Source organism: Paraburkholderia piptadeniae (assembly GCF_900007165.1).
Taxonomy (GTDB): domain Bacteria; phylum Pseudomonadota; class Gammaproteobacteria; order Burkholderiales; family Burkholderiaceae; genus Paraburkholderia; species Paraburkholderia piptadeniae.
Genome location: NZ_CYGY02000023.1, coordinates 285,040 through 386,144, shown reverse-complemented (window position 1 = coordinate 386,144; position 101,105 = coordinate 285,040). Strand labels below are relative to the sequence as shown.

Here is a 101,105-nt window from a genome sequence, read left to right as displayed (position 1 = left end):
CGCTGGGCGCCGATCACCGCCTGATCGCCGGCGTGCACTCCCCGGGGTGCCATGGCCGGGCGCTTACGATCGACCTGACGTCGGCAATTGTGCACGGTCGCGAGGGCATCGGCAATCGTTGTGGCTGCAGCGTGGCCTGCGTGGGAAATAGGATAACCACCGCTGTCGAATTCCGATCCCGACGGTAAATTTACGTGTGATTCGGCCGCATCTCCTGATTTCGCATGCCGATCAAACCATGTCCGAAAACCTACAATCCAGTGCGTCGCAGGGTGCAACAGGAGACTGAATAGAGTCAAACATTTACCCGGCCACCAAACGCAAGCATCTATTTGATATGCGTTGCGACAGCTCCAATGATAGAACCAGTAAGGCCCCCCACCGCGCTCGCAAGTGCCAGCCACCAGCGCCTGTCCTTCTGGTGTTCAAGCGCCCGTGAATGAAGATTCACCGCCGTGTCAACGAGCATTTTTATGTCTGTCGCGGACAGGGGCACGCGGGAAATCCGTGCGTACGATTGCGGATTCGCGTGAATCTTTTCATCGTATTCCTCGTTCGACAGCACTCGGTGTTCATCGACGTCGAATCGCTTTGGAAATTGACGCCGCCATACTAAAGAGGCTCGAACACGTGCGGAATCGAGCCTGAAAAATTCCGGATGCTCCAGGAACACCTTTTTCCATTTATCGGCTTGACTCTGATCAGCGGAGATTCGATCAGCCCAATCGGCGAAATCCAACTTGTAAAATTTGTACGTAGCCATTGCCTGGATTGCTGCGATAACGTCACCTAGCCTGTTCGGATCTGCTAAATACGGCGATGGAGGTTGGGATGATCTTCCCCGGAATGTGCCCATTGCTTCTTTGTCCATAGATAGGATGTTGGTTAATCGGCAGGAGCTTGCGGCCGACAGAACTTGATATCGCCGATGAGATCGCCGGGGCGACAGAGGCGACGGCAGAACCCTAGATAACGGGAGCGTCGGAACAGTCGAAATCGTCCGAACACGTTTCTTCCTGCAACGGCTCACCACGGATAAAAAAATACTTCCGCAAGACCACCTCCAACGCGTGGAGTTTTCAGGTCACCACTATTGCCTCATGGTTGATAATCGCGTTTCTCATTCACAATTTTACTGTCAATTTATGAATCTCGAGGGAAGGACGGTCTGGCAGCAGGCCGCGGGTGATACTAATAGAAACTACGTCAACATTTGCCTTGAGTGGGACGTCATTCTCAACGGGCCGGGATATGCTGGAGCGATGCCACACGCCGTCGAAAAATTAAGAGCTGATGGTTGGACGCCAAGGAAGATTACAGACCTGAAGCGATTCTCGAGCGTCATGGCCCCGGGCGATATCGTGGTCCTTCGTCTTGGAACGAACGAGGTACACGGTGTAGGCGAGATCACGGGCCCGTACGAATGGCACGATAAGTTTGGAGATATTGATGGTTGGGATCTCCAACATGTTCGCCGGGTGAAATGGCTCTGGAGACCAGAACGCGGACCTAAGCGATTCGATGCTTATGCGATGAACCTGGGCGACACGACCCAGCGTCTTTCGAATGGACCCGTGATCGATTGGCTCCGAACGCTTGAGCTTTCGCCTGGATGTGAGACCACACTGACAGTCGCGGTTCTGCCTCCACACGAAGAAACGGAGATCTCGCTTCATGCCATTTCCTCGTTCCTGTTCGACCATGGCGTTGCAAGCTCATCGATCACGAGCTTACTGAATGAAATTGGCGAGCTAACGCGGATTGGAAGATGGTACAAGCGCGCCCAGAAGCCTTCAGAACATGAGACTGTGGCTTATCTTGTTGTGCCGCTACTGAGAGCACTTGGCTGGACGCCGCAGCGTATGGCGGTCGAGTGGAATCGTGTTGACCTTGCACTTTTCGATCGCTTGCCTCGTAACGACGGGAATCTTTGTGCTGTTGTCGAGGCAAAGAAGATGGATGATTCCTGCCTCACAGCTATGTCCCAAGCGCTTCGGTATGGGGAGACAAGAGCTGGCTGCCATCGCTTGATTGTGTCTGATGGACTTCGCTACGGTGTTTACACGCGTTCAGGCGAGGGCGCGTTCAAGCTCTACGCCTACTTCAACCTGATACGGCTGCGGAAAGACTATCCGGTGTACCGATGCAAAGGCGCCTGCGAGGCCCTGCTTGCCTTGGCGCCGGAGTGGAAGCCGGGTGCCGAACTCAGCATGGCCGAGCCGGTCGAACAAGCCGCCTAGTCGAGGGGTGCAGCGCGCCCGAGCGCTTTTCTCTTGCTTATCGTTGTTGAAAGCCGAACGTTCCTGGTGATGTCGGGCCAATCCAAGGCTGCACGAGATGGAGTTTTCCGCTCAGCACAGGCGCTCAGGACGCAAAGGAGGCGAGAATGATGCGCTTGCGCACCGAGACTGCATGCTACTCGCAGAGAATGCGCTTTTGGCGGGCCTGCGGACGCAGAGGGGTGCGACGCTTACGCTGACAGCGCAGGCGCCGAGAATGCCTCCAGCGCGGCGTGGTGACGGCGACTTAGTCAGGAGGGGACGGCACGGTCCACGCGAAAGCATAGCCGCTGCAATTGATTGCAGGATTACTACGGATGCTTCTCGAGACAAAACGAGCTGATACGCTTCGGACTATTCGGTGGGCGTGTTTTGGGTGAATAGAGATGAATGAACGAGCATCATTCGGCTATTCGGCTTACCGGCATTACCAGTGTAGATCTCTCGTCTCGCCGAAATTTTTGGGATGTTCACGCCTACTGTAATGACAGCGACCGCTGCGCCGCCGTGCCATTGGCCTGCATCATCGGTCTAGTTGCAATCAATTGCAATTGCGAAGGCATCGCTTCGATCGGCAAATCATCTGAGTTCCCAGACATGAGTGAGGCAATCAGGAACGGTCTTCAGCCGGTGGCATGGTGAAAGGCGACGACCGCGAGTCCCGCGTCTCGCGCTGTGCGGGGCGGCGGGCTAAAGCGCCGATAGAGACTTGGCGAACGGGGATTCTGGGTTGCCCGATTGCAGGGCGCGCCATATCGCCAACAGGCCGGGCTTGTTGGCGATGGCCCAGGCGGACACTGCCTTGTCATACTTTTGATCGAGGGTTCCCTCCAGCCTTTCGCCGGTATCCACCGCATAAACCGCCGCGTGACTATGCGGTCCGAAGTCCACGTGAAAATGTGGCCGCGAATGCCCTGGCTCCTGATACATCTTGATCTTGATTTGCTGTTTCTTCGTCAGTAACTTATGGAGGACACCCGCCTCCTTGGGCGGTATGGCGGATACGTAATCCACTGCGGACATTAGATCACGAAGCGATGCAAGATCCTCGTCACTTATCTGTGGACGGCCGAACCTGGCGCGTAGAACGGCGATAAGATGTCTTATCCTGTCCATTGATGGGCTCCCAAGGTTTGCAGCGTCCGTCGATGCATGGTTAGCTACGTACCGCACGATAATGTCAATCTTTTCGCAAATGCGCTTTCAGATCAGCGATGGACATGACATCTTTGTTGGAATGGAGCATTGCGTGGCAATTCGGGCAGACTGGTCGAAGGTCGGCAATGGGGTCGACGTTGTACTCTTTGCGAATTTCTGTCAGTGGCACAATATGATGCACATGAATGAAACCTTCGCCTAAAGGGCCATACCGTAATGCAAATCGAACCCGCATACGGAACAAACGGGTCCATAGTGTCGGATACAGGCTTCACGTGCCCGCGTGTTTCGCTCGAATCGGTTCACAGTCGAGTTAATTACCGCACCCTCGATACAGTCCTTGGCGTCCTTTATTTCGTCAGAATAACGATGCAGTGAGTCTTCTAAACCAAGGCGTTATGGTATGTCAATCTCAATTTCGCCGAGTGCCTCGTTCTTCGAGGCACCCCTGATGACTTGTTCGGCCGACTTGATTTCAGCGGCTTTTACGGGTTGCCCCTTGGGCTTCCCTTCAAGTCGGTCGTGGACTTTCGGCAAACCTTTTTCGGTTAGCGTAAATCCCCCTTCCATTGCGCTCTTTCTGAGCCAGTCATTGGCGGTCCAATAGGCGACAGCGCGCTTTCGCAACAGAAATCGAAGAACGTCGGCGCGCATCGGCGAATCCTTCCGAAGCTCTTCAGGACTGTCGAGTCCCTGCGAAAACATGAATGAGGCAATCGTGTGGGCAAGGAGCCATTTGCCTGTCAGTTCAGATTTCGGTCGGTAGATAACCATCGCATTCCTCCTGGAGGCTAGTGGTATCGCGTACGCCTTTTAGATACCCTGAACGGCCTGGGTGTGTCAGCACCACGGCGCAGCACTCAGCGCTCCAGTTAGACCGTCACGCACCTACCGTCGCGAGCCTCCTTCCCCGCTGCAACGTCAATCATCTCGCCGACAGTGGTTCGGAACTCACAGCAGATCGCACGGTCTCGGCATAGATCAGCTCATCGATGAAAGCGTGAATCTTAAGCCGTTCCTGCTCTTTTTCGGCTTGTCGGTAGTCGTACCCTTTGAGGTCGTTCAATAGCCGATAGGTACTACGCAAGCGGTCCAGAACAATGCGTTCTTCAGCCTTCCTGTCACCCGATTCCTTGTACTTCATAAGCACGGGCAGTCCCTTGCTTTGCAAGTAGCGCACGGCCTCACCGACCTTGAAGTCGGTCGACGCGGAAAAATTGGCGGTAACATAGTCACCAATTCGGCCCACATGCTTTGAACTCTCGCCCACGTAGAACGGAACTGCCTCATTTTCACTTCCCGGGACGTAGAGGAGCACGTACACAATGCTTCCCCGATCGGGAAACCGCATGACATCAAACTCGCTAAGATCGACCTTCATGCCATACCTCCTCGGTTTGAGGGATTTCATTCATGACTTGGCAGCCGTTGGAAACACGGAACCCGTTTCGCGAGCCCTGCGTAACGGACCGTCAATAGGAATTCGTCGCCGCCTACGCCAGCCTTAGAGGATTTTCGTCGCGACAAAACAGTCACCTCTGTGCGCCGGCCAACCAAAATACTGAAGTGTCAAATGCGCCGAGAACTTCCAACGTGCGTAACTCGACTTCCATATTGTTCCGGTAGTCCAATCACCATGGCGCTTATTTCCAAAGCTGGCAGCACATGATCGATGTTCTCAACGGGCAGGCGGAAATGGTATTCGCGGCAAAGCGACTGATGAGGTAACAAAGCTGGCTGTTGGGATTGCTGGTGTCACGCTCATCATTGCTTGCTACACTGACTGGGGCATGTGCTGCAATTGATTGCAGGACGTCTAGGGATACGCGAATATGAGAACGTTGTGGGCGAGAACGAATCGTTCAATCTGGCGGTTCGTGTATTCCAACGGCGGGCGTCAGAGGCACATTCCTACGAACGTTCACGCTTCGACGTGGGCAAAGGCGTTTCCTGTGCCGAGCATTCCAGGGTATCCAAGAACCGTCGGTCGTATGCCTCATCGACATGATTGTTGTTCCACAATCCCGACTCGCGAACCCGTTCCCGATCAGCGTGGCGTCCCAGCCACTGGGCCGAGGACGCGTCTAGTGCGTCTCGCCGGTAGTTGCTGAGAAGAGCTATGCTGTTGCGCTCTATAACGCCACGGAGACTCTCGGGGCCAGGCGGATCCGGCACAGGGACGAATAGAAAGGGCATCGATTTGATATATACGGTAACAGCGCATTCGAGCGGCTTCTCCATCGCTTTTACAGCGCTACCCGTTATCCCCATCAGCGCTGCGGCCTCGCGGTGATCCTTGACTCCCCACGAGGCCGGCTCGGCAAGACCCTCGCGTTTCTTGAGCGCCGATCCGATTAGCAAGCGGAATATGGAACTGCGGTGGTTGCCCGAGCCGTCGCGAACAATGCCGCGATGCTGGGCCAAACGCTTCCGGAGCGTCGCGCTCGATTGCCTGAGCGCGTGCGTGCCCACCCGGACGACTCGCAAGCCTTCGCCGGAGTCGGTGCGCTGTTCTCCCTTTTCGAAGAAAAAGTAAACGCCGTGAGTGGGCCAGCCCGGCCTGTTCACGGGATTCGTGAAGCCGCAGCTTACCGCCGAGACGGGTCTCGACCTGAGCGAGGATCGCGTAGAATCGCCGCAAATCGTCAAGCCTCTCCATTTGCGTCCTTCAGCCAATGCAGTTGTTGGCCTCTGCTCAATCCTTCCATCGGTACCTCGACCGTGCGCGCCCGGCTTAGCAGATAGTCCGTCAGGAATTCACGGTAGCGGACTCAGCCAGGATGACGATACGATCCGCAGCCGGGACAGCCGCCTGCATCTGGCTGATGACCTTGCTGGACCAGGCTCGACGGTCTCCAACATTCATCCTGTTGAGCGCCTTCTCGTAAGGGGCGATCACCTTCCCGGGTTCGAGCAACCCGTACTGGGCTGAAAGAATGTACCACGATGGTCCGAACGACTCGGCGTAGGCTCTGGCTTTCCGGAACCAGTCCGAGGTGTAAAGCGATTTGGCCGGGCACGGCGCGTCCCGCTTTTGTTTGACACAGGAAACGAGAACTACCGTTTTCATAGACGCCTCCGTGGTTCGAACGGTTACTTGGCCTGACGCCAAAGCCGATCATCAGCCAGACCCGCGGGAGTGAGTCACTCCGGTCGCGTTGTTCCCTGATCGACGACGTTGATGGCGCATCCGAATGGCGATTCGTTGCGAGCGTCGAATGGACGGTGCACCACAAAAACGTATCGGCGCCCGACCATGGGCCGCCACAGCACCGCGTGCAATCAATTGAAATCGCTCCTCAGACGCGAGTGATGCGACATGGGGCAGCCGTCGACCCTTGAGCGGCCGGTCGTCGAGCATTACTCGTGCGTATGACCGCATCTTGATAGTCGTCACAGGTGAACAATTATCTTGCCATGTCGCCTTCTTGGGGAGAATAATTTCGTGCATTATCCCTGCAATAACCTGACGTGCTTGGATTTAGTAACTGTTAGCCACCTCTATGACAAGCTGCGCCTATTGCCAAGAAGAGCGCCCGCTTACACGGGAACACATAATTCCGGCATTTATATACGACTTCCAGAAGCAACTGGAAGGTTCCGTCACCGGTTGGAACGAGGTAGCACAACGCATGGTCGGTGGCGAGGGAAAAATCAAAGACGTTTGCGAAGACTGTAACAATCGGGTTTTGAGTGAACTCGACTCATATGGCAAGCGTTTGCTGACCGATTCGGGTCTTTTTGTTCAAAACTACACGAGGCAAGACCTAACATTGCAGTACGATTACTCACTGTTGCTTCGCTGGCTCCTCAAGATTTCGTTCAACTCATCGCGAACAGACGGAGCTCATAGCCATCTCTTCGAACGTTATATTCCATTCATTCGAGGATTGGCGTCCCCACCTTCGCGCTTCCAAGTGGCGCCCCTCGTATATCTGGCGCGTCCAGAGGTTGTTGGGTTCTCACAGATCGGCGCAGATTCCTTTGCTCGTCTGTCTCAGGGGGCGTCTCGGCTAAACCCTTTCATCGTTCGGATTTGCTACGGCGCAGTTCCCGGAGAACAGGACTACGTTCTCCGGCTGAACATTTTCGGGCCAGCGGTTTTCTACCTTCTAATTTTCCGTGAAGGCATCTTACCAGGCCACGCCGCTTCCGCAATTCGTCGTCTGACAAAGTTGATGCCAGGCATTGCTGAATTGAGCCCTAAGCGGAAATTGGTGGAGGTCCACTCAGGCCAGAAGACTTGGCTCGATCTATATGAGCATCAAGTTGCCCGCACAAGCGCACTCAACCAAGGCGGTTAAGCATTCTATGAGTCGCCTATCTCCGGCCTGAGTCCTTCTGCGTCGCTCATGCAAAAGGTTGGATGGAGTTCGCCGTTTCAAAATCGATGGCGACGTGGAGGAGGAACGGCGCGTCAACAGGTATGGACGAGGCACAGCATCAGCTGTGTGCGGAGCACATCGAAGGGGGAGAGCGATGCAATATTACTTCCTGCACGCAATCGTTATCGCGATAGGTTGCCGTGCGGTGCTTTCCAGTGTGTTCGATGTCAATTCGCGCGAGGTGTGCCACCTGTCCGGCGGATAGGTGAACTGCAAGCCCTCCGCGGCAAACCAGCCGTCGTAGCGTGAACGCGCGGCCGGTTGACGGCGGTCGACGCAGTCTCAGAATCGCTATCAATTCATGTGAGCGCACATCCACGCGGATGTTCGATGGGCGGCCGATTCTGCACCCAGACGGCGGTTCGCTGCAAGCGTCGAATGGGCGGTGCAACACGAAAACGTATTGGCGTCCTACCGTGGGGCACAGCGCCGTGCAATCAATTGCAATCGCTCCTCAGACGCGAGCTATGCGGCATGGGGCAGCAATCGGCCACGGCAAGCTTCAGACGTACACCGGTGCGTTCGGATGGAGATTCAATCGTCGCCTACCGCCAAACAGCGGCCCCTTATCTTAGTCGAGTAGTCGGCGCGCAGACCCGGGCTCCAGCTCCGATCTGCGTCTTACCCCCAAGAAGATCACGCGGCGGCTGCCGCAGCGTCCTCCGGCCGACTTCTATACTCTTCAGGAACTTGAAAGTGTGCCCCGAAACGGTTGATCTGCGGACCTAGCGATTCCCAACACCTGCCCACGATTCGCTCAAAGCTGTCGACAGGTACATGCTTCAGCAGTTTGAGGTATCGGTTTAGAACCCCCAAGTCGAGGAGGTTACTACCTAGTCTCTTGTCGATAAAATGCGTCATAAAGTACAGTAAATGCTTGCCGCTAAGGTGGTCGTCAGGCGACGTGAAGGCTATCCGGCGCCCGCCAACTGGAATTTCAAACGCCGCATCGAGTTGTTCCTGCAAGATATCAGTGTCCTGAAGATGCGGGTGATTATCTTCGCATGCAGCGAGAAATTTTTCCTTGTACGCGTCGAACCACTCATCCGCAACGCCAGAAATATCGCTGTCCACCATTTCGGCTGCAGAAATTTTTGTGGTTGAAATGCTGAGTCTTTCCCGCCTCGCCACCAAAAAATACCGCGTTACGCTTGTATACCTATCGATTAGCCGAGTATGAAATTGGCCATAGTCACGAACCTTCTCTTCAGCTTCACCGTAAGTGATTGGTGGATCAAGATGCTCAATGGCCGTGTTCAGTAAGGCACTCAAGTTGATCATATAGTTCTCGAAACAATGTTTCTCAAAGTAGATCAAGTCATTAATATCGACAATGTCACCGAGCAAGTCGCCATAGTCTAGGTCAATAATGCCGATGCGCGGGACGCCGAGCACATTTTCCGACCTGATCTTCTTGATAACTTGACTACAACCGCCAAGGCAAAGAACTTGCACCCGCTTGATGGACGGGAACAGCATGCGTACAAATCGGTCGTAGAGTGGTTCCTGGCCAGCGTCCTCAAAATAAAAAAAGCAATCTGTGGTCGCTTTGAGTAGGATGTCACGCCCATAAAGGGCCGCCTCACTGTATTGCGGCACGGCTCGCACGCCCTTTTTGCTCACAGATCAGCCTCCGGGCCGTCCTGATATTGGGGCTCCAGGACAACCACCTTGTCCGGGGCACGTCCAACGATTTCAGGCGTGTGGGTCGCCAGAACAATCTGGCATCCGGCGGGTTTCACTGCGTTAAGCCCATCGGCCAGCTGCTGCTGCCACGCTAGGTGAAGTGAAAGCTCGGGCTCGTCAATGACAAAAATACCTGGCGACTTTGTGAGAAAGCAAAGGTAGGTGAGCGCGATTAAAATCTGCCGCTCCCCCGACGACAGTGTTTTTATCGAACGTAGTTTTTCTTCCGAGTGGTCCTGATTGGACCCGGTGTCCTGCTTCACTAGCGCGAAGCCTAAGGTATTGGTGCGATTATCGAAGGCGAGTCGCTTGCCACTGTCCGCCATAAACAAATTCAGCGTCTTGAGGTATATCTTTATCTTGGCGTACGCCTCTTCAGTGCGACGACGCTCTGTATTGAATATGTTTAACAGTTCGCTGACGCGCGTTTGCCGACTGATGAGCAAAGCCTCGAGCAGATTAATCTTCTCATTGTTAACCTCTTTCGCGCCAATACTTACTGACCTAAAAATATCAAGCAATACCTTCGTGTCGGCAAAATATTTATCGACAGTTCCCTCGAACTCAGGATCCTTCGGCCGTATTGGAGACGTCTTTACTCGAACTTGCAGGCGGCTGAGATTCTTTTCAAGATCGGCCACAGAGACATTTTTTGCATTGGACAAGAAGAGGTCGTCCGAAAACGAGAGTGACATGATCTTCTCATACGACGTGGTCCGTATTTTCTCCAGCCGGTCTTTGTATTCGGTGTACAGGCGGGTGGTTATGCGAAGCACCACATCTATAGGGTCCTCCACTCGCTGCCCGCGCCGCGTTACACTCGCTTTCACGCCACTATCTTCAATTGACACTCCCCCGGAGGAGTCAGACGCGGACAAAGTTCTATCGACACGCAGAAACGTCAGGGGCAGCGCAGCCATGGCGTCTTTTACAAGTCCACTTTGTTCGAAACCCATTGGCCTCATAAAAGGCCCAAGCTGATGAGCACCTAACGCGATTTCAGAAGGGGAGCGCAAGAACGAATGTTGTACTGACATCGAAGACAGGATGTCTGCCGTCGACGGCGTTCCGAAAATTCGAGTCTCGTACATCGGCTCGCCGTCTCGGCCAAGCGCAACCAGAATACCTCCGTCATTGTCGCGGTCCAGCGTCAACCGAGAGCGCTTGCCGTCGGACAGTAAGAAAAGAAGCGAGGCGGATTCGAACTGTGTATCGAGCAATCGCGCGACATCGAAACGAAGCATGTCAGACATCATCGTAAGGATGCTGGTCTTTCCCGATCCATTCATCCCCACAATGACGGTCAGATCGTCGTTAAAATCGACCCGGGCGTCGATAAGTCCGTGCAAACCCCTGACATGAAATTGTTGAATAGGCATATTGTGCGCGCAATATTAGTAGCGTTGTATTTGGCTCGATAATGTACACGAACTCGCCCTCTTTCGAACGTCTTCTTTGATCTAGTCAGCCTGTTGCATTTCCAGAAGGCGGCCGCTAAACCGAGCTGACAACAATAGAATGCTTATGGCTGCATCGCCGACAATCGGTCTGCAGGCACGATTGACCTGACGACCGCTTGCACTCACAAGGCGTCAATTACAGGTCGGGATGTGCCGAGACCGAGATGGGTCCGACAACAGGAATTCGCCGTACTCGACGGCGGATGGTCTAGAGCGAACTCCAACAAGAAGCGGGCGGCAAGTGCAACGTCTGTGGCAATCGTCGACAGCGCACAGTGACCGCAGTGCCGTTGTCCTGAACCCTCTGGGTGCCTCCTCCCGATTGCAATCGATTGCAATCGGAGCTGACAACGCTTCGACGTGCGTTGCGGATTGCGCCATCAAGTTCCTAAATTCATTCAGAATATCGGGATACTTCAAACTGGTCTCTCGTGCCGAGGCTATTGGTGATATTTGTGCACGCACACTCTTCTGCCGAAGTCAAAGCACATTGATGATTAGCCCACGATCGTTTGCAATTGATTGCAAGACAACTTCGGATACGAAGGTAGGGAAGCGCACAGCCGCCTCGGATGGCAAATCGTGCCATCACAAATACGTTCGAGCTGGAGCAGCTTCACGTCGTCGTCAGCGCGGCATTGACCATGGAGCAGCGTCGACGCGATGTCTTCGAGGGTGGCAGGCGATCCGTGAAGAAACCGGGCGGTGCGCCGTTTGCTTGACGATCACGCAAGCGAATAAAGTTGGAGACGCTCAGTGCAATTGATTGCAATGGAGACTGTCCGGGCGGGCGTCAATCGTCAATTCACCGGCTTCTACATGTAGACCACCCGAAGCGACAATCTTCAACGTGCCGTAGCAGCGGGAGATCCGACGCTAGCGAATGACACATAGGGCAGGCAGCGGCATCTTTTTCGTCATTTGGCGGTCGCTGCCACTCGTTCGGCAACGGGGCGCCTCAATGTAGAACTGTCTACACGAGATTCCTCAGAAGCGTTTGGCTGGCCAGCACCTCGATGGTAAAAGGGGCGTCGTGGGCAGCTTCCGAGCGACAGCCTTGCTCGTTCGACGGTACGAGAGGCGCAGGCGAGGCTTTTACGGGATTGAAGCGGCAGCGTCAGCGGAAACAACCCCCGCAGACCCGTCGGAGGTGAGCAAGGCCACCAGCATCTAAAGATCTAGCGTGGATAACCTGCGGATTGGAGATCTTGGACCAGCTCAGCATCAAGAACGGAGTTACCAATCAGTTCGTCAACCCGGAAATTCGCGTATGCAAGCTTTGAGATTGCTTGCAGTTCACGTTGCTCCAAGTAGCGGAATGCACGTAGAACTTCATTGCAAAACGTGTCCGTCTCTTTCTCTTGAACGAAGCCATACCTTCCTTGAAGGACCTGGGCATGACCCCGTGCCTCAGCATCCCCTATGCTGCGACCATCTCGCTGCTGCTTTCTCAGGATTGCGCGGCCAATTGAAAGCAGAATGGCGTCGCTGACGAACCCGGTGTAGTTTTCCATAGTGCGACCTCATCGATCTGACCAAGTCTCAAGCCTGAGATAAATCGCGCGGCAATTCAAGGCTTCCTGTCCTGGATTTGCGCCCTGCCGCACGTTTGCCGTGACTCACTGCGAAGTCGTCGACGGTCCTGTGACGGTCCGATTGTCAATCGAAAAGCGGCAGGGCACGCGTGCGCACATCGCTGCCGATAGGGGCACACACTTCTCTTCGAATGGTTCGAAACGTATTCCGAGAACCGGAGGGCGTTCTACCTACCGGCGTTGAACAAGGCTGCAAAAAAGGCGCTGTCCGATGATCTTGGTGAAGTGGCTTGATTGATCGCGTAGTCCGTACGCGCTTTATGTTCGCGCAATTTCCGCTCCGCGGCGCCAGCTCGAGAGCGTGCAGAGGTTTAACCTTTGGGCCGATGGACTGGCGGTTTCATTTAACTACTGCGATTGATTGCAGAGTTACCGCGATAAGATTTCATGTATAGACATTGTTGACCTTAAGATCCTGCGACGACCAACCGCGGTCATTTTCGGAACCATGTTTGTTGCTTCGCAAATTAAGTTAAATAATGTAATTAGATATCCTATAATAATTATAACATCGAGCTAGTCGTGGTTGATTTATGAACTCGTTATTTAACCGGCGATCATTTGCGGTGCATTCGTCGATCGAGGGAGTAGGACATGCCGCTTCTTTCGAGGTTGTTTACAGTGCTTACCCTTAGTATTTTTGCTGGCGCACTAGCCGCGCTGCTGAGCTTTGGTGTGGGGTATATCGTATTCATCAGCTATCACGGATGCCATTGTAGCTGTCACCAGTAGGCTGGATGAAAACATAGTTATTCTAGGCATTCGTTACTAGCGCGATAAACGCGTCGAGAAGATGAGGAAATCGCCAGTAAGATCTCTCTGGAGATTTAATATCTTTATTTGCGACGTAGCGCTTGATCCCAGGGAAGACATCTGGACCAAGTGCAATTAATTGCAATTCGAAATGGCACGGGTCGATTGAAGGATCTTTTGAGTATCAGAAGGAAACGCCGTTCTCGCCCCGAAGTGGTTCATCGACAGCCGACTGCGCTGCTCGCGCACGCAAAAGACCTGTTTGCATTTAGCTTCTCTCTGTTTCAGGTCATGCGGCGTCCGGCGCCAATTGCTTGGATAGGTTTGAGCGTACGGGTGTCCAAGGGAGAGTGACGGCACGCGCAGCGCTGCTCACGCTGCGGGCGAACAAGGAAACTTCCAATTGAGGGTTGACGATCCATCACGGCCGCTAAGCTGCCTCAAGTCCCTCATCCTTCAACTATACAGATTACAGGCCATCAAGTAGCTTTTCGTATTTCTCGGGCAATAACGCGAACTCGCCCCACGCCAGGTCCCTAACTGCGAGTCCAATCCCGCTTTCGATCACCTTCCCCCAAAACAGTACGATACGGCCGCCGGATTCGTCGTTGATCCCTTTCTCCTCCTGATCGGCGGCGTGAACTTTCAAGTAGAAGTCCTTGATTTTCGGATGGCATCGCAGCTCTGTCATCCGAATATTAGTAGGTTTTGGGGTGATGCCAGCGTTATAGGAACGGATGATCGTTCCATAGTAGAGGCGCGGGACGTCGCATTCCTCCGTGACCGTCGCAATGTCTATCAGGGCGTCGCATAGTCGCTGGGCGATGGCTGAATTCGGAAAAACGAAGAACTTATACAGATTCTTGTCAAACCCGCGGCGCAAGCCGGCCACTGTTGTGATCCGGCTTGGCAGCATGAACTTCTCGCCGCGGTGCCGCCCGATTGGCACGAGGGAAATCGGTCCTTCCATTTCTTCCACTGCGCTTTGGTCGTACGGGTCCAGAGGGCCGGCCGCCTTTTCGGGGCGGTCGCGCAGGAAGGAGCTGATGATTGCCAGCTGGTCGCTTTCGATGGCTTGCTTGGCATCCTCCTCATTCAAATATCGCTTCCCGTCTGCGAGCGGCGTTCGTAGTGTGCATTGCACATTACGGTAAGCAGGCCGATGGACAAAGCAGCATGCTCGTCCATTCGAGAATTTCACTTTGTCCTTTGGAGAACGGGATATAGGAGTGCAGCATTCAGGGCAGAATACCCTGTCCTCCATCTCAGCGGTGTAGTCATATGGCAGGACAAGCTCGGCCTCGGCCCGTAGCCGCGCCTGACTGTCCGTGCCGTATTCCCATGATGCATGAAGCAATGCGTGCTTGATTTTGTTTTCGTTCACCGTACCCCCGAAGATGCGATGTTCTTCCTAGTTTCCGTAAATCTACAGTAAACGAAGAATAAGGTGAGCAGAGGGCGGTAGCTTTCATATCCGCACGCGCCCTTACTGTAAATAACGCCGGCCGTATGCCGTTAACCGGATATCGCGGTTCACGTTGATGGACGCAGCAGGTTGCCCATGGCACCTCGCGTGGCAGTTTGAATTCGAAGTAGATGACTGGGCTGAGTTCTGAGGCTATCAGAAAGCTCGGATCTTGAGCCGGCCCATTGAATCTATGATTATTGTTAGCTAGGAGTCAAGTTTGAACCCGCATTTTCGTCGCGACGGGGATTTGCCACGAAGGGTCCCCGCCCGGGCGTATGGTCGCCTTGACCATATCGAATGGCCCTCGGATGGTGGCACTGTTGCGTTGCTCGCGTTCGACCTGATTGACGCAGATTGGCTCGTCAATACAGGGCTGAACGATGCGCGCTTTAACATAGATGATCGGTCTGCGTCGGAGCTGGCATGGCAGAAATGGTGGTTGAGTGCAAGCAATCTCCCCCTTCCAATCTCCAATCCGTTCGAGGACGCTCCGTTGTACCGGCTTGAGGTCGAGCTTCCCGTTCGCGGACACTGGTTTGGTTTTCCTCCTTTGCCGGACCCCCGCAATACAGTCGCGTTCAGTGCGGCGGTGCGGGATCTCGAGGCCGTCTGGTTCGAATTCACCGTTGCCACCGATGTGCAAGGGGGATATGCAGCGAACCTTTACCCCGCGCTGTTCTCCAATCCCGTTCCCGTCTTTGTCCGAGGCAAAATGCCCACAGCCGAGGAAGGGAGAGCATTGTCCGGCATCTTCTCGTTGGCCAGTTTGCCCGCCATCTCTACAGGCACGCTCAAACAACTGCTTTCGGCTGCGGCGGCGACGTATCTTGCCGCGTACGATGTCGGGCAAGGAAATGCCAATGCACTATTGGCCGTACGCCAGACACTGCACCCATTGCCGACGTTGTACTACGACCTTGGAGCCGGAGTTTACAGAAATAAGCACACCACGCCAACCCAGTTGGTGTTTTGCTTCACCGAATCACCATCAATCATTCTGTCGCATTGGGATGCTGATCACTGGGCTGGAACCTACGCGACGCAGGTTGCCGGCGTATATCCTGCTCTCTCCAGAGTGTGGGTCGCGCCCTATCAGATCGTTGGGCCCGTGCATATTGCATTTGCTTATGACGTTATCTGCGCCGGAGGGGCGTTCTTCACTTATTGTGCACCTCCGGGAAGCCCGGCTACCGCGTACCTTGCAGATGGGAAACAACTGGCTTTTTCGCTTGGAACCGGTATGGACCGCAACGGTAGCGGCATTGTGCTGGCCGTTGAGCACACCGCGCACCCATCGCCTCGCAGTTGGATCCTGACGGGCGATTGCGACTATCAGTATTCCATGCCTCAACTTACCAGCGTGCCGCCGGTGGCCATGGTGGCACCCCACCATGGCGCAAAGCTGCTCTCCACAACTGTCGTTCCGCCGCCTCACCCAGTCGGTAGCTATTGCCGTCTTGTTTACTCGTTCGGGGCCGGGAATGCACATGGGAAGACCAATGTGCGTCATCCCACGTCCCAGGGCGTTACAGCTCACGATGCGGCCGGATGGGATCATGGTGTGTGGTCTCTCAGTACACCGGGAACGCCTTTCCCGGGTGCTGACGTTCTGGCGACGTCGGAGCATCTGCCCGGCGTTGCGCGCGGCGGAGCGCTTGTCGGGTGGGATGCGGCGCCGGTACCGCTTGGGGCGCCATGCGGCGCGCATTGCACGACAGCACCGACACAATCGTAGGAATTTGACGGGGCAGGCTTGATAAGGTCCTGCAAAGCTCGAAAAGCGGCTTGCCCGCACACCGTGACCTCGGCTGTGGCGATGTTTACCTTGTCGCTATTATGGGGGTCTTTAGCGCAAACTGCCGTAAATGCAGAAGATGATGGGGCTCGTCGAACCGGAGTCGTCCGAAAATAGTTTCGATGAAAAAGCAAGGATAAAGGTCAAGCGCTTATGGATGAGGTTCGCCTGGTCAAATTTGTGAGAGGCCTCACTTCATTGGAAGCCCTGACTTCGATGAAGAAAAACACCGCTGATAGAAATGGGCTGACCGAAGAAATCGATCGGGCCTTCCGAGATCGCGAGTTCGAGCTGTTTCAGGAAAAGACAGCCGACAGATTGCAGCGAAGTCTCGATTTGCTGACGCCGCTCGAGTTAAGAATCATCCGGGGGCTGGCAGCTCTCTGGATGACCCACGAAAAGCGGTTCCCTCCCAATCGTTCGATTCAGGCACTTCGAAACCGGAATGGAGATCTGATCAGGTTCGCTGAGGATGTCGTGTCGAGCGGGCTGGAGTCGAGTGGCTACCGGCGCTTGAGCGTAGCTGGATTTGACGATCTGGTGTTCGAGCGGGTCGTACTCGACAACCCGCAAGTCTTCTCGATGAAGGCTCGTGATAACGCTCGGCGCAGACTGAAGTTACTCGAAGACTCATCCGTCGAGCGATCGGCAACAAACAATGAACTACCACTTGAATGTGACACCTTTTCGACCAAAGATCTGCTCGAGGCAATCGGATTCAGAAAGCCCCAACCGACGGCCTGGTACGCGCTGCGAGACGAAGAAATCGTCTTCCTGTCGTGGGTGAGGGAGGCCGACTTCGAGCGCGGTACCGCGAGAATTCTTGCCGACGAGGGAGATATTCGACCAAACTTTTATCATTGGCGTTCGCAAATACAGCGTATCAAGGCGGGTGAGTATCGCAGTGCGTACATTGTCTTCGGCTACAAGGGGCTGGATAACGCGAACGTCCAGCGAAGCCGTGAGCTTAGGCTTTACACCTTGAAGGAAATCCAGCAAGTCGGCGTCGAAGTTTTCGCAACTATCGCCCCGGTCGAGCCGCTTGGGCAGCATGGCGTCGATCATGATGTTGCGTCGGACGGCAAGGAGGAGGGTACTGAGCGCGGTGGACGATTTACAACTGCGCCAGTTCGTCCGGAACAGGTCGCATTCCGGCGTGCATTGTTCGAGCGGTTTGACGGTCGCTGCGCGCTAACAGGATGCGCGGTTGCTGAGTTGCTGGATGCAGCACATCTTCCTGGCAGGAATTGGGCGCTTGGGCACAACTCGGCAAATGACGGGATACTGTTAAGAGCCGACCTGCATCGTGCGCTCGACACGGGCCTGATTCGTCTAGACGCCCGCCTTAGGCTCGTTTGGGTGCACTCAAGCGTAACTGACCTATACGAGCGCTTCCGCCAACCCGGAGACTTCGACGCATGACTCGCCACCAGCAAGATTGTATCGCCGTTGCGGGCGCAACGAGTGCGGGCGCTGTGCCTGCAACGGAAGAAGCGGCTCTCGAAGCTATATCCAGCGTGCAAGGAACTGACGCACAAGGAGTCGGGGCAGCTGAAGCACTGCTCAAGGGGCGGGCGACCAGGCATCGGCCGTGCAGACAACTGATCAAAATTTGCTTGGGAGGTCAAGGTAAAGAAAGGGCTGTCGCTAGCACCAGAGCGGTCGGTAATTGGCTTCGTGCTGATGCACTACGACGTCGCGTTGCAATTGATTGCAAAAGCGCGGGAGACTCGTACCGCAGAAGGCGCTGATGGTGAAGCTGAAGCCAGTGCACTCCCTGCAAACGCCGGTCGTTGTAGACAGACCGACCAAAAGAAAGGCAGGAGGCCGTTATGGCTGAGCTCGAAGCGATCGACGCCGGCAAGAAGAAGCACGAGACCGGAATGAGCGACGCCGTTCTCCACGGGGTGTCTCCGGTTGCAATTGATTGCAATCCGGGAGCGCGCTCGTTGATTGCCACCTTGAACAGCGAAGCTCTACGTGTCTACATGTAGAACGCGTCACGGCGCGAATTCTTCATGGGTCGTTCGAACCCGCAAGCAGGCGCGCGAGGCATTGAAACGGCCAAGTTTGGCCCAAATTTTCGACGTATTGGCGCAGGTGACTAAGCCCCGGCGGCCGACGCATTCCGATGTAGGACTTTCTACGGTTGGGACCGCTTGCCCGCATTGAACTCGGCACCATCAATGATCCGGATGCTCGCACGTCCAATACCTGCATCAGCAATCAGTTCTTTTCATTGGCTTTAACTTTCTTTTTAGACCGATGGGGCGTAGAAGTAGATCGGCGTCAGTGGCAACATCGCCTTGTCATCTTCGGCAATCTGCGGATAGAACTGTTGCCACAATGCGATGAGTCTGTCGAGGTCGATCAACTCAACATGGGCGTGTGAATTGCGCGCCGCAGCTTTCGCGTCGGGCGTGAAGCTACCCGAAGACACGAAGATGCCGACATCGCCATCCTTCTGAAGCAGCCCCATCAGCTCACGCACTTCCTGGACCTTCGCCGCCGTGTCCGGGCGCTGCTTGACCTGCACCTTGATCCGAGGCGAGACCGTTCCGAGGGGATCACGGTAAGCAATGATGTCTACGCCGCCGTCTTTGCCCGCGGGTGCGACAAACGGTGTGAAGTAGCCCATTCCGCGCAGCAGTGCTGCAACAAGGTCCTGAAACTCGTAAGGGTTTTTCAGCGAAATCTGCTTCTTCAGACCCTCGGCGGCAAGCTGCTCCATTTCGTGGATCGTCGCTTCCTGGGCCTGTTCGCCGACGTCGGTTACCTCGGTTTCGTTCGTGGGCTCAACAGACGGCTGATTCTTCTCACGCCAGATGCGATAGGCCTCCACTGCCGCGTTCAGGAGGCCCACGTCACCGAGCTTGAGCGCCTGCTCCCCCTCCTTTGTCAGGTACCAGACGCCCTTCTTCTTGAGAAGAAAGCCCGCCTTGATACAGGGGATGCTGTAGAAATGCAGGATCGATTGCCAACGCACGTAACCAGACTTCTCGTAGGTCTCGGTTGCCCAATCATCGAGCGACACACGAGTTTCTATTTCCGCAATGACTTCCCGCCCGGCCAGCTCGCCCCCACGCTCCTGGAGGATCTGGAAGGCAGCAAAAATGACCTTGACCGCGAGTTCGCGGGACCGCGATAGTCTGGTTGCCATACTTCTGTCTCCAAGGCCCCGGCAGGGGACGACATTTTGCGGAGCCGGTTGAAAACCGTGCCACAGCTCGAGCGTGGCCAGGATATGGGAGGGGCGCTGCAATTGATTGCAGCATGGTTATGGATAACAGCCTGGCTGAAACCATGATTTGGGCCGACGCGCGACTCTACGATATCTGGTCTTCTCAAGCGGTGCTATGGCCGCGTTCCCGGTGCGAAGCAGCGATGCAATTCGCATGTTCAGTGAGCTGTTATGCGTTATGAGTAACCAATACTCTCGGCACACGTGAGTCAAGAGATCTCAGTCACAGCTACACGATAGTACTCTTTCAGGGCAGCATTCGACACTCGCTTTATCTCTTCAACAATTCCGATGTCGCTCCTACCTTCCGCATCCCTCAAAAAGAGAGCCGCTTTTTCGAAGATCTGATTCATTGTGCTGTGAAGTATGCGTGTCTGCTCGCGAAGGCATTTACGCTCCTTTTCACGTTCAAGATTGAGACGGGCGTGAAGGACGTCTATATCATGGTGGTCTACCACGAGCGTCACTACCCGATCTCCGCTCCTCAGCTCCCGCCTTGCTTGCATTCATGCGAATGTGAAAGGTTCCTGAGGACGAACGCACGTCTTCGCCCAGGGGTTTTCTCGTCAACGAGTTCGTGTTCTGTGAAATCGCTGCAGCTGGGTCCGCGATAGATCTTCATGCGAAAGATCTCCATATCAGTGAAATGATAGACGCCAGAACGTAGGCCAACGCGGATAGGACGCGTTCCAGTGCAATTAATTGCAACATTGATTGCCTAGTTGCCGCCAACCATGGAGCCAACAGTGTCGCGTGACAGCCGCAACGATCAATGAACCAAAGGGTGACCAGACATGGCCACTTGTGAGTTGCGAGGATTGATTCGTCGCGTAGCGAGCAGATCTTGCGAACAGCCATACCTCTTCCGCACGTTTTCTGTCACGACACAATTCTCGTCGCGGCGGACGCTTGCTTCTGTGCGCCGGCCAACCGATGTGGCGGGGTGGGCAATAGCGGCCCCGAGAGCGACAGCTTCAAGGTCAGAATTGTGTGCTCTGGGTCCCTCGACAGCGGGTCGACGCAGTTCGGTTGAACGTCACGTGCCGGCTGCCAGTTGTCCGGCGCAACAGGGCCGTGTCCGGCGGGGATCAACATCATGTGAGTAACGCGGAGCTCCGGAACGCTCGCCGCGATTGCAATCAATTGCAGCGGCTCGGACTCCACGTTGCTAGCGGCAGTGGCGGAGCCCGCGTGGCTGCTGTCCGCAAAGCGCCGGTACGCGCTGTTGTTGAGCCGGTTCTTGGTCCGCCGTAATCCGTGCCTGGGCCCCTGGAAAAACTTTTGCGGCGATGATTCACGAACAAGAACATCTACCCCGATCACCCGCTCGCCACACATCGGGTATCGCCTGAAATTCCGCGAATGGCTGATAGCGGTTTGGCTGGCAGCCGACTAACGCAGGATCGCCTGATTCAAAGGGAGCGGTGGAAAGGTTTCGCGGAACCGTTGCAATTGATTGCAGGATAACTAAATGCATACAAGGGATAAGCTGAGCCGTGGTCACCTGACGATGGTTGGAGGATGCCTTTGCCCGAACCTAAACGTCAAACCCCAGCGCTTCGCGCAACCCCAGCGCTTCGCGCAACCCCAGCGCTTCGCGCAACCCCAGCGCTTCGCGCAACCCCAGCCGCTCTCCGCTTCGCTCCGAGTTCCCTCGGCTTGCGCCTCGGCGGCAACACCTTTTTTTCTTCTTTTTAAAACCCAAAACCTTACATTCAACCTAGATTTCGACATAACCATCCCAAGCGATCCTCGCTAAACGAGGAAAGCTCGGGTGATTACGGTACAGGTTTCAACCTGAGTTCCGTCTCGTGCTCTCGAGAGAAGTCGTCACGAGTCAGCAGACTTGAACGCGCTTCGTTCCGCGCCCCGCTATGGTTCTGCCGGTGCGACACACCACGTAAATTCTGACCCCGGAGCTTTCGCCATACCCCACGCGTTCAGATGCGCGCTGGTGCCGTGATCATCTTCGTTGCTGCCCTAACTCACGCGATGCCGCTATCACCCCCACCAATGGCCCTTGCGCCTAGTTGGCCCCAATCTCGAAACCCGACTACCTGGCTGGTTATCCCCGCTATAGCCGATCCGGTTCGACGCGCGCGCAAAAACCCCGTAAAGCACTTTGATTGGGGCTTGGGCTTGGCGAGCCACGGCAACCGGTCCAGAGAGAATTGAGAAGATCATAGACAAGTTGCCGTACACAAGCCCCAATCGAAATCCTCGACGGGGTTCAGTTACAGCAAAACCAATTCTCTCTAGATTCGGGTGCCAAGCCGAACGGAACAATGATACCTCACTCTTTGAATCCTTGTATCGGGTATGTAATAGAAAATGAGGAATGCAGATATATTGTTAAGATTAGTGAAAGGAGGTGGATTTTGTGATTTTGTCAAAAAAAAGAGGTCGACTCTTTAATGCAAAAAGACGAGGCAAGAGACTTGTGCTGCGACGTTGATTCGCGGCTAACGGGAAGGCGCGCCAATGTTGGACTGAGAGTAGCCTCGATGGACATGAGGATGGCCGCGTCGCGTCAGCATGATTGCAGTCAGTTGCCGGAGATGAACGGTGTAGAAAAGCGCCCTCACGCTTTCTTGAGCGTAGCTTTATGATCAGGCTTTCGGCACCAAAAATGGCGATTCGCCGTCGCGCTCATATTATTGGAGCACGTCTTATGCAAGGGCGGGAACGAAGGCATCCGGACATATCCTGCAATTGAATGCACGGACGCTGGCGTTGACGGCTTGAGGTGCACACTGGCATGTGCTATTGAGCGACGATATGCGTTGCGTACTTAGTGTGCCGCGCCAAGCAACTGCGCGGCACATTACTTTCACTGTTGCTGCAAGAAGTCTCTGACCGTTGACGTTCTCCAGTAAGGCCGCGGATCACGGCCATCGGGAGGCGGAATCCGCTTGAGTTTCAGCCTTGCATAGAAAGCTGAATGCGAAAGATCGCCGAGCAGTGCTTGGAAATGCGCTACCCGGATGAACCCCGGTTCGTGCAGCGAAATGTGCGGAGCCTTCGGTGTAGTATGTCCGGATTTCCTCTTCTTAGCGGGTTCAGTTTCATCAACACTGCGATTTATAGTTAATGACATTTCTTCGGCCTCCCTGAGAGCATGCGGCGCAACAATTGGGCCCAGCTCGGTTGATAAAAACCCGGCGACCGAAATCTCATCAGGGAGAGCACGAGCGCCCGGATGCCTCATTGCCCATCACGGGCGATCCCTTAAACGTGTAGCGCGCTAGCGCCCCCAACGGGATCGGATGAGACAGGAAAATCGTATCTTGCGCCCGGATGCGTTGCAACCTTCCAGGATGCTTTCGAGGCGGTCGTTCTTTGCGGTTTGGTTGCGATGTGAATGTCGAAAAGCGAGCGATACCGATCAGGAGCCGTCACGCCGTGACAGTTGCCGGCCTGTCAACTCCTGTGGGCACGCTATCGATCGCAGTTCCTCATGCGGATGCACTACCCTGATCTATTGGGCCATAGTACTCGTGCTAGGGTGTCTGCAATTTGATTGCAATGCCGTCGAATGTCGACGCCATGCTTACGGTGTTCTGTGATTGCGGGAGCCAGTCTTGCTTAAGAACGTCTTGCCTCGACCACAGACAGCAATCTGAGATGTGGTTACACCGGCAATGCAAGTGCTTTTCCCAGATACAACGTTGAATTTCGAAGCATCAAGCGGCGACTCGGTGAGGGTTTCGTCAAAATCGTCGCGCTGCCTGTCGATCGCTGAGGTCTAGCTCGCCCCCCGTCGGGTCGGTAGGTACTGCCATTCAAAAAGATACGCCTGCAGGGCCGTTAGGTGGCTCCTCACTCCTTCGCTGGTGCAATTGATTGCACGAGGCCTTGGGCTCACGCAGATCATTCGCGGCGTCCTGATGAGATATACGGAGCGCCGGAGGGTCCGTCCACTTAGGTTGACAACTACCCGCGTTTTGCGATGCCAATGCGCCCTAATGTGCAACAGCTGGTGCTTGATAGCAAGCAATCAGGGGCGGAGGACGGAAAAACGGCGGGTCGTTGCTTGATAGCAGGCACCGATTGCGTGATTCCAGACAACCCATTGCATGCTGGCAAGCAATCGTATACAGAGATTACGACACAGACTACGACAGAAAAAGAAGCAGCGTTCGCTGCCGCACCAGGCTCCGCGCCATTTCTGTCGTCGTCTGTGGACGACGGAATTGAAGGGGCAGGATTCAATGATGCATGGCAAACCCATAGGTCATTGTTGGGTCAGTGATCCGCACCATCTTTGTCAATGAGGTCGGAAATAGCGCGGGAGCGCCGCCAAAACGCATCGCGCTTGGGCTCGGCGGGAGCGTATTTTCGCAACCAAGCCCATGCTGCGAGCCAAACCCGGGTCTGTCCGATGACTCCGAGCTTAAGCTTTTCGGGCTCGTAGACGGCACAGAACGGCCAGCCGTTTGCGATCCACACCTTCAGCCCGGATGCGTGATCCAGCGTGTACCTGCGCGGCGCATCAATCCGCCATTGAGTCGGCTGCTGTCGGATCAATTCCGCAATCTTCTTCGCTACCGGGTGGTCGACGTAGCGGTTCCAAAGATATTTCATCTTCATCCTCGCATGAACACAATCAGCCGCTCTCTGGCGTCCCAGCGTTGACGCGGCTAACTCACCCTCGGTGTTAGCTCTTTGGCAACGCCCTGATCGTGTTGCCACGGTGTCAGGCGCTTAGGGGCACAAAGATGCTCAGAAATCGAGGAGTCGTATTTGTTGCGGCAGACCACATCCCGGTACAGTTCGCACTGCCCGGTGTTGCGACAACGTCGCCTATCTTAATGTCCGCGACGGATACCCATCCGGTCGGCGTGAGCATTTGCACAGACTCGGAAAGAGGATGAGTGACACAGTTACCTGCGTTCGCAAGCGAAGCGCACTTTCCGCTAATCATTGGTGACGGCGCGACGGGAACGTGTAGCTGGTGCCGTCCAACTATCCGCAGCTTTCCTGACTGCGAGGTGAAGTACACACGGTTGATCGTGACGCTCATCCTCATTCTCCCGATCGAAGAGCGAGGCCCGCATCATGCCCCGCGGGTTAAAAAGCTCGGCGGAGGAGCCGATTGGAGACCTCGGACGCCGGAGTGTGCGCTGCCTGGTGCGGACAGCATCCGTGAGAACCTACGCTCTCTCGCACTCCGTTGCGTCGGATGGATTGAGCATAGTCCAAGACCGAGGGGGAAGCCAAGGTACACGCGCGATGTAGAATGCGCTGGTTCTCATAGCTTGCTACGATGAGTGGCGTCCCACAGTGCGAAGCACATAATCGGAAAGGCCCCTAACGCGAGAAGGATTCCGCGTGGCGTGCTCACCAAGCTTGAGTGCCCGATTCACGTAACCCTTGAACTTCTCTGATGGCATGCGCTATTTTGATCCGCCGCGCACCTCGGGTGCTTTGTCGGTCAGCGAGATGGCTCCTCCGCGACTGATAGACTGCTAACGACCCTGTTTCGGCCGTTCGCCATCTCCGAAACCGGACGTTCGGCGCCGATTCAGTGTGATTGCGGTGAGATCCTCCACTGTGCAAGACCAGCTAAGCACCTATCTACGTGGTCTTTGCACTTCCGCGCTGTTGCGAGTGAGACAAAACGAGAATGGGCCGGGGGATTACGGAATTTCTCCACGGCTGACTGCTCTATAAATTTGGCAATATCGCCATTCATAAGTGCCGCTCTTCCGGCGGAATTAAGGTTTGAACAGAGCTTGGATGCAAAGTATTGCTTGACCTCAAGATCATCTCCAGAAATAGAGCTCGCTTTCCCCAGAAAAATTCTCAACGAGCCAAGTTCAAGGCCAGATAGCTTCCCCTCTAAGACCGGGACCAGACGCTCGATAAGCTGAGTCCAAAATACATGCGCCTTTTTTCGCTTGTCGGCAACCTTCTTGGACAATGAGGTGTCTTCATTGCTTAGAGCTTCGCCTACACGAGCCCACAGTACCTCGATTTCCATCTGCACCGAGGGTGAGGATCTGAACGGTGCGATTAAAAGATCGTTCAGTTCATGCTCAAGAATACGGAAGAACCCTAGGGCAATCATTCCCGCGTCGCCTTCAAACGAATCGCTCTGCTCAGCAGCTTCCAACGCTGACTCGGCCCATGTATAAGATAGCTTGCTCATCGGGCTTAGGACGCTAATCATACGGTTATGCTGAACGTCTTTGGTCAAAGTGGTGCTGCAGTCAATTCCTGAAGAGGACAACGCAGACATGATTGCGGTTTCCGCTGGCAGCTTGCGCGATGCCGCCTCTACATATGCCGTCTGTGTTAGGCCCACAAGAGCCGCTGGAACGGGCTCGCCGCGCAGCATAGGCAGCATTCTCGCAATGTTGTCAACAAATGGCACTATACCGCCCAACCTCCACTGAGTTTCCAACGCCTGTGCATAGTCGGCAAGTTGGCTCTCATAGCCTACGTTCATCAATCGCTTTACGATCGGTATATACCTTTGCCCTCGAGGAGCTGACACTAGCGTCACTGCAAAGTCAGGATCGAACGCGCAGAGTGCAAGCTGCAGACGCGAGGCCATAGAGTCCGGTGCGAGATTGTCGTCCTGTTCGTTGTCACGCGACAAATTCATGGCGACGTCGTGGGCCTCCAGCCACTCCGCGAACCGCAATGCAACGGCACATGAGTGACGATTGAATCCGATAAAGAACGGATCACTTTCGTTCGAGATGGTACTCAACTGCCACTTCATGGCAATCGCCCTATCGTTCATATCCTTCAATGCGTTCTCTGGGTCTGGGGCGTTCAATGCCAAAAGTTGACCCAGATACCGAAAGAACATTGGTGAAATAGTTGATGCCCCGACTTCCTCAACCAGCTCGACCAACTGCGCCACTCTTCCGCAGTAAGCGAGACATTCGAGCTGCAATGCCTTTGCAGCTCTATAATCGATGTGATTTGGACCAACTTTCGACGCGTACGAGATGCACTTATTGAGGTCGTCCGAGTGAAACAGAGCCATTGCTTCTAGGAATTCGAGCTCACCAGGATGGTGGGCTTCTTCTTTCAGAGCGCCAATAATTTTGAAAGCTGTCCTCCATTCTTTGCGTTGTGTCGCCGCGAAAAGACGCAATCTGAGATCAGCCTGAGTGCTCATGGATAGATGCTCATCCAACACAGCAGGCACCTCCCTCTCCATCGCTGCGGCGAAGTCAGTACCACGCGGCGATGAATTAAGAATATGAGTGATGAGCTTTAACTTGTTGAATATCCGTAGCTGTTTTATTCCTGCGTCACCTCTATGGCTCTCAAGCGCATCCCGATATTTTCTTCCGAGCTTGCGCATTTCCTCCAAAACACTTACGGTAATCGAACTGAAGTCGCCACCATTGGCGGTTCTATTAAACACGAGCTGCATGGCCGGGTCGCTGCTTGCCAATTGGTTAAGCCAAATAGAAAACCCCTGATAATCCGGCACCGAGGTACCTAGGAGGCCCCCGGACATTGCAAAGTCTTCAAGCGCTAGTTCAAGTTTCCGTGCTGGCTGGCCTCCGTTGGCTCCGGCATTGCTACGCTGCAACAGATCTTGCAGAAGTGATGGGAGAGGATGAGATTGCTTGCCGCCTCTCTGCTTGTTCTTTTTTGCTTTTGACATAGATCTCAAGGAAAGAAAATCCGTTGTGAACATAAAGCCTGTCGTACTCTAACGTGTTAGCTGACCTTCAAGAAAGCCGTGCGTTGCGCGTCAAAGCGGTCCGGGTGGCATACATCGGACCCGGAGCCGCCATCTGGGTCGCTGCAGCTGCTACGACCGCTCTCGAAATCCAAGAGAAATCCGGCTACGCATAGTCGTTTGCCGCTTGTCGACCGTTTCGGTCATCCAAGCTAAGGAGAGCACGGCGGCTTCAAGCGCCTTAATGCTAGGAGAAGCTGATACCGGGCTCGCGCACCTCAAGGATTGTCCATGTAGATGTCCATAATTCACAGAGGTGCGAAGTGACGGCGCTAGGAGCACTTGTCTGGTAGCTGGGTCGATTCCAACCAAGCCGCAGTCAAGCAGCGTGTGAAGGTCTGCGCGCAGTAAGAGCCCGTTGGTTACGTGGTTAGTCTCTGGACCGAGGTAGGGTGTGATATGCGCCGCCTCTAGCACGTCCTGAACGTTGCATCCCGTGATTGCGCAGCGACCACCATATGCGGCCAGCAACGCGTCTCTAAAGTTCTTTTGACCACGCCTAATCTTAATTCCGCGTGTGACCCGTTCGCGGGCGTCTTCGACCCCTCCAGGATCGAATGCATTCGTGTCAGCGTCGTTGGCTGCGAGTGGGAGAGGCCCATCGCGCGGCACGCTGGACAGCTCAGGGAACATGTCCAGAAAGTGCTTCGGCAACTTGAAGCCGTAGCCCTGCAGCAGTCGCAAATCGCGCACGCCTGACACATCGAATGGAAAATATAGCGACGTCTTCTTGCCGTGGCGGGCGTACACGCCATCTACGAGCTGCCTTAAAGCTGGTGCGCTCTTTCTCAATACCTCGAGCGTCAATGTCCGCGGGAGTTGATGAAAATCTGATAGTGGAATCAAATAGCCGGGCCGAGCTATTGGATCGTCCCCTCTTGCTCGCGCAAACGTCCCCCGCGCTGCCCACACTATGGGCGCATCGTGTGGAGGAGCAGCGATTCGTGACCAGCCGACTATGCCGCCAACTCCAGGGCTCTTGTTGTAGTGCAGAACGCTATCCCCAATCTGTGCCTCCTTAAGCAGGGAATAGCGCCAGTTATCGCGGCCGCTGGAGTCGGTGAGGGGCGCCCTCAGATCGGCTCCAATGTCAGCCCTATCAGTTGCTTCCAACCAAAAACGCTCAGCTGGGTCGCTAACCCACCAGTGGCTTCGTGACTTCGTTGTATGCGGCCGGACAGGCATCCGTATTCTCCCGTAATGCGCGTGATGAGCTGTTTAGATTTGCTTTGAACTGGCTCTCTCTCTGCGATCGAATCATTCAGGCAACGGCGACATTCTTCTTCGTGTGTCCTGTTCGAGCGGGATCGACGACGCTGGCCGTCCATCCCAGGTCCATTGCTGCCGGGCAGCGGAAGCTCCCTGACCTGTAATCGACCAAAGGCGAGCTTCTTGGCAGCCGGAAGGACGACGGTGCTACATGCGGCACCAGGACATCGCGAAATTGGGCGCCTTTGAGTTGCTGGTGTCGTCACTTGACACATTTATTGTGGCAACGATGACAGTTTTCACGCAGTCTGCGCGAACCGGGCGGCCCCGGCATTGAATGACAGGGAGTTTCAGAAAGGCACGGGCGCGCCGCACGGCGAATGACCGTCAGCCAGTGTTCACAATTGCCGACCCGTAGCGGTCTCGAAACGGGCCGTGTAACGATATGCATCACGCCCCGAGTGAGCGTCCGTAATGCTTTCTCGCGGAGCATTCAGGACGGCTTCGGCTACTCGCTGCGAAGACAGATTCGTAACATCGATCACCGCTTCGACGTAGATCTGGCTAATGCGGTTTTCGCCAGCTTGGCGGACCTGGTCCCTAATAACTTCCCGCAGGATCTGCTTCGCGTATCCCAGACGGCGGAATGCCTCCGGTACCGCGTAACCGAGAGCAACACATGGGAAACCGTCGACCTCGCCATTCATGATGCAGGAGACGAAAGCTTCGACGGTCCGCAGATCACGTTGCAGTCGAGCATAGGTCAACCGATTAACGCCAGGTGCCGGTCGGTCAAAGTGGCTGTATAAATTTGCGCAACCGGGAACGGGACCGATCTCGAGTATTCCCGAGCGCAGGCCAGCCTCGAACGAAAGCATGCCTTGGTGCGGGTCGGCCATTTGTGTACTCATGTTTCTCCTCCGCTTTGGTTAATGTTTGTTGCGATTCAAGGCAATTCGTGGCGCGGGATCGTCGAACGCTCATACACCGCAGCGTTGTTGATGTTCCGGGCCAAAAGGGTGATGACGGCGTCGCCCTCGTCGGCGGTCTTCGCGTGCGCCTCGACTGCGGCACGGAAGCGCTTACCGATCGACTTGCGAACCGAGGGTTCAATCTTGGTCCACTGGTTGCCCGTGGCCGACGCGTAAATTTGGTTCGTTTGGAACGTCGTACCGTTCTGGCCCTTGAGGGCGGATTGCAACATCACTGCAACGAGCGCATCAACTTCTTCTTCCGTGAACGCGACCTTCCTGCGCGCTTCGAGCGCGCCCACAAGCAGTTGCTTAACGGCGTCGTCAAACGGGTTGCGCTCGTCGAACACCTCATATTCGTCGTCCAACAGTTGCAGAACGTCGCCCACTATGGTCTCCGGAAGCTCGATGGTCACCCTCATACAATTCCTCTGGTGTTGCCTTGTTTAGACTGCTTGCGGATTGTATTTCCGGACATTGAGCTCGTCAACACCATTCAATGGTTTGGTTGGGATAGGCCAGTTCTTTTGGATTGTGAAGCTCTGGTTTCCTCGATGATCCGTTCGTGCATACGGCCCGGCAATTCCGCGCGCAAGCGCTCGACCGCGCAGTAACTCGCCTGCGCGCTTCGCTGCGGGCACGGCCCGAACCCGGGGCCGACGGAGCAGCGCTATGCAGTTGTGCCGATGACCGGAAAGGAGCCTTGGGGGCAACTATGGGGGCAACATGCTCGATCAAAATACGCGGATATAGAGTTTGTACGGGCTCCAGCCAGTTGTTCGATCCTCCTCCGCCGTATGAACCCGATGTCAGCCCATGCACGGAGAATTGCACGAATAAAAAAACCCGAAAGAGATGAGCAATAGCTGATGAACACCAGCAAACCGCAGCCGAGCTTGTCGGGCATCGCTGAGGAACTAGGGAGTTTGCCAAACGAACGACGTTGATAGAAGAACGCCTGCGCATTCCCGACGCACGAACTCACGCATCCAGAAACATCACCACCAAACCCGCCCGGAAACACGCGTTCGCAACCTCAAAAGTTTCAACTCCCTTCCTTCTGCAATTCATTCTCACAACAACGGGTAAACCCGGGAACGTTCTGAATCAAAACAGTTCCTACTGCACGTAAACCCCGACGCGCGCGGCGCGCGGCGTTGTAAAAGCCGTCGTGAGCAAAGTCCCCGTCGCGCCTCCAACTTAGTAGAGCACGAGCAAGCCCCAACCGAGCCCTCGAATGCAAACCCGCACCTCACGCTCGATCGAAGTGGATTTCTTCCGAGGGATCGTGCTGATCGTGATCGTGCTGGACCACATTCCGGGCGGCGTCCTGCAGCACCTGATGCTGCATGCGTACGCCTTATGCGATTCAGCCGAAGTTTTCGTCTGCCTCGGAGGCTATGCATCCGCAGCAGCCTACAATGCCGTGCTGGCCAAAAAGGGCCAAAAATCCGCCCAAAACCGCTTCTATAAGCGATGCTGGGAAATCTACCGTGCCTATCTGCTGACAGCGCTACTCACGCTGCTCTCGGGCGCGATCCTTCAGTTCCTGCATCTGAATCGCCCGATGGTCGACCTGACAGACTGGTCATCTTTCTCATCGGCGCCAATCAGGGAGGCCTTCAACATCGCCACCCTCAAGCGCCAGCCCTATCTGTCCAGCGTCCTGCCGATGTATGTGCTCTTCGCGATCACGGTCCCCTACATCGTGCCGCTCGCGCGAAAATCGGCGGTATCGGCCCTGACCCTGAGCCTCACGATGTGGGCGCTCGCCATTCCACTGGCGAAGTTCTTCGCGATCGACGATGTCAGCAACTGGTCCTTCAATCCCTTTGCCTGGCAACTGATGTTCGTCATCGGTATCCTGTGCCGTGTGCAGCCGGTGTCCGACCGCTTCCAGTTGTCGAAAACGGGCCGCTGGCTCACCGGTATAGCCATCGCCGCCGTGCTAGCCTTCGCCATCGTCAGGCTTTTCGTTCTGACGCAGCCGCTGCCCGGCCATCTGAAACAGAACCTGTCGATTGAACGCGTGATCAACTTCCTTGCCATTGCCTGGATCGCCGCCGTGCTCGTCCGCACGGGCCACATCGCGAAACTCGCGCACCGGATGCCCGCCGTCATCAAGGTCGGCCAGACGGGCCTCGTCTGTTTCGTCGGCGGCACGCTGATTTCGCTGATCGTCGATACGGCGACGCCGCGCGACATCCACGGCCTGAGTCACGGACTCGCCGCGTTCGCGGGCGATCTCGTCGCGATCATCGCCGTGCTGCTGCTCGCGCGCATCTGGAACGAATGGAAGGGGCCGACGCAGTCGCGCGCGGCTGTCCCAGGAGCCGATTGCCGATGAAGCGCGGTATCGCATGGCCGCGTGCGGCGCTCGGGCTCGCACGCGCGGCGCTTCTTTACGCGATCGTCTACAGCGCGCAATCGGCATTGGCGGCCGCCATCGCAACGAACAACGCCTCGCCGGCCGGACAGCCCCCGGCGCAGAAACAGAACGAACCGCCATTCGCCACTCGCTGCACGGACCTCGGCGGCATCTGGATCGACGCTGACTCGATCGCGTTGCCCACGCACGGCGCGCACATCGAATCGGCGACGATGATCTCCGCGCAAACGCCCGGCAACGGCGCAGGCGACTTTTGCCGGATCACGGGCGTCATTCGTGCGATCAAAGGCACGACGCCCGACATCCGCTTCGACGTGAATCTGCCGAAGAACTGGAACGGCCGCGCATTGCAGGTGGGCGGCGGCGGCTACAACGGCTTTGTCGTGACGGGTATCGGCGTGATGCCGTTCTCGCCGGTACGCGCGCCGCTCGCGCAAGGCTACGTGACTTTCGGCGACGACTCGGGACACGTCGGCAATTCGGCGCTCGCAGTATTCGGTCTCGTCGACGAAGCCGTCGTGAACTTCGGCTACGCGCATCTGAAGAAGACGCACGACGCGGCGCTCGCCGTGATCATGCGCATGTACGGCCATCCGCCGGGGCGCATGTACTTCGCGGGCGGTTCGACGGGCGGGCGCGAAGGCTACACGGTGATGCAGCGCTTCCCGGACGACTACGATGGCGTGATCGCCGATTCGCCCGCGCTGAACTTCTCGGGCGTGCGGCTGATCGGCGTGCGCGTCGGCCAGGCCGAATACGCGAAGCCCGGCGGTTTCGTTCCGCCCGCGCTGCTCGAGCGCGTGTACCAGAAGACGCTTGAAGTCTGCGACAAGCTCGACGGCGCCTCGGATGGCATCGTCAGCGATGTCGTCGAATGCCGCAGACATGAAGCGGAAATCATCGATGCGCTGCGCTGCCACCGCGGCACCTCATACGCGCAAGAAGGCGGCTGTCTCAGCGACGCGCAACTCTCGACGCTGCTCGTGCTGCGCGACGGACTGAGCCTGCCGTACAAGCTCGCCTACGACGTGAGCGGCTATCGCGGCTACAACGTCTTCCAGGGCACGCGCTTCACGGGCGTGCTCGGACTCGGCCACGACCCCGTGCGCCAGACGTCGCCGACGTTCGGCGGCAACGGCTATCTGTTCGCGCAAGGCGACGGCTATATCCGCTATTTCGTCGCGCAGGACGCGACGTTCGATTCGATGAAATTCGACGTGCTTCATCCGGGCAAGTATCAGAAGCAGGTCGTCGCGCTGTCGCAGACGATCGGCGCGATGAATCCGGACCTGAGCCGCTTCATCGCAAAGGGCGGCAAGCTGATCACGATGCAGGGCCTCGCCGACGAAGTCATCAGCCCGAGCCAGACCATCGCGTACTACGACCGGCTCGTCGATCAGTACGGCGACGAAACCGTGAACGCATTTATGCGTCTGTACATGGTGCCGGGCTTCCAGCACGGCAGCGGCGTGTTCATTCCTTCCGTCGATCTGCTCGGCGCGCTCGACAACTGGGTCACGCGCGGCATCGCGCCGGAGACGCTGCTCGCCACCGATATCGCCGCAGCCACCAACGGACGCTCGCGCCCGCTGTGCCGCTATCCGATGTTTCCGCGCTATCTGGGCAAGGGCAATCTGAACAACGCGAACAACTTCGTGTGCAGCGAGCCCTGATCTCCCCGATTGCTACGCATCACATCCAGGCGAGCGTGAAGCAAGGCTGAATCGCCGGTCACGCATCGCATATTTCCGCCCTCATTTGTATCGTCAGTTGCATGCCGCGCCTGTAGTATGGGTCGATCATGCGGCAAGGCGCGGCTAACTGTCATCATCGACGCGTCATCCGGTAATGTTTGCGGAAATCGGATGCGCGCGAACAGTTTGTACGCAAACAAGTCAGCAATATTTACAGCACCGTTCCCCGGAGACCTTATGAACGCATCGAAAACGGCAGTGCTCGTCGAGGTGCTGACGCGTCATCGCGATACGCTGCTCGCCGACTGGTTGAATCAGCATCTATCGATTGCGCTGCGTCGTGGCCTGACGACGGAGGCGGAGATGAACGATCAGTTCCGCAACTTCCTGAACGTCTTCTCCGATACGCTCGCGAATGCCGAGACGCTCGACGCGAGCCGTCCCGAGTGGGAACCCGTGCGCGCGTTTCTCGCCGACATGTCCTCGCATCGCGCGCGCCAGGGCTTCACGCCCGCCGAAACGGCAACGTTCGTGTTCTCGCTGAAGCAGCCGCTCTATTCGCGCCTGCGCATCGAGTTCGATGCGCGGCCGGAAGAACTCGCCGACGTGAGCTGGACCCTGAGCATGTTGCTCGATGCACTCGGCCTTTATACGACGGAAGTGTTCCAGCGCAGCCGCGAAGCGATCATCTCACGTCAGCAGGAAGAGCTGCTCGAACTGTCGACGCCCGTCGTGCAACTCTGGGAAGGCATTCTCGCGCTGCCGCTCATCGGCACGCTCGACTCGGCGCGCACCCAGGTCGTGATGGAGAGCCTGTTGCAGAAGATCGTCGAAACGGGCGCGGCGATTGCAATCATCGACATCACGGGCGTGCCCACCGTCGATACGCTCGTCGCGCAACATCTGCTGAAGACGGTGGCGGCCGCGCGTCTGATGGGCGCGGACTGCATCATCAGCGGCATTCGTCCGCAGATCGCGCAGACCATCGTGCATCTCGGCGTCGATCTGACGAACGTGATCACGAAGTCGACGCTTGCAGATGCGTTCGTCGTTGCGCTGCAAAAGAGCGGGTCGAGCATCTCGACACGCACCGCCAGCTAAGGTGGCGACATGGACCGCATTCCAATCCTGCGGATGGGCGATTGCCTTATCGTCTCGATTCAGGTCGACATGCACGACCGTCTCGCGATCGCGCTTCAGGACGACCTGACGGCGCGCATTGTGAAGGACAAGGCGAAGGGCGTGCTGATCGACATCTCGGCGCTCGACATCGTCGATTCGTTCATCGGCCGCATGATCAGCAACACGGCTGCGATGGCGACGGTGCTCGATGCGCAGACGGTCGTCGTCGGCATGCAGCCTTCCGTGGCGATCACGCTGGTCGAACTCGGGCTCACGCTAAGCGGCGTGCGCACTGCGCTCGACGTCGAACGAGGCATGGCGCTGCTTCAGCAGCGGCAGCGCTGATCAATCGGGGCGCTCGCACATGAACTCATTCGGCGTAGTGGTGGCGTCGACTCTCGTAGTCGGTCTGCGCTCGGATCATGAGATCGTCAAGCTCCGCCAGCTCGTACGCGACGAGGCAATCGCGCAAGGCTTCTCGCTCGTCGATCAGACGAAATTCGTCACGGCCGCGAGCGAGCTGGCACGCAACACGCTAATGCATGGCGGAGGCGGCGACGCAACGTTGAACGTGCTCGCCAACGGCACGCGCAAAGGGCTCAGGCTCACATTCGTCGACAAGGGCGCGGGCATCGCGGATGTCGATCGCGCGATGCAGGACGGCTTCTCGAGCGGAGCGGGCCTCGGTCTCGGGCTCGGCGGCGCGCGCCGTCTGTGCGACGAGTTCGAGATTCGGTCGGAACCAGGCAAAGGCACGACGGTGTCGATCACCAAATGGAAACTTCGCTAAGCGGTCTGCGCGGGATGCACACGTCGTTCGAAATCGCCGACGCGAGCGGCGTCGCGTTCGCGCGCCGCGGCGCCAATGACGCGGCGCAGAAGGGTGCGCTCAACGACACCGATGCGGGCCGCGTCGCGTTGATCGTGACGGAAGCGGCGACCAACATGCTCAAGCATGCGCAGCACGGCGAACTGCTCGTGCGCGCGCTGCCTGCGGATGCGACGGGCGCGCTCGCCGACGGCGTCGAGATCATCGCCGTCGACAAGGGCCCAGGCATGCAGGACGTGCGCCACGCCTTTCACGACGGACGCTCGACGGCCGGTTCGCCCGGCACGGGACTCGGCGCGATCAATCGTCTGTCGGACGAATTGTGCGTGTACTCGCAGCCGCGTCTCGGGACCGTGCTGCGCGCAGTCGTGCGCAGCTGCGGCGCGAGCGCTCGCGCGGCCACGGGCGCGGGCCGCCCGGCATCGGGCACGGACATCGGTGGCATCTGCGTGCCTTACCCGGGCGAATCAGTGTGCGGCGACGCGTGGGGCGTCGATGCCGATCAGCACGGCCTCACGATCACGGTCGCCGACGGTCTCGGTCACGGACCGGACGCGCACGTGGCGGCGGCGAGCGCGATCGAAGTCGTGCACCGGCGCGCGGGCCGCTCGCCCGCTACGCTGATGCAACTGGCGCACAGCGCGCTGCGTCCGACGCGTGGCGCGGCCGTCGCCATCGCGCGGCTCGATCTTGCCCGCGCGCAGCTCGCGTTCGCGGGCACGGGCAACGTCGCCGCAACGATCTTCAATGTCGGCCGGCCTGCGTCCGTCAGCGGCGGAGCGGGGCTTGGCATGAACGCGTTGGGGCACGGCACCTACACTTCGACGAGTGGTGCGCGCAACAGCTGGCAGCTCACGTCGCGCAACGGCATCGTCGGTCATACGATGCGCGATTCGCAGGAATTCGAAGTGCCCTGGACGCGCAACGCATTGCTGATCCTGCATTCGGACGGCATCGGCACTCGCTGGGATCTGGCTGCTTATCCGGGCTTGCATCTGCAGCAGGCCGTGATGATCGCCGCCGTGCTGTACCGCGATTTTTCGCGCCGCCGCGACGACGCCACGGTGGTCGTCGTCAAGGCGGATCAGCAATCAACTTGCATAGGACCGGAGTAAGTGCTCTGCATGGGACGGGAGTAAGTGCTGAAGCACCAACTCCGGTCGACAGCTTTGCATGGGACCAGAGTAGGGCGCTAAAGCGCCAACTCCGGTCGACAGGAGTAAATTTCAAGCATGACGACCCCCATACTGCGGATCAGGCTAGATACCGAGGAAGACGTCGTCGCAGCGCGCCGCAAGGCGCGCTCGATTGCTGCTGGCCTCGGCTTCTCGCTGCTCGACCAGACACGCATCGCAAGCGCGGTATCGGAGATCGCGCGCAATGCATTCGAATACGCGCACGGCGGCGAAGTGTCGTTTGCCTTCGACGACGCGGCGAAACCCCAGGCGTTTCAGATCGACGTGCGCGACAAGGGACCGGGTATCCGCGACCTCGAATCGGTGCTCGACGGCACGTACCGGTCGTCGACGGGCATGGGCCTCGGCATCGCAGGCAGCCGTCGGCTGATGGACCACTGCGCGATCGAATCGTCGGCGCAAAGCGGCACGACGGTTTCGATGGCGCGCTACCTGCCGAACGACGGGCAGGAAGTGGCCGTGGCCGACATCGACGCGATCATGCGCGCCCTCGTCCAGCAGAATGCGCTGCAAGACAGCAAGGCCGGCGCGCGCCGTTCGATCGACGAAGTGCACGAGCAGAACCGCGAACTGCTGTCGACGCTGACGGAACTGCGCGACCGCCAGGACGAGCTCGTGCATCTGACACAGGAACTCGAAGCGACGAACCGGGGCGTGGTCGCGCTGTACGCGGAGCTCGACGAACGCGCGGACGAACTGCGCCGCGCCGACACGATGAAATCGCGCTTCCTGTCCAACATGAGTCACGAGTTGCGCACGCCGCTCAGCTCGATCCGCGCGCTGTCGAATCTGCTGCTGAACCGGCTGGATGGCGACCTGTCGGCGGAGCAGGAACGCCAAGTGCTACTCATCCGCAAATCGGCCGAGGATCTGTCCGAACTCGTCAATGATCTGCTCGATCTGGCCAAGATCGAAGCGGGCCGCACCGATGTAACGCCGGTCTGGTTCACGGTTTCGGGGCTCTTCGCGGCGCTGCGCGCAATGCTCACGCCGCTGTTGACCAACCCTGCCGTGAAGCTGATCTTCGAGGACACATACGGGTTGCCACCCATCTTCAGCGACGAAGCCAAGCTCACGCAGATACTGCGTAATTTCGTCTCCAACGCACTCAAATTTACCGAGTGCGGGGAGATTCGCGTGGGCGCGCGACTGGAGGCGGGCGGCGAACAGGTGACGTTTTTCGTGTCCGATACGGGCATTGGTATCGCTGAGGAGCACCAGCAAGTGATCTTCGAAGAGTTCGGCCAGGTGCAGAACCATCTGCAACAGCGCGTAAAGGGCACGGGCCTCGGCTTGCCGCTGTGCCGCAAGCTCGCTGCGCTGCTCGGCGGCTATACGGGTGTCGACAGCGCGCCGGGCGTCGGCTCGACCTTCTACGCGACGTTGCCGGTGAAGGCTGAAGCCATCGCCGCATCGGGAGCGGACGGCGCGACAGGTGGCGCAACGGGCGGTGCGGCCATCGCGCATGGAGGCGCGTCATGACGCTTGCCGCTCCCCTCGTTCTCAACGTCGACGACAACGACGGCGCGCGCTATGCGAAAACGCGCGTGCTCGTGCACGCCGGTTTCGAGGTGATCGAGGCGGCGTCGGGCCAGGGCGCGCTCGATCAGGTGCGCACGCACAAGCCCGCGCTCGTGCTTCTCGACGTGAAGCTGCCGGACATCAGCGGCATCGAAGTGTGCTCGATCCTCAAGCGCGATCCGCAGACGCGCTCGACGCTCATCCTGCAAACGTCGGCCGCCGCCGTGCAGTCGTTCGACAAGGTCCGCGCGCTCGACGGTGGCGCGGACAGCTATCTGACCGAGCCGATCGAGCCCGCGGAACTCGTCGCCAACGTGCGCGCGCTGTTGCGGCTGCATCGCGCGGAAGAAGCGCTGCGCGACGCGGATCGCCGCAAGGACCAGTTTCTCGCCACGCTCGCGCACGAATTGCGCAACCCGCTCGCGCCGATCCGCAATGCCGTCGAGCTGATGGACCCGCGTCATAACGCAAACGACGACGCGTTGCGCGATGCGCGCATGATCGCGCGCCGGCAGGTCGAGCATCTGAGCCGGCTCGTCGACGATCTGCTCGACGTGTCGCGCATCACGCACGGCAAGATTTCGCTGCGACTGGAATGTGTCGACATCGCGGCGGCTGTCGCGACAGCGGTGGAGACGAACCAGCCGTTCATCGACAGAAAGCATCACGCGCTGCGCGTCAGCATGCCCGACGAGCCGTGCATGATTCGCGGCGACGCGATTCGTGTCGCGCAGGTCATCGGCAATCTTCTGTCGAATGCGGCGAAGTACACGCCGGAGGGCGGCGAGATCCATCTCGTTGTGAGCGAGACGGACGGCAGCGTCGCGATTCGCGTGCGCGACAATGGCATCGGCATTCCGCCGAACGAACTGGCCGACGTGTTCAATCTGTTCATGCAGTCCGAAGATTCGCTCGCGCGTTCCGAAGGCGGGCTGGGCATCGGACTGTCGCTCGCGAAGACGCTCAGCGAACTGCACGGCGGCACGATCGAAGCGTTTTCGGCGGGCGCGGGCATGGGCTCGGAGTTCGTCGTCACGCTGCCCGTCGCGCAGCAGACGGACGAGGGCGCGCCCGCATGCGGCGACACGCCCGACGACGGCGCGGAGTCTTCCGCGCGCGCACCCGGTGCGAAGCGACGCGTGATGGTGGTCGACGACAGCGTCGATGGCGCGGAGTCGATGTCGATCCTGCTCGAAATGCTCGGGCACGAAGTTCGCGTGTTGTACGACGGCGCGGCGGCGATCGCGGCCGCGCCCGGGTTCAGGCCGGAAGTAGTGCTGCTCGATATCGGCTTGCCGGGCATCGACGGCTATCACGTCGCGCGCGCGTTGCGGGCCGAGCCCGCGTCGGCGAACGCATTGCTGATCGCGCTGACGGGCTACGGACAGGACAGCGACCGGCAGCGCACGCACGATGCAGGCTTCGATCATCACCTCGTGAAGCCGGCTTCGCTCGACGATATCGAGCGCGTGATCGCAGCGGACGGCGCGCTTGGCTCGCCGCGCAATCCGGGCACGCCCGTGCGTTCGGACGTGACGGAGTGAGTTCGAACAAGACGAGTTCAAAACAAGGAGAGAAAGAGGCCGCGGACAAAAACAACGGGCAAAGGGGACTAGCGAAAACAGCAGCGTAGTTGACGAACAGTTAGCAGGCAGCAAGCAGCAAGCAGGCAGCAGGCAGCAGGCAACAACGGCAGGCACGGGCGAACGGCGCATCCGGCAATGGCAGCATGCATGCGCGCGGGCAATACGGCGGGACAGGTGAGGCTGCGTCGATGAAACCGGACAACACGATGGCGGGCGCGCAAGCTGAGGTGGACGCGGCGCTCGCGGGCAGCACGGCGCCGGGCTTTCTCGCGGGCGGCGGCGAGATGGGCAGCCTGATACGCGGCTTCGACTGGCGCGCGACGCCGCTCGGCGAGCCCGAAGCATGGCCGCAAAGCCTGAAGACGGCGATCCGTATCATGCTGACGTCGCGCCAGCCGATGTGGATCGGCTGGGGACGGGATCTCATCGCCTTCTACAACGATCCGTACAAGTCGATCATCGGCGGCAAGCATCCCGCCGCGCTCGGGCAGCCGGCGTCGGTCGCATGGCGCGAGCTCTGGAGCGATATCCGTCCGCTGCTGCAAACCGCGCTCACAGGCACGGAAGGCACGTTCGACGAACAGAAGCTCCTGATCTTGGAGCGCAACGGCTATCCGGAAGAGACGTACTACACGTTCTCGTACAGCCCGATTTCCGACGACAGCGGCGGCATGGGCGGCATCATCTGCGCGAACAGCGACGACACCGTGCGCGTGCTCGGCGAACGGCAGTTGCGGCTGTTGCGCGAGATCGGCGCCGCGACACGCGACACGCCGTCGTGGCGCGACGTCCGCGAAGACAGCGTGCTCGTGCTGAAGAGCGATCCGTACGAGGTCGCACTCGCGCTCTTCTATCGGGCCGAGCCGGGCAGCACTGTGGCGTCGCTGGTCGGCGCGAGCGGCATTTCCGCCGATCATGCCGCCGCGCCCGTCTTGTCGCGAACGGGCGAGGTGCTCGGCGGACTCTTCTTCGGCCATCCGAAGCCGGGCGTGTTCACTGCGCGCGACGGGCGCATTGTCGAAGGCATCGCTGCGCAGGCCGCGACGGCCATCGACAATGCGCGCCCGGACCAGGCCGCGCAACGCGAAATCGTCGAGCGCACGAGGGTCGAAGAAGCGCTTCGCGAGCTGAACGAAACGCTGGAGGCGCGCGTTGCCGAAGCCGTCGCGGATCGCGACCGTCTGTGGGACTTCGTCGAGGAACTGCTGGTGGTCGTGGGCTTCAATGGCGAGTTGCAGCGCGTGAGCCCATCGTGGACGCGCCTGCTCGGCCACGACACGCACTGGCTCGCGCAACAGTCGTACTTCACGCTGATTCATCACGACGATCTCGCGATGGTGAACGTGCGTCTCGACGACTTGCGGCGCACGGGCGCGCCCGTGCGCTTCGAAAACCGCCTGAAGCATATCGACGGCTCGTGGCGCTGGATCGCATGGACGTTCTCGCTCGATCCGGATACGAAGCGGATTCACGGCGTCGGCCGCGACGTGACGAGCGACCGCGAAACGCAGGAGGCGCTGCGGCACGCCGAAGAAGCGTTGCGCGTTGCGCAGAAGATGGAAGCGATCGGCAATCTGACGGGCGGCGTCGCGCACGACTTCAACAATCTGCTTCAGGTGATCGGCGGCAATCTGCAACTGCTCGCCGACGATGTCGCCGGTTCCGAGCGGCCCGCGCAACGCGTGCGCAATGCGCTCGCAGGCGTCGCGCGCGGCGCGAAGCTCGCGTCGCAACTGCTCGCGTTCGGCAGGCGTCAGCCGCTCGCGCCGAAAGTGGTGAACCTCGGGCGCTTCGTGCGCGGCCTCGACGACATGCTGCGCCGCGCGCTCGGCGACGGCATCGAGATCGAGACGATCGTCTCGGGCGGCCTGTGGAATACGCTCGTCGATCCGTTTCAGGTCGAGAACGCGCTGCTCAATCTCGCGATCAACGCGCGCGATGCGATGGACGACCACGGCAAGCTCACCATCGAAGCGGGCAACGCGTCGCTCGACGATGCGTACGCGAGGCGCCACGCCGAAGTGACGCCGGGGCAGTACGTGATGCTCGCCGTCACCGATACGGGCTCGGGCATGTCGGCCGATGTGCAGGAGCACGTATTCGAACCGTTCTTCACGACGAAGCCCGAAGGCCAGGGCACGGGCCTGGGCCTGAGCATGGTGTATGGGTTCGTCAAGCAGTCGGGCGGTCACGTGAAGATCTATAGCGAGCCCGGACACGGCACGACGATCCGCCTCTATCTGCCGCGAGTGCGCGACGAAGAAGACCTCGAAACGGATGTCGACGCCGGTCCGGCGACAGGCGGCGCCGAAACGATCCTCATCGTCGAGGACGATGAGGACGTGCGTACCACGGTCGTCGAGATGCTGGCGTCGCTGGGCTATCGCGTTCTGAAGGCGAAGGATGCGCAGAGCGCGCTCGCGATCGTCGAGAGCGGCGTGCCGATCGATCTGCTCTTCACCGATGTCGTGATGCCCGGGTCGATGCGCAGCACCGAACTGGCGCGCAAGGTGCGCGAGCGGCAGCCCGGCATCGCGGTGCTGTTTACGTCGGGCTACACGGATAACGCGATCGTGCATGCGGGGCGTCTCGACCAAGGCGTCGAACTGCTCAGCAAGCCGTATTCGAAGGACGCGCTCGCGCGCAAGCTGCTTCACACGTTGCGCGCGCAGTACGCACGCCCGCACGACGCGGTCACGATGCAGGCGGAAGACTCGCAGACCGTGCGGCTGGTCGATCGCGGCAACAACGAGACGTTCGATGCGATTCGCAATCTGCGTGTGCTGTTCGTCGAGGATGACGAACTGGTTCGCGTCAGCACGGCGGAGCTGCTGCGCACGTTCGGGCTCGAAGTCGCCGAAGCGCAGGACGCGGAACAGGCACTACAGATGTTGAACGACGAGACGTTCGACGTGCTGTTGACGGATGTGGGGCTTGTGGGCGCGTCGGGTGTCGAGCTTGCGCTCGATGCGAGGGCGCGGCAACCGGACATGCGCGTGATCTTCGTTACGGGCTCGGATGCGCCGCTGTCAGCCGAACAGCAGTCGCAATTGCAAGAAGCGGCGCAATTGCGCAAGCCGTTCGATCCGCTCGAACTGATCGACGCGTTGCGCGGGACCACCGAATGATTGGCTCAGGTCCATGCTTCGACGCAAGCAATGCGGTCTGCATAAGGACACGCAAAAGCTGACGGCGAAAAAAAACCGCTCATGCCGGGGAGCATGAGCGGAAAGTCGGAGAGTTACAACATCGCTAGCGCTACTCAATCAATCGGGGTCACGCAGCCGTTGCAGTGTAGAGAGGGCGGCATCCGTTCTCATATCAGATAATTCCCAAAGCTCTCTTCCGAGAAGCATGCACGCATGCGGAGCCAGCGGCGTTCCGTGTGAGCCGTGATTCCGGCTTGCTCAAAAAATAGGTGGCCGCGACGGCCCACCAGGCGCAGTCGGAAAACCGCCATCGCCGTGTTTTCGCTTCGAAACAACACCGGGCGATGCCGTCGCGCCCGCGCATTTTGCGCGGCTTGTCAGCGCCAGGCGCTCTCCGTACACTCGCGCGTAGTTCAAGAATCCCATCCTGGACCGCGCCGCACACGCGGCGCGCACCCCACACAAGATCTACGCCAATAGAGGAGAGCCCCCGCGATGGCCGATTCCTATTTTCCGCGCTGGCGCGTCCAGCCGAAGAGCGTCGAAGGGCGCGTCGTCAACACCGACGAGCGATTGCCCGGCCCGTCGATGCTCGCGATGGGCGTCCAGCACGTCGTCGCGATGTTCGGCTCGACGGTGCTCGCGCCGCTGCTGATGGGCTTCGATCCCAATCTGTGCATCTTCATGTCGGGTATCGGCACGTTGCTGTTCTTCGTGCTGGTCGGGGGCCGCGTGCCGAGCTATCTTGGTTCGAGCTTCGCGTTCATCGGTCTCGTGATCGCGATTACGGGCTATACGGGGCAAGGGCCGAACCCGAACATCCCCGTTGCGCTGGGCGGGATCATCGCGTGTGGCGTGGCGTACATCATCATCGGGCTGATCGTGTCGGCCATCGGCACGGCGTGGATCGAAACACTGATGCCGCCCGTCGTGACGGGCTCGATCGTCGCGGTGATCGGCCTGAATCTCGCGCCGATCGCCGTCAAGGGCGTGAGCGGCAGCCCATTCGATTCGTACATGGCGCTGGTGACGGTGCTGTGCGTCGGCGCCGTGGCCGTGTTCGCGCACGGCATGCTGCAGCGTCTGCTGATTCTCGTCGGCCTGCTGATCGCCTACGCGATCTACGCCGTCGTCACGAACGGCATGGGCATGGGCAAGCCGATCGACTTTGCGATCGTCGCCAACGCGCCGTGGTTCGGCATGCCGCATTTCATGGCGCCCGCCTTCAACGGCCAGGCGATGACGCTGCTCGCGCCCGTCGCGGTGATTCTCGTCGCGGAGAACCTCGGGCACATCAAGGCCGTGAGCGCGATGACGGGGCAGAACCTGGACCGCTACATCGGCCGCGCGTTCATCGGCGACGGTCTCGCGACTGTGGTGTCGGGCTTCGCGGGCGGCACGGGCGTGACGACGTACGCGGAAAACATCGGCGTGATGGCCGTCACGAAGATCTACTCGACGCTCGTGTTCGTGATCGCCGCCGTGATCGCGCTGGTGCTCGGCTTCTCGCCGAAGTTCGGCGCGGTGATCCAGACGATTCCGGGCCCGGTGCTGGGCGGCGTGTCGATCGTCGTGTTCGGGCTGATCGCGGTGACGGGCGCGCGCATCTGGGTCGTCAACAAGGTCAACTTCTCCGACAACCGCAACCTGATCGTCGCGGCCGTGACGCTGGTGCTGGGCGCGGGCGACTTCTCGCTGAAGTTCGGCGGCTTCGCGCTGGGCGGCATCGGCACGGCGACGTTTGGCGCGATCATCCTGTATGCGCTGCTGCGTCGTAAAGGCCCGCAAGAACCGGCCGTCTGACGCTTTCTCGTTGATGAAAGAACCGGCGCCCGGAGTCGCTTGGCTCATGAGGCGCCGTTTCGATCCGCACCGTCTCAGTCCTTCTCTTTCCCGCGCGTGAGCAGTGCCGTCTCCGACAGATCGACTTCGCGCATCAGCTTGTTCATCGTGTCGTCGTTGATCCGCAGCCTGCTGCGCATGTCGAGCAGCGTCGCGCGCTCGGCGCGCATCGCCGCGAGCTTCATCTGAAATTCCAGTGCTTCGCCGCGCCGCGCTTTGTCAGCGGGACCGATGTCGTCGTCCAGCGTCGCGAGACGCCTGCGGTAGATGCCCATCACGCGCGCCGTCACATCGGCGGCATGCGCCGATGCCGCTTCGTCGAGATCGGCCGTCAATGTTTCGTGCAACTCGTCGATCGCGCGAATCGCCGCCTGCGCGGCCTGAATGCGCGCCGCGCGTTCCTCGGCCGCGTGCGGATCGGCGCGGCGTCGCGCGCCGTTCATCAGCAACGGCAAGCCGGCCACGGCCACCACGAGGGACACGAGAATCACGCCCGACGCGATGAAGATCGCGAGATCGCGTCCCGGCAGCGGCTGTCCGTTCGACAACGCGACGGGCAATGACAGCACGCCCGCGAGTGTCACCGCGCCGCGCACGCCCGCGATCGTCGTCATCGATACGGTGCGCAGCCCTGGCACCGCGTTCGCGACGCCGTGCTTCGCCGCGCCGCGGCTCGCGAACCAGCGCAGCAGCCACACCCACACGAAACGCAGCGCATAGAGCGCAACGGAAACGGCGGCGACATAGAGGATCAGCCGCAACTCTGAGCCGCTCTGTTCCTCATGCGCATCGAGCAGCGCGCGGCCGATGATATGCGGAAGCTGCAGCCCGAGCAGAATGAAGACCATGCCGTTGAAGATGAACTCGATCATCGTCCACGTGACGCTCGCCCGCACGCGCGCCGACGCCGGGCTCGCGGCGGCGAACGTCGAGTAGTTCATCGTCATGCCCGCTGCGACGGCGGCGAGAATGCCCGAGAAGCCAAAGTGCTCGGCGAACAGATACGCGGCGAACGGAATCAGCAGCGTCATCACGACGCCGGGCGCGGGGTCGCCTTCTTCCGTGAGATTGAGAATGCGCGTCGACGCGTAGCTGAAGAGCCAACTGACGGCCGCGCCTGTCGCCAGTCCGCCGAGCGCGATGATCACGAAGCTCACCGACGCATCGCGCAGCGAGAACACACCCGTCAGCGCGGCGGCCACCGCGAACTTCAACGCGACGAGGCCCGACGCGTCGTTCATCAGCGCTTCGCCTTCGAGGATGTGCATCAGATGCTCGGGCAGCCGGTTGCGGCCCGCGATGCCGGACAGCGCGACGGCGTCAGTCGGCGAGAGCACGGCGGCGAGCGCGAACGCGACGGGCAGCGGCATCGACGGCACCATCGCGTGAATGAAATAGCCGACGGCGACGACCGTCATGAACACGAGGCCGAGCGCGAGCATCAGGATCGCGCGGCGCTGCATGAAGAACTCGCGCTTGGGTATGCGCCAGCCGTCTGCGAACAGCAGCGGCGGAATGAACAGCATCATGAAGAGCTCGGGATCGAACGTCACATGCAAGCCGAGGCGCGGCCATGCGAGCAGCGCGCCGAACGCGATCTGCACGAGCGGCAGCGGCAGCCTGAACGGCACCAGCCGCACGACGACTCCGGAAGCGGCAACGGCGAGCAGCAGGATCAGAACGGTAAAGACTATATCCATCGGAAGCGGGATGTGGACAACAGGCGGAAGCGCGATGCAGGGGCGAGGCTTCGAGGCGACGGTTTGGAACGGGACTTCGCAGCGACACTCAGCAGCGGCACTTCGCGCGACATGAAACACAAGGTTCGGCAAGTGCCGTCCGGCGTTTCGGTCAGCCCGAAGTTTAGCCCGATCGTATGAATTCCCGCCGCGAACATCGCAAGACGACCGAAAGCCTTGCGCACCGCGACGGTGCATCGCACGCCCTGACGCGACGCATGCGCATCGCGCGCGGTGCAGCGCCGGATGCGGCGTTCGATGATGCGTGCGCCATCGCGCGCATGGAGCTTGCTTATCATGAGCCGACGACGCACATTTTGAGGACGGACGCCGCGCTTTCGCATTCGCGACGCGCGCGCCGGACCCTTGCGTGAGAGGACTGCATGACCATTGCGCAACAGGAAAGAACAGCGGTGCCGCACGGATTCGAGCTCAGCGTGACCTCGGGCCTGCAGCGCTATTCGGTGCAACACGGCGACCTGACGCTCACGAGCGTCTTTCAGCCGATATTCAGCCTCTCGCACATGCGTGCCGTGGGTTACGAAGGGCTGCTTCGCGCGCACGACCCATTCGATCGCGCGGTGTCGCCCGTCGACGTATTCGGCGAGGCGGCGCGCGTCGGCGATGTGCTGCATGTCGACCGGCTCGCACAGTCGCTGCATCTCGAGAACTTCAACGTGCTCGGCGCCGAGCGCGAGTGGCTCTTTCTCAACGTCCATCCGGGCGTGCTGATCGACTCGTATCACTCGGCGGCGCTGCTCGCGAATCTGCGGCGGCTGAACCTGTCGCCGCGACGCATCGTGCTCGAAGTGCTAGAGCAGAGCGCGCAGGACATCGAGCGGCTCGCCGATGCCGTGCGCCAGTTTCGCGAGCGCGGCTTCCTGATCGCGCTCGACGACTTCGGCGCGGGCCATTCGAACATCGAACGCATCTGGCAGCTGAATCCTGATATCGTGAAGCTCGACCGCATCATGCTGTCGCATGCCGCGCATCGCGCGGACATGGCGTCGATCCTGCCGGGGCTCGTCGCGCTGCTGCACGAGGCAGGCAAGCTGGTGCTGATCGAAGGCGTCGAGACGGAGCACGAAGCGCATATGGCGCTCGCTTGCAACGTCGATTTCGTGCAGGGCTTTTACTTCGCGCGTCCGCATCCGGGGCTCGCCGACGCGGTGCATGCTGCGGCGTGCATCGGCGAGCTGACCGAGCGTTGCCAGTCGCAAGCGGAGGAGCGCGAGCGGCGCAACGCGTCGCGGCTCGCACCGTACATTCGCGCATTCGAGCGCGCGGCGGAACGGCTCGCCGCCGGCGAACCGCTCGACGAAGTGTGCTGGAATTTTCTCGCGCTCGATCATGCCGCGCGCTGCTATCTGCTCGACGACAAAGGCCGGCAGGCCGGGCGCAACGTGGTGCTGCGCGCGGACCGCGCGACGCACGAAACGCGCTTTCTGCCGCTATCCGATGCGCAGGGCGCGAACTGGCTGCGCCGTCCGTATTTCCGCACGGCGATCGAGGCGCCCGAACGCGTGCACGTGACGCGGCCTTATCTGTCGATCAATGAGGCGGTGCCATGCGTGACGCTGTCGGTGGCGACGCGGATCGGCAACCGTACCTGCGTGCTGTGCGGCGACATCGACTGGTTCGAGGAGCCGCGCTTCTGAGATCATGTCGCTTTCATCACGACATGACGCTCTGACATGACAGGCAAACGGGTGCTGCTCGAAGTGATCGCGACGACGCTCGCCGATGCGAAAGCCGCTGCACGCGGCGGCGCGGATCGGCTCGAACTCGTCACCGCGATGGGCGAGGGCGGGCTGACGCCGAGCATCGGTTTGATCGAGGCCGTGGTGGCGGCCGTGCCGATTCCCGTGAACGTGATCGTGCGGCCGCATAGCCGTTCGTTCGTCTACGATGCCGGCGATTTCGCCGTGATGCTGCGCGACATGCGCGCGGCAAAGTCGGCGGGCGCGAATGCCGTCGTGATCGGGATGCTGACGCCGTCGCGCGAAGTGGACCGCGAAGGCTTGGCGCGCGTCGTGGAAGCCACCGACGGCATGCCCATCACGTTTCATCGCGCATTCGACGAAGCGCGCGATCTGCACGAAGCGCTCGATGTGCTGCTCGGCTTCGATGCCGTCACGAACGTGCTGACGTCGGGCGGCAAGTCTTCCGTGCTGGATGCGCCCGCTGCAATTAGCTCGCTCGCGCGGCGCGCCGAGCGGACGCACTGCACTGTATTAGCAGGTGCGGGATTGACGGTCGATCGCGTCGCGGACTTCGTGCGCGATACGCAGGTGAAAGCGGTTCACTTCGGGGCGGGTGTGCGTGTCGGCGGCAAGGGCCTTGCGCACGTCGACGAAGAAAAGGTGCGGCGCGTGAGGGCCTTGCTCGACATTCTGTGATTCGCGCTCTCAGCGTGTGCCGTGCTCAAAAACGGCACACGCGTGAGCCCGTCACATCACTTGGCGACGACTACGGGAATGCCACGCAACGTTCCCGCGCCCTTCGCTTCTTCGAGCGCTGCGTTGACGGCCGCGCCCGTGGCCGCCTCGATATGCAGGCGCGCGGCCAGTTCGCGCTCACTGCGCTTCACCGCTGCGAGATTCGCCAGCTTCACGTGACCATAGCCGCGCACGCGGGCATGCAGATCCGCGAGTTTGACGATATCGTCGGCTGTGACGTTGTTGAGCAGCGCGAACGTGCGCTGCATCGTCGTTTCGTAGTCGGTGGAAAGCTGGCGTTCCATTTGACGTTCGACGGTACGGCCAAACGGGTCAAGCATCGTGCCGCGCAGGCCGCGCCACTTCGCCATCGCGCCGAACACGGGCCACATCCATTGGCCGAACGTCTTCTTTTGCGGCGTCGCGCCGTGTTTCGCGCGTGAGATCGTCGGCGGCGCGAGATTGAACTTCACGCCGAAGTCCTTGCCCGCAACGCCTTCGAACTGCGCTTCCAATGCTGTGCGGAAAGCGGGGTCGCTATGCAGGCGAGCGACCTCGTATTCGTCCTTCACGGCGAGCAGCCGATAGAACGTCGTCGCGACGGCGCGGCTCAAACGTTCCGCCTGCGTGCCCTCGAGCCTGCGTTCCGCCTGACGCGCCGCGCCGACCAGCGCGCGATAACGCTTCACGTAAGCAGCGCCGCCATAGGCGAGCAGCCGCGCTTCGCGGTCCGCGACCAGTGCATCGAGCGTTTCGAGCTTTTCCAGCGATACGGCTGGCTGCTGTGCCGCATGACGCTGCGACCACAGCGCTTCGAGTCCGGCGGGATCGGCGGCGGCCATGCGGCCAATCGAGAACGCGAGCTGATTCATCTGCACGGCGACGTTGTTCAGTTCGATCGCGCGCATCATCGCGGCGAACGAAACGGGCACGAGACCGAGTTGCCACGCGAAGCCGAGCATCAGGATATTTGCGCCGATCGTGTCGCCGAGGAAGCGCGTCGCGAGCGCTTGCGCATCGCACGACGACATGCGCTCTTCGCCCGCTGCGTGACGCATCTTGTCGATCAGTGCATCGGCATGCAGATTCGCGTCCGGGTTCTGCACGAACGACGCGTTCGGAATCGCATGCGTATTCACGACGATGCGCGTGCGGCCATGGCGCACGGTCTGCAACGCATCGGCGCTCGCGCCGACGACCATGTCGCAGGCGAGCAGCACGTCGGCCTGTTGCGTATCGATGCGCACCTGGTTCAGCCACTCGTCGCGCGCGGCGAAGCGCACGAACGACAGCACCGAGCCGCCTTTCTGCGCGAAGCCCATGAAATCGAGCACCGACGCGCTCTTGCCTTCCAGATGCGCGGCCATGCTGATCAACGCGCCGACCGTCACGACACCCGTGCCGCCGACGCCCGTCACGAGAATGTCGTACGGCGCGGCGTCGAGTTGCGTCGCGGGCAACGGCAATGCGTCGACGCGCGTGGCCAGCGCAGCCGCATCGAACGCGACACCCGCCGCCTTTTTCAGCTTGCCGCCTTCGATCGTCACGAAGCTCGGGCAAAAGCCGTTCACGCACGAATAGTCTTTGTTGCACGACGACTGATCGATGCGGCGCTTGCGGCCAAGCGGCGTTTCGACGGGTTCGACCGACAGGCAGTTCGACTGCACGCCGCAATCGCCGCAGCCTTCGCACACTTCTTCGTTGATGAAGAGGCGCTTGTCCGGATCGGGAAACTCGCCTTTTTTGCGGCGGCGGCGCTTTTCAGCGGCGCACGTCTGGTCGTAGATCAGCACCGTCACGCCATCGATGTCGCGCAGTTCGCGCTGCACCTTGTCGAGTTCGCTGCGATGATGGAACGTCGTGCCCTTCGGGAAAATGCCATGATGGCCGTCGTATTTCTCCGGCTCATCGCTGACCACGACGAAATGCGACACGCCTTCCGCTTCTACCTGGCGCGCGATCTGCGGCACGGAGATGCTGCCGTCGACGGGCTGGCCGCCCGTCATCGCAACCGCGTCGTTATAGAGGATCTTGTAGGTGATCGTCGCCTTCGCCGCGACAGCCTGGCGGATCGCGAGAATGCCCGAGTGGAAGTACGTGCCGTCGCCGAGATTCTGGAACACGTGGCGCGTCTTCGTGAACATCGAATGCGCGGCCCAGTCGACGCCTTCGCCGCCCATCTGGATCAGGCCCGTCGTGTCGCGCTCCATCCACGAAGCCATGAAGTGACAGCCAATGCCTGCCTGCGCAATCGACCCTTCGGGCACTTTCGTCGACGTGTTGTGCGGGCAGCCCGAGCAGAAATACGGCGTGCGCTTCACGGCATCGGCGGCATTCGACAGGATTTGCGGCGCGACGAGATCGACCACGCGCTCGCGGCGATCGAGCGCGGGCTTGTGCTTCGCGAGCCAGGTCGCGAACACGGGCAGAATGCGCGACGGACGCAGTTCGCCGAGCGACGACAGCAGCATCGCGCCGTCTTCCGCATGCTTGCCGACGATCACAGGCCGCGCGCCTTGCTTGCGGTTGTACAGATAGTCCTTGATCTGCTGCTCGATGACGGGGCCCTTTTCCTCGATCACGAGCACTTCGGAAAGACCGGAAACGAACGCGTCGATGCGCGTCATTTCGAGCGGGAACGACAGGCCCACCTTGTAGATGCGCACGCCCGCCTTCTCCAGATCGGCGACGGTGAGATCGAGCCGTCGCAGCACTTCCATCAGATCGAGATGCGCCTTGCCGCACGTCACGATGCCGATGTTCGCGTGCGGACTCGGCGCAATCCATTTGTCGATGCTGTTGGCTCGCGCGAAGTGGCGCACGGCGTCGAGCTTCGCGTGCAGACGCTGTTCGATCGTGAGGCTCGGCAGATCGGGCCAGCGGTTGTGCAGGCCGCCTGCGGGCGCCTGAAAGCCTTCGGGCGTGGTCCATTGCGTTTGCAGCGCGTCGAGATCGACCGTCGAGCCCGATTCGACCGTCTCCGAAATCGCCTTGAAGCCGACCCACGCGCCCGAGTAGCGCGACAGCGCCCAGCCGTACAGGCCGAATTCGAGCATGTCCGCGACGTTCGACGGATTCACGACGGGCATATGCCACGCCATCATCGCGAAATCGCTCTGATGCGGCATCGACGACGACACGCAGCCGTGATCGTCGCCCGCGACGACCAGCACGCCGCCATGCTGCGACGAGCCGTATGCGTTGCCGTGCTTGAGGGCATCGCCAGCGCGGTCGACGCCCGGGCCCTTGCCATACCACATCGCATACACGCCATCGACGGTGCGCTCCGGGTCTGCTTCGACGCGCTGCGTGCCGAGCACGGCCGTGCCGCCGAGTTCCTCGTTGATCGCGGGCAGAAAGCGCACGTCGTTCGCGTCGAGCAGTTTCTTCGCCTTCCACAATTGCTGGTCGACCATGCCGAGCGGCGACCCGCGATAGCCGCTGATGAAGCCGGCCGTGTTCAGGCCGCGCGCGCGGTCGAGCTGGCGCTGCATCAGCGCGAGGCGCACGAGCGCCTGCGTGCCTGTCAGGAAGATGCGGCCACGCGTGGCGGTGAGGTTGTCCGAGAGGCGGTAGTCGGCGAGTGCCGGGGTGCCGTCGATGGGCAGACGAGCGGTCATCGTGGAGTCTCCGTTGCTGTTATGCGTTTCGCCGCCGACAAATCGAGCTTGTTGCGTGCTCGTTGCGTGCTTGTCGCGCGCTCGTTGCCGTCGCGGCGAAAGAGACTCCATTCTTTCGCGTCAATTAGAGAGAATTCTTGCTACTTTTTGCGGGTGGTCAATCACGGGCGAGAGGATTCCTGGCATTCCGCGTTGTTTTGAGATAGATCCACCGCTTCGGAAAAAAGCGGCTTTTTTCGATGACTCGCGCCGGGCTGGCGCGGCCGGTTTCGACGCGACGCCTGGCCATCCGGACGATGGTTCACTCGGGTCGCCGTTGGGTTACGCTATGCCGACCGATGCGCACCGAAGACATAGGGAGGGGTGATGAAACTGTATTACTGGCCGAAGACGCGCGCTTTCCGCGCGCTGTGGATGCTCGAAGAGATCGGCGCGCCGTATGAACTGGCGCGCGTGAACCTTCGCGCGGGCGAGCAGGACACGACCGATTTCCATCACGTCAACCCGATGTGCAAGCTCCCCGCGCTCGACGACGACGGCGTGCAGGTCGCGGAATCGGGCGCGGTGCTGCTGTATCTCGCCGATCGCTTTCCGGAGTCGAAGCTCGGCGCACCCATCGGCGATCCGTTGCGCGGGCGTCTTTTGCAATGGCTTTTCTTCACGCCGGGCTGCCTCGAACCGGCGATGGCCGAAAAGCTGACGGGCGCGTCGGGCAATTCGTTCAGCTTCGGCTGGGGCAATCTGGAGCGCGTGAAACTGGCGATCGACACGGCGCTCGACGAAGGCGAATGGCTGCTCGGCGAGCGCTTTACGGCTGCCGATCTGCTGCTGGCCAGCACGTTGCAGATCGCGTTCGTCGCGAAGCTGCTCGAAGCGTCGGGGCGCATCGGCGATTACGTCGGGCGGGCGATGGCGCGCGACGCGCACGCAAGGGCGATGGCCGTCGAGCAGCGGGAAATCGATGCGCTGAAACTACAGCATTGAAATCCGTGTGCTGACCGGGCCGCGCGGTTCGTGCCGGGTTCGTGCCGAACCGTCAGCCCGTCGGCTGCTGCTGGACCTCGTGTGCCGAGAGCGGTACGACGTCGTCGAAATGCGTGTAGTCGATATGGCTCACGCCGTTCTCTTCGCGGATCAGATCGACGAAACGGTGCTGCCAGCGGATATCGTCGCTGGGCCACGAGAAGCGCGCTTGCATGGTCTGCGAGGTGTTTTCGTCGGAGCCTTCTATCGTGATCAGCAGCGACGCGTCCTGTTCGGCGAGGCTCTCCGGCGTTTCGCCATGCAGCGGGCTCGCTTCGTCGATCACGTGCATCAGGTTCCAGCCGAGGTAGAACATCGGCTGCTGGTCGCGCACGAGGCCGAGGTCGTAGATCCGGCGCAGCACGTAGCCTTCCGACGAGCGCTCGACGCGCATCAGCCGCAGCCGCGCGCGAGCTTCGACGATCACGTTCTGCCTCGCGTTTGCCGTGCGCACCATCAGCGTGGTGCGCCCGTCGATGGGGCGCACGATCGCGTAGCGCGAGAACATGATCTTCGCGCGCGGGCGCGAGAAGCGCGCAAAGATCAGACCGGTGGCGAGCGCGATGCCCGACATGCCGACGAAGATTTCGAGCGTCGCAATGAGGTGCGCGTATAGCGTCTGCGGATGCATGTCGCCATAGCCGACCGTCGCGAGCGTTTCGACGCTGAAGAAGAACGCGCCCGCGAAGCCTTTGGGGTTCTGATTCGCAATCGACGCGCTGCCGAGTTCGTACAGCGATCCGAAGAACGAGTTCAGCAGCAGGAACAGGACGGCGAGCGACACGAAGAAGACGGGCCAGCTGATCGTCAGCGCGCGGTGGTAGAGGTCCTGCCACACGCGCAGCGGCAGACCGTGCGCGACGACGACGTGCGAGCGCATGCGAATCTTCCGGTCGAGGATTCGGCCTTTGTGTTGCGGGTGATCTTTGGAATCGGGCGGGGTCGCGCTCATTCTTGTTCTGCTGACGTGGGTGTCTTGCAGCGTCACGGCGCACGCGTGTGCCACCCGCTGCCGCGCGTAGTGTAGCGCGTGAATCCGTTCGATACATGCAACGCTGCCGTCACGCGAGCGCAGCCGCGCGGCGCATCCGGCAGTGCCACCGGACTCGGTGCATAGGCGCGTCAAAGAAAACCTGCACGCGCCGGGGCGCGCGCATCCAGATATCCGCCGGCTCGATTGCCGTGAGGCGCGGTCTGTGCGGACCGCGATGCACGCGCGTCGTGTCAGGGAAATGCCCGCGGCTTCGGCACGCCCGCGCCGTGCTCGATATCGGCGACGGCTTGCTGATGCGCCGTCTCGATCGCTTCCGCCTCGGTTGCAAAACCCCCGTCGCCACCTACCGTGGTCCAGCGCTGCACGGGATGATCACGATGCCGGATTTCGTACTCCGCGTCCCAGCGCGCGCCTTGAAGCTCGAGAGGACGTACGTGTATCGCATACACGCCGTAAAGGAAAAGCGGTTCTGCCATGATCGCCTCCGCCCGTTCAAGTCGAAAAGGCCATCGGCGCGGCGCGCGGCGGACGCGCCACGTCTGCCTCGATGGATACAACCCGGCACATGAACCCAATGCTTATAGTTCGATCTCGCCGAGGATTCTGTGGGCCAGTGCCTTCGCTTCTTCGAGCGCTTCGTCGGCCGTTGCCGAGGTGGCTTCGACTTCGTAGACCGTGTCCTCTGTCTCGTCGCCTTCGTCGCGCGAGAGCGAAACCACGCCCTGATACTTCCCGCCATCCAAGGGGCGGGTCGTCGCCGTCGCCGTGTAGAGACCTTTGGTGTAGGTGACGTCCTCCATGATGCATCTCCTGCAAGGGGGAGATTCCATCGTAGCACGCGATTTCGACGCCCACATGTCGGCGCTACGGGGCGCGCTTGCGGCTCTCGCGCGCCATCGACCGCTCTTGCACAGACAGGTGAAGCAGCAGGTTCGGCGCTTGCTTCGACGGCTTCCTGAGGCAGCTTCTTCCGGATTCAATCCTGCAACAGCGATACCACTTCATCGAGCGTCGGCGAGTGCGCGCCCGAATGGCGGCAGGCCGCCGCGCCCGCCGCGAGCGAGAACGCCAGATGCTCTTCCCACTTGCGTTTCGGCGCCGTCATCAGGCTGAACAGCAGGCCGCCGATCGACGCGTCGCCCGCGCCGACGGTATCGGCGACGGCCACGCGCGGCGGCTGCGCTTCGACGATGCGCTCGCCGTCGATCAGCGTCGCCTTCTCCGAGCCGCGCGTGACGAGCACGATCGCCTTCGGGTTCATCGCGCGCAGTTGCGCGAGGGCGGACGCTTCGTCGTCGGTCTTGAACAGCAGGCGCAGGTCTTCGTCAGATACCTTGATCAGATCGGCGAGCGACGCCATGTGGCGCAGCGTCGGCTCGTAGCCGTGCTCCATCAGGTTGCGGTAGTTCGGATCGAAGCTGATCTTCACGCCGCGCGCGCGCAGTTCGGCCGCGAGCTTAGCGAGCGTCGCGCCGATCGGCTGGCGCACGAGGCTGATGCAGCCGAAGTGCGCCCACTTCACATGCGACATCCAGCCTTCCGGCAGCTTCGACGGATCGAACGCGAGGTCCGCGCTGTTGTCGCCCATGAAGAAGTACGCGGGCGGATGCGTCTGATGGACGATTGCTAGCAGCGGCGCGCGCTCGACGCGCTGCATGAAGCGCATGTCGAGACCGGCGGCGACGCTGGCGTTCCACAGATCGTCTGAGAAGTTGTCGACGCCGAGCGAGCCGGCGCACGCCGTCGGCAGGCCAAGCCGCGCGACGGCGCGCGCGACGTTCCAGCCCGCGCCGCCCGGCACCGACAGCCACGTTGAAGGACCCGTGCGCACGAGATCGGTGAGGATGTCGCCGGCGGATACGAAGTCGGGAAACTCGGGGCTTGCGCTCATGATGCTCACCGTACAGGGTTATTCGGACTTGCTGGAAGTCTGCAACGCGTGATGCAGCACTTCGTAGCATGCGCCCATCGTGTGATAGTCGGTCTTGCCGGCCGGACTCTTTTCGTCGCTGTACTTGCGGTTGTCACACGTGAGGATGCGATACCACGCGCCATAGCGATGATCGACGAAGTGCGTCCAGCTATAACGCCAGATCTCGTCGTACCAGTCCCAGAAGCGCTCGTTGCCCGTGCGCTTGCCGAGCAGCGCGGCCGTCGCGAACGTTTCGGCCTGTACCCAGAAGTACTTGTCGTGATCGCACACAGTGCGGTCCGGGCCGAAGCCGTAGTAGAGGCCGCCGTGATCGTGGTCCCACGCGTGGGTCATCGCCGCGTCGAACAGTTCGATCGCGCGCGGCAGCAGCCACGGCAGCGGACGATGACGTTCGAGAATCAGCAGCAGCTTCGCCCATTCGGTCTGGTGGCCGGGCTGGAAACCCCACGGACGGAAGATGTTCGAGCTGTCTTCCTCGTTGTAGTGCCAGTCCACCGACCAGTCCGCGTGAAAGTGCTCCCACACGAGCCCTTGCGAGAGCTTCGCCTGACGCAGCGCGATATTCGTCGCGACGCGCTCGGCGCGGTCGAGGTACACGAGATGGCCGGTCGCTTCGTAGGCGGCGAGCAGCGCTTCTGTCGTGTGCATGTTCGCGTTCTGGCCGCGATAGGTACTCACGCGCCAGTCGGCCGTGGCTTCGTCGGCGTAAAGGCCGGTCGCCGCGTCCCAGAAGCGGCGCTCCATCAGCTCGAACGTCGCGGCGATCATCGGCTTCGCTTCTTCGATGCCCGCCATCGCCGCGTGTGCATACGCGAGCAGCACGAACGCGAGGCCGTAGCAGTGGCGCGTCGCGTCGAGCGTGCGCTTGTGGCCGTCGCGCCAGTCGACCTCCCAGTCGTAGCCCTGATGATGCGGGTCCCAGTGGCCGTCGCGCAGAAACTTCAGGCCATGCTGCGCGTATTCCAGATGTTGCGGATCGCCGAACTGCCGGTACGCCATCGCATAGTTGAAGACGAAGCGGCAACTGCTGACGAGATGGCGCGTCGCGCGGTTGTAGATCGTGCCGTCGTCGCGGAAGAAGTGGAAGAAGCCGCCGCTCGGGTCAAGCACGTTCGGCGCATAGAAGCGCAGCGTGTCCTCGATGTGCGACAGCAGGAAAGCGCTGTCGCGGAAGCTTGCGACGGGCGGTGCCTTGTGGTCGGCGTTGTCGTTCGAAAGAGGCGTGTCGGGTTGTTTCATGGCGTATTCACCGAAGTGCTGGCACGGACAACGAGTTGGACGGGTACTCGAATATCGAGTGCGGACGGCGCATCTTCGAGTAGGAGTTCGACGCCGCGGCGGCCGAGCGCTTCCTTGTCGACGGCGATCGTCGTGAGGGGCGGACGCGCGTGCGCGGCGGCGGGAATGTCGTCGAACCCGACGATCGCGATGTCTTCTGGCACGCGCAGGCCGCGCGCGAGACACACGCGCAGCGCGGCGAGCGCGGCGAGGTCGTTGTACGCGAAGACGGCGTCGGGGCGCGGGCCGGGGCGGTCGAGCAACTGCTCCATCGCAAGCGCGGCGCCGGCGTCGGGGTCGAGGCCCGCGTCGATCGTCAGTTCGAGCGACGGATCGAACAACAGTCCCGCTTCGAAGAACGCGCGCCGGTAGCCGAGCGCGCGCTGCGCAATGCTGTAGTGCGCGAGCGAGCCGCCGATGAACGCGACACGCGTGCGCTTTTGCGCGAACAGATGCTGCATCGCAAGCGCCGCGCCCGCCTGATTGTCGAGATTCACCGAGCGTAGGTTCGGCGCCCACAGATCGATCAGCACGAGCGGACGCTGCATTGCGGCGAGCGTCGCGAGCGTTTCAGGCTCGACGAAACCCGCGACGGCGATCGCATCGGGCGCATGCAGGCGCATCTGCTGGACGACGTCCTCGGTTGGACCCGCCGTCAGCACGGACGGGACGATGCCGCGCTCGCGGCACGCGTCTTCGACGCCGTGCAGCACATGCGAGAAGAACGGGCTGACCGCGAAGTTGTTGTGATGCCGATGCAGCAGGAACGTGAGCCGGCGAATGCGCGGGCGCAATTGCGCAGAGTCGTAACCGAGCCGGCGCGCCGTTTCGACGATGCGCTCGCGCGTCGATTCCGACAGGCCCGGCTGATTCTTGAGCGCTCGCGAGACCGTGCCGATCGACACGCTGGCTGCACGGGCGACGTCGCGGATCGTTGTTGCCATCGAAAGAGGCGGCCGTGCGCAGACGCGCCGCAGCGAAGTTCAGGTTCGGGTGATTGTATAGTAAAACGCTGCCAGAAAACCCCATTCAGCAGGCTTCCGATACGCGTAGATACCCGTATATAGGCTTACTGGAGGCTAAATTCCTGTTTAGTAAAATTTGCTAAACGGTTCTTCGAATCGTCAATTGGCGCGGCTTGCCGGATATGCCGACGGCTTCCGCGCGCGGTTGACCGAACTTGCCAATGGCTCGATGCGAGATGAATCAGGGAATGGGGCGCGGGCAATCGGCACCTTGCTCGAAGGTGACTGCTCGTCATGACAGAAGAATGTCGGCCGAATGGGATGTCGACCCGGATGTCGATCCGATAAGGCCGTCGCGTCGGGCTGCGGCCGCGATGCTTTGACGCGAAAAGTCGGTTTGCTTCGAAGCTCAGTCGACGGCGGCCGCCGTCCGTCCTCGCAGCAGCGCCTGGCTTTCTTCGAATCCGATCAGCACCAGGCCGGACGCCTCGCTCTTCGCGCGGCGTTTGGCGAGCGCGGCGACCGAGGCGATGTCCTCGCTGCTATGCAACTGTTGGCCTGTCTGCGGCTCGACGTGCACGCAGCCGATCGCCATCGTCACGAAGCCGAAGAACGTCGGATTGCCGCGCCGGTCTTCGCCGTGGATGCCACCTGCAAGCCGGTCGGCGGGTGCGTAGAAGCGCTGCGCGCCTTCGTTGAAGACGTGGATCGCGCGTTGCGCGCGCTCGCGCCAGTCGTCGCTCTGGAACAGGATCAGGAAGTCGTCGCCGCCGACATGCCCGAGAAAGTCGCGCGTCGGATCGCAGACATCCGCGAGCACGTGCGCGGCGAACTTCAGCACTTCGTCGCCTTGCCAGTAACCGTACTGGTCGTTGAAAGGCTTGAAGTGATTCAGGTCCACGTAGCACGCGTAGAAGCCCGAGTCGTTGCCGAGCAGCCGCCCGATGTGCGAGCTGATGGGAATGTTGCCCGGCAAGAAGGTGAGCGGATTCGCGTAGCGAGCCGCCTCGATGCGCACTTCCGTCACTGCGCGCACGAGGCTCTCGCCCGTGCCGAGCCCGACGTAGCGGCCCTGATCGCTGATCACGAAGCCGTCCGCGAGGTAGCGCTGGTCGTCGCTGGCGAGCAGCTTCGCCATGTCCTCGACCGTCATCGACTTTTCGATCACGACGGGTGACGCATTCGCGAACAGCATGCACGGCCGCTTGCCGAAGAGCTCGCGGTGATAGGGCAGCGCGTAGCGGTCCATGAACGCGCGACGGTTGATCAGCGCGACCGGCTCGTTTTGCTCGACTACGGCGACGGCGTGCAGGTTCGGCATCCGGTTGAAGAGCTCGAGGACGTCGTTGTTCGTCGCGTGGCGCGGCAGCGCGGGCGCGTGCACGATCATTTTCGCGGACGCCATGCCGCCCGAAGGCGATGCGCTGACCGCGCGCGTCGCTTCGGGGAACACGGCGATGTGGCCGGCGCGCAGCGCTTCGCGGGCGTCGTCGGCGACGGCGCGCGGCGGGTGCGCATGCGGCTTGCCGAAGAAATAGCCCTGCCCGCAGCCGATGCCCATATCGCGCACGACGATCAGATCCGCTTCCCTTTCGATGCCTTCGGCCACGAGACGCGCGCCGCTCGCCGCGGCGAAATGCTGCATCGCCTTGACGGCCTCGAACTTGAGCGGATCGCTGGCGATGTCGTGGATGAAAAAGCGGTCGATCTTCACGACGTCCGGCTGCAAACGCACCCACAGGTTCATGCTCGCGTTCGCCGTGCCGTAGTCGTCCAGCGCGAATTGCGCGCCCGCCATGCGCAAGACGGAGATCGCGGGCAGAAAGCTCGCGACGTCGGGGATCGCGCTCTGCTCGGTCAGCTCGATCACGATCCGTTCGGCCTCGACGCCCATGTTTCGCAACATCACGAACGTGCTGTCGCGGTCGTCGGCCAACTGGCGGATCGCGCCCGCGCTGAAGTTCAGGAACAGCTTGCCCTCGTACCCGAGTTGCGCGAACGCCTCGATGCAGGTGCGCGCGGCCGCGCGCTCCAGCGCGATCACGCTGCCTTCGGCTTCAGCTTGAGCGAACAGCGCGTACGGCGTTTCCAGCGGCGTGCCGACCGGTCCGCGAATCAAGCCCTCATAGCCGAGAATGGCGCCGTCGTCGAAATGGACGATGGGCTGGAAGACGGCAGACAGGTCGCGCTGCGCGATCAGGTCTTCGATGCGCGGCGCTACGGTAGGGGAAGACGAGCGTTGGGACATGACAAACGACCGGAGCATTCGACCGTCGGCATATCGGCATTATTCATCTGAAAATTAAGTGAATTTTTAGTGACAGGCGACACCGCGTGTGGTGCGCGACGACAACGCTTTCACCACTCATAAAGGGGCGCAAGAGGAGCGCGAATTCGTGCGTTTGTCCTATGACATCCGGCCGAGGCGACAGCATGCAAGCGGCGCGTTGAAATAACGACAACGAAAAAGCCGCCTGGAGGCGGCCTTCACGACATGCACTCAGGGAGAGCGCTAATGAATCACATCTTGTATGAATCGCACGCGGGCCTAGCGGCGCGCAACGGCGGCTGTCGCGCCTTTCTTCGCGGCGCGCTTCTCGGCGCTGGTGTCGCGCGCGCCCCAGCGTTGCGCGAGCGCGGCGCAGACCATCAGCTGGATCTGATGGAACAGCATCAGCGGCAGCACGACGGCGCCAACCGCGTGCGTCGCGAAAATGACCTTGGCCATCGGCACGCCGGACGCGAGACTTTTCTTCGAGCCACAGAAGATGATCGTGATCTGGTCGGCGCGGCTGAATCCCAGGCGCTTGCTGACGATCATCGTCACGAGAAGCGCGAGCGCCAGCAGCACTGCGCACACGACCAGCAGCCCACCCAGCGCGGCGAGCGGAATCTGATGCCACAGTCCTTCGTTGACGGCCTCGCTGAACGCCGCATACACGACCAGCAGAATCGAGCCCTGGTCGACCAATTTCAGCACGGCGCGGTTGCGCTCGATCCATCCGCCGATCATCGGACGCAGCAACTGCCCGGCGACGAACGGCACCAGCAGTTGCAGCACGATATTCCACACCGTATGCCAAGGCGAACCGCCGCTCGCCGCCTGGCTCGTCACGATCAGGCTGACGAGGGCGGGTGTGATGAAGATGCCGAGCAGGCTGGAGGCCGACGCGCTGCATACGGCCGCGGGCACGTTGCCTTTCGCAATCGACGTGAACGCGATCGAAGACTGAACCGTCGACGGCAGCGTACAGAGGAAGAGGATGCCGGCGTAGAGCGCGGGCGTGACGAGCGGCGAAAGAAGCGGTTTGAGTACGAGCCCGAGTATCGGAAACAGCGCGAACGTGCTTAGCAGCACGACGATGTGCAGCCGCCAGTGCGTCGCGCCGGCAATGATCGCCTCGCGCGACAGCTTCGCGCCGTGCAGGAAGAACAGCAACCCGACCGCGATGTCCGTGACCCAGTTGAACGCCTTCGCCGCCTGGCCGTGAACGGGTAACAGGCTGGCGAAAATCACGGTGCCGATCAGGCAGAGCGTGAAGTTGTCGGGAAGGAGTTTCGGACGGGCCATCTTTCAAATCTCGGTGCTGAGCAGGCAGTTGCCTTGCTGTTGCCGGCAGGCGAACGCCAAAGGGCTATTGTCAACGGAAAGCGATTAAAAAAGCAAATTCATTTGCCGAATTGATTAATTACAGAAACGCATGAAACTTGGGCTTCACGGGAATGATTGCGCGCGCATCGGGATGCCGGGGAAAGCCGATTTGGGTATCGGCAAGATTGTCCGCACGACCCGTATCGGGGTGCATTTGGCGCGTTACTGTTCAGACGAATTCAGGTGTTCGAACAACTTCTTTTCAGCGCCTTTTCGGAGGGTTCCGCAAGCTATTTGTGGTGAAAAAACGTCGCAGTAACAATGCGTTACAAGAGTGCCGCAGACCTAACATTTTTTGGCTCGACACCCCTTTGGGGGGCCAATAAATTACTGTTCGAAGGCCGTTGGGACATCGCGCGTGGCAGGTTTTGCCGCGCCGCCGCGCCAGTCCCGGAACAAGCCCATCCGCAGCTCGAGGGGGGGCTTTCAGGTAGATCGTCGGGCAGGTGAAACATGGTGCATGCAGGACTGTCGAGGATCAAATGGTGGGGGACGAGCGCGCTGGTCGTTGCGCTGACTTCGCTCGCTTACGCAAAGCCACCGTTCCCGTCGCACGAAGGGCATGGCTTCTTCGGCGGCGGCGCGGCTTATCGCGTCTCATCGTTTGGCGGCCCTGTCCGCGGAAACCAGGTGCTGCGCGCAAACGTTTCGCGTGAGGGGGCTCACGGCGGCCGGTATGCAAGAAACGACGCGCAGCGCATGCGCGTCAACGCGACGAGCCGAGCGGGCACGAGCGACGCGTATGCCGGCCACATCGGCGGCAGCGCGAGCCGTGACACCATGCAACGAATGACGCTTCCGTACGACGTCTACCGCAACCGTCCGTCGGCGCAATACGTCGGTACGCAATACGCCGGCGCGATCACGCCCATCAGCACCGATTCGCGTCCCGCGCCGCGACCACCCGCCAATGCGCAATCGGCGCACGTCGGCTCCATCCGCGACGACGTTGCGCGATACAACGAAGAACGCGGCGTCTCTCGTCAGATTCCCCGTCCTCCCGCGGACTCGCGCATTCCGGCGCCGTCGCCATATCGCAACTGAGCTTTTCTTCCCCCGCCAGTCCTGGCGCGCATTTCGGCCTTGCTCATAAGGTTGGATCGAATCCTCCCGTCTCGCTCGCAGCCGTCTCAGGCCTCTCCTCGTCCCAAGCGAATCATTCACCGCTGATGTGACGTAAGCACGCCACACATTTTTGAAATCGCTCGTCAGCGTTCACCGTTTCGTCATCAAATCTCGTCGTCGTTGCGGCAGTGCGTCATCCTGCAGTGGATGTGCTTCGCATCGTACCCAGTGCTGTAGAATCCGCGCGCCTCAAGGTGGGCGCGCAGGTTTGCTGCATCGCGGAAACAGGATGCATCGGCAACGAGTATCAGGCCGAAAGTCGACCAAACTATCCAGTCCGATATACCGGCAATAAGCACAGCTATTTTTGTCCGCAAAAATGGTCCGCAAAGATTTGTCCAGCCCAGATTGGCTCGACGATTCAGACGGAAAACAGACACGGACCGGCGAGCGCCCCGCCGCACAGCCACACCCTTTTGACAAAGACAGGAGAACCCATGAAAACATCCGTCAGCCGTGCGCTGAGAACAATCTTGAAGGCGGGCGCCGTCGGCGCGTTGCTGGCCGTCGCGTCGGCTTCGTCGTTCGCGCAGTCGAGCGTGCAGCTTTATGGCCAGGTCGACGAATGGGTCGGCGCAACGAAGTTTCCGGGCAGCAAGACGGCGTGGAACGTGTCGGGCGGCGGGATGTCGACGTCGTACTGGGGCATCAAGGGTTCGGAAGACCTGGGCAACGGCTACAAGGCGATCTTTACGCTGGAAGACTTCTTCCGCGCGCAGAACGGCAAGTTCGGCCGCTTCGACGGCGACACCTTCTTCGGCCGTAACGCGTACGTCGGCGTCGAATCGCCGTTTGGCACGGTGACGGCGGGCCGTCTGACCACGCACCTGTTCGTGTCGACGATTCTGTTCAACCCGTTCATCGACTCGTACGTCTTCTCGCCGATGGTCTACCACGTGTTCCTCGGTCTGGGCACGTTCCCGACCTACACGACGGACATGGGCGTGGTCGGCGATTCCGGCTGGAACAACGCGGTCCAGTACTCGACGCCGGACTTCAACGGCCTGTCGGGCAGCGCGATGTACGCGTTCGGCAATACGGCCGGCCAGAACAGTTCGAAGAAGTACAGCGCGCAGTTCCTGTACTTCCACGGTCCGTTCGCGGCGACAGGCGTCTATCAGTACGTCAACTTCAACAACACGCCGGCCGACCTCGGCTCGCTGGTCGCGGGCCTGAAGAGCCAGTCGGTTGCGCAGCTCGGCCTGTCGTACGACCTGAAGTTCGTGAAGTTTTACGGCCAGTACATGTACACGAAGAACGACCAGGAAGTCGGCAGCTGGCACGTGAACACCGCGCAAGGCGGCGTGTCGGTGCCGTTGGGCACGGGTACCGTGATGGCGTCGTACGCATACTCGCGCGATGCGGGCGGCCTCGACCAGATGCACCAGTCGGCGGCCATCGGCTACGACTACCCGCTGTCCAAGCGCACCGACGTGTACGCGGCCTACCTCTACGACAAGTACACGAGCCAGTCGTCGGGCTATACGGCTGGCGTCGGCATCCGCGCGAAGTTCTGATCGGCGCACATCGGCCCATTACTCGTCGAAATCGACGGCGACGTCTTCGAGGCGTCTGTCCGCAAGGCCCTGTCTTCTTCACGGAAGGCGGGGCTTTTTTCTGAGCGAGACCGCGCGGCCGCGCATTGTCGACGGCTCCTTGATAAAGTCCAAGGAATCAGCCCCATTCATTCCTGTCCCGAGCGACCGCCATGGATACCCTCGTCAGCATGAAAGTGTTTCGCCACGTCGTCGAGGTCGGCAGCTTTGTCGGCGCGGCGGAGAAGATGGACATGTCCGCGGCGATGGCGAGCAAGCATGTGATGCATCTCGAACAGCAGCTCGGCGCGCGGCTCCTGAACCGGACCACGCGCCGCGTCGCGCCGACGGAAGCAGGGCGGGAGTACTACGAGCGGCTGAGTCAGGTGCTGACCGAACTGGACGAAGCCGAGCAGGCGGTGGGCGCGGCGAGCGTCGTGCCGCAAGGGCGGCTGCGTGTGTCGTCGCTGTCGGCGTTCGGCCTGCGTCACGTGATGAGCGCCGTCGCCGACTATGCGACGCAGCATCCGCAAGTCACCGTCGATATCACGTTGTCGGATCGCGTGGTGGAACTGATCGACGAAGGCTTCGACGTCGCGATCCGCGCATCGCCGACGGGGCTCAAGTCGTCGTCGCTGATCGCGCGGCAGGTGGCGACCGCGCACCTCGTGCTGTGCGCATCGCCGGAATATATCGAGCGGCACGGCGCTCCGAAGCGTGTCGCCGATCTGGCCTCGCACAACTTCATCGAGTACGCGGGCGTGTCCGCGCTGGAACTGGTGGCGGGCGCGAACGCGGGCAATGCGCGCGTGAAGGTGTCGGGCAATCTGATCGTTAATCACCTGGAGGCGCAGCGCGTCGTGGTGTTGCAGGGCGCGGCGCTCGCGCTGCTCGGAACAGAGGTGATCGGCGACGATCTGGCCGAGGGCCGTCTCGTGCCGCTACTCGTCGACGAACTGCCGCCGCGCGAGCTGCCGATTCACGTCGTGTACGCGAGCCGCCGGCATCTGTCGGCGAAGGTGCGTTCGTTCGTTGATTTCATCGCCGAGCGCTTCGCCAGCGAGACGCTTTGGCCGACGCTCGATCAGATTCGCGCGCTGGCGGTGCGGTGAGTTTTCGAGCACGGGCGGAGCGGCGACGCATCAGGCGCTGCTGAACGCCGTCCGGGCGATCGGGTCGTATCGTTATACTGGTTGCAGGCAGTACCCGCGAAGTAGGGACGAACGAACCTGACGATTCGATCCGGGGGAGACATGACCGATCTTTCCACGCCGCAGCGCATCGGCGACGACGCGTCTTCGGAGCAGGCTTCACAACCTTCCGCGCCACACCCATCGGACGCGCAGTCGTCAAGACGCCTGCGCTTCGTCACGGCCGCCGCGCTGTTCGACGGCCACGACGCGTCGATCAACATCATGCGGCGCATCCTCCAGGCGAGCGGCGTCGAAGTGATCCATCTCGGTCACAACCGCTCGGTCGAGGAAGTCGCGACGGCCGCTTTGCAGGAAGACGCGGATGGCGTCGCGGTATCGAGCTACCAGGGCGGCCATGTCGAATACTTCCGCTACCTTGTCGATCTGCTGCGCGAGCGGGGCGGCGATCGGATCAAGGTGTTCGGCGGCGGCGGCGGCGTGATCGTCCCCGATGAGATCGCGGAACTCGAACGTTATGGCGTCGAGCGCATCTACTCGCCGCACGACGGGCAGCGGCTCGGGCTGCAAGGCATGATCGACGACATGATCGCGCGTTGCCGCGGCGCCGCGCGATCCGATGCATCCCCTGCACAACTAACCCGCGACCTCGCGGGCGCGCTTCATCGCGACGCCAGTCATGTCGCCGCGTTCCGCAAGCTCGCGCAACTGATCACTACGCTCGAAACGGGCGATATCGACGACTCGACCCGTGCGCAACTCAACCAGCAAGCCGAACAGGCGAACGTCCCCGTGCTCGGCATTACGGGGACGGGCGGCGCCGGCAAGTCGTCGCTGACGGACGAGCTGATCCGGCGTTTTCGCCTCGACTACGCCGACTCGCTGACCATCGCCGTGATCGCGATCGATCCGTCGCGCCGCAAGTCAGGCGGTGCGCTGCTGGGCGACCGGATTCGCATGAATGCGACGGGCGACTGGGGCAACGGGGCGCGCGTCTTCATGCGGTCGCTTGCGACGCGCGAGGCATCGAGCGAGATTTCCGATGCGCTGCCCGACGCGATTGCCGCGTGCAAGCTGGCGGGCTTCGACCTGATCGTGGTCGAGACATCCGGTATCGGTCAGGGCGATGCCGCGATCGTGCCGCACGCCGACAAGTCGCTGTACGTGATGACGCCCGAGTTCGGCGCGGCGAGCCAGCTCGAAAAGATCGACATGCTGGATTTCGCGGACTTCGTCGCGATCAACAAGTTCGACCGCAAGGGCGCCGCCGATGCGCTACGCGACGTCGCAAAGCAGGTGCAGCGTAACCACCAGAAGTTCGCGTCGAAAGTAGATGAGATGCCTGTGTTCGGTACGATAGCGTCGCGCTTCAACGACGACGGTGTGACGGCTGTGTACCAACGTACCGCAAAGGCGCTACGCGAACACGGGCTGCGCGAGAGCGACGGGCGACTGCCCATGATGGAAGGCGTGCGCCACTCGACGGGACGCAATGCGATCGTGCCACCGGCGCGCGTGCGGTATCTGTCGGATGTCGCGCTGACGGTGCGCGGTTATCGCGAGCAGGTCGAAACGCAGTCGCAGCTTGCTCGCGAGCGTTGGCATCTCGAAGAAGCACGGCGCATGCTCGATGAAGCGGACGGCGGCGCGCAAAACGCCGGCGCGTTCGATGCACTGATCGCGGCGCGCGCATCGCAGATGGGCGAGCGCGAAAAAGCGCTGATCGAGTCGTGGCCGCGAACGGTCGCCGCCTATTCCGGCGACCAGCACGTCGTAAAGATTCGCGACAAGGAAATCCGCACCGCGCTCACCGTCGAAACGTTGTCGGGCTCGAAGATCCGCAAGGTCGCGCTGCCGGCGTTCAAGGACCCCGGCGAAATCCTGCGCTGGCTGATGCTCGACAATCTGCCCGGCTATTTCCCGTTCACGGCAGGCGTGTTTCCTTTCCGCCGCGAAAACGAAGACCCGACACGCATGTTCGCTGGGGAAGGCGATCCGTTCCGCACCAATCGACGCTTCAAGCTGCTATCGGAAGGCATGCCCGCGAAACGTCTGTCGACGGCCTTCGATTCCGTCACGCTGTACGGCGAAGAGCCAGACGAACGGCCCGACATCTACGGCAAGGTCGGCAATTCGGGCGTGTCCGTCGCGACGCTCGACGACATGCAAGCCCTCTATGACGGCTTCGATCTGTGCGCGCCCGAAACGTCGGTATCGATGACGATCAACGGTCCCGCGCCGACGATACTCGCGATGTTCTTCAACGTCGCGATCGATCAGCAGATCGCGCTCGCGCGTGCGAAGGCACAACGAGAAGGGCGCGAGCCGTCGCAACAGGAACTCGACGACGCGCGCCGCTTCGCGTTGGAGAACGTGCGCGGCACGGTCCAGGCCGACATCCTGAAGGAGGATCAAGGCCAGAACACCTGCATCTTCTCGACGGAATTCAGCCTGAAGGTGATGGGCGATATTCAGGCTTACTTCGTCGAGCACGGCGTACGCAATTTCTATTCGGTGTCGATCTCCGGTTATCACATCGCCGAGGCGGGCGCGAACCCGATCTCGCAGCTCGCGTATACGCTCGCGAACGGCTTCACGTACGTCGAGGCGTATCTCGCGCGCGGCATGGCCATCGACGACTTTGCGCCGAACCTGTCGTTCTTCTTCTCGAACGGGATGGACCCGGAATACACGGTGCTCGGCCGCGTCGCGCGGCGCATCTGGGCGGTTGCGATGCGCGACCGATATGGCGCGAACGAGCGCAGCCAGAAGTTGAAGTACCACGTGCAGACGTCGGGCCGCAGCCTGCACGCGCAGGAAATCGACTTCAACGATATCCGCACGACGTTGCAGGCGCTGATCGCGATCTACGACAACTGCAACTCGCTGCACACGAACGCTTTCGACGAAGCGATCACGACGCCGACGGAAGACTCCGTGCGCCGCGCGGTGGCGATCCAGTTGATCATCAATCGCGAGTGGGGACTCGCGAAGAACCAGAATCCGAACCAGGGCAGCTTCGTCATTGACGAACTGACGGATCTCGTGGAAGCCGCCGTGCTCGCGGAGTTCGACCGGTTGACGGAGCGCGGCGGCGTGCTCGGCGCAATGGAAACGGGGTATCAGCGCGGACGCATTCAGGACGAGTCGATGCTGTACGAGCATCGCAAGCATGATGGTTCGTATCCGATTGTCGGCGTGAATACGTTCCTCGGCGCGCATGCGCACGATGCGCCGCCGCCGATTGCGCTCGCGCGCTCGACGGAAGAAGAAAAGCAGGGACAGCTGAAGCGGCTGCGCGCGTTCCAGTCACGGCATCAAGGGGAAGCGCCTGCGATGCTCGAGCGCCTGAAGCAGGCCGTCATCGACGATGAAAACGTGTTTGCCGTGCTGATGGATGCAGTGCGCGTCTGTTCGCTCGGGCAGATCACGCACGCGCTATTCGAAGTGGGCGGACAGTATCGGCGGAATATGTAATGCGTCGATGCGGCGGCCGCGCGCCGGAACGCACGGCCGCCCGGCGAGCGGCATCGACAGCCTTAGCGCCCGATAGCGAGGCGCGACCTGGCCGTGTCGTACTCCTGCTTCAACCGCGCGACAAGTTCAGCGACGCTCGGCACGTCGTGCATCAAACCCACGCCCTGGCCCGCGCCCCAAATGTCCTTCCATGCCTTTGCCTTGTCGCTGCCGAAATTCATCTTCGACTTGTCCGACTCGGGCAATGCATCGGGATCGAGACCCGCATTCACGATGCTCTCGCGAATGTAGTTGCCATGGACGCCGGTAAAAAGATTGGTGTAGACGATGTCGGCGGAATTCGCGTTGATGATCGCCTGCTTGTAGCCTTCGACGGCATGCGCTTCTTTCGTCGCGATGAAGCGCGTGCCCATGTACGCGAGATCGGCGCCCATCGCCTGCGCGGCGAGAATCGAGCCGCCGTTGGCGATCGAGCCCGACAGCACGATCGGCCCGTCGAAAATGCGCCGCACTTCTCCGACCAGCGCAAACGGCGACGTCATCCCCGCATGGCCGCCCGCGCCCGCGGCGACGAGAATCAGCCCGTCGACGCCCGCATCGAGCGCCTTTTGCGCGTGGCGCAGATTGATCACATCGTGCAACACGATGCCGCCGTAGCTGTGCACGGCATCGACGATCTCCTTCGCGGGCGCGCGCAGGCTCGTGATGAAAATCGGCACCTTGTGCTCGACGCACACGCGAATGTCGTGCTCGAGCCGCGCGTTCGACTGATGGACGATCTGATTGACGGCAATCGGCCCGATGATGGCATCTGGATTGGCCGCCTTGTGCTCGGCGAGCGAGGCCTGGATCTGCGTCAGCCATTCGTCGAGCAGTTCGGCCGGGCGCGCATTGAGCGCTGGAAACGATCCGACGATCCCCGCCTTGCACTGCGCGAGCACGAGCTCCGGATAGCTGACGATGAACATCGGCGAAGCGACGACGGGCAGCGCGAGTTGTTGCAGGACGGCGGGCAATGCCATGGTGCGAGTCTCCTGATCGACGTGCCGGCGCCATCGGCGTCCGGCGATATGAGTGTAGCGGCTGCGGCCTGCGGTTTGCGCGGGACGTCTGGAGTGCCGCGCCCGTTCACGACAACCGCTGATCTAGTTTTGAGAACGATCGTTCGATTATAGGTGAGTCTCGCGCGTGCTGCTCGCACGGTGACGTTCGAAGGAGTGTTCAGGTTCTACGAAAGCGTGGGCTATCCCACTCGCACGCTCGCACCAGCCTTCTACAATGCCCAGACCCACAACGACAACGAGAACCGACATGCCCTTCGAGGACTTCACACCCTTTCGCGTCAAGGCCGGTGACGTCGATATTCATGGAGTCAAGGGCGGAGCGGGGCCGCCTTTGCTGCTGCTGCACGGTCATCCGCAGAGCCATCTGATCTGGCATCGCTGCGCGTCCGAGCTTGCCGCGCATTTCACCGTGATCGCCACCGACTTGCGCGGCTACGGCGCATCGGCGAAACCGCCGAGCGATGCGACGCACGCGCCGTATTCGAAACGCGCGATGGCCGCTGACCAGGTCGCCGTGATGCGTCACTTCGGCTACGAGCGGTTTCTCGTGTGCGCGCATGATCGCGGCGCGCGCGTCGCGCACCGGATGGCGCTCGACTTTCCCGGTGCCGTCGAACGTCTGATGCTGCTCGACATCGCGCCGACGCTCGCGATGTACGAAGCCACCGACCGCACCTTCGCGACGCTCTATTTCCACTGGTTCTTTCTGATCCAGCCGGAGCCGCTGCCCGAAACGCTGATCGAAGGAAATCCGGACGTCTACGTCGACCGTGTGATGGGCAGCCGTCACGCGGGCCTCGCGCCGTTCGCGCCGGAAGTGCTCGCCGAATATCGCAACGCGCTGCGTCAGCCGGGCGCCGTGCACGCGATGTGCGAGGACTACCGCGCATCGGCGACCATCGATCTCGATTACGACCGCGCCGATATCGAGCGCGGTCACAAGATTGGTTGTCCGTTGCGCGTGCTGTGGGGCGAAAAGGGCGTGATCGAGAAATGCTTCGAGCCGATTGCCGAATGGCGCAAGGTCGCGCGCGACGTCAGCGGCCGTGCGCTGCCGTGCGGGCATTACATTCCCGAAGAGGCGCCCGCCGAACTCGTCGCGGAAATGCTGGCCTTTTTCGAAGCCGTCGAGCTTTGATTCTCTAACGAGGCACGCGCCGCTCCCTGATTCAGGCGAGCGGCGGCAAGCGCCGCGGCACGGGCGTCGACTTGACGATGGCCGTGCTCGTTTCGGCACGCTCGGTCACTTTCGACAGAATCTCGTCGAGCTGATCGATCGTGCGCAGATACAGCCGACAGATAAAGCAATCGTCGCCCGTCACTTTGTCGCATTCGACGAACTCGGGAATGCGTCGAATCACGTCTTCCACCAGATGCAGCTGGCCGGGCAACGGCTTCACGCGCACGATCGCCTGCAGCGTGTAGCCCAGCGCGCGCGGATCGACCTGCACCGTAAAGCGCTCGATCACGCCTTGCGCGTCGAGACGGCGCAAGCGATCCGCCGTCGCCGGCGCCGACAGGCCGACGTTGCGCGCGAGCTCGCTGACGGGCTGACGCGCGTCATCGGCGAGCGCGGCGAGCAGCAGGCGATCGGTATCGTCGAGCGTTGCGGGCGCTGGCATTTGCTTCGAAACAGGAGTAAGGCGCTTCGTCATTTTGGCCTTCGCTTTTTAAGCTGATTCTCTTGATCGCCTCATTTTAGAGATGTATCCGGCGCTTCGGATTAATTACACTGCTTGCAAGATGTGATTGTCCTGGAGAGTTTCGGATGGCTTCCACCCACGAAGTACGGCGCGGCGCGCTCGAGATGACGCTTGCGATGCTGATGTCGGGAACGATCGGCTGGCTGGTCGTTTCGTCGCAGCAATCGGCGTTGAACGTCGCGTTCTTCCGGTGTCTGTTTGGCGGCGCGACGCTGCTTCTGATCTGCGCCGTGCTCGGTCTGCTCAAGCGCACGCTCTTTTCGTGGAGGATGATCCTGCTGGCGACGCTCAGCAGCGCAGCCATCGTCGTGAATTGGGTGCTGCTGTTCGCCGCCTACTCGCGCGCGTCGATCTCGATGGCGACGACTGTCTACAGCACGCAGCCATTCATGCTCGTCGCGCTCGGTGCGCTGGTGTTCCGCGAGCGCCTGACGCCATCGACGATCATGTGGCTGCTGATCGCGTTCGTCGGACTCGTGTTCGTCGTGAAGGTCGAGCCGGCCGTGCTCGCGATGCCGGGGCAATATCTGCAAGGCGTCGCTTATGCCGTGGGCGCGGCGTTCCTGTACGCGGTCTCGTCGATCATCACAAAGCACTTGAAGAACACGCCGCCACACCTTATTGCGCTGATCACCGTGACGACGGGCGTCATTGTGCTTGCGCCGTTCGTGCAGTACGACGCGCTGCCTTCGACAGGCACGCATTGGCTGCAACTCGTTACGCTCGGCGTCGTCAACACGGGGATCATGTACGTGCTTCTATACGGCGCGATTCAAAAGCTGCCGACGGCAATGACAGGCGCGCTGTCGTTCATCTATCCCGTCGTGGCGATCATCGTCGATCGCGTGGCGTTTGGGCAAAAGCTCGCGTGGATTCAGGTGCTTGGCGCAGTGCTGATTCTTCTCGCGGCAGCGGGCGTGAATCTTGGCTGGCGCATCGTACCGACGCGCCGCTACTCCATATAACGCCAGCTCACACCGATAGTACGGATTCCGAATAAGGACGCGATCTGATTCGTCGGACGTCAAGATTCTGTAGGGAAATCACCGATGCGTCCGAAAGCTTCGCGCAGGTATCATCTCGTCGACGCTGATCACGTCAACAATAATTACGCCGCTCGAACTGAAGGCCGAGCGGCTTTCTTTTTGTACGCTCGTTCGCGGCGGTCGCTACTATCTTGCGACAGCGCGTTCCTGCTTCAGCCGATCATGCTGCGCGCGCACTGATTTGCGCGCCGTCTAGGCGCAGCGGCCCGTTCTCATTCGCCATACCCTCGATCAGTTCGCGCAGCAGCGCCGGCCATGCGCTGCGCGGTTTCAGCATCGACGCGGCGGCGCGCATCGCGCTCGCGACGTCGAGCATGCGCAACAAGGCGTCGAATGACAGCGTGCGCGCGTCGAGCAGCTTGAACACGATCAGGACCTTCAGTGCGTTCTTCGCGTTGCGCGCGGGATCGGCGCGCAGCCACGCGACCCGTGACAACGCGTGGTCGAGCGCAGCCCGCACATCGGAAAACGGCGCGCCGTGGCCCGGAATCACCGTCTTCACGTCGAGTGTGCCGATCAGTTCGAGCACGGCTTGCTGTTCCGCAAAGCCGCTTTCGCCTTCGAGCTCGGGAAAGATCACGCCGAAGCCGTTTTCCCACAGAGCGTCCGCGCTGATCAGCAACCGCTGCTCGGCGCAGTAGAGCATCAGCGAATGCGGATCATGTCCTGGCGCGCCTAGTACTTCCCAATCGAGCGCGCCCAACGTGAGTCGCATGCCCGCCGTCAGCGTGCCGGAAAACGCGAAACGTTCACAGAACTGGCCAGTCGCGCGAAATGTCAGGCGCGTCTCGTCCCATGCGAGCACGGCGTCGGCTTCCGTGGATGGAATCAGCGTGCGGCATGGCCACGTTGCTTGCAGCCGCGCGTTGCCGCCGCAGTGATCCGAATGCAGATGCGTGTTGACGATCAGATCGAGCGGCCTCGCGCCGAGCGCATGCCGAACGAGCGCCACCGTCTGATCGGCATGCGACGCGTAGCCGGTATCGACGAGCGCCGCGCACGCGTCGTCGATCAACAGCACGTTGTTCGACGACAGCCAGCCGCGTTCGAACACGCGTATCGAGCGTGGCAGCGCGATCATGTCCCGCCTTTCCGTTCGACGCTGGATGGCGCTTGCGGCTTCGGCATCACGAGTATGGTCGACTTGCCGATCAGAACCGTTTCGCCGCGCTGATTGACGACGTTGCCTTCGAGTTGCGTCAAGTCGCCGTTGAGACTCGCCTTCCAGAACGCGCCGAGGATGCGCCATGTCATCGTCAGCGTGTCGTCGCTATGGACGGCCTTCTTCAGCTTCATGTCGAATTCGAGGCCGAGCGGCTGCGCATATGTCGAGAAATGCGTGGCGAGCAGCGCCATGAAGTGCGCGGTAGGCTGCGTGCCCGACGCAATCAGACCGCCGAAGCGGCTCTGCGCGGCATACACATCATCGTGATGCAGCGGGTTCAGATCATTGACGATCGTCGCGAAGGACTTGATCGAATCAGCCGATACGCTCAGCGTCGCGCTGAACGTCTCGCCGATCGTGACGACGCGCGGCGGTACGTTCATTCGCTTGCCTCGCGCCGCTGTCGTTGCTTTGCCATCAGATCGGCGTGACGCCGTTCGATCTCGTCCCATACGGCGCGTTTGGCGGCATCGTCAAACGACGACCAGTTCGCGATTTCGTCGATCGTGCGCAGGCAGCCTTCGCACAGGCCATTCGCCGGGTCCATACGGCACACGTTGATGCAAGGCGAAGGAACAGGCGCGATGCCTTGCGCCGTGTTGCGGGCGTGAACCGTATCGGCCGTCATGCCGTCTCGCGCAGCGCCACATCGACGACGGGCGCGCCCGTCAGTGCAGCGAGTTCATGCGGCGTGAGATTGAACACCGCATGCGGATGACCGGCGGCGGCCCACAGGCTGTCGAGCGTGAACAGATCGGCGTCGATCAGGGTTAGGGGCGGTGTCGCATGACCGATGGGGCACACGCCGCCGATCGCATAGCCCGTCTTCTCGCGAACGAACTTCGCGTCGGCGCGCGCGATGTCGCCGACCTGCGCAGCGACCTTCTTCTCATCGACGCGATTCGCGCCGCTCGCGACGATCAGCACGGGCGCGTCGTCTTCGCGGCGACGAAACAGGATCGACTTGGCGATCTGCGCGATCGAGCAGCCGAGTCCCGCCGCCGCTTCCGCTGACGTCTTGCCCGTTTCCGGCAGCATCACGATTTGCCCGGCATGTCCGCGCTCGCGCAAGAGCAGCGAGACGCGGCGCGCCGAATCAGGTAACGAATCGAAAGCAGTCGCTTGAGGCGTTTGAACTGTGGCGTTGTCCGTCATGTTTTTTGTTCCTTTGATGCGTCACACGCAGGTGGACTTTTCGCTGCGCGCTTTCGCAAGCAGCGCCTTGCCCGCGCGCGATACGTTCGGCTTGCCGATCGAAGTCGAAATGAAATCGCCGATCTCGACGACTTGCGCGAGATCGATGCCCGTTTCGATGCCGAGTCCGTTCATCAGATACAGCACGTCTTCCGTTGCGACGTTGCCCGTCGCGCCCTTCGCATACGGACAGCCGCCGAGTCCCGCCACCGATGCGTGAAAGATCTCGATGCCTTCCTGCAGCGCGGCGTAGATGTTCGCGAGCGCCTGGCCGTATGTATCGTGGAAGTGGCCCGACAGACGTTCACGCGGAAACACCTGCGTGACGGCCGCGAACACTTCTCGCGTGCGCTTCGGCGTGCCGACGCCGATCGTATCGGCGATATCGATCTCATCGCAGCCCAGCGCGGCGAAGCGCTCGACCACGTCGACTACGGACGCCACGGGCACTTCGCCCTGGTACGGACAGCCGAGCGAGCACGACACGCTGCCACGCACGCGCAAGCCTTTTTCTTTCGCGGCTTGCGCGACGGGCACGAAGCGTTCGATGCTTTCCGCGATGCTGCAATTGATGTTCTTCTGCGAGAACGCTTCACTGGCTGCGCCGAAGATCACGATCTCGTCGGCGTGCGCGGCGACGGCGCCTTCGAGGCCGCGCATGTTCGGCGTCAGCACCGAGTAGATCGTGCCTGGGCGGCGCTCGATGCCCGCCATCACCACGGCGCCATCGGCCATTTGCGGCACCCATTTCGGCGATACGAAGGAAGCCGCTTCGACATTCCTGAACCCGGCCGCCGCCAGCCGGTTGACCAATTCGATCTTTACGGTGGTCGGCACGAATTCCTTTTCGTTCTGAAGTCCATCGCGCGGACCGACTTCGACGATCTTTACTGCTTGTGGCATGGCCATGTCTGTCTCCTTTGTCGACCGGAGTTGGCGCTTTAGCGCCTTACTCCGGTCCCATGCAAAGCGGTCGACCGGAGTTGGCGCTTTGGCTGTCGGCTGGAGTTAGTGCTTTAGCACTTACTCGAGCCTCACGCAGAGCACCTGTTCCGGTCCCGTGCAAAGCGGTCGACGGGAGTTGGCACCTCAGCGCCTTCCGTCTCATGCTTACTCCGCTCCATGCAAGATGACTGCTCCCGCATGAAGCGGCTGTTCTGCTTTCTTATGTTGGCGAATTCAATACCCGCGCGCGATGTCGACGATTCCACCGATCGCCTCGCCCCGCTTCAACGCGCCGATTTTCTGCGCGATCTGCACGACGCTTTCTTCGCGCAGCGTCAGTGCCGAGATATGCGGCGTGATCGCGATGCGCGGATGCTTCCAGAACGGATGCTGCGACGGCAGCGGCTCGTGGACGAACACATCGAGCGTCGCGGCCGCAATCTGGCCTTCGTCGAGCGCATCGAGCAGATCCTGTTCGATGAGATGCGCGCCGCGCGCGATATTGACGAGGTAGGCTCCACGCGCGAGCTTCGACAGGCTTGCCTTGTTCAACACGCCGTGCGTTTCCGGCGTGTGCGGCAGCAGATTGACGAGCACCTTGACACCGTCGAGGAACGCATCGAACTCCGCGTCGCCCGCGAACGTCTCCACGCCTTCGACCTGCCGCGCGCCGCGACTGAAGCCGCGCACCGGAAATCCGAGCGACACCAGCGTTTGCGCGACATGCGAGCCCAGCACGCCCAGACCGAGCACGCCGACCGTAAACGTCTCGCGTGGATGCGGATCGAGCACATGCCAGCGCTGCTGCTTCTGAAGCAGATCGTACTCGTCGAAACGGCGCATGTAGCGCAGCACCGCGTGCGTCACGTATTCCGCCATCTGCTGCGCCATGCCCGTGTCTTCGAGACGCACGAGTTGCGCGCCGCGCGGCAACGTGCCGGGATGCTCTCGTTCGAGCGCCAGGATTGCATCGACGCCTGCGCCCAGGTTGAAGATCGCGCGCAGATCGTTGCGGCCCGCGAGCATTTCACGCGGCGGCCGCCAGACGACGGCCACATCGGCAGGGGCGTCGTCGCCCGGTTGCCACTCGCGCAAGTCGACATCGGGCAGCGCGTGCGACAGGTCGCGCAGCCAGGCGGCGGTGTCGGATTGCGGCGTATAGAACAGGACTTTCATGCGTGAGCGGGTGTGCGCGTTGCCGTCACTTGGCGAACAGCCGGCTGATGTCGGCGAAAGCCTTGAACTCGAGCGCATTGCCGCACGGGTCGAGAAAGAACATCGTCGCCTGCTCGCCGACTTCGCCCTTGAAGCGGATGTGCGGCTCGATGATGAACTTCGTGCCCGCCGCGCGAAGCTTTTCCGCAAGCGCGTGCCAGTCGTCCATGGTCAGCACGACGCCGAAGTGACGCACGGGAACATTGTCGCCGTCCACTTGATTCACGCTCTTGTGGCCCGCTTCTTCCGGCGAAAGATGCGCGACCAGTTGATGGCCGAAGAAATCGAAGTCGACCCATTCCGGCGAACTGCGGCCTTCCGGGCAGCCGAGCAGATTGCCATAGAACGCGCGCGCGTTCTCGAGGCTGGTGACGGGAAATGCCAGATGAAAGGGCTGCAGCGCACGTGGCGTTGCGGACGAAGTCTGCGACATGGGGCCACTCCTCTTATGGATAGGCTTCATTCTACTTTTTCGCCGCCGTTCGCGTGCGTTCCGGCTGCCGTGAAGCGCCGCCAGCGTCCGGGCACGGACCGGTGCAGCGGCGTGGGGATATGTAAAGCACGAAAAATTGGTTCGAGCTGTCCGTTGCAGACGCGACAATGATTTCCAGGATTCCGGCGACGAGGAAAGAATCATGTTTTCGTGCACCCGATCGATCTGGCCGCCACGGCTCGTGACCGTGCCGGGCCTGCACGGCAGTGAAGGCGCGCATTGGCAGAGCTGGCTGGAGCGCCAGTTTTCGCGCTCACTGCGCGTCGAGCAGGCGGATTGGGATGCGCCGAACTTCGCCCAATGGGCCAAGGCAGTGCGCGATCTGCTCGCGAGCGAGCGCGGACCGTTCGTGCTCGCCGCGCATAGCTTCGGGTGTCTTGCGACCGCGCACGCGTTGCTGCAAGGCGTGCATGTGGCCGATATCGCAGGTGTGCTGCTCGTCGCGCCGGCCAGCCCGAAGAAGTTCGAGTTCGCGGGGGCGTTCGACGCGCGACGCCTTGGCGTGCCGTCGATTCTGATCGGCAGCGAGACGGACACATGGATGCCTCTTGCCGATGCACGCGAACTGGCGCGGCATCTGGGCAGTGCATTCGTCAATCTCGGCGACGCGGGCCACATCAACACAGCGGCGGGCTTTGGACCGTGGCCGCGCGCAAAGTACTTCGTGGATACGCTCGCTCATTGCGCCGCGCCGCTGCGGTTTCGCAACGAAGCGCCGGAGCCGGACTTGCAGGCATTGAACTGAGCGCACAGGAACACGCATGAGCGCGGCGATGCGGCGCCGCTGCGCTCAGATCCAGTGAAAGCCCTTCGCGAGGATTCCGGCGAGCGCGAAGTTCGCGGCCCACAACAGGCGGAACTCCGTTCGCATGGAGGATTCCAGCGCGTTGAAACGCGCATCCATCTTCGCTTCGAAGAGGCGGAAGCGTTCATCCACATAGACCTTCAACTCGCGCACTTCACGCTTGAGGTCTTCGAGGTCCTGGGGAATGTGTTCAATTGTCGTTTCAGCCCGAGTCATTCGTGCCTCCATGTTGATACCGCCGTGAACCAGGCGAAGCGCGTGGATGCGACGCTTCGCGAGAGGTTTTTCCATCGTTTCCATTCGCATCATCCTAAGCAAATTCTTTCCTAAGCAGGGTTCTGTTTGATCAGATACTCGACAGACCGACGAGTATGAATTACGCCGCAGCGTGGCGATCCTCGATTCACGAGCCACTCTGTGAATCGATCGTACGTGCAATCGACATGCCGGAAAACCTGGCCGGAAGGCGAAGGAATCGCTCTCGGTATGTCCTGGCGTCGCGCGCCGGGCCGCGGCTTTTCTCGAACGCCAGAACAACGAAAAAAAGCCGCTTCGAATATTCGAAGCGGCCTTTCCTGAGCGATGCAATTCAATCGCGCCGACTAACGGGTACGACGCGACGCTCAATGCCCGTCGCAACCATGCTCGCATCCGCTGCGTTCGAGCGGCATCTGCTGTGCGGCTTCCGCGCGGATGCCGAGTCGCTCCAGCAGCTTGCGGTCGGCTTCCGCCTGCGGGTTGCTGGTCGTCAGCAACTGATCGCCGTAGAAAATCGAGTTTGCGCCGGCGAGAAAGCACATCGCCTGCAGCGCCTCGTCCATCTGCTCGCGGCCCGCGGACAGGCGCACCATCGCGCGCGGCATCGTGATTCGCGCGACGGCGATCGTGCGCACGAACTCGAACGGATCGAGTGCTTCCGTGCCCGTGAGCGGCGTGCCTTCGACCTGCACGAGATTGTTGATCGGCACCGATTCCGGATACGGCTCCATGTTCGCGAGTTGCGCGATCAGGCCCGCGCGTTCGCGGCGCGATTCGCCCATGCCGACGATCCCGCCGCAGCACACGTTGATGCCCGCGTCGCGCACGCGCTCGAGCGTCTCGAGGCGATCCTGATACGTACGCGTCGAGATGATCTGCCCGTAGAACTCCGGCGACGTATCGAGATTATGGTTGTAGTAGTCGAGCCCCGCCTCGCGCAGACCTTGCGCCTGATGCGTTTCGAGCATGCCGAGCGTCACACAGGTTTCGAGGCCCATCGACTTCACGCCGCGAATCATGTCCTTGATCGGTTCGAGGTGGTGGTCCTTTGGATTGCGCCACGCGGCGCCCATGCAGAAGCGCGTCGCACCGTTTTCTTTCGCGATGCGCGCGGCCGCCAGTACGTCTTCGACGTCCATCAGCTTTTCGGCCTTCAGCCCCGTGTCGTGATGCACGGATTGCGGGCAGTACGCGCAGTCTTCCTCGCAGCCGCCCGTCTTGATCGACAGCAGCGTGGACAGCTGCACGGTGTTCGCATCGAAATGCTCGCGATGCACCTGTTGCGCGCGGAACAGCAGATCGTTGAACGGCAGTTCGTACAGCGCGACGATATCCGCAACGCGCCAGCGCGCGGCGGCTGCATCGGCCGCGGCCGCCTGGGACGGCGTGATGGGCAGAGGGGCAGTGTTGATATGGCTCATGGGGTCCATCCTTGATGATTCGTTTTTTCGAAGACCTTCAGCGCTGCGCGGCACGCAACGTCTGCAACAGTCGGGTGGTGTCGAGATGCGTCGCTGCGATGTCCGGCGACGCGGGGCACAGATGCGGCACGCTGCCGAGCAGCGGCGCGCGGTATTGACGGTCGAGCCGCTCGCGGATCGCGGCGATGTTCTCGTCGGCGAATCGCATTGCGGGATCGACGCGGTTCGCGACCCAGCCGGCGATGGGGAGTCCGCGCGCGGCGATCGCTTCCGCCGTCAGCAGCGCATGGCTGATGCAACCAAGCCGCATGCCGACGACGAGCACCACGGGCAGATTCAAAGCGACGGCGAGATCGGCGGTATCGTGCGCATCGGTGAGCGGTACGCGAAAGCCGCCGACGCCTTCCACGACCACGACATCGGCCAGTTGTGCCGCCGCCTGGTGCGCGTCGACGATGCGCGCCATGTCGAGCGTGACGTTCTCGTGCGCAGCGGCGATGTGCGGCGCGGCCGGTTCCTTCAGCATGAACGGCGTGCGGATGGCGGGCGGCAACAGCACGTTGGCGGCGGCGTCGAGCTGATCGGCGTCTTCGTTGTGCGGCACGCCGTCCACCATCGACGCGCCCGCCGCAACCGGCTTCATCGCGGCTGCGCGCAAGCCGTCGCGCGCGAAGCCGCGCAGCAGCGCCGCGGATACCAGCGTCTTGCCGATTTCCGTATCGGTGCCCGTCACGAAGAGAGACAGCGCGCGGCTCATGCGAGCGTCTCCGCTGTCTTCATCAACGCGTGTTCGAGCTGATCGAGATCGCTATGCGAGTGCGCCGCCGACAGCGAAATGCGCAGACGCGACGTGCCTTCGGGCACTGTCGGCGGACGGATCGCGGGCACCCAGAGATTCGCGCGATCGAGCGCGGCGGCCACGTCGAGCGTCGCCTCGTTCGCGCCGATGACGAGCGGCTGCACGGCCGTCTGCGAATCGACGGGAAGCCACGGAGTGCGCTTGAGCATCTCGCGCGTGCGTTCGATCAGCGAGCGCAGATGCGCGCGGCGCTGGTCGCCCTCGATGCCTTCGATGATGCGCAGGCTCGCGGACACGGCATGCGCGGCAGCGGGCACCGACGCCGTCGTGAAGATATACGGCCGCGCGCGCTGCACGAGCCATTCGATCACCGTTTCGTGCGCGACGACGAACGCGCCCGACACGCCCGCCGCCTTGCCGAGCGTGCCGATCGAGATCAGCTGCGGCGAGCGCAACGCGGCCTCGGCGACGGCGCCGCGTCCTTGCGGCCCCAGCACGCCGAAGCCGTGCGCATCGTCGACGACGAGCCACGCGCCGTGCTTTTCCGCGAGTTCGAGCAGACGGGCGAGCGGTGCAACGTCGCCGTCCATGCTAAACACGGTGTCGGTGACGATCAGCTTTGTGGCGGCGTCCGAAGCGTCGAGCATCGCGCTCAATGCTTCGGTGTCCGCGTGCGGATAGATCTGGATTTCGGCGCGCGAGAGCCGTGCGCCGTCGATCAGCGACGCGTGATTGAGCGCATCGGAGAACAGCGCCGTGCCGCGTCCCGCGAGCGCGGTGAGCGTAGCGAGATTCGCCATATAGCCGGTGCTGAAGTACAGCGCGCGCGGATTGTCGACGAAGCCGCCCGCGAACGCCGCGAGATCGTCTTCGAGTTGCGCATGCGCGCGCGAGTGGCCGCCCAGTAGATGCGATCCGCCGCTGCCCGCGCCATAGCGGCGGGCGCCTTCCGTCATCGCGGCAACGAGCAGCGGATGCGCGGCGAGCCCGAGATAGTCGTTGCTCGCGAAGCCGATCATGTCGCGGCCGTCGACGGTCATGTGCGCGGAGCACGGCGAGTCGATGGTACGGCGGCGACGGCGCAGGCCAAGCGCGTCGATATCCTTCAGCCCCTGTTCGAGCGTTTCGAGCAGATGCATCAGCGCGTCTCCGCCAAGGTCGCTTCGAAGGCCGCGCGCGTGCGTTCGGCGAGCAGCGCGATCTCTTCGTCGTCGAGGATGTACGGCGGCATCAGATACACCGTCGTGCCGATCGGGCGCAGCAGCAGTTCGCGCTTCAGCGCGTTCTCGAAGAAGCGGCGCGAGAAGGTCTTCGCGGCGTGGGCGTCGTCGATTTCGGCATCGAACGCGATGATCGTGCCGCGCTGACGCAGATTGCGCACATGCGCATGCTGCGCGAGCGGTTCGAGCGCGGCACGCAGCGCGGCCGATTTCGTCTCGTTCGCGGCAAGCACGTTATCGGCCGCGAACAGATCGAGCGTTGCAAGCGCCGCGCGGCACGCGAGCGGATTGCCCGTGTACGAATGCGAATGCAGGAAGCCGCGCGTCGTGTCGTCGTCGTAGAAGGCCGCGAAGATTTCGTCGCGCGACAGCACGATCGACAATGGCAGATAGCCGCCGCTGATTCCCTTCGACAGGCACAGGAAATCCGGCCACACGTCCGCCTGTTCGCAGGCGAAGAAGGTGCCCGTGCGTCCGCAGCCGACGGCGATTTCATCGGCGATCAGATGCACGCCATAGCGGTCGCACAGCGCGCGCAAGCACGCGATGTACGACGCGTCGTGCATCGCCATGCCCGCTGCGCACTGCACGAGCGGTTCGACGATCAAAGCGGCGATGTTGTTCGCGCGCGCTTCGAACAGCGAGCGCACGTCGTCGAGCGCTCGCTGTGCGACGCCCGCGGCTGTTTCGTCGTCGCGTGCGAAACGCGCATCCGGCGACGCGACGACATGCGCGTTGCGGATCAGCGGATCGTACGCATCCTTGAAGAGCGCGACATCGGTGACGCCGAGCGCGCCGATCGTCTCGCCGTGATAGCTGTTCGCGACGCAGACGAACTCGCGCTTGTAGTCGTAGCCGCGATTGCGCCACGAGTGGAAGCTCATCTTAAGCGCGATTTCGACGGCCGACGCGCCATCCGACGCGAAGAACGCGTGACCGAGCGCGTGCTGCGTGAGTGCGCCGAGACGCTCTGCGAGCTCGATGGCGGGCTCGTGCGTGCAGCCGGCGAGCATCGCGTGCTCGAGCGTGTCGAGCTGATCCTTCAGCGCGGCGTTGATGCGCGGGTTCGCGTGGCCGAACAGATTGACCCACCACGAACTGATCGCGTCGAGATAGCGATGTCCGTTGCGATCGTAGAGCCACGCGCCGGCGCCACGCGAAACGGGCACGAGCGGATAGCGCTCGTGATGTTTCATCTGCGTGCAGGGATGCCACACGGCGCGCAGGCTGCGGGCGACCCAGTCTTCCGTTACTTGTGTATTCAAAACAACTCCGACCATGAACCGGGCAAGGCGCGGGCGGCGGGCGCGGCGCGTCTCGCGTGTCGGTCATGCAAATGCTGCTGGCGAATCGGGACGGTGAACGTCCGCCTTGAATCCGGCGAGGGGAAAGTGCCGCGGCATCGTCGGCGCTCGACGATCGCGGGCTTCCTTGCTACGCCGAATGTGCTGTTGCCGCGACGCGTTGCAACCTGTTCGCGGTGCCTCGGTAGTGCGCTTCCTTGCGACAGCGGGAGTGAGATTAGCGCGATATCCGCTGCGATGCACTATCGGAAAACACCGTGTTTTCAAGGGTCTGCGCGCGATTTTCCGTGGTTGGCGACAGCTTGCGACCGTTCCATCGGGAAGCTCGCAGAAGACCGTAGATGACGACGGCAAAGTCTTGGGGCCGGTGCGAAAAAATCCGGGCTGCGTCCGCGCATTTTTTGCCGGTATCACGGAATACGGGCGAAGGCGTGCACGTTAACGGCTCTGTGGTCGGCGTGAGATAAAGCTCAGCAAACGGGTTTATGTGCGGCTTCTACGCCGGGCGCGCAGCGACGATTGCAATGGATGCCGAACAGAATCTGGAATCCTGATCGTCGGCTTCTTTTGTCCGCCGGCGGTTTTATGGATCGAGTCGCCAAGGCGTTCTTTCGCGTGTCGATGAATTTCGTGTGAAGTTAATCCGCACCTGAATTCGATCACCAACAGGCTCGATGACGCGCTCTTTCCCACCGCGGCGCGCGACACGATGCTGAACCTCTTCGAACAATTCATGCACGAGCGTATGCCTATGCAAAGGGAGACGCGCGCGTTGGACGCAATGACGGCGCGCATCGGGAAAACGGAACAGGTCAGATGATTTACGCCGGCGCGCGATGCGCAGAGAGAGGCACTAGCGCGCGCAGCGGAGCGAAATCAACGGCTGGCGAGAGCCGGCTTGCCGTTGTCGTTAGGCGTGGAATCGTTGTCCGCGTCGGCCGTTTGAGTCGACGGGTCTTTCCAGACGACGTTGTCGTTCACCGCGTAGAGATGGCACGGGTCCGAACTCTGCTTCTGGCAGTTCGCGACCGCGACCGACATCGGATCGTCGCCGCCTTCCGCCCACGACCACGCGCCCGTATTCGACACTGCAAACGCGCGGCTCGGATACTGGTGCAGGAAGTTGCGATATCCGGCGCGGCCGGCCTCGTCGACGTAAGGCACTGCGTCGACGGAATCGATCGACGCGAAATGCGTGGCCTTTGGCTGCGTCGGCTCGGCGACGCGATACTGGACGCCCGTCGGCATGCCGACGCGCGCGAGGAACGCCTCGACGGACGGCCACCAGATGTGCACGCCGTCGCGATCGCCGACGAGACGATGCGCGTCGTTCTTGTACGAGCCGAAATCGACCATCTTCGCGCTGACGCCCGACGCCTGCGTATGTTGCGTGTAAGCGGTGTACATGCGCGAAACCAGCGACGACGGCCAGATCGAATCGTTGTCGCCGTACAGCCACAGCGACGGCACATGCGTCTTCTCGCCGTACGTGCCGAATGCGCGCGCCAGATTGCCTTGCCAGTCGGAGCAGGCGTCCTGTCGCAGGCCGCCGGAGAAATTGATCAGCGCGCGCACGCCGGGCGCGGCGTCCATGCCGTAGGCAATCGTCGCGAGACCGCCGTGCGACGTGCCTGCCACGACGATGTGCTGCGTGTCCACGTAGCTTTGCTTCGACATGTAGTCGACGGTCGCGGCGACATCGGCGGCCTGGCTCAGGCCGTTGCGCGTCACGTCGCAACCGTCTTGTACATACGTGCCGCCCGAATCGGCGAAACCCTGGCGATTAGGCGCGACGACGACATAGCCGCGGCGCACGAACTCGCGCGCGAGCGACATCGGATCGCTGCGCGTCTGCATGCGCGGATCGCCGTGAATCTTGCCGTGATTGAAGACGACCATCGGGAACGGGCCGGGGCCGTCCGGTTTGTAGACCGTCGTTTCGAGGGTGACGTTGCCGTCGGCGCCGACGGGAATGCGGATGATCTGTTCGCTCAGCTTGACGACGGGAAGATAGCCGTCGTCGAGCGCAAGGCGCTGCACGTTTGCGCGGCTCAGCGGGCCATCGGCTTCCGCGAGCGGATCGGCGTGCGCGAACGAAACAGCGCAGGCCATGAAGGCCGCCGACATCGCACAAACTGTCAGAACTTTGCTGAACGCCATCCGCAACACCTACATTCAAAAACGCCTGAAGCTTCCCTTACGGGCTGATTGCGCTACGGTTACATGCAAAATCAAGGCCAAAAACGCCGTGTACGCTGCGCTCCTCGCGCAGGCGGACTGACCAGGACAGCATTTGGATGAACCGAAGCCGGTAGACGCGACCCCACGCGTCGAGTGAGCGCCTCGCGATGTCCCTGATTGCTTGCCGTACCGAAGGGTCAGCCGGCGGTGCATCTGGACATCCTGCGGGAGCGGTGGTCCGCCACCTCGCTACAAAGCGCTGCAACATCTGTGGGACTCATACTGGCACGACAATTTATATTTGTGCAATTCAGTACAAACCCCTTGCGGAACCAATTCTAGGTGTGTCGATGCGGGCGCAACGGCTCTGCGCGGGCCGCCAGGCAATCCGGAGAGGGAGCGATTTTGAGGGGCGTGGTGTCGATCCAACACCTTGATTTTGTTGTGGAATCCGCCCTTTTTGAGTGATGTGAACAGTCGCTTGGGATGCGACTGCGCGGCGTTCGAAGCGTTGGCGTCAGCGATCGCTCACATCGCCGTCGACATAACGCCAGCGCCCGTCTTCACCTCTGACAAAACGGCTCGATTCATGCAGCCGATGCGCCCGTCCACCCACCTTGTAGCGCGCGACGAACTCTACTTCGGCGTGCGTATCGTCGAGCGGTGTGTAGCGCTTGATCTGCAGACCTAGCCAGCGCGGCGCATCGGGCGCATCGGCGTCTACGTCGAGATCGGCGGGGCAGGTTTGCGCCGCCCACGTGTCGCGCAAATATTGGGACTCGCCGAGCACGTAGGCGCTATAGCGCGAGCGCATCAGTTCGAGCGCGGTCGGCGCAGCGGCACCGCCGTCGATGTAGCGGCCACAGCAGTCGGCGAAACGCGGCGGCTTGCCGGTGTCGCGCCGATCGGGCGCGGCGCCGCCGCAAGGACAATCGACAGGGCGTTGCTTCGCTGATGCGGTCATGAACGGTCGTGAAAGGTTTAGCTGAGTCCGCGCGCGATCAGGATTTTTTGAATGTCGCTCGTGCCTTCGTAGATCTGGCACACGCGCACGTCGCGGTAAATGCGCTCGACGGGGAAATCGCTCAGATAGCCGTAGCCGCCGTGAATCTGCAACGCAGCCGAACAGATCCGCTCTGCCGCTTCCGACGCAAACAGCTTCGCCATTGCCGCTTCCGTCAAGCAGGGCTGGCCCGCATCCTTCAGCGATGCCGCGTGCCAGATCAACTGGCGTGCCGCTTCGAGTTGCGTCGCCATGTCGGCGAGACGGAACTGCACGGCTTGATGCGCAAACAGGGGCTGGCCGAAGCTCTCGCGCTCCTTCGCGTACGCGAGGGCCGCTTCGAGCGCCGCGCGCGCCATCCCGACGCTCTGCGCCGCGATGCCGATACGCCCGCCCTCCAGACCCGACAGCGCGATCCGATACCCTTCGCCCTCCGCGCCGATCAGATTCGCGGCCGGCACGCGGCAGTTGTCGAAGACGATCTGCGCGGTGTCCGACGAATGCTGGCCGAGCTTGTCTTCGAGGCGCGCGACGACATAGCCCGGCATATCCGTCGGCGCGATGAACGCGCTGATGCCGCGCTTGCCGGCGCTCTTGTCGGTGACGGCCATTACGATCGCGACATTGCCGTTCTTGCCGCTCGTGATGAACTGCTTGACGCCGTTGAGCACGTAGAAGTCGCCGTCGCGCGTGGCCGTGGTGCGCAACGCGGACGCATCCGAGCCCGCCTGCGGCTCGGTGAGGCAGAACGCGCCGAGCATCTCGCCGCGCGCGAGCGGCGTAAGCCAGTCGCGCTTTTGCGCTTCGTTGCCATACGTCAGCAGAATGCTGCACACGGGGCAGTTGTTGACGGAGATCGCCGTCGACGTGCCGCCGTCGCCCGCCGCGATTTCTTCGAGTATCACTGCAAGCGCGAGCGCGTCGAGCCCGGCGCCGCCGTACTCCTCGGGCACGAGCACGCCATACGCGCCGAGCTCTGCAAGCTGGCGATGCACGTCGGCGGGAAACGTGCGGTCGCGGTCCCATTGCGCGGCGTTTGGCGTCACGGTTTCGCGCACGAAGGTGCGAACCGCGTCGCGGATCATCAGATGGTCCTGATCGAGCAGCATGCGGATGTCTCCCCGGTTAGTGTGAAGCTCACCATTCGAGCGCGGTGCCGTCGTACTGGAAGAAGCGGCCATGAAAGAGATGCGGCGTGCTCGCCGCCTGCGCCAGCACCTCGCGCATGCCCTTCACGCTGTGCGCCGGATCGACGGCGGCACTGGCGCCGCCCATGTCCGTGCGCACCCAGCCCGGATGCAGTGCGACGCAGGTGGCGGTGCGCGTCTGCACGGATGTCACCTTCAGCACGTCGTTCAGCGCCGCCTTGCTCGCGCGATACAGCCAGCCTGTCGTGCCCGTCGTCTCGCTGATGCTGCCCATGCGGCTCGACAGCACCGCGAGCACGCCGCGCGCATCCTCGACGAGCGGGAGCAGAACGGGGATCAGCTGCATCGGCCCGCGCACGTTGGTCGCCATGACGAAGTCGAAGTCTTCCGCGCTGACCGTCTCGACGCCCTCCGTATGCGGGCCGTACACGCCCGACACGATCACGGCGGCATCGAGCCGCTCGCCGTCCAGCTTCCAGCCGAGCGCGGCGATTTCCTCGGGATCGGTCACGTCGAGCGAAAACGCTTCGGCGCCGAGCGCGACGAGTTCGCCGAGCGATTCGTCGTCGCGCGCGGTGGCGAGCACGCGCCAGCCGTCGTGCCTGTATTGCTTCACGAACTCGCGGCCGATGCCGCGCGACGCGCCTACGATCAACACGGTCTTCATGAAGTGTCCTCGTGCGCGCGGATTGCCGCGCGCTGTCGTTGGAACAGGGGTTAGACGAGCTCGATGCCCATCGCCGTCGCTTCGCCGCCGCCGATGCACAGGCTCGCGACGCCACGCTTCAGCCCGCGCTTCTTCAGCGCGCCGATCAGCGTGACGAGAATGCGCGCGCCCGATGCGCCGATCGGGTGGCCGAGCGCACAGGCGCCGCCGTTCACGTTCACCTTGTCGTGCGGCAGCCCGTGTTCTTTCATCGCGGCCATCGTGACGACTGCGAACGCCTCGTTGATCTCGTACAGATCGACGTCTGCCGCCTTCCAGCCGTTCTTCTCGAACAGCTTGCGGATCGCGCCGACGGGCGCCGTTGTGAACTTCGCCGGCTCCTGCGCGAACGTCGAGTGGCCGACGACGCGCGCAAGCGGCGTGACGCCGAGCTTCTTCGCCGTCGATTCGCGCATCATCACGAGCGCCGCCGCGCCGTCGCTGATCGACGACGAGTTCGCGGCCGTCACCGTGCCCGTCTTGCTGAATGCGGGCTTGAGCGTCGAGATTTTGTCGAGGTTCGCCTTGAAGGGCTGTTCGTCGCGCTCGACAGTGACGCTGCCTTTCTTGCCTTCGACGGCGACGGGCGCGATTTCCCACGCGAACGAACCGTCTTCGTTCGCGCGTTTCGCGCGCGTCAGCGATTCGATGGCGAATTTGTCCTGCGCCTCGCGCGTGAAGTCGAACGACGCTGCGCATTCCTCGGCGAACGTGCCCATCAGACGGCCTTTGTCATAGGCGTCTTCGAGGCCGTCGAGGAACATGTGATCGAGCACCTGGCCGTGGCCCATGCGCATCCCGCCGCGCGCCTTCGGCAGCAGGTACGGCGCATTCGTCATGCTCTCCATGCCGCCCGCGACGATCACGTCGACGGAACCGGCCGTCAGCATGTCGTGCGCGAACATCGCCGCGCGCATGCCGGAGCCGCACATCTTGTTGACGGTCGTCGATCCCGTCGACAGCGGCAGGCCCGCGCCGAGCGCAGCCTGACGCGCGGGCGCCTGACCCTGGCCGGCGGGCAGCACGCAGCCCATCACGGCTTCGTCGATCTGCTCGGGCTTGAGGCCCGCGCGCTCGACGGCCGCCTTGATCGCGACGGCGCCGAGCTGCGGCGCCGTCAGCGATGCGAACTCGCCCTGGAACGCCGCCATCGGCGTGCGCGCGACGGAAACGATGACGATCGGATCGTGTTTTGTCTCACTCATGTTTCAGCTCCTTGATGACTCCATGGACGACAGCGGCCACACCGCCGAGCTTTGCGGCATCGGCGGCGACCATGTCGTTGTCTGCCGTGTGCGCGCGACCCGCCGATACGGCCGCGACGCAATTCGTATAGATTCCTTCGAGTGCTGCCGGCTCTTTCACCGTCATGCCCAGATCGCGCACGCGGCCGTCATGCACGCCGTACACCCAGCCGTGAACGGTGAGGTCCTGGCCGCGCGCCCACGCGTCGTTGATGATCGTCGTGCGGCACACGTTGAGCACCTGCTCGATCGTGTTCAGTTCGACGAGACGCCGATGCCGTGCTTCGCCCATCGGCCATTCCTCGAGCAGCGCCGCGTGCTTCGTGCGCACGTCCTGCACGTGATGCAGCCAGTTGTCGGCGAGACCGACGCGCCGTCCGAGCAGCGCCGCGCCGACGCCCGAGCAGCCGTAGTGGCCGACGACCATGATGTGCTTGACCTTCAGCAGGTCGACGGCGAACTGGATCACCGACAGACAGTTCAGGTCCGTATGCACGACGACGTTCGCGATGTTGCGGTGGACGAACACTTCGCCCGGCGGCAAGCCGATGATTTCGTTGGCGGGCACCCGCGAATCCGCGCAGCCGATCCACAGATATTCGGGCGCCTGCTGATGCGCGAGCCGCGAGAAGAATTCAGGGTCTTCTTCGAGCTTGTGCGCGACCCACGCATCGTTGTTCTTGAACAGATGCGCGAGAGGATGAGGGGCGGGAGGGGGGGTCGTGTTCATGATCGTTTCGACGTAAATAGCTTGTGTCTGTTTATCCAATGGCGGACGCGGCACGCGTTCATGCGACGCGCGCGGCGGGCGCCAGATCCGCATCGGCGGCGCGATCCGCAGCGAACCGTTCCGGATAGCGGACGGAAAAGCGCAGGCTGCGGTCATAGGGATAGAAGTCGGGCAATTCGCCCTTGAGAATCGAGTCCTTGTTCTTTTGCCACAGCGACGGCTCGAAGAAATCCGCGTGATGCTTCATGAACGATTCGCGCACGCGCGGATCGCCGAGCAGAAACGTGCCGTACGTCTCCGGGAAAATGTCGTGCTGTCCGACCGTGTACCACGGCTCGCCCGACATCTCGTCCTCCTCGTTGCGCGGCGGCGGCACGGCGCGCACGTTGCAGTCGGTGAGATATTCGATCTCGTCGTAGTCGTAGAACACGACGCGCCCATGACGCGTCACGCCGAAGTTCTTGTACAGCATGTCGCCGGGGAAGATGTTCGCCTGCATCAGTTCCTTTACCGCGTCGCCGTATTCCTTGATGCCGTGATCGATGTCGGCGTCGGTGCCGTGTTGCAGGAAGATATTGAGCGGCACCATGCGGCGCTCAATGTACAGATGCTTGATGACGAGATTGTCGCCTTCGTATTCGAGCATCGACGGCGCTTCCTTTTCCAGTTCGCGAATGAGCGCGTCATCGAGGCGCGACAGCGGCAACGCGACGCTCGAATATTCGAGCGTATCGGCCATGCGTCCCAGGCGGTCGTGACGCTTCACCAACTGATACTTGTTCTGCACCTTTTCGCGCGTCGTGTCCTTGGGCGGCGGAAAAGAATCCTTGATCAACTTGAACACATATGGGAACGACGGCAGCGTGAACACCAGCATCACCATGCCCTTGATGCCGGGCGCGACGATGAACAGATCGCTCGAATGCTTCAGATGCCGCAGCAGATCGCGATAGAAGAGATTCTTGCCCTGCTTCTGCAAGCCCACCGACGTATAGATTTCCGCCCTCGGCTTGCCTTGCAGAATGCTGCTGAGAAACTCGATATACGCGGACGGCACTTCCATATCGACGAGGAAGTACGAGTGCGAAAAGCTGAAGATGATCAGCAACTGATCGCGCCGGCAGAGCAGCGCATCGACTGCGAGAAGGCCCGGCTTCACGTGATGGATCGGCAATGCGAACGGCACCATCGCATCGGCGTTGATCACGCGGCCGATGATGTATGCCGCCTTGTTCCGGAAGAACAGCGACGACAGCACATGAATCTGGAAATTTGGCGCTTCGTTGAAGGTGCCGAAGTTGTCGCGGAACGCCTGGATCACGCACTCGACATCGCGCGTGAGATTCTCGAACGGCAGGTTCAGCTGGAAGTTCGTGACGATGCGCTCCAGCGTGACGGCGAGCCCGTCCTTGCCGGGGTAATACGCGCGATACGTCGGCTTCGCGGCGGGCTCGTCGTTCTCGATGTACTCCGTCGAGATCGCGGGCCGCACGAAGATGAAATCGTTGTTGAAGTACGAGCGGTGCAGGATGTGGCAGCACACCGAGTTGAAGAACGTCTCCGCACACTCGGGCTGGCGGTGCGTCGTCAAGAGACCGATGTAGTGCAGCTTGATCTGCTGCCACACGTCGTCGTCGATGTTCTCTGCGTCATATTCGTCTTCGAGCTTTTCGATGCATTCGCGCACGCGATCGTCATACGACGCGATGCGATCGCGCGCGAGCTTTTGCAGGCCATGCCAGTCGCCGGCTTCGAACAGGTCTTTCGCGCAGATCGCGGCTTCACGGAAGACGTTGTAATGCCGGTCGAAGCCCGCGAGCAGCGTCTCCGCGACGTCGAAGCCGATCTGTGACGACAGCAGTTTGGGAAAGTGATTCATGTCGACCGTGCATTCGTTCAATGTCGTGAAGACACCCGCGATTGTATCGCCCGGGTGAGCCTGCGAGGCGCCTTCAGGCCGCTTCAGGCCATCGGGCGCAGCGCCGACGCATTGTCTTTTGAAGCGTGTTGCAGGGCGTTCGGCACATCTTCACGCAAAGCCGCGCCAACTATCGTGTATGTCTCCCGATCTCCTGCTCAGGTTTTTTCTTTCGATGCGTCTGCGTGCGCGAGTTTTTCCGCTTCGTCATAGCCGTTGCCGCGCATGCCGCTTTCGAGCAGCACGCGCGCTTGCGCTTCGTATTGCGCGAGGTCTTCGAGCGTCGCGTTCAGGTCTTCGCGCTGACGTTCGAGCACTTCGCGATGCCTGATCACCGTCGCGAGAAACGCCTGTAACTGGGGAACGGTGTCAGTCGGCGAATCGTACAGATCCAGCAGCGCGCGGATTTCCGACAGCGTGAAGCCCAGCCGCTTGCCGCGCAGCGTGAGCCTGAGCCGCGTGCGGTCGCGCCCGGAGTACACGCGGCGCAATCCGCTCGATCCTTCGCGGCTCGGTGAGAGTAAACCCTGGTCCTCGTAGAAACGGATCGCGCGCGGCGTCACATCGAATTCGCGGGCCAGTTCGGTGATCGTGTATTGCGTGTTCATCATCGCGTGTTCATCGAATCGTCTGGCGTGTCCGACCTTTTCGGCTTTTCGCACGGCCGGGCACAAAAACGGATTGAACGTTAGAATCGACGTTTACGTTATCGTCAACCTGAACAAAGCGCAACCCGCGCCGCACGACGCACACGGTTTGCGACTCACCGATGCGGCACGCGGCCGACGGAGGACACCCCCACGATGAATGCTCTCGAACACCAACTCGAATACCCGTTCGCCGACAAGATGCCCGCCGCGGGCACGACGCAGGAGGTCGCGCCCGGCGTCTACTGGCTGCGCATGCCGCTGCCGTTCGCGCTCGATCACATCAATCTCTGGCTGCTGCGCGACGAGATCGACGGGCAGAAGGGCTGGACGATCGTCGATTGCGGCATCGCTTCGGACGAGATCCGCGCGAACTGGGAGACGCTGTTCGATACGATGCTCGAAGGTCTTCCCGTGTTGCGCGTGATCGTCACGCACTGTCATCCGGATCATCTCGGTCTCGCGGACTGGCTGTGCGAAGGCGGCGAGAAGAAGCGCTGGAACGTGCGTCTGTGGATCACGCTCGGCGAATACATGCTCGGCCGCGTGATGGCGGCGGGCGACGGCTCGAACGCGGGCGGCGAGGGCGCGGCGCGGCATTTCGCGCGGCATGGGCTGACGGATGAGACGTCGCTGGACAAGCTGCGCAATCGCAAGAGCTACTACTCGAACCTGGTGCCGTCGGTGCCGCGCCAATACCGGCGCATGCGCGAGGGCGATGCGCTGACGATCGGCGGACGCACATGGCGCGTCGTGACGGGCTTCGGTCATTCGCCGGAGCATTGCGCATTGCACGCCGAAGCGGACGGCGTGCTGATTTCCGGCGATATGGTGTTGCCGCGCATTTCGACGAACGTGTCGGTGTTCGATATCGAGCCTGAAGGCAATCCGCTCGCGCTGTATCTCGGTTCGCTCAGCCGCTATGAAACGATGGCCGCCGATACGCTCGTGCTGCCGTCGCATGGCAAGCCGTTTCGCGGGCTGCAAACGCGCATTCTTCAGTTGCGCGACCATCACGCGGCACGCCTTGCTGAAGTGCGCACCGCTTGCGCGCAGAAGCCGTGCAGCGCGGCGGACATCGTGCCCATTATGTTCAAACGCGAACTCGACATCCATCAGATGACGTTTGCAATGGGCGAAGCGCTCGCGCACCTGCACCTGTTGTGGCTCGAGGGGGAAATGAAGCGCGTGCAGGGCGGGGATGGGGTGATTCGCTTCGAAATGCAGTAAGGGCGCGGGCTTGTCACCTGTGCTCTGACAAGCTCGCACGCTTGCGTGAAACGCACGTCGAGCCACTGTCGAATGAAAAACGGCCCGAACGCGATTGCGCTCGGGCCGCCGAATGCCGACCGTTTCGTGAACGACGGGGACTACTGCACCACCACCGCCCCAAAATTCTGCCGGCCAAACGGACTGACGTGATACCCGTGTACGTTCGTCCGCGTGATGGCGGTCGCCGTCGGATACCCGAGCGGAATCCACAGCGCCTCATCGTGGATGATCTGCTGCGCGGCCTGATACGCTTTCGTGCGCTTGCTCTGATCCGCGGTTTGCTTGCCCTGCTCGATCAGCTTGTCGAGTTCCGGATCGCAGTAGCGCGCGAAGTTGATCCCCGACTTCACCGCATTGCAGCTGAAGAGCGGCGACAGATAGTTGTCCGGGTCGCCGTTGTCGCCGGCCCAGCCCATGAACAGCGTGTCGTGCTGTCCCTGCTTCGCCTGCTTGATCAGCTCGCCCCATTCGATCACCTTCACTTCCGCCTTCACGCCGATCTTCGCGAAATCGGCCTGTAGCATTTCCGCGCCCGCCTTCGGATTCGGATTCAGCACGCTGCCGGTCGGACGCACCCAGATCGTCGTCGAGAAGCCGTCCGGATAGCCTGCCTCCGCGAGCAGTTTCTTCGCCTTGTCGGTGTCGTACGGCCACGGCTTCACGGCCTTGTCATAGCTCCACGTGTTCGGCGGATAAGGATTGTTCGCGGGCGTCGCCGTGTTGTCGAACACGGCCTTCAGATAGGACGTGCGATCGAACGCCATGTTGAGCGCGGCGCGCACCTTCTGGTTGTCGAGCGGCTTCTTCTGCGTGTTGAGCGCGACGAACGCGGTCATGAACGCGGGCGTCTCCACGATGGCGAGCGACTTGTCCTTCTTCGCGTCCGCGACGTCTTGCGGCTTCGGCGACAGCGCGATCTGGCATTCGCCCGCCTTCACCTTTTGCGCGCGCACGGCGGCATCGGGCGTGATCGCGTAGATCAGCCGGTCGATCTTCGGTTTCGGGCCCCAGTACGACGGATTCACGTCATAGCGGATGATCGAGTCCTTCGTGTAGCTCTTCAGCACGAACGGACCCGTGCCGATCGGCTTTGCGTTCAGATCGGTCTGCTTGCCGGCCTTCAGCAACTGGTCCGCGTATTCGGCCGAATAGATCGACGCGAAACCCATCGTCAGGATCGACACGAAGGTCGCGTTCGGCTCGTTCAGTTCGAACTTCACCGTGTTGTCGTCGACCTTCGATACCGACTTGATCAGCTTCACGAGCCCCATCGACTGCGCATGCGGAAAGCCACTCGCGCCCGCCACCTTGTGCCACGGGTTGTTGTCGTCGAGCATGCGGTCGAACGTGAACACGACGTCGTCGGCATTCAGCGGACGCGTCGGCTTGAAGTAGTCGGTGGTCTGGAACTGCACGTTCGGATGAAGATGGAACGTGTATGTGAGGCCGTCGGCGCTCACGTCCCACTTATCGGCGAGGGACGGCGCGACTTTTTTCGCCGCCTCGTCATACGACACGAGCGAGTTGAAAATCACATCCGCCGATGCGTTGGTCGTGACGAGCGAGTTGTATTGAACGACGTCGAAGCCATCGGGGCTCGATTCTGTGCAAACGGTAAGCGGTTTTGCGATGGTCAGCGCGGGTGCAATGGCGAGGGCCGTCAGCGTCGTGGCGGCGAGCAGCTTGAAACGCATAAGATCTCCCGGAATTTCGAATTCTTCGTGGCGGGGCGGCGTCGTGCATTCTGTCGTGCACTGCGCGCGCTCCGGGCAGGTGCTTCACGTATTTTCATTCTGATACGGATTCGGTGCCGGCGCATTGCGTCACGTTCCGCCGGCGCTGGCGCAAGCTTATCGAACGCTTACGGCAGCGACAACAATTGAATCCGCATAACGGTATGGTTACGCGTTCGCGCTAGCGGCTGGCGTAGCGCAAAAGATACGCGATGCCGTCGATTGTGCGCGAGCCGTACCACGACACCATCTCGCCATCGATCAGCTCGATCCGTTTGCCCTTGAGGCGGACATCCTGTCTGAGCGCGTCGCAATGCTGCTGCGTGAAGCGATACGGCTCGCTCGACAGCAGCACGCGATCGACGTCATCGAGCCACGCGGCGTCGAAATCGAACGACGGATAACGGGCTGCACCTTTCTCGCCGCCTTGCACGGCCGGCGACGTTTGCCAGTTCACGAGGCGCAGCATCGCCGAGATATAGGTGTCGCGCGCGACTGTCATCCACGGCTCGCGCCAGATCGTGTAGAGAACGTTTTGCCGCGGCCACGCGCGCGCAGCGGCTGCATCGAGTTGCGTCCGAAGCGCGACGGCCAATTGTTGCGCCTCGTTCTCACGGTCGAAAATCGCGCCGAGCAGCGCGTAAAGCGCGACATTGTCGGTCGGCGCAAGCGGATGCGTGACGACGATATGCGGCACGAACTCGCGCAATGTCTCGACGGTCTCGCGCTCGTTCTCGTCGATGTTGACGATCGCGTGAGTGGGTCGCAGCGCGCGAACGGCATCGATTTTCACCGCCTTCGTACCGCCGACTTTCGGCACCTTGCGCACCTTGTCGCGCGGATGCACGCAAAAACCCGTTCGCCCGATGATCTGCGCGTCGAGCTTCAATGCAAAGAGAAGTTCTGTGATGCTCGGCACCAGCGACACGATGCGCGCGCCGCTATCCGCTTTCGCGTGTTCGATACCGGCAGCATCGACGGCACGCGCGATCATGATTCAACGGGCGGCGCGCGGCTTGCGCGGGGCCTTTTCGAAGACGGCGTCGTAGAGCCAGCGCGGCAGCACATACAGCAGCATCGCCGCAAAGCGCATCTGCCACGGGAAGATCGCGAAGCGCGTTTTGCGCGCGATCGCATCGGCGACCTTTTCGGCGAAGCGGTCCGCGTCCATCAGGAAGGGCATCGGGTACGGATTGCGCTCGGTCATCGGCGTGCGGATATAGCCGGGCGCGATCGTGACCACCGACACGCCGAGCGGCCGCATCTCGACGCGCAGCGCTTCCAGATACTTCGTCGCCGCCGACTTCGACGCGCTGTACGCGCCCGAGCCCGGCAGCCCGCGCACGCCCGCGACACTGGCAATGCCGACGAGCGTGCCCTTGCGCGCGGCGACCATCGCCGACGCGAACGGCTCGAACGTCGCGACCATGCCGAAGTAGTTCACGTCCATCACATCGCGGAACGCCTGCAAATCGCCGTGGCCCGTCACGGCGCCGTGACTGATGCCCGCGTTCGCGATCACGATATCGGGGCAGCCGTGTTCCGCGATGAACTGCCGCGCAGCATGAGCGAGCGCATCCGCGTCCCGTACGTCGACGGAATACACGGAAATTGCGTTCTCGGGATGGGACTGCTGGAAGTGGGCGAGAGCGTCGCCGCGACGGGCAACGAGGCCGAGAATTGCGCCGCGCCGCGCATATTCGGCGGCGAGCGCTTCGCCTATGCCACTCGACGCGCCGGTGATGAAAACCTTCAGCGGTGAACTCATACCGGCCGTCGTGCGTGAATGGAATTACATCTTCTTCGCGCGAACCTGTCCGACCAGGTAGTCGAGCACCTGGAGCGTGCCGGGCAGGCTGTTTGTCTGCGCGGGGCCCGTTTCGTACTTGCCCTGCACGGCCAGCGTCGGCACGCCGTCGATCCGGAAGTCTTCGATCAGCTTCTTGTCACGCTGGATCGCGCTCTGCGTCGAGAACGAGTTGTACGCGTCCATGAACTTCTTCGAATCGACGCCGTTCTTCGCGAGAAATTTTGCCTGATCTTCCGGCGTCAGCAGATAGTTCTTGTTGACGTGGATCTCGTGGAAGATGGTCGGCGTCAGCTGGTTCGCGAGGCCGAGCGCGTCGACGGCATGATAGAGCTTCGAGTGCGGAATGAAATCGTCGCGGAACGCGACGGGCACGCGCTTGAACACGACGTCCGGGCCCTGCTTCTTGACCCACGATTCCAGATACGGATCGAACTCGTTGCAGTGCGGGCAGCCGTACCACATGAACTCGATGACTTCGATCTTGCCGGCGGGCTCCTCGACGGGCTGCGGCGTGGACAGCACCGTGTAGTCCTTGCCGGCGACGGGCGCGGCGGTCGCCGCTTGCGCCGCGCTCACGACGAGGCCGAGAGAGAGGAAAAGAATGCTCAGCAGTTTTTTCATGTCTTGTGAACCCAATCAGGGGAAGTAACGGTGGCGGGCATTGGCGCGCCGCGACCGCAACGGTTCGACGGCAGGCGTCTGCCGCACATGAGACTCGCGCTGCGCGCTGAAGGTTCAGCGGCGGCGCGAGACAACCCGTTACTGCGTGTGAATCACTGCTTGGTGAAGCGGATGACGGCAGTGTCGACGCCCGCATCGGACAGGCGCTGACGCGTGGTGTTCATGTCCTCGAACTTCGAGAACGGGCCGATTCGAACGCGATAGTACGTCACACCGCCCGCATCGCGCTGCGTGACCTTCGATTCGAAGCCCTGGAACGCGAGCCGCGCGCGCTGCTGTTCGGCGTCGGCGGACGTCTTGTACGCGCCGACCTGCAGCAGATAGCCCGTGTTAGCGTCGGCGGCGGAGGGCGGCGTGCCGTTCGCATTCGGCGTCGCGCCGGCCTTCGGCTGATTCGGTGCGTTGTTCGCGATGCTCGGCGCGCTGTTCGCTTGCGGCGGCTTGCGCGGCTGGTTCATCGCCATCGTGTTGCTGTTGCTGGTGCCGTTGTTCGCGTTCGCGCCGTTGTCCTCAGCGGGCTTGGGCGGGACGGCGACGCCGTTGTTCGACGGCGGCACTTCGACGATCTGCGGCTCTTCGAGCATGCCCGAAGTCTGCGACTGGTTCGTGGTCTGGCCGGGCGCCGTGTTGGGCGGCGCGGGCTGCGCGGCTTGCGGCACCGGCTGGCCGGGGCTCTTGCCTTGTAGCGGACGATTCGGGTCGTACTGAGGCTGGCTTGCGCCGCTATCGGACGCGGCGGGCGGCGCGACCTTCGCGACGAACGGCGTGGGCGCGCGCGTGATGTAGAGCGCCACCACCACCGCGATGGCCAGGCCGACGATCAGGCCCAGCACGATACCGAGAAAAGTGCCCCCGGTCTGTTTCGATTGCTTCGTTGTGCGGCGCGGTTTTGCCATCGTCTGTTTCACCTGCAAAAGGAAATCTGGAATGACCGTCGATTATAGCGACGGTCATCCGCCTGACGTCTTAATTAAAGCGCGTGGAGATTACATTTTGGCGGGTGCCGATACACCGATCACGGCGAGGCCGTTCGCCAGCACCTGGCGCGTCGCCGCGAGCAGCGCGATGCGCGCATTGCGCGGCGCTTCTTCGTCGACGAGAACGCGTTCGGCATTGTAGAACGAGTGAAATTCGCCTGCGAGATCGCGCAGATAGAACGCCACTGCGTGGGGCGCGAGCTCGTCGGCGGCGTGCGCCAGCATGTCGGGGAATTCGGCAAGCTTCTGCAGCAGCGCCATCGCGCGCTCGCTGTCGAGCGGCGACAGATCGACGGACGGCAGCAGGGCTTCATCCGCGGCGTAGCGCGACTTCGATTCGCTGATCACCGAGCAGATGCGCGCGTGCGCGTACTGCACGTAGTACACCGGGTTCTCGTCGTTCTGCTTGAGCGCGAGGTCGACGTCGAACACGAACTCCGTGTCGGCCTTGCGC

General features: G+C 61.3%; 85 protein-coding genes and 1 pseudogene (1 of these 86 running past the window's edge). 29 read left to right on the top strand and 57 right to left on the bottom strand.

Annotation, left to right across the window (positions count from 1 at the left end):
- A partial coding sequence (locus tag BN2476_RS47685; protein ID WP_218274516.1) for a hypothetical protein occupies positions 1-188 on the top strand: 188 nt, incomplete at its 5' end.
- 140 nt (positions 189-328) lie between these two features.
- On the opposite strand, the gene BN2476_RS11755 is transcribed toward BN2476_RS47685, so the two are convergent.
- Entirely contained in the window at positions 329-763 is a 435-nt protein-coding gene (locus tag BN2476_RS11755; RefSeq protein WP_218274515.1) for a hypothetical protein, read from the bottom strand.
- Positions 764-1,100: 337 nt separating this feature from the next.
- Between BN2476_RS11755 and BN2476_RS11750 the strand changes: the two genes are divergently transcribed.
- Together BN2476_RS11750 and BN2476_RS45460 are read left to right on the top strand one after the other, a co-directional pair.
- The gene (locus BN2476_RS11750; protein WP_218274514.1) at positions 1,101-2,240 is read left to right on the top strand and encodes a DUF8426 domain-containing protein; all 1,140 of its coding nucleotides are present in this window, start codon (positions 1,101-1,103) and stop codon (positions 2,238-2,240) included.
- Between the two features lie 429 nt (positions 2,241-2,669).
- Positions 2,670-2,921, top strand: coding sequence for a hypothetical protein (locus BN2476_RS45460; protein WP_143810949.1), 252 nt, complete (start codon positions 2,670-2,672; stop codon positions 2,919-2,921).
- Between the two features lie 48 nt (positions 2,922-2,969).
- Here the strand turns inward: BN2476_RS45460 and BN2476_RS11745 are convergent, their stop codons facing one another.
- The 6 genes and pseudogenes from BN2476_RS11745 to BN2476_RS11720 form a co-directional block, all read right to left on the bottom strand.
- Positions 2,970-3,302, bottom strand: coding sequence for a DUF4160 domain-containing protein (locus BN2476_RS11745; RefSeq protein ID WP_087734346.1), 333 nt, complete (start codon positions 3,300-3,302; stop codon positions 2,970-2,972).
- Positions 3,303-3,459: 157 nt separating this feature from the next.
- Positions 3,460-3,672, bottom strand: a complete 213-nt coding sequence (locus BN2476_RS49695; RefSeq protein ID WP_369122648.1) for an HNH endonuclease — start codon at positions 3,670-3,672, stop codon at positions 3,460-3,462.
- A 161-nt stretch (positions 3,673-3,833) separates the two neighbouring features.
- The gene (locus tag BN2476_RS11735) at positions 3,834-4,211 is read right to left on the bottom strand and encodes a hypothetical protein (RefSeq protein WP_087734301.1); all 378 of its coding nucleotides are present in this window, start codon (positions 4,209-4,211) and stop codon (positions 3,834-3,836) included.
- 151 nt (positions 4,212-4,362) lie between these two features.
- Positions 4,363-4,818 (bottom strand): hypothetical protein, encoded by a 456-nt coding sequence (locus tag BN2476_RS11730; protein ID WP_087734300.1) that lies wholly within the window; start codon positions 4,816-4,818, stop codon positions 4,363-4,365.
- Between the two features lie 530 nt (positions 4,819-5,348).
- Positions 5,349-6,005, bottom strand: coding sequence for a GIY-YIG domain-containing protein (locus tag BN2476_RS11725; RefSeq protein WP_087734299.1), 657 nt, complete (start codon positions 6,003-6,005; stop codon positions 5,349-5,351).
- Between the two features lie 77 nt (positions 6,006-6,082).
- Positions 6,083-6,507, bottom strand: a pseudogene (locus BN2476_RS11720) (DUF6884 domain-containing protein).
- A 433-nt stretch (positions 6,508-6,940) separates the two neighbouring features.
- Here BN2476_RS11720 and BN2476_RS11715 point away from each other — a divergent pair.
- Positions 6,941-7,741, top strand: coding sequence for a hypothetical protein (locus BN2476_RS11715; RefSeq protein WP_087734298.1), 801 nt, complete (start codon positions 6,941-6,943; stop codon positions 7,739-7,741).
- Positions 7,742-8,458: 717 nt separating this feature from the next.
- Here BN2476_RS11715 and BN2476_RS11710 read toward each other — a convergent pair.
- From BN2476_RS11710 to BN2476_RS11695, 4 genes are all read right to left on the bottom strand, one after another.
- Complete coding sequence (locus BN2476_RS11710; RefSeq protein WP_087734297.1) at positions 8,459-9,445, bottom strand: DUF4435 domain-containing protein; 987 nt, start codon at positions 9,443-9,445, stop codon at positions 8,459-8,461.
- On the bottom strand, positions 9,442-10,887 hold the full coding sequence (locus BN2476_RS11705; RefSeq protein WP_087734296.1) for an AAA family ATPase: 1,446 nt from the start codon (positions 10,885-10,887) through the stop codon (positions 9,442-9,444). The genes BN2476_RS11710 and BN2476_RS11705 overlap by 4 nt, the downstream gene beginning before the upstream one ends.
- Positions 10,888-12,146: 1,259 nt before the next feature.
- On the bottom strand, positions 12,147-12,482 hold the full coding sequence (locus BN2476_RS11700) for a hypothetical protein (protein WP_087734295.1): 336 nt from the start codon (positions 12,480-12,482) through the stop codon (positions 12,147-12,149).
- Positions 12,483-13,785: 1,303 nt separating this feature from the next.
- Positions 13,786-14,700: a hypothetical protein gene (locus tag BN2476_RS11695; protein ID WP_235850791.1), complete on the bottom strand. Its 915-nt coding sequence runs from the start codon at positions 14,698-14,700 to the stop codon at positions 13,786-13,788.
- Positions 14,701-15,001: 301 nt separating this feature from the next.
- Between BN2476_RS11695 and BN2476_RS11690 the strand changes: the two genes are divergently transcribed.
- From BN2476_RS11690 to BN2476_RS46435, 3 genes are all read left to right on the top strand, one after another.
- Positions 15,002-16,519, top strand: a complete 1,518-nt coding sequence (locus BN2476_RS11690) for a ComEC/Rec2 family competence protein (protein WP_143810948.1) — start codon at positions 15,002-15,004, stop codon at positions 16,517-16,519.
- Positions 16,520-16,732: 213 nt separating this feature from the next.
- Positions 16,733-18,001 carry an HNH endonuclease signature motif containing protein gene (locus BN2476_RS11685; RefSeq protein ID WP_087734293.1) on the top strand — a complete coding sequence of 423 codons (1,269 nt, stop codon included), beginning with the start codon at positions 16,733-16,735 and terminating at the stop codon, positions 17,999-18,001.
- Between the two features lie 410 nt (positions 18,002-18,411).
- Positions 18,412-18,573, top strand: coding sequence for a hypothetical protein (locus tag BN2476_RS46435; RefSeq protein ID WP_160111698.1), 162 nt, complete (start codon positions 18,412-18,414; stop codon positions 18,571-18,573).
- A gap of 263 nt (positions 18,574-18,836) precedes the next feature.
- Here the strand turns inward: BN2476_RS46435 and BN2476_RS11680 are convergent, their stop codons facing one another.
- The 7 genes from BN2476_RS11680 to BN2476_RS11645 form a co-directional block, all read right to left on the bottom strand.
- Positions 18,837-19,739, bottom strand: a complete 903-nt coding sequence (locus BN2476_RS11680; RefSeq protein WP_087734344.1) for a restriction endonuclease — start codon at positions 19,737-19,739, stop codon at positions 18,837-18,839.
- Positions 19,740-20,029: 290 nt separating this feature from the next.
- A complete protein-coding gene (locus tag BN2476_RS11675) occupies positions 20,030-20,287 on the bottom strand; it encodes a hypothetical protein (protein WP_143810947.1) in 258 nt (85 codons plus the stop codon).
- 3,778 nt (positions 20,288-24,065) lie between these two features.
- Positions 24,066-24,404 (bottom strand): hypothetical protein, encoded by a 339-nt coding sequence (locus BN2476_RS11665; RefSeq protein WP_143810946.1) that lies wholly within the window; start codon positions 24,402-24,404, stop codon positions 24,066-24,068.
- A gap of 940 nt (positions 24,405-25,344) precedes the next feature.
- A complete protein-coding gene (locus tag BN2476_RS11660) occupies positions 25,345-27,486 on the bottom strand; it encodes a hypothetical protein (RefSeq protein ID WP_143810945.1) in 2,142 nt (713 codons plus the stop codon).
- A gap of 117 nt (positions 27,487-27,603) precedes the next feature.
- Positions 27,604-28,164 (bottom strand): HNH endonuclease, encoded by a 561-nt coding sequence (locus BN2476_RS49690; RefSeq protein WP_087734343.1) that lies wholly within the window; start codon positions 28,162-28,164, stop codon positions 27,604-27,606.
- Between the two features lie 974 nt (positions 28,165-29,138).
- On the bottom strand, positions 29,139-29,651 hold the full coding sequence (locus BN2476_RS11650; protein ID WP_087734288.1) for a GNAT family N-acetyltransferase: 513 nt from the start codon (positions 29,649-29,651) through the stop codon (positions 29,139-29,141).
- A gap of 35 nt (positions 29,652-29,686) precedes the next feature.
- A complete protein-coding gene (locus BN2476_RS11645) occupies positions 29,687-30,100 on the bottom strand; it encodes a hypothetical protein (RefSeq protein WP_087734287.1) in 414 nt (137 codons plus the stop codon).
- Between the two features lie 848 nt (positions 30,101-30,948).
- On the opposite strand from BN2476_RS11645, the gene BN2476_RS11640 reads away from it, so the two are divergent.
- The 10 genes from BN2476_RS11640 to BN2476_RS11595 all read left to right on the top strand — a co-directional run bounded on the left by BN2476_RS11640 (position 30,949) and on the right by BN2476_RS11595 (position 45,000).
- Entirely contained in the window at positions 30,949-32,058 is a 1,110-nt protein-coding gene (locus tag BN2476_RS11640; RefSeq protein ID WP_087734286.1) for an OpgC domain-containing protein, read from the top strand.
- Positions 32,055-33,773: a tannase/feruloyl esterase family alpha/beta hydrolase gene (locus BN2476_RS11635; protein ID WP_173819609.1), complete on the top strand. Its 1,719-nt coding sequence runs from the start codon at positions 32,055-32,057 to the stop codon at positions 33,771-33,773. The genes BN2476_RS11640 and BN2476_RS11635 overlap by 4 nt, the downstream gene beginning before the upstream one ends.
- Positions 33,774-34,031: 258 nt before the next feature.
- Positions 34,032-34,895, top strand: coding sequence for an STAS domain-containing protein (locus BN2476_RS11630; RefSeq protein WP_087734285.1), 864 nt, complete (start codon positions 34,032-34,034; stop codon positions 34,893-34,895).
- Positions 34,896-34,904: 9 nt separating this feature from the next.
- Positions 34,905-35,261: an STAS domain-containing protein gene (locus BN2476_RS11625; RefSeq protein ID WP_087734284.1), complete on the top strand. Its 357-nt coding sequence runs from the start codon at positions 34,905-34,907 to the stop codon at positions 35,259-35,261.
- A 19-nt stretch (positions 35,262-35,280) separates the two neighbouring features.
- Positions 35,281-35,706: an anti-sigma regulatory factor gene (locus BN2476_RS11620; protein ID WP_087734283.1), complete on the top strand. Its 426-nt coding sequence runs from the start codon at positions 35,281-35,283 to the stop codon at positions 35,704-35,706.
- Positions 35,691-36,860, top strand: a complete 1,170-nt coding sequence (locus tag BN2476_RS11615) for an ATP-binding protein (RefSeq protein WP_087734282.1) — start codon at positions 35,691-35,693, stop codon at positions 36,858-36,860. The genes BN2476_RS11620 and BN2476_RS11615 overlap by 16 nt, the downstream gene beginning before the upstream one ends.
- 117 nt (positions 36,861-36,977) lie before the next feature.
- Positions 36,978-38,423: an ATP-binding protein gene (locus BN2476_RS11610; RefSeq protein WP_087734281.1), complete on the top strand. Its 1,446-nt coding sequence runs from the start codon at positions 36,978-36,980 to the stop codon at positions 38,421-38,423.
- Positions 38,420-40,006, top strand: a complete 1,587-nt coding sequence (locus BN2476_RS11605; protein ID WP_087734280.1) for a response regulator — start codon at positions 38,420-38,422, stop codon at positions 40,004-40,006. Before BN2476_RS11610 ends, BN2476_RS11605 begins: the two co-directional genes overlap by 4 nt.
- A gap of 230 nt (positions 40,007-40,236) precedes the next feature.
- Positions 40,237-43,176, top strand: a complete 2,940-nt coding sequence (locus BN2476_RS11600; RefSeq protein WP_087734279.1) for a response regulator — start codon at positions 40,237-40,239, stop codon at positions 43,174-43,176.
- Between the two features lie 516 nt (positions 43,177-43,692).
- Positions 43,693-45,000: a solute carrier family 23 protein gene (locus BN2476_RS11595; protein WP_087734278.1), complete on the top strand. Its 1,308-nt coding sequence runs from the start codon at positions 43,693-43,695 to the stop codon at positions 44,998-45,000.
- A gap of 74 nt (positions 45,001-45,074) precedes the next feature.
- Here the strand turns inward: BN2476_RS11595 and BN2476_RS11590 are convergent, their stop codons facing one another.
- The gene (locus BN2476_RS11590) at positions 45,075-46,739 is read right to left on the bottom strand and encodes a Na+/H+ antiporter (protein ID WP_087734277.1); all 1,665 of its coding nucleotides are present in this window, start codon (positions 46,737-46,739) and stop codon (positions 45,075-45,077) included.
- Complete coding sequence (locus BN2476_RS45455) at positions 46,730-47,122, bottom strand: hypothetical protein (protein WP_143810943.1); 393 nt, start codon at positions 47,120-47,122, stop codon at positions 46,730-46,732. Before BN2476_RS45455 ends, BN2476_RS11590 begins: the two co-directional genes overlap by 10 nt.
- A gap of 39 nt (positions 47,123-47,161) precedes the next feature.
- Between BN2476_RS45455 and BN2476_RS11580 the strand changes: the two genes are divergently transcribed.
- Together BN2476_RS11580 and BN2476_RS11575 are read left to right on the top strand one after the other, a co-directional pair.
- Positions 47,162-48,436, top strand: a complete 1,275-nt coding sequence (locus BN2476_RS11580) for an EAL domain-containing protein (RefSeq protein WP_087734275.1) — start codon at positions 47,162-47,164, stop codon at positions 48,434-48,436.
- A gap of 36 nt (positions 48,437-48,472) precedes the next feature.
- The gene (locus tag BN2476_RS11575) at positions 48,473-49,177 is read left to right on the top strand and encodes a copper homeostasis protein CutC (RefSeq protein WP_087734274.1); all 705 of its coding nucleotides are present in this window, start codon (positions 48,473-48,475) and stop codon (positions 49,175-49,177) included.
- Between the two features lie 56 nt (positions 49,178-49,233).
- On the opposite strand, the gene BN2476_RS11570 is transcribed toward BN2476_RS11575, so the two are convergent.
- Entirely contained in the window at positions 49,234-52,836 is a 3,603-nt protein-coding gene (locus BN2476_RS11570) for an indolepyruvate ferredoxin oxidoreductase family protein (protein ID WP_087734341.1), read from the bottom strand.
- Positions 52,837-53,202: 366 nt separating this feature from the next.
- Between BN2476_RS11570 and BN2476_RS11565 the strand changes: the two genes are divergently transcribed.
- On the top strand, positions 53,203-53,820 hold the full coding sequence (locus BN2476_RS11565; protein ID WP_087734273.1) for a glutathione S-transferase family protein: 618 nt from the start codon (positions 53,203-53,205) through the stop codon (positions 53,818-53,820).
- A 52-nt stretch (positions 53,821-53,872) separates the two neighbouring features.
- On the opposite strand, the gene BN2476_RS11560 is transcribed toward BN2476_RS11565, so the two are convergent.
- The 8 genes from BN2476_RS11560 to BN2476_RS11525 all read right to left on the bottom strand — a co-directional run bounded on the left by BN2476_RS11560 (position 53,873) and on the right by BN2476_RS11525 (position 62,600).
- Entirely contained in the window at positions 53,873-54,811 is a 939-nt protein-coding gene (locus BN2476_RS11560) for an ion channel (protein WP_087734272.1), read from the bottom strand.
- A gap of 272 nt (positions 54,812-55,083) precedes the next feature.
- Positions 55,084-55,329, bottom strand: a complete 246-nt coding sequence (locus BN2476_RS11555; RefSeq protein WP_087734271.1) for a hypothetical protein — start codon at positions 55,327-55,329, stop codon at positions 55,084-55,086.
- A gap of 102 nt (positions 55,330-55,431) precedes the next feature.
- Positions 55,432-55,653 (bottom strand): hypothetical protein, encoded by a 222-nt coding sequence (locus tag BN2476_RS11550; RefSeq protein ID WP_087734270.1) that lies wholly within the window; start codon positions 55,651-55,653, stop codon positions 55,432-55,434.
- 176 nt (positions 55,654-55,829) lie between these two features.
- Positions 55,830-56,744 (bottom strand): carbohydrate kinase family protein, encoded by a 915-nt coding sequence (locus BN2476_RS11545; RefSeq protein WP_087734269.1) that lies wholly within the window; start codon positions 56,742-56,744, stop codon positions 55,830-55,832.
- 18 nt (positions 56,745-56,762) lie between these two features.
- On the bottom strand, positions 56,763-58,025 hold the full coding sequence (locus BN2476_RS11540; RefSeq protein WP_087734268.1) for an AGE family epimerase/isomerase: 1,263 nt from the start codon (positions 58,023-58,025) through the stop codon (positions 56,763-56,765).
- A complete protein-coding gene (locus tag BN2476_RS11535; protein ID WP_087734267.1) occupies positions 58,022-59,008 on the bottom strand; it encodes a LacI family DNA-binding transcriptional regulator in 987 nt (328 codons plus the stop codon). Before BN2476_RS11535 ends, BN2476_RS11540 begins: the two co-directional genes overlap by 4 nt.
- A gap of 430 nt (positions 59,009-59,438) precedes the next feature.
- Positions 59,439-61,277, bottom strand: coding sequence for an EAL domain-containing protein (locus BN2476_RS11530; RefSeq protein WP_087734340.1), 1,839 nt, complete (start codon positions 61,275-61,277; stop codon positions 59,439-59,441).
- Between the two features lie 300 nt (positions 61,278-61,577).
- Positions 61,578-62,600 carry a bile acid:sodium symporter family protein gene (locus BN2476_RS11525; protein ID WP_087734266.1) on the bottom strand — a complete coding sequence of 341 codons (1,023 nt, stop codon included), beginning with the start codon at positions 62,598-62,600 and terminating at the stop codon, positions 61,578-61,580.
- Positions 62,601-63,134: 534 nt separating this feature from the next.
- Here BN2476_RS11525 and BN2476_RS11520 point away from each other — a divergent pair.
- The 4 genes from BN2476_RS11520 (at position 63,135) to icmF (ending at position 69,969) form a co-directional block, all read left to right on the top strand.
- Positions 63,135-63,725, top strand: coding sequence for a hypothetical protein (locus tag BN2476_RS11520; RefSeq protein ID WP_087734265.1), 591 nt, complete (start codon positions 63,135-63,137; stop codon positions 63,723-63,725).
- Positions 63,726-64,243: 518 nt separating this feature from the next.
- Positions 64,244-65,323, top strand: a complete 1,080-nt coding sequence (locus BN2476_RS11510) for a porin (protein WP_087734263.1) — start codon at positions 64,244-64,246, stop codon at positions 65,321-65,323.
- Positions 65,324-65,514: 191 nt separating this feature from the next.
- The gene (locus tag BN2476_RS11505) at positions 65,515-66,453 is read left to right on the top strand and encodes a LysR family transcriptional regulator (RefSeq protein ID WP_087734262.1); all 939 of its coding nucleotides are present in this window, start codon (positions 65,515-65,517) and stop codon (positions 66,451-66,453) included.
- A 141-nt stretch (positions 66,454-66,594) separates the two neighbouring features.
- The gene (gene icmF, locus BN2476_RS11500) at positions 66,595-69,969 is read left to right on the top strand and encodes a fused isobutyryl-CoA mutase/GTPase IcmF (protein WP_087734261.1); all 3,375 of its coding nucleotides are present in this window, start codon (positions 66,595-66,597) and stop codon (positions 69,967-69,969) included.
- Between the two features lie 62 nt (positions 69,970-70,031).
- Here icmF and BN2476_RS11495 read toward each other — a convergent pair whose 3' ends face one another.
- Positions 70,032-70,991, bottom strand: a complete 960-nt coding sequence (locus tag BN2476_RS11495) for an NAD(P)H-dependent flavin oxidoreductase (RefSeq protein WP_087734260.1) — start codon at positions 70,989-70,991, stop codon at positions 70,032-70,034.
- 289 nt (positions 70,992-71,280) lie between these two features.
- On the opposite strand from BN2476_RS11495, the gene BN2476_RS11490 reads away from it, so the two are divergent.
- Positions 71,281-72,171: an alpha/beta fold hydrolase gene (locus BN2476_RS11490; protein WP_087734259.1), complete on the top strand. Its 891-nt coding sequence runs from the start codon at positions 71,281-71,283 to the stop codon at positions 72,169-72,171.
- A gap of 31 nt (positions 72,172-72,202) precedes the next feature.
- On the opposite strand, the gene BN2476_RS11485 is transcribed toward BN2476_RS11490, so the two are convergent.
- Positions 72,203-72,688 carry an Lrp/AsnC family transcriptional regulator gene (locus BN2476_RS11485; protein ID WP_087734258.1) on the bottom strand — a complete coding sequence of 162 codons (486 nt, stop codon included), beginning with the start codon at positions 72,686-72,688 and terminating at the stop codon, positions 72,203-72,205.
- Positions 72,689-72,801: 113 nt separating this feature from the next.
- Between BN2476_RS11485 and BN2476_RS11480 the strand changes: the two genes are divergently transcribed.
- Positions 72,802-73,701, top strand: coding sequence for a DMT family transporter (locus tag BN2476_RS11480; protein ID WP_087734257.1), 900 nt, complete (start codon positions 72,802-72,804; stop codon positions 73,699-73,701).
- Between the two features lie 241 nt (positions 73,702-73,942).
- On the opposite strand, the gene BN2476_RS11475 is transcribed toward BN2476_RS11480, so the two are convergent.
- The 7 genes from BN2476_RS11475 to BN2476_RS11445 all read right to left on the bottom strand — a co-directional run bounded on the left by BN2476_RS11475 (position 73,943) and on the right by BN2476_RS11445 (position 78,734).
- Positions 73,943-74,863 carry an MBL fold metallo-hydrolase gene (locus BN2476_RS11475; protein ID WP_087734256.1) on the bottom strand — a complete coding sequence of 307 codons (921 nt, stop codon included), beginning with the start codon at positions 74,861-74,863 and terminating at the stop codon, positions 73,943-73,945.
- Positions 74,860-75,330, bottom strand: coding sequence for a MaoC family dehydratase (locus BN2476_RS11470; RefSeq protein ID WP_087734255.1), 471 nt, complete (start codon positions 75,328-75,330; stop codon positions 74,860-74,862). The genes BN2476_RS11475 and BN2476_RS11470 overlap by 4 nt, the downstream gene beginning before the upstream one ends.
- On the bottom strand, positions 75,327-75,575 hold the full coding sequence (locus tag BN2476_RS11465) for a DUF1289 domain-containing protein (RefSeq protein ID WP_087734254.1): 249 nt from the start codon (positions 75,573-75,575) through the stop codon (positions 75,327-75,329). The genes BN2476_RS11470 and BN2476_RS11465 overlap by 4 nt, the downstream gene beginning before the upstream one ends.
- Positions 75,572-76,102, bottom strand: a complete 531-nt coding sequence (locus BN2476_RS11460) for a YbaK/EbsC family protein (protein ID WP_087734253.1) — start codon at positions 76,100-76,102, stop codon at positions 75,572-75,574. The genes BN2476_RS11465 and BN2476_RS11460 overlap by 4 nt, the downstream gene beginning before the upstream one ends.
- A 21-nt stretch (positions 76,103-76,123) precedes the next feature.
- Positions 76,124-77,050, bottom strand: coding sequence for a hydroxymethylglutaryl-CoA lyase (locus BN2476_RS11455; RefSeq protein WP_087734252.1), 927 nt, complete (start codon positions 77,048-77,050; stop codon positions 76,124-76,126).
- Positions 77,051-77,320: 270 nt separating this feature from the next.
- Positions 77,321-78,262 (bottom strand): 2-hydroxyacid dehydrogenase, encoded by a 942-nt coding sequence (locus BN2476_RS11450; RefSeq protein ID WP_087734251.1) that lies wholly within the window; start codon positions 78,260-78,262, stop codon positions 77,321-77,323.
- A gap of 25 nt (positions 78,263-78,287) precedes the next feature.
- The gene (locus BN2476_RS11445) at positions 78,288-78,734 is read right to left on the bottom strand and encodes a VOC family protein (RefSeq protein WP_162497870.1); all 447 of its coding nucleotides are present in this window, start codon (positions 78,732-78,734) and stop codon (positions 78,288-78,290) included.
- A 202-nt stretch (positions 78,735-78,936) separates the two neighbouring features.
- Between BN2476_RS11445 and BN2476_RS11440 the strand changes: the two genes are divergently transcribed.
- Positions 78,937-79,539, top strand: coding sequence for an RBBP9/YdeN family alpha/beta hydrolase (locus BN2476_RS11440; RefSeq protein ID WP_087734250.1), 603 nt, complete (start codon positions 78,937-78,939; stop codon positions 79,537-79,539).
- A gap of 45 nt (positions 79,540-79,584) precedes the next feature.
- On the opposite strand, the gene BN2476_RS11435 is transcribed toward BN2476_RS11440, so the two are convergent.
- The 6 genes from BN2476_RS11435 to BN2476_RS11410 all read right to left on the bottom strand — a co-directional run bounded on the left by BN2476_RS11435 (position 79,585) and on the right by BN2476_RS11410 (position 86,761).
- Positions 79,585-79,815, bottom strand: a complete 231-nt coding sequence (locus tag BN2476_RS11435; RefSeq protein ID WP_235850790.1) for a hypothetical protein — start codon at positions 79,813-79,815, stop codon at positions 79,585-79,587.
- A gap of 407 nt (positions 79,816-80,222) precedes the next feature.
- On the bottom strand, positions 80,223-81,278 hold the full coding sequence (bioB, locus tag BN2476_RS11430) for a biotin synthase BioB (RefSeq protein ID WP_087734249.1): 1,056 nt from the start codon (positions 81,276-81,278) through the stop codon (positions 80,223-80,225).
- Between the two features lie 37 nt (positions 81,279-81,315).
- Positions 81,316-82,035, bottom strand: coding sequence for a dethiobiotin synthase (bioD, locus tag BN2476_RS11425; RefSeq protein WP_087734248.1), 720 nt, complete (start codon positions 82,033-82,035; stop codon positions 81,316-81,318).
- Positions 82,032-83,216 carry an 8-amino-7-oxononanoate synthase gene (gene bioF / locus BN2476_RS11420; RefSeq protein WP_087734247.1) on the bottom strand — a complete coding sequence of 395 codons (1,185 nt, stop codon included), beginning with the start codon at positions 83,214-83,216 and terminating at the stop codon, positions 82,032-82,034. Before bioF ends, bioD begins: the two co-directional genes overlap by 4 nt.
- On the bottom strand, positions 83,216-84,577 hold the full coding sequence (gene bioA / locus BN2476_RS11415; RefSeq protein ID WP_173819608.1) for an adenosylmethionine--8-amino-7-oxononanoate transaminase: 1,362 nt from the start codon (positions 84,575-84,577) through the stop codon (positions 83,216-83,218). The genes bioF and bioA overlap by 1 nt, the downstream gene beginning before the upstream one ends.
- A 900-nt stretch (positions 84,578-85,477) precedes the next feature.
- A complete protein-coding gene (locus BN2476_RS11410) occupies positions 85,478-86,761 on the bottom strand; it encodes a dienelactone hydrolase family protein (protein ID WP_087734245.1) in 1,284 nt (427 codons plus the stop codon).
- Here BN2476_RS11410 and BN2476_RS47010 point away from each other — a divergent pair.
- Entirely contained in the window at positions 86,712-86,882 is a 171-nt protein-coding gene (locus BN2476_RS47010; RefSeq protein WP_162497869.1) for a hypothetical protein, read from the top strand. The two genes, BN2476_RS11410 and BN2476_RS47010, sit on opposite strands and share 50 nt — an antisense overlap.
- 417 nt (positions 86,883-87,299) lie before the next feature.
- Here the strand turns inward: BN2476_RS47010 and BN2476_RS11405 are convergent, their stop codons facing one another.
- The 7 genes from BN2476_RS11405 to BN2476_RS11375 all read right to left on the bottom strand — a co-directional run bounded on the left by BN2476_RS11405 (position 87,300) and on the right by BN2476_RS11375 (position 94,139).
- On the bottom strand, positions 87,300-87,746 hold the full coding sequence (locus BN2476_RS11405; RefSeq protein ID WP_087734244.1) for a YchJ family protein: 447 nt from the start codon (positions 87,744-87,746) through the stop codon (positions 87,300-87,302).
- A gap of 17 nt (positions 87,747-87,763) precedes the next feature.
- A complete protein-coding gene (locus BN2476_RS11400) occupies positions 87,764-88,894 on the bottom strand; it encodes an acyl-CoA dehydrogenase family protein (RefSeq protein WP_087734243.1) in 1,131 nt (376 codons plus the stop codon).
- Between the two features lie 28 nt (positions 88,895-88,922).
- Complete coding sequence (locus BN2476_RS11395; protein WP_087734242.1) at positions 88,923-89,600, bottom strand: SDR family oxidoreductase; 678 nt, start codon at positions 89,598-89,600, stop codon at positions 88,923-88,925.
- A 50-nt stretch (positions 89,601-89,650) separates the two neighbouring features.
- Positions 89,651-90,844: an acetyl-CoA C-acetyltransferase gene (locus BN2476_RS11390; protein ID WP_087734241.1), complete on the bottom strand. Its 1,194-nt coding sequence runs from the start codon at positions 90,842-90,844 to the stop codon at positions 89,651-89,653.
- Positions 90,837-91,613: a carbonate dehydratase gene (can, locus tag BN2476_RS11385; protein WP_087734337.1), complete on the bottom strand. Its 777-nt coding sequence runs from the start codon at positions 91,611-91,613 to the stop codon at positions 90,837-90,839. Before can ends, BN2476_RS11390 begins: the two co-directional genes overlap by 8 nt.
- A gap of 58 nt (positions 91,614-91,671) precedes the next feature.
- Positions 91,672-93,492 (bottom strand): bifunctional isocitrate dehydrogenase kinase/phosphatase, encoded by a 1,821-nt coding sequence (aceK, locus tag BN2476_RS11380; RefSeq protein ID WP_087734336.1) that lies wholly within the window; start codon positions 93,490-93,492, stop codon positions 91,672-91,674.
- A gap of 197 nt (positions 93,493-93,689) precedes the next feature.
- The gene (locus tag BN2476_RS11375; RefSeq protein ID WP_087734335.1) at positions 93,690-94,139 is read right to left on the bottom strand and encodes a MerR family transcriptional regulator; all 450 of its coding nucleotides are present in this window, start codon (positions 94,137-94,139) and stop codon (positions 93,690-93,692) included.
- Positions 94,140-94,334: 195 nt separating this feature from the next.
- Between BN2476_RS11375 and BN2476_RS11370 the strand changes: the two genes are divergently transcribed.
- Positions 94,335-95,408 (top strand): MBL fold metallo-hydrolase, encoded by a 1,074-nt coding sequence (locus tag BN2476_RS11370; protein WP_087734240.1) that lies wholly within the window; start codon positions 94,335-94,337, stop codon positions 95,406-95,408.
- Positions 95,409-95,548: 140 nt separating this feature from the next.
- Here the strand turns inward: BN2476_RS11370 and BN2476_RS11365 are convergent, their stop codons facing one another.
- From BN2476_RS11365 to argS, 6 genes are all read right to left on the bottom strand, one after another.
- Positions 95,549-97,144 (bottom strand): ABC transporter substrate-binding protein, encoded by a 1,596-nt coding sequence (locus tag BN2476_RS11365; protein ID WP_087734239.1) that lies wholly within the window; start codon positions 97,142-97,144, stop codon positions 95,549-95,551.
- A 220-nt stretch (positions 97,145-97,364) separates the two neighbouring features.
- A complete protein-coding gene (locus BN2476_RS11360) occupies positions 97,365-98,177 on the bottom strand; it encodes a helical backbone metal receptor (RefSeq protein WP_087734238.1) in 813 nt (270 codons plus the stop codon).
- A gap of 3 nt (positions 98,178-98,180) precedes the next feature.
- Positions 98,181-98,951, bottom strand: coding sequence for an SDR family oxidoreductase (locus BN2476_RS11355; protein ID WP_087734237.1), 771 nt, complete (start codon positions 98,949-98,951; stop codon positions 98,181-98,183).
- Positions 98,952-98,975: 24 nt separating this feature from the next.
- Positions 98,976-99,614, bottom strand: coding sequence for a thiol:disulfide interchange protein DsbA/DsbL (locus tag BN2476_RS11350; protein ID WP_087734236.1), 639 nt, complete (start codon positions 99,612-99,614; stop codon positions 98,976-98,978).
- A gap of 152 nt (positions 99,615-99,766) precedes the next feature.
- The gene (locus BN2476_RS11345) at positions 99,767-100,570 is read right to left on the bottom strand and encodes an SPOR domain-containing protein (RefSeq protein WP_087734334.1); all 804 of its coding nucleotides are present in this window, start codon (positions 100,568-100,570) and stop codon (positions 99,767-99,769) included.
- 90 nt (positions 100,571-100,660) lie between these two features.
- Positions 100,661-101,105: the 3' end of an arginine--tRNA ligase gene (gene argS / locus BN2476_RS11340; RefSeq protein WP_087734333.1), read on the bottom strand. It continues 1,340 nt past the right edge of the window; the window shows 445 of its 1,785 coding nt (coding positions 1,341-1,785); its start codon lies off the right edge, out of view; the stop codon is at positions 100,661-100,663.

Bases quoted from the DNA above. Each gene is read 5' to 3' on its own strand.
- BN2476_RS11755 (WP_218274515.1), bottom strand. From the start codon at position 763: ATGGCTACGTACAAATTTTACAAGTTGGATTTCGCCGATTGGGCTGAT.
- BN2476_RS11750 (WP_218274514.1), top strand. From the start codon at position 1,101: ATGGTTGATAATCGCGTTTCTCATTCACAATTTTACTGTCAATTTATG.
- BN2476_RS45460 (WP_143810949.1), top strand. From the start codon at position 2,670: ATGAACGAGCATCATTCGGCTATTCGGCTTACCGGCATTACCAGTGTA.
- BN2476_RS11745 (WP_087734346.1), bottom strand. From the start codon at position 3,302: ATGTCCGCAGTGGATTACGTATCCGCCATACCGCCCAAGGAGGCGGGT.
- BN2476_RS49695 (WP_369122648.1), bottom strand. From the start codon at position 3,672: ATGCGGGTTCGATTTGCATTACGGTATGGCCCTTTAGGCGAAGGTTTC.
- BN2476_RS11735 (WP_087734301.1), bottom strand. From the start codon at position 4,211: ATGGTTATCTACCGACCGAAATCTGAACTGACAGGCAAATGGCTCCTT.
- BN2476_RS11730 (WP_087734300.1), bottom strand. From the start codon at position 4,818: ATGAAGGTCGATCTTAGCGAGTTTGATGTCATGCGGTTTCCCGATCGG.
- BN2476_RS11715 (WP_087734298.1), top strand. From the start codon at position 6,941: ATGACAAGCTGCGCCTATTGCCAAGAAGAGCGCCCGCTTACACGGGAA.
- BN2476_RS11705 (WP_087734296.1), bottom strand. From the start codon at position 10,887: ATGCCTATTCAACAATTTCATGTCAGGGGTTTGCACGGACTTATCGAC.
- BN2476_RS11700 (WP_087734295.1), bottom strand. From the start codon at position 12,482: ATGGAAAACTACACCGGGTTCGTCAGCGACGCCATTCTGCTTTCAATT.
- BN2476_RS11685 (WP_087734293.1), top strand. From the start codon at position 16,733: ATGGATGAGGTTCGCCTGGTCAAATTTGTGAGAGGCCTCACTTCATTG.
- BN2476_RS46435 (WP_160111698.1), top strand. From the start codon at position 18,412: ATGGCTGAGCTCGAAGCGATCGACGCCGGCAAGAAGAAGCACGAGACC.
- BN2476_RS11680 (WP_087734344.1), bottom strand. From the start codon at position 19,739: ATGGCAACCAGACTATCGCGGTCCCGCGAACTCGCGGTCAAGGTCATT.
- BN2476_RS11665 (WP_143810946.1), bottom strand. From the start codon at position 24,404: ATGAAATATCTTTGGAACCGCTACGTCGACCACCCGGTAGCGAAGAAG.
- BN2476_RS11660 (WP_143810945.1), bottom strand. From the start codon at position 27,486: ATGTTCACAACGGATTTTCTTTCCTTGAGATCTATGTCAAAAGCAAAA.
- BN2476_RS49690 (WP_087734343.1), bottom strand. From the start codon at position 28,164: ATGTTCCCTGAGCTGTCCAGCGTGCCGCGCGATGGGCCTCTCCCACTC.
- BN2476_RS11650 (WP_087734288.1), bottom strand. From the start codon at position 29,651: ATGAGTACACAAATGGCCGACCCGCACCAAGGCATGCTTTCGTTCGAG.
- BN2476_RS11640 (WP_087734286.1), top strand. From the start codon at position 30,949: ATGCAAACCCGCACCTCACGCTCGATCGAAGTGGATTTCTTCCGAGGG.
- BN2476_RS11635 (WP_173819609.1), top strand. From the start codon at position 32,055: ATGAAGCGCGGTATCGCATGGCCGCGTGCGGCGCTCGGGCTCGCACGC.
- BN2476_RS11630 (WP_087734285.1), top strand. From the start codon at position 34,032: ATGAACGCATCGAAAACGGCAGTGCTCGTCGAGGTGCTGACGCGTCAT.
- BN2476_RS11625 (WP_087734284.1), top strand. From the start codon at position 34,905: ATGGACCGCATTCCAATCCTGCGGATGGGCGATTGCCTTATCGTCTCG.
- BN2476_RS11620 (WP_087734283.1), top strand. From the start codon at position 35,281: ATGAACTCATTCGGCGTAGTGGTGGCGTCGACTCTCGTAGTCGGTCTG.
- BN2476_RS11615 (WP_087734282.1), top strand. From the start codon at position 35,691: ATGGAAACTTCGCTAAGCGGTCTGCGCGGGATGCACACGTCGTTCGAA.
- BN2476_RS11610 (WP_087734281.1), top strand. From the start codon at position 36,978: ATGACGACCCCCATACTGCGGATCAGGCTAGATACCGAGGAAGACGTC.
- BN2476_RS11605 (WP_087734280.1), top strand. From the start codon at position 38,420: ATGACGCTTGCCGCTCCCCTCGTTCTCAACGTCGACGACAACGACGGC.
- BN2476_RS11600 (WP_087734279.1), top strand. From the start codon at position 40,237: ATGAAACCGGACAACACGATGGCGGGCGCGCAAGCTGAGGTGGACGCG.
- BN2476_RS11595 (WP_087734278.1), top strand. From the start codon at position 43,693: ATGGCCGATTCCTATTTTCCGCGCTGGCGCGTCCAGCCGAAGAGCGTC.
- BN2476_RS11590 (WP_087734277.1), bottom strand. From the start codon at position 46,739: ATGGATATAGTCTTTACCGTTCTGATCCTGCTGCTCGCCGTTGCCGCT.
- BN2476_RS45455 (WP_143810943.1), bottom strand. From the start codon at position 47,122: ATGCGAAAGCGCGGCGTCCGTCCTCAAAATGTGCGTCGTCGGCTCATG.
- BN2476_RS11580 (WP_087734275.1), top strand. From the start codon at position 47,162: ATGACCATTGCGCAACAGGAAAGAACAGCGGTGCCGCACGGATTCGAG.
- BN2476_RS11575 (WP_087734274.1), top strand. From the start codon at position 48,473: ATGACAGGCAAACGGGTGCTGCTCGAAGTGATCGCGACGACGCTCGCC.
- BN2476_RS11570 (WP_087734341.1), bottom strand. From the start codon at position 52,836: ATGACCGCTCGTCTGCCCATCGACGGCACCCCGGCACTCGCCGACTAC.
- BN2476_RS11565 (WP_087734273.1), top strand. From the start codon at position 53,203: ATGAAACTGTATTACTGGCCGAAGACGCGCGCTTTCCGCGCGCTGTGG.
- BN2476_RS11560 (WP_087734272.1), bottom strand. From the start codon at position 54,811: ATGAGCGCGACCCCGCCCGATTCCAAAGATCACCCGCAACACAAAGGC.
- BN2476_RS11555 (WP_087734271.1), bottom strand. From the start codon at position 55,329: ATGGCAGAACCGCTTTTCCTTTACGGCGTGTATGCGATACACGTACGT.
- BN2476_RS11550 (WP_087734270.1), bottom strand. From the start codon at position 55,653: ATGGAGGACGTCACCTACACCAAAGGTCTCTACACGGCGACGGCGACG.
- BN2476_RS11545 (WP_087734269.1), bottom strand. From the start codon at position 56,744: ATGAGCGCAAGCCCCGAGTTTCCCGACTTCGTATCCGCCGGCGACATC.
- BN2476_RS11540 (WP_087734268.1), bottom strand. From the start codon at position 58,025: ATGAAACAACCCGACACGCCTCTTTCGAACGACAACGCCGACCACAAG.
- BN2476_RS11535 (WP_087734267.1), bottom strand. From the start codon at position 59,008: ATGGCAACAACGATCCGCGACGTCGCCCGTGCAGCCAGCGTGTCGATC.
- BN2476_RS11530 (WP_087734340.1), bottom strand. From the start codon at position 61,277: ATGTCCCAACGCTCGTCTTCCCCTACCGTAGCGCCGCGCATCGAAGAC.
- BN2476_RS11525 (WP_087734266.1), bottom strand. From the start codon at position 62,600: ATGGCCCGTCCGAAACTCCTTCCCGACAACTTCACGCTCTGCCTGATC.
- BN2476_RS11520 (WP_087734265.1), top strand. From the start codon at position 63,135: ATGGTGCATGCAGGACTGTCGAGGATCAAATGGTGGGGGACGAGCGCG.
- BN2476_RS11510 (WP_087734263.1), top strand. From the start codon at position 64,244: ATGAAAACATCCGTCAGCCGTGCGCTGAGAACAATCTTGAAGGCGGGC.
- BN2476_RS11505 (WP_087734262.1), top strand. From the start codon at position 65,515: ATGGATACCCTCGTCAGCATGAAAGTGTTTCGCCACGTCGTCGAGGTC.
- icmF (WP_087734261.1), top strand. From the start codon at position 66,595: ATGACCGATCTTTCCACGCCGCAGCGCATCGGCGACGACGCGTCTTCG.
- BN2476_RS11495 (WP_087734260.1), bottom strand. From the start codon at position 70,991: ATGGCATTGCCCGCCGTCCTGCAACAACTCGCGCTGCCCGTCGTCGCT.
- BN2476_RS11490 (WP_087734259.1), top strand. From the start codon at position 71,281: ATGCCCTTCGAGGACTTCACACCCTTTCGCGTCAAGGCCGGTGACGTC.
- BN2476_RS11485 (WP_087734258.1), bottom strand. From the start codon at position 72,688: ATGACGAAGCGCCTTACTCCTGTTTCGAAGCAAATGCCAGCGCCCGCA.
- BN2476_RS11480 (WP_087734257.1), top strand. From the start codon at position 72,802: ATGGCTTCCACCCACGAAGTACGGCGCGGCGCGCTCGAGATGACGCTT.
- BN2476_RS11475 (WP_087734256.1), bottom strand. From the start codon at position 74,863: ATGATCGCGCTGCCACGCTCGATACGCGTGTTCGAACGCGGCTGGCTG.
- BN2476_RS11470 (WP_087734255.1), bottom strand. From the start codon at position 75,330: ATGAACGTACCGCCGCGCGTCGTCACGATCGGCGAGACGTTCAGCGCG.
- BN2476_RS11465 (WP_087734254.1), bottom strand. From the start codon at position 75,575: ATGACGGCCGATACGGTTCACGCCCGCAACACGGCGCAAGGCATCGCG.
- BN2476_RS11460 (WP_087734253.1), bottom strand. From the start codon at position 76,102: ATGACGGACAACGCCACAGTTCAAACGCCTCAAGCGACTGCTTTCGAT.
- BN2476_RS11455 (WP_087734252.1), bottom strand. From the start codon at position 77,050: ATGGCCATGCCACAAGCAGTAAAGATCGTCGAAGTCGGTCCGCGCGAT.
- BN2476_RS11450 (WP_087734251.1), bottom strand. From the start codon at position 78,262: ATGAAAGTCCTGTTCTATACGCCGCAATCCGACACCGCCGCCTGGCTG.
- BN2476_RS11445 (WP_162497870.1), bottom strand. From the start codon at position 78,734: ATGTCGCAGACTTCGTCCGCAACGCCACGTGCGCTGCAGCCCTTTCAT.
- BN2476_RS11440 (WP_087734250.1), top strand. From the start codon at position 78,937: ATGTTTTCGTGCACCCGATCGATCTGGCCGCCACGGCTCGTGACCGTG.
- BN2476_RS11435 (WP_235850790.1), bottom strand. From the start codon at position 79,815: ATGACTCGGGCTGAAACGACAATTGAACACATTCCCCAGGACCTCGAA.
- bioB (WP_087734249.1), bottom strand. From the start codon at position 81,278: ATGAGCCATATCAACACTGCCCCTCTGCCCATCACGCCGTCCCAGGCG.
- bioD (WP_087734248.1), bottom strand. From the start codon at position 82,035: ATGAGCCGCGCGCTGTCTCTCTTCGTGACGGGCACCGATACGGAAATC.
- bioF (WP_087734247.1), bottom strand. From the start codon at position 83,216: ATGCATCTGCTCGAAACGCTCGAACAGGGGCTGAAGGATATCGACGCG.
- bioA (WP_173819608.1), bottom strand. From the start codon at position 84,577: ATGGTCGGAGTTGTTTTGAATACACAAGTAACGGAAGACTGGGTCGCC.
- BN2476_RS47010 (WP_162497869.1), top strand. From the start codon at position 86,712: ATGAAGGCCGCCGACATCGCACAAACTGTCAGAACTTTGCTGAACGCC.
- BN2476_RS11410 (WP_087734245.1), bottom strand. From the start codon at position 86,761: ATGGCGTTCAGCAAAGTTCTGACAGTTTGTGCGATGTCGGCGGCCTTC.
- BN2476_RS11405 (WP_087734244.1), bottom strand. From the start codon at position 87,746: ATGACCGCATCAGCGAAGCAACGCCCTGTCGATTGTCCTTGCGGCGGC.
- BN2476_RS11400 (WP_087734243.1), bottom strand. From the start codon at position 88,894: ATGCTGCTCGATCAGGACCATCTGATGATCCGCGACGCGGTTCGCACC.
- BN2476_RS11395 (WP_087734242.1), bottom strand. From the start codon at position 89,600: ATGAAGACCGTGTTGATCGTAGGCGCGTCGCGCGGCATCGGCCGCGAG.
- BN2476_RS11390 (WP_087734241.1), bottom strand. From the start codon at position 90,844: ATGAGTGAGACAAAACACGATCCGATCGTCATCGTTTCCGTCGCGCGC.
- can (WP_087734337.1), bottom strand. From the start codon at position 91,613: ATGAACACGACCCCCCCTCCCGCCCCTCATCCTCTCGCGCATCTGTTC.
- aceK (WP_087734336.1), bottom strand. From the start codon at position 93,492: ATGAATCACTTTCCCAAACTGCTGTCGTCACAGATCGGCTTCGACGTC.
- BN2476_RS11375 (WP_087734335.1), bottom strand. From the start codon at position 94,139: ATGAACACGCAATACACGATCACCGAACTGGCCCGCGAATTCGATGTG.
- BN2476_RS11370 (WP_087734240.1), top strand. From the start codon at position 94,335: ATGAATGCTCTCGAACACCAACTCGAATACCCGTTCGCCGACAAGATG.
- BN2476_RS11365 (WP_087734239.1), bottom strand. From the start codon at position 97,144: ATGCGTTTCAAGCTGCTCGCCGCCACGACGCTGACGGCCCTCGCCATT.
- BN2476_RS11360 (WP_087734238.1), bottom strand. From the start codon at position 98,177: ATGATCGCGCGTGCCGTCGATGCTGCCGGTATCGAACACGCGAAAGCG.
- BN2476_RS11355 (WP_087734237.1), bottom strand. From the start codon at position 98,951: ATGAGTTCACCGCTGAAGGTTTTCATCACCGGCGCGTCGAGTGGCATA.
- BN2476_RS11350 (WP_087734236.1), bottom strand. From the start codon at position 99,614: ATGAAAAAACTGCTGAGCATTCTTTTCCTCTCTCTCGGCCTCGTCGTG.
- BN2476_RS11345 (WP_087734334.1), bottom strand. From the start codon at position 100,570: ATGGCAAAACCGCGCCGCACAACGAAGCAATCGAAACAGACCGGGGGC.